Raw genomic sequence first — 86106 nt, forward strand, 5'->3', positions numbered from 1 at the left:
ATCCACCACGGTCACGGCGCCGGCCCAACAGCGGCCGGACCGATCACCGAGACCGTCCCGCCCCGCCCCTCCGCGACGGCGACCCCGCCTACACCAACCCCCGCCCACCTCCCACACGCACCGCAGAGGCCACCGCGTCCGCCAGTGGGCCCACCTCGTCCTGCGCGAGCGTCGAGACGGTGATCCGGATACCGGGCGGAGCCCCCAGCCGGAATCGGGCACCGGGGGCGACCGCCCACCCCGCGTGCAGCAGCCGGGCCACCGCCCCGGTCTCGTCGGGTACCGGGATCCACACGTTCATCCCGCTGCGGCCACGCGCCTCGACCCCCCGCTCGGCCAGCGCGGCGATCAGCGCGTCCCGGCGGGTCCGGTACGCCCCTGCGACCGCCGCGGTGTCCACCGCGCCGTCGGCCCACAGCCGCGCCACGGCCCGCTGGGTGATCCGGCTGACCCAGCCGGGCCCGAGGCGCTGCCGTCCGCGGACGCGGTCGAGGGTGACCTCGTCACCGGTGAGGACGGCGAGCCGCAGGTCGGGGCCGTAGGCCTTGGCGACCGAGCGGACGAAGGCCCAGTGCCTGGTGACTCCCGCGAGGGGGTGCAGGGGCAGGTCCACGATCCGGTGACCGTGGTCGTCCTCGATGAGCAGCGTGCCCGGATGCCGGCGCAGCACGGCCCTCAGGGCACGCGCGCGTGCGGCGCCCACTGCGGCGCCCGTCGGGTTCTGCGCGCGGTCGGTCACGATCAGAGCGCGGGCACCGCCCTCCAGGGCACGGTCCACGTCCTTTGGCAAGGGCCCGTCGTCGTCGACGCCGACCGGGACCGTGCGCAGCCCGAGCGCCGGGACGAGGTCGAGGAGCGAGCCCCAGCCGGGATCCTCCAGGGCCACCGTGTCGCCGGGCTTGAGGTGCGCGGCGAGCACCCGCTCGATGGCGTCCAGCGCACCGGAGGTGACGGCCACCGGCCCGGCCGGAACCCCGTCGGCGTCCAGCTCGGCGCGGGCCGTCCGCGCCAGTTCGGGCTCGACCGGCTCGTGTCCGTACAGGACCGGGTCCCGGTCGCCCTGCGCGGCGGCCCAGGCGAAGGCCGGCCCGAGCGGCGGCAGCAGCGCGGTGTCCGGGTTGCCCGCCGAGGCGTCCCGCACACCCGCCGGGACCTCCACCCGGATGAACTCGCGCCCGGTCGTGGCCGGCCTGGACCGCACTCTGCTGCCCCGCCGGCCGTCGGTCTCGATCACCCCACGCTCGCGCAGGGTGCGGTAGGCGGCCGCGACGGTGTTCGGGTTCACCCCCAGCCGCTCGGCCAACTCCCGCATCGGGGGCAGCGGTTGGCCGGGCGCCAGCTCACCGGCGCCCACCGCCTGCTCGACGCTCGCGGAAATGTCGGCTGCGCGCCGACCCGTGATCCGATACTCTCCTAGCACAAAGACAATTATGCACTAGTGCAATGGAGAACGCCATGCAGGGGACCACGCAGTCGCAGGGGACCGCACAGCCGACGACGCCCGCCGCCTACACCCCGACCGACCGCACGGTCCCCACCCGGTCCGCGCAGAAGGCGTCCTACGACAAGGACCTGGTGCACGCGATACTGGACGAGGGTTACGTCTGCCACCTGGGCTTCGTCCGCGACGGCGCGCCGGTCGTGCTGCCGACGCTCTACGGCCGGGTCGGCGAGACGCTCTACGTCCACGGTTCGACGGGCTCGCGCCCGCTGCGGATGACCGGGCAGGCCGACCCGGGGCTGCCGGTGTGCCTGACGGTGACGCATGTCGACGGACTGGTCCTGGCCCGCTCGGCCTTCCACCACTCGATCAACTACCGCTCCGTCGTGGTGCACGGCCTCGCCCACGACGTCACCGACCCGCAGGAGAAGCTCGCGGCGCTGGACGCCCTGGTCGACCACGTCGTCCCCGGCCGTGCCGCCGACTCCCGGCCCGCCAACCGGAAGGAGCTGGCCGCCACCGCGGTCATCCGCATCGACCTGGACGAGGTCTCGGCGAAGACCCGCACCGGCGGGGTGAACGAGGAGCCCGAGGACCTCACCCTCCCCCACTGGGCCGGCGTCGTCCCCCTCCACAAGGGCTACGGCACACCGGTCCCCGAGGCCGACCTCCTCCCCGGCACCGGCCTCCCCGCCTACCTCGGGATGCTGTGATGCTGATCCACCCCTGGGACGCGCCCCACGACGACGCCGAGTGGCAGCACTGGCTGGCCGGCCGCGACTTCGGGCAGCTCGCCGTCAACGGCCTGCCCGGTGACCCTCCGTGGGTGCAGCCCCTGCACTTCGCCTACGACGCCGGACGCGGCGAGGCCGTCACCCACCTGGCCCGGCCGAACCCCCTGTGGGCGGCGCTGGAGGCCCACCCGGAGGTCGTGCTGAGCGTGGTCGACGACTACGTGTACGTTCCCGGCCCCTGGCAGGCGCCGCCACGGACCCCGCCCGAGCACGGCACCCCGACGAGCTTCTACGCGGCCGTCCAACTGCGCTGCACGGCCCACCTGGTCGACGACCCGGAGGCCAAGGCCGACTTGCTGAACCGGCAGATGGCCCACTTCCAGCCGGAGGGCGGCTCCGCCCGGGTCGCGGCGGGCGAGGTGCCGTACGGCCGTCTGCTCTCCGGTATCCGGGGGATCCGGCTCGAAGTGACGGGCGTACGGGCCAAGTTCAAGTACGCGAGCCACCGGCCCGCCGAGACCCGGGAGCGCATCGCGGCGGGCCTCGCGGCACGCGGCGGTCCTGGGGACGCCGCGGCCCGCGAGCACCTCCTGCGACGCGGGACCGGGACCTGACCGCACGGCGGCGACGCGCTCTGCGCAGCCGCCGGGCCCGGCTCGGTCGGGGGTGGTTCGGTCGGGGGTGGTTCGGTCGGAGGGCTCCGTCGGTCGGAGGGCTCGGGTCGGGGGGCTAGGTCCGGGAAGCCGCTTCAGGCCGCCGTCCCGCGGGCGGACAGCTCCCTTTCGGGGCTGCCGGCGGCCACCGGCTCCCCCGAGCCCTTGGCGGGGGTGGACGACTGGGCGATGAACGCGCCCAGCAGGACGATCGCGCCCCCGACGATCTGCGGCGCCGAGAGGTGCTCGCCGAGCAGGACCCAGGCCAGGACGGTCGCGATGACCGCCTCCAGACAGGCCACGACACCCGCGACCTGCGGGGACAGCCGGCGCACCGAGACCACGCCGGTGACGTACGCGACGACCGTCGCGATCAGCACGATCCAGCCGAGCAGCAGCCAGGCCGGGACGTCGTTGCCGTCCATCGCGGCCGAGCGCGCGAGCACCGACCAGTCCATGCCCCAGGGGCGGGCGACGGCCGTGAGGACGACCGCGCCGACGAGGAGGCCGTAGGCGATCACGCCGAGCGGGTCGGGGGCGTCGTCGCCGGAGTCGCTGCCCTGGTCGGACAGGACGAAGTAGCCGACCTGGCAACAGGCGGCCGCCAGCGCGAGGGCCAGGCCGAGGGCGTCGAAGCCGAGCCCCGACCACACCTCGACGACACAGGCGAGCCCGCCCACCGCGAGGACCACTCCGAGCGCGGCGGCCCGTGTCACCGGCCGCCGCTGCACGAACCGCACCCAGCCGAGCACGAGCGCGGGCGCCAGGTACTCGACGAGCAGGGCGACCCCGACCGGGATGCGGGAGATGGAGGCGAAGTAGAACGCCTGGACGCCGGCCACGCCGAGCAGTCCGAACCCGGCGAGCAGCGCGAGGCGGCGGCGCACCAGCGCGCGGTGGCGCACCGCCAGGGGCAGCATCACCAGGGCCGCGCCGGTCACCCGCAGCCACACCACGTGCAGCGGGTCCAGTCCCGCCTCGATCAGCGGTTTCGCCGCCACTCCGGACCCGCCGAAGGCGATGGCCGATCCGATCGCCAGAGAGAGCCCGATGCCCTTTCCGCGACTGACCTGACTGCTCACAGACGTATGCACCGGCACATGATGACAGGCGACGACATGACCGTCATCCCTGTTGACACCTGTCTCAGCGGCTGGACGGGAGGGTCACCGGCCCGGTCAGGGCGCGTCGTCCTCCTCCGCGAACCCGGCGTACCCGTCGTACCCGCCGACGGCGACCTCGATCCGGGCGCACACGTCCAGGGGGTCGACGCCGGCCCGGGCCAGCACCTCGACGGCCCGGGCCCGCGGGTCGGCCAGGATCGCGGCGAGCAGATCGACTCCGCGGGCGATGTCGCCGCAGGAGGGCCGACCTGCGTCCGGGACCTGCGGTCCGGGGCGCCCGGCGGCCCGTAGGCGCGCGTGCCGCAGCGCGGCGGAGGCGAGGGGCGAGAAGCCCTCGACGGTCGTGACGACGGGCAGGGCGCCGGAGTCCTCCACGCCGCCCTGCCAGCGCAGGCCGTAGCCGATGCTGCGCTGGACGAGATAGCCGAAGAGGCGGGCGAGCTGCGGGCCGCCGTCGAAGGCGCGCGCACCTCAGGGTCGTTCTCCAGGAGGGAGTGCAGCAGGTGCGCGGTGTCGATCTGCCGGTCGCCGTCCCGCACGGCCCGCCGGCGCGCGCCCTCGACCGCCGCCACCAGCTCGGCACTGAGCCCGGCGTCGTCGTCCATGGCCCCGGACGCGTGGTCGCGAACCGGCTGCCGGGGGATACGGGGTTGCACATCTCCCACCCCATCAGTCCCGGCCGACGGGGTCATCCCCGGCGGGAACCATCTTCACATCCCACACAGAGCGGACGACCGCAGCCGGAATCTCCTCCTTACGGATGAGATCAGGCCGTTCTCGCCTCAAGGGCGCGCGCCACCTGGCCTCGCGCCCCGGGGCAACCGCGGGCGCCCGCCGTCACGCCCCACGGTCATGGAGAGCGGGTGCCGGCTGGTGGCTCTGGCCGGGGCCGACGGCAGGCGGTACGTGTACCGGGGTGTACGCCCCGGGGGACGCGCTGGCCGCCGATCTGTTCTGGGAGGTGTGGCACTGTCACGACGAGGGGCCGTTCCCCCGCGCGTGGGACCTGTTCGACGCGGCGGAGATCCGGCGGGCGAGCCGGTCCGGCAGTCGGCAGCATTCCTGACGGTCCGTCAGTCTTGTGTGTTCGCGCCGCTGCGGCTACGTTCGCGCGGCACGGCAGCCCGAGTCGCCGGACACGAAGAGGTGGTCGCATGGCCGAAGTCAGCGCGGAGGCACGCATCCAGGCACCGGCCGGGCAGGTCTGGGCGCAGCTCACGGACTGGTCCGCGTACGGGGAGTGGAACGCGACCCACACCGACTTCCCGCAGGGTGGCCCGAAGACGCTGGAGGTGGGCGCGACCTTCCGGGAGAACATGAAGCTGATGGGCTTCCCGGCCGAGGTCGAGTGGACCGTGGAGGAACTGGAACCGGCCCGGGTACTGGCCATCCGGGGCAGGGGTCCGATGGCGGTGACCCTCCTGACCCGCTACACGCTGACGCCCGACGGCGACGCCACCGGTGTACGGATCGACGGCGAGTTCACGGGCGCCGCCGTGTCGCTCATGGCGGGCAGGCTCAAGGACTCGGCTACGGCCGCACTCGACGAGTCACTGCGCAAGCTGGCCGGCCTGACCTCGACGACGGCCTGAGCGGGGCCGCCCGCTCCGCGTGCGACAGCACGGCGGAAGGCGCCCCGCCGGATCGGCGGGGCGCCTCCGCTGCGTGCCGGCCGACCGTGACTTCCTCGCGCCCGCCGTGCCGTACGGCGGTCAGTCCTCGTCGGCGAGGATCAGGTACAGCTTCTTGCGGGCGTCGTTGACGACCGTGAGCGCCTTCTCGCGCTGCTCCTTGCTGCCGGTCTTCCAGACCTGCCCGAAGGCCTCCATCAGACCGAAGCCGGCCTGCCGGACCTCCCCGAGGGCCTCCCAGTCGACCCCGCGGGAGGCTTCCTGCCAGGGAGCCTCGGGGCCCTCCTCGGCCGCCGTACGGCCCGCGTCCGTGAGCGAGAACAGCTTCTTGCCGCCCTCCGACGCACTGCTGATCAGGCCCTCGTCCTCCAGCAACTGGAGGGTGGGGTACACCGAGCCGGGGCTCGGCTTCCACGCGCCGCCGCTGCGCTCGGCGATCTCCTGGATCATCTCGTAGCCGTGCATCGGCCGGTCCTTCAGCAGGGCCAGGATCGAGGCCCGCACGTCACCGCGCCGCGCCCTCCCCCTGGGTCCGCCCCGTCCTCGACCGCCCCAGGGTCCCGGCCCGAAGCCGGGCCCGAAGCCGCCACCGGGACCACCGGGGCCGAATCCGGGTCCGCCCGGCCCACCCGGTCCGAAAGGCCCGAAAGCCGCCCGCGTCCCGCCGAAGCCACCCCGGCCGCGCCGGGAGAAGCCGTCCTGTCCATGTCCACGCTCGTATCCGTGGGTACGCATCGCCATCACTCCATTCATTCGGTCGTTGATCGATCGCGATGCTTCAACGATATATCGGTAACGTTGGGATGGCAAAGGCACCTGCTTGTGGCCCGTGCCCGGTTCGGCAGGCTGTCCCGGTGACGTCGACGTCCAGGTCCACCGCGACCGCGTCCGGCTGGTCCTCGCCGTCCGGACGCCCTTTTGCCGGACCGGCAACATCAATGGCGTGACCGGGCGCCGATGGGCGACGGTGGGCCCGTGACCGACAACAACACGCCAGGATCGCCCTCGCCCGAGTCCGACATCCCCTCCTTGCCTGCCGACGGATACCTCGGAGACCACGCGGTGCGTGCGGAGTGGGACAACCGGTACGCCGACCGACAACAGCTGTGGAGCGGCCGGCCCAACGGCGCGCTCGTGGCGGAGGTCGCCGGGCTCACACCCGGTCGGGTGCTCGACGTCGGCTGCGGCGAGGGCGCGGACGCCGTCTGGCTCGCGCGCGCCGGCTGGGACGTGACCGCGCTCGAGGTCTCGGGGGTGGCGTTGGAGCGGGCCGCCGGGCACGCGCGGGACGCCGGCCTGACCGTTCGCTGGGTACACGCCGCACTGACGGAGGCGCCGCTCCCGCCGGCCTCCTTCGACCTGGTGTCCGCGCAGTACCCGGCCCTGCTGCGCACCCCCGACGCCGCGGCCGAGCGAGCGCTGCTCGCCGCCGTCGCGCCCGGCGGCGTGCTGCTGCTCGTCCACCACGCGGGGATGGACACCGAGCAGGCGCACGACAGCGGCTTCGACCCGGCTGACTACGTCTGGCCCTCGATGGTCGCCGCTCTGCTCGACGACGACTGGGAGGTGGAGGTGGACGAGCAGCGGCCACGCGTGGCGCCCGACGGCGGGGCCGGCGCGCACCACACAGACGACCTGGTGCTGCGGGCGCGTCGGCTGCGCTGAGCGCCCCTCCGCTCGCAGCGACCCGGTGGCCTGGCGGGCCCCGGCTTCGAGGACAGCTGGTCAGGGGCGGCCGTCACAGGTCACCCCGGCGGATCACACCAGGGCGGGCTTCCGCGGGGCGAAGGGGTACATCTCGTCGCCCTCGGGCTGGACCACGCCGTAGGTGCCCTCGGGAACGGCGTTCCAGGCGCCGGGGAGGTCGCCGAGGGGCTCGGACACGATGAGGCGGGTTTCGGCGGAGACCTCCCGCAGGAACGCCATGTCGGGGTGGAGGGCGCGCAGGGTGTCCACCCGGGTGCTGTAGAACAGCGAGCGCGAGTCCTTCTGGCTGGAGTAGCGGAAAGCCCACAGCCGCTCTCCCTCGGTCACGGCGAGCGTCATCTGGAGCGGGAACTCCACCCCGTGCTCATGGCCGGTCCGCTCCACAAGGCCCGCCATCCGGGCTACGGCACCCGGCGGGTCCTCCTCCAGGCCGAAGGTGAGAGCCAGATAGAACATCATCTCGGAGTCCGTCGAGCCCTCCATGTCGAGGAACAGCTCCGGGTCGACGGCCAGCGCGAGATCCCGCCGTATCCGCTGGAAATCGGCGATCGCGCCGTTGTGCATCCACATCCAGCGGCCGTGCCGGAACGGATGGCAGTTGGTCTGCTGCACCGCCGAGCCGGTCGAGGCGCGGATGTGGGCGAAGAAGAGAGGGGACCTGACATGGCCGGCGATCTCCCGCAGATTGCGGTTGCTCCACGCCGGGCCGATGTCACGGACGATCGCCGGGGTCCGCAGGTCCGGCCCGTACCAGCCGACGCCGAAGCCGTCGCCGTTGGTGGTCTCGACACCCATCCGGGAGTGCAGGCTCTGGTCGATCAGTGAGTGCGTCGGCTTGTAGAGGATCGTCTCCAGCAGGACGGGCGTGCCCGAGTAGGCGAGCCATCGGCACATCGTGCGCCGCCTTCCTGGCCGTGTTGACGCACGCGGGCGGGCTGGGGACGTCCACCCGCGCGCGAAGGATCGCTGGCGCGGATCGTCAGCGCAGCGAGGCCGTTTCCGACCGCGACACGCACAGGCCCCAGATGACGAATCCGGCGAAGGCGATCGTCACGACGGACCAGACCGGGTAGTACGGCAGCGAAAGGAAGTTGGCGATGACGATGAGTGCCGCGATGGCCACCCCGGCGACGCGGGCCCACATCGCTCCCCGGAAGAGTCCCAGGCTGACGAGCACGGCCACCACGCCGAGTGCCAGATGGATCCAGCCCCAGCCGGTGAGGTCGAACTCGAAGACATAGCTGCGGGTCGTGACGAAGACGTCGTCCTCGGCGATGCCCATGATGCCGCGGAAGATGTCCAGGATCCCGGAGAGCATGAGGATCACGGCGGCGAAGACCGTGAGACCCTCTGCCCAGTGCTGCTTGGCGCTCCCGGTGTGCGAAGTGTGAGTCGTGCTCATACCGTCGCCTCGATTCGGTGTCGTGGGTGATCAGCGGCCGAAGGCGGACACGGAGGCCACGGGCCGGGCCGCCGCGATCGGCTCCTTCACGCGCTGCGCGCTGCGCCACGCGACGATCCGGATCGCCCGCCCTCCGCGAAGCCCGGTCATGGCGCTCACCGGCACTTCTCGTCAGGTCTTGGGCAACGCTCACTCCAGCATCCCAGCGACCCGGCGTGTGCGCGCGGCGGAGAGGCGGGGCGACGGCGCGACGGCGGGCGCCGACTCCGCGAGGCGGGTCAGGCCGTCCGGCGGAGGCGGCCGGCCCCCGTCGGCCCGCCGGCCGTCCCCGCCTCGCGGAGTCGGCGGCCTCGCCGGGTGAGCCCCCAGGGCTTGAGGATCGACACGACGGTCATGAAGAGGTAGGCGGACAGGGACACGACCGGTCCGAACAGGACGTCACCGGCGTCGGGGAGGGCCTCGCCCTCGGCCACGGCGGTGACCGCCGCGTTCACGCCGGGGCGCAGGGCGAGGACGGTGGCCGTGGCGGTGGCCAGGGTCAGCCAGAACTTGGTGTACACCCAGCGGTGCCGCGCGAGTCCCCACGCAGTGCCCAGCGACAGCACGAGGCCGCTGAGCAGCGTGAGGGCCGCGACGGGCAGCAGCAACCAGTCCGCGAAGAGCTTCATGGCCCGGACGGACGCCTCGACGGTCGCCGCGGATCCGGTGGTGGTCGCGGCGGTCCCGAGCGCGAGCAGCCCGAGGGTGAGCCCGAGCCAGCTCGCGGAGGCGGCGACATGGACGACGAGGGAGGCCCGGCGCACCGGGCGGGTCAGCTTCACGGCCACCACGCTGCCGGTCGGCGCCGCCCGGGGCGTCCCACGGCGGGAGTAACCCGGCGTACCGGCGCGGGCGTACGGCGACAGCGGCCCGGCCGCGAGGCCGGCGCCGACCAGGTTGCCGGCGAGTCCGCGGACCGCGTCGGCGGTCGCCGAGGCGGCCCGCACCGGAGCGATCCTGGACTGTCCTCCCTGTCCCTGCCCTGTCCCTGCCCCTGTCCCCTGTCCCCTGTCCCCTGGCCTCTCCCCTGTCCCCCTGCCCCTGCTCCCTGTCCCTGTCCCTGTCCCTGTCCCTCGGGGCCGATGGCTCCTATGACGGACCGTTCCATCTCGTCGCGCCCGCGCGGGTCCACGACCGTCGCCCAGCCGGTGTGCGCGAGCTGCAGCCGCCGCTGCCGGGCCGCCTGGCACCCGCGGCCGGGCCCCTCCCCGACTCACGCCCCGCAGAGGCTCACGCGCCCCGTCCCACCTTCTCCCGGTACCACGGAGCCGCGTCCGCGAGGCGGCTCAGCGGGCCGGGGCCCGGTGGTTGGGCCGTCAGTTCCCAGATCTCGTCGGCGCGGTACCAGTGGTCGCGGCCGACCAGGGTGAACTGCCGTTCCGACACCGGCCGGGGGTGGACCGCAGGCGCTCCAGACAGGTGGACCACGGCCAGTCGGCGGCCGGGCGGGGCGGCAGCACGCCGTGCCGCGCCAGCTCCGCCAGCAGGTCGCCGACGCGCACGGGGTCGGGGTGACCCACGTGGTACACGCCGGGCGGCACCCACCGGGGGCCGGTGGCGACGGCGGCGATCAGGCGGGCGAGGTCGCCGACGTCGACCATCGACAGCAGGGCCCGCCCGCCGTCCCACCCGGCCGGCACCCGCTCGACCAGTTCCCGCAGGCCGGGCACGGTCCAGCGGTCCCCGGCCCCGAGGACCAGCCCCGGCCGCAGAACGACCGCGCCGGCCTCCCGGGCGTACGCCTCACCGGCCAGCCGGGTCCGGCTCACGGCGGAGACCGGCTCGGCGGGTATCTCGTCCACGGTGATGCCCCGGTGGGGGCCGCGCCGTACACCGCGGCGTCGACAGGTGCACGACGCGGCGGACGCCGGCCCGCCGGGCCTCGGCCATGAGCGCGCGGGTGGCGTCGACGTTGACCGCCTGGCACAGCCGCTCGTCCCCGCCGATGTACGAGGCGAGGTGGACGACCGCCCGCGCGCCCTCGCACAGACCGCGCACCGCGTCCGGGTCGGTCAGATCGCCGCGCACCCACTCGACGGACCCGGCCTTCACGTCATCGCCGGGCCTGACCCTCACCATGTCGTCGGACCCGGCTTTCAGCACGCCACCGGACCTGTCCGTCTGCACGTCGCCGGAGACCGTGCGGACCAGGGCGCGCACGCCTGCTCCCCGGCCGCCGTCCGTCAGCGCGCCGAGCGCGCGGGACCCGATGAAGCCGGTCGCGCCCGTCAGTACGACCGGGCCCTCCTCGCTCCTTGCCGTGCTGCCGTTCAGGGAGATGTCCTTCCGCTCCTCGCGGCGCCCGCCGGTGTCGGCCGCCTTCACCGCGATCAACGTCCGGGCGGGCGCGGCCGGTTCCCGGCCGGTCCACGACTCGCCGATTGGCCTTGGCCCGCCGCCGCTCCGACCGCCTACCGTCACCGCATGCGGATTCGAATCGTCGATGCCTTCACCGACCGTCCCTTCGCCGGGAACCCGGCCGGGGTCCTGCTGCTCGACACCTTCCCGGGTGACGATCGGCTCCAGAACGTGGCCCTCGAGGTCAACCACGCCGAGACGGCGTTCACGCATCCGCTGCCGCCGGGCGGCGAGGCCGACTGGGCACTGCGCTGGTTCACTCCCGTCACCGAGGTGGCGATGTGCGGTCACGCCACGCTCGCCACCGCGCACGTCCTGCACAGCACGGGCGCCCACGCGGGGCCCGTGCGGTTCGCGACCCGCAGCGGGGTGCTCGTCGCGACGCCCGCCGAGGACGGTTCGATCACCCTGGACTTCCCGACCGCCCCGCTCACCCGCGTGGAGATCCCGGAGGGGGTCGCCGAGGCCCTGGGCGCCGAACCGCTCACGGTCTTCGACACCGGTCCGAACGTCGGCGACCTGCTGGTCGAACTCGCCGACGAGAAGACCGTCCGTGCCCTGCGCCCCGACCACAAGGCCCTGTGCGCCCACTCCGCACGCGGCATCATCGCGACCGCCCGCGCCGAGCGCCCCGGCCTGGGCCACGACTTCGTCTCCCGCTGCTTCTTCCCGAACGTCGGCATCGACGAGGACCCGGTCACCGGCAGCGCCCACACGGCGCTGGCCCCGTTCTGGTCGGAGCGCCTCGGCCGCGCCGAGCTGACCGGTCTCCAGGCCTCGCCGCGCTCCGGCCACGTCCGGACCGAACTGCGCGGCGAGCGGACCCTGTTGAAAGGCCGCGCGGTCACCGTCATCGAGGGTGACCTGCTGGCGTAGCCGACCTCGGGCAGGGGGACGTACGGCTTCTGCTCATGCCGTGGGCAGCCAGTCCACCTTGCCCGCCAGCAGCGCGTACCCGACGAACGCCCCGATGTCGAGGAGGGAGTGCGCGACGACCAGGGGTCCCACCCGGCCCCAGCGCCGGTACAGGTGGACGAACACCAGGCCCATCACCATGTTGCCGATGAACCCGCCGATGCCCTGGTAGAGGTGGTACGAGCCGCGCAGGGCGGAACTGGCCATCAGCGCGCCGACCGGGGTCCACCCCAGCTGGCCGAGGCGGCGCAGCAGGTAGCCGACGACGATGACCTCTTCCAGGATCGCGTTCTGGAGCGCGGAAAGGATCAGCACCGGGTACTTCCACCACACGTCGGGCAGTGCCTCGGGGACCACCGTGAGGTTGAATCCCAGGCCACGGGCCGCGAGGTAGAAGGCGATGCCCGAGCTGCCGATGACCGCGGCGATCGCGGCGCCGCGGCTGAGGTCGGGCCAGGGGCGGGTGCGGTCGAAGCCGAGGATGCGCAGGCCGTGGCCCTCCCGCAGCAGGAAGTGCGCGACGAGCGCGACCGGGACGAGCGAGCTGGCGATCCCGAACAGCTGCCAGGCGAGGTCGAGCCAGGGGCGGCCCGGCGCGGCCGAGGCGTTGAGGGTCGCCGCCTGGTCCTTGAGACCGCCCGGCTTCGTCACCGATCCGACGAAACTGATCAGGGCGGACACCCCGCTCGCCCCGAGCGAGACGCCCAGGACGAGCAGTGTCTCGTCCCGGAGGATCCGTCGGGAGAACTTCTCCTGCGGAAAAGAATCAGCCACCTACCGGGCCTCCACCTTCACACCTGCCGCACCGCTGTCGGACGTCACAGCTTGCCCGATCCGTGCCACGCGACCGGCGGCGACCCCCTCTCCGCCCGGAGAACCCGGGCGGGGGAACCGCGGTGGCTCTCACGCCGTGGGAACGGGCTCCGGCAGTCCGACCGGCCAGGTGTGCGCCGGCTCCCCCCGGTGGCTCAGTTCCGCGTACCGCCGGGTCGTCGCCGCCAGCGCCGCGTCCCGCGACAGTCCGGCCTCCAGCGCGCGATGGAAGGTCTCCACCTGCCAGCTCGCCCCGTTGGTCCGGCGACGGCACCGCTCCTCGATGACTCCCAGGTACAGATCGCGGTCGGCCGGCTCCACCCCCCACGCGTCCAGCCCTGCCTCGGCAAGCGGCAGCAGCTCGTCGCGTACGAGGCTCACCGCGTCGACCTCCGCGACGCCCCCCAGCCGGCCGCGGCGGGGCCAGTGCAGGCGGGCGTCGATGCCGTACCGGCAGGCGGCGTCGAAGTTGGCGGCGGCGGTCTCGAAGGGCATCCGGGTCCACACGGGCCGTGACTCCTCGGCCAGGGCGCGGACCACGCCGTAGTAGAAGGCCGCGTTGGCGACGACATCGGTGACGGTGGGGCCGGCGGGCAGGACACGGTTCTCCACCCGCAGGTGCGGGACGCCGTCGGCGATGCCGTAGACGGGACGGTTCCAGCGGTAGACGGTCCCGTTGTGCAGGACCAGTTCGGCGAGTTTGGGGGCGTCGCCCGCGGCGAGGGCCTCGTGGGGGTCCTCGTCGTCGCAGATGGGCAGCAGCGCGGGGAAGTAGCGCAGGTTCTCCTCGAACAGCTCGTACGCGGAGCTGATCCAGCGCTCGCCGAACCAGGTCCGCGGGCGCACGCCCTGTGCCTGGAGTTCCGGCGGCCGGGTGTCGGTGGCCTGCTGGAACAGCGGGGGCCGGGACTCCCGCCACAGTTCGCGGCCGAAGAGGAACGGCGAGTTGGCGCCGATGGCGATCTGGGCGGCGGCGACGGCCTGCGCGGCGTTCCACACGTCGGCGAAGCGGTCCGGCGTGACCTGGAGATGCAGTTGCACGGAGGTGCAGGCGGCTTCGGGGACGATCGACTTCGAGGTGCAGGAGAGGTGCTCGACGCCGTCGATGTCGAGGGTGAACTCCTCGCCGCGGGCGGCCACGATCTGATCGTTGAGGAGGGTGTAGCGGTCGACGTCGGAAAGGTTGGAGGAGACCAGGTCGTCACGGTCGAGAGTCGGCAGAATACCGATCATCACGATTCCCGCGTCGACCTCCCCCGCCTTTCGGTGGGCATATGCCAGGGACGTACGGAGTTCCTCCGCGAGCCGGTCGAAAACCCGCCCGCCCAACCGGTGTGGAGCTATGTTCACTTCCAGGTTGAACATGGCCAGTTCTGTTTGGAAATCTCGGCTGGCGATCCGCTCCAGCACTTCCCCGTTCAACATTTTCGGCAGACCGTCCGCGCCCGCGAGATTCAGCTCGATCTCCAGCCCCATGAGATTCTTGGGCCGGTCGAAGCTCTGCTGGGCCAGAAGCCGCTCCAGCACCGTCAGGCACTGCCGCAGCTTGTCGCGGTAGCGCTGACGATCGGACAGGTCGAACGCGCCTGCCACGACCTTCTCCCCCATCGGGCGTCCCTCCTCGCGTGGCGGTCCGAGGATCCGGCCGCCGGTGTCCCGGGGTCAGGGTGGATGATGCCCAGCCCCGTCGATCGATAACGTCACCTACCCGGCACGGCACCCGCTACTCTGACCGAAGTCGCCACGAGTGACCGGAGGCACATTCACCGGGCATGCGGCGAAGGGCAGATTCACGAACTCGGCATCTCGTGAAAAACGCCGACGGGAATAGGCCGACCGCCGCACCTGCATATCCTGTGGTCATCGAGCCGCACGCCGCTCTGAATCGGGATGATTCACACGTATCGGCGTCCGAATGGAAGCTTGCCGAGTGTCCAGGAAGCGGCTAGACGAAACACAGTCTGAACACGTGTCGTATAAACTCCGCGAACAAGGCGGAGAAGGTGGACACCGCCGCGGTCGAAGGAGCCTGTCGTCGTCTACGAGACGGACGGCAGGCCACAGGCGCACCCCTGTTCCCAGACCCCGGCCCCTGCCTCTCCGACCTCACCCTGAGAGCTGACAGCGCCGTCCGCCCCACCCACGCCCTCGTGCCACCGTGCCTGTCGAATGAGAGGCGACCCACCATGCCGCTGCATGTCCCCCCGGCTCCCGCGCCCGCCCTGCGCTCCGTCCTCACGGCACTCGGTTCCCCCACAGCGGTCCGCGAGGCGAGGACTTCCTCCCTGCGCACCGCCCAGGGACCCGTCTCCCCCGAACTCCCGCTGCCCGTCCACGTCCTCGACCGGATCACCCCGGAGGGGATGTCCGCGACCAGGCTGGCCGGCTGGCGCTTCCTGATCCGCGGCGGCGACCGGACTCTGGCCGCGGCCGAGACCCGGCTGACCCCGGACGGCTGGGCCTTCTCGCACTTCTTCGAGGGCCCGTACCTCGCCTCCACCGAGCTGGCACTGCGCCAGGCCGAGTCCACGACACAGCCGTACCAGGCGCGCCTGCTGTCCCTGCCCAGCCTGTACATGCTCACGCTGTGGCTGCACGGCGACTGCACCTCGGACGGCACCACCGGCCATCCGGCGGCGACCGACCTGCTGGTGCCGCTGGCCCCGGCACCGCCCGGCATCGCCGCGCACCACCCGCACCGGGTCGCCGAACTGCTGCCGGTCCTCACCCTCCGGGTGACCCGGCCGCCCCTCCTCGGCTCGCCCGCCTGACACATCCGCCCGTACCCCCGCCACCGCGGCCCCCGGTGGCGGGGTACGGTGCGATGCGGTGCCGGGCGGTCCGGACGCAACGGCCCATGCCGACTAGCCCCATTCGGTCAGCCGAAACCACCCGAACTGACGGTGTGGTGGGAATGAACCGCTCGCGCGGGTGATGCGTCATGAACCTGTGAGGAGCGGTGTCGCGAAATCCCTGCGGATCGACGTCCATGGGGCAACACTGGGTTCCGACCGACTTATCACAACGGGGGGCGGCCATGAACGACGTTTCACGCCGCGAGACAGACACAACACACCTTCCACACACCACGCCAGAGCGAGAGATCCCCTCCATGTGCCAGCACCAGCCACCGTGCCCGACAGCCGACTCCGCCGACCGGGAATCCGCCCGCCTCGCGGCGCACCACCCGGAACAGGGCTGGAGCCTGCTGTGCAACGGCGTCCTGCTCTTCGAGGACACCGGCGAGATCCTCCCCGACGGCCGGATCATCGCACCGCACCGCCCGCTGGCCGGCGGCCGGATCGTCACGGCTGCCTGAGCACCACGCACCGCCTGATCAGGGCACCTTGTGAGACCACCTGATCGGCACGCCTGAGCAGCACCGCCTCGGCACCACCCGGACGGCACCGACGACACGCCGTCCACCGAACCGAGGGGCCGGACCGCAGCCGCCGCTGCGCGCCGGCCCCGACGCACGTCCGAGGGCACTCACTCCCCGTGACCCCGCGGTTTCCCTCCTGCCCTCTCTTCCCACAGACCCTCGATTTCCGTAAGACTCCTGGAAGTTCCGGAGCACGGGTCGGGCGAATTCCGGAGCACGGATCGGGCGAACAGGGGTGGGCACAGTGGCGGCGGACGAGACGGCACCCGCGCCCCGGGGCAAGGTCACCATCACCGAGATCGCCCGCCGGGCCGGGGTCTCCGTACCGACCGTGTCACGGGTGGTGAACGGCCGCTCCGACGTATCCCCCGCGACCCGCGCCCGCGTCGAGGACCTGCTGCGTCTGCACGGATACCGCAAGCGCCCCGCCGCCCTCCCGTCCCGTGCCGCGCTGCTCGACCTGGTCTTCAACGACCTCGACTCGCCCTGGGCCGTGGAGATCATCCGCGGGGTCGAGGAGGCCGCGCACGCCGCCGGGGCCGGCACGGTGGTGTCCGCGATCCACGGCCGCTCGGGCGACGCGCGGGAGTGGATGCGCAATCTGCGGGCCCGCGCCTCCGACGGCGTCATCCTCGTCACCTCGGCCCTGGAACCGCCGCTGCACGAGCAGTTGCGCATCCTGGGCGTCCCCCTGGTGGTCGTCGACCCGATGGGCTCGCCCGCCTTCGACACGCCCACGATCGGCGCCGCCAACTGGTCGGGGGGCCTGGCCGCCACCGAGCACCTGCTCTCCCTCGGCCACCGCAGGATCGGCCTGATCGCCGGGCCGCCGCGGCTGCTGTGCTCGCGCGCCCGCTTCGACGGCTACCGGGCGGCCCTCGAGGCGGCCGGCGTCGCCATCGACGCATCCCTGGTCGTGCCCGGCGACTTCCACCCCGAGTCCGGCTTCACCGGCTGCAACACCCTGCTCGATCTGCCGGAGCCGCCGACCGCGTTGTTCGCGGCCAGCGACCAGATGGCGCTCGGCGCGATCGAGGCACTGCGCCGGCGCGGCCTGCGCGTCCCGGAGGACATGAGCGTGGTCGGCTTCGACGACCTGCCCGAAGTCCGCTGGTCCGCCCCGCCGTTGACGACGATCCGGCAGCCCCTCGCCGACATGGGCCAGCTCGCCGTCCGTACGGTCCTGCGCCTTGCCCGCGGCGAACGGCCTGACTCACCACGGGTGGAACTGGGCACGGAGCTGGTGGTGCGCGCCAGCACCGCACCACCGGCTCCCGTCCTCTGACTCGGCCCCGCCGGTCGGCTGTCGCCTCGACGCCCTGCTCCAGCGCCTCTGCTCCAACGTTCCGCTCCAGCGCCTCTGCTCCAACGTTCCGCTCCAGCGCCTCTGCTCCAACGTTCCGCTTCGACGCCTCTGCTCCCACGTTCCGCTTCAGCGCCTCTGCTCCCACGTTCCGCTTCAGCGCCTCTGCTTCAGCGCCTCTGCTTCAGCGCCTCGCGGATCGCGTAGTACGCCGGCTTCGGCGCGAGCTGCTCGTCCCACGGCAGGGCCGCCCCCTCGCCCGGGAAGAACGCGGGGATCCACGAGTACTTGTCCGTGTAGTCCCAGATGGTGATCCCGACACACCGCCGCACCGCGAGGCACGACTCGGTCATGTCCCGGTACCAGTCGGCCTGTCGGGCGAGCTTCTCCTCGGTGGCGGGCAGCTCCATCCGCACGTCGACCTCGGTGAGCGCGGTGTCCAGGCCGAGGCGGGAGAAGCGGCGGAGGTTGTCCTCCAGGCTCGTCGGATAGCCGTACTGGAGGGCGAGGTGGGCCTGGAGGCCGAAGCCGTGCAGCGGAACACCTTGCGCCTTCAGCTCCTTGGCGAGGACGTAGTAGGCGTCGCTCTTGGGGCCGACGGCCTCGACGTTGTAGTCGTTGAGGTAGAGCCTGGCCCTGGGGTCGGCCTGGTGGGCCCAGCGCAGGGCGTCGGCGATGTAGCCGGGGCCGAGCGTCTTGTAGAAGATCGTCTCCCGGTAGGTGCCGTCCTCGTTGAACGCCTCGTTGACGACGTCCCAGGCGTAGACCTTGCCGCGGTAGTGGCGGACCTCGGTCTGGATGTGGTTCTTCAGGACGGCCCGCAGCTCGGGGGCCGTCCACTCCCGGTCGGTGAGCCAGCCGGGCAGCTGGCTGTGCCAGACGAGGGTGTGGGCACGGACCTTCTGCCTATTGGCGCGGGCGAGGTCCACGATCTCGTCGCCGGCGGAGAAGTCGAAGACGCCCTGCTGGGGCTCGGTGGCGTACCACTTCATGCCGTTGCCGGGGGTGATCATGTCGAACTCGTCGCCGAGGATCTTCGTGTAGGGGGCGTCGGTCAGTTCGGGGTTGTCGGTGGCGCTGCCGAAGTAGCGGCCGTGGCGCTCGGCGAGGTCGGCGAGCGTCCGGGGCTTCTCGTGCGCCTGTGCGGTCGGTCCGGTGGCGACACCGGCGCTGACCAGGACGGCGGCGAGGACTCCGGCGAGTCCGAGGCGGGTACGGGAGGTGCGGGGCATGGTGCGACTCCTCACGATGGGTGGTGTCGTAGGGCCTGCCGTCACATGTCCGCCGGCCGGGCGGACGGCGGACATGTGACGACGGGGCCCAGGGCCGTGCGCCGCGGGCGCGCGCCTCATCCCTTCGTGGCGCCGGCGGTGAGGCCGCCGACGAGCTGGCGCTCGGCGACGGAGTAGAAGGCCAGGGCGGGGACCATGGCGAGGACGAGATACGCGAAGACGCGGGCGTACTCGGCCGAGTACTGGCCCTGGAACTGCTGCACGCCGATGGGGATCGTCCACCAGGTGGAGTCGGTGAACACCAGCAGCGGCAGGAAGAAGTTGTTCCAGCTGCCCACCACCGCCAGCACGGAGACCGTGCCGAGGGCGGGGCGGGCCATGGGCAGCAGGATCCGCCAGAAGAAGCCGAGGGGGCCGCAGCCGTCGAGGGTGGCCGCCTCCTCCAGCTCGGCCGGGATCTCCCGGAAGAAGCCGCGCAGGATGACGATGGTCATCGGCAGCCCGAAGGCGGCCTGCGGCAGGATCACCCCGAGCGGGTTGTCCAGCAGCCCGAGCTGGCGCAGCAGCAGGAACAGCGGGAGGGCCGCCACCGCGAAGGGGAACATCAGCCCCATCGTGAACAGGGTGAACAGCGCCTCCCGGCCGCGGAAGGCGAACCGGGCGAAGGAGAACGCGGCGAGCGCGGACACCGCGACCACGACCACCGTCGTACCGATCGCGATGAGGGTGCTGCTGCCGACGAGCTGCCAGAAGGCGCCGGTGCGAAGGATGTCGGTGTAGTTGGAGGTCAGCCACGAGTCGGGCAGGCCGATGGGGTTGCGGGACAGCTCGTCGGTCGACTTGAAGCCGGACAGGACGGCGTAGACGAGGGGGACGGCCATCGCCGCGCCGACGGCGACGAGGACGAGGTGCAGCGGAAGGGTACGGCCGGTCTTGCGGTCGCTCATGAGCCGCCTCCTCTCAGGGTCGTGGTGGCCCCCTCCAGATCGCGGCGGAGGACGAACCTCTGGTAGGCGAGGGCGAAGACGAGGCTGATGGCGAACATGGCCACACTGATCGCGCTGGCGTAGCCGACCTGGTAGCGCTTGAAGCCGTACTGGAACATGGTCACGGCCATCGTTTCGGAGTGGTGGTCGGGGCCGCCCGCGGTGGTGACCCAGACCAGGTCGAACAGCTGGACCGAGCCGATGACGGACAGGAACACGCTGATCCGCAGGGTCGGTGCGAGCAGCGGCAGGGTGACATGGCGGAAGCGCTGCCAGGGGCCGGCGCCGTCGATGAGCGCGGCCTCCGTCAACTCCGCCGGGATGGACTGGAGTCCGGCCAGGTAGAGCATCATGTGGAAGCCGAAGTACTTCCACGTCATGACGAGGAAGAGGGTGGCCATGACGGTGGACGGGTCGGCGAACCACTCCCCGCCCAGCCCGTCCAGACCGACCGCGCCGAGCACATGGTCGGCAAGACCCTGGTCGGGCGCGAAGATCATGGCGAAGAGCACGCCGGTGATCGCCTCGGAGAGGATGTACGGCGCGAAGAACAGCATCCGGTAGACGGCCCGGCCGCGGATGCGCTGGTTGAGCGCGACCGCCAGGGCGAGCGCGAACGGCAGCTGGACCACGAGCGAGAAGACGACCAGGACCAGGCAGCGCCACAGGTCACCGAGGAAGACGGGGTCGTCCAGGAGGCGGGTGAAGTTGTCGAGGCCCGTGTAGTCCTCGGGCATGCCGAAGCCGCCCCAGCGGAAGAACGAGGCGTAGAGCGCGAACAGCATCGGCAACAGCACCAGCACGCCGAACAGCATCAGGGCGGGCACCTGGAAGGCGACGGCGGTGAGCCAGTGGCGTGTGCGCCGTCGGCCCCGTCCCCGGGCCGCTTCCGCGGGCGGGGGCGGGGCACCGGCGTCCGGGCCGCTGCGCTTGTCCGGAAGGTAGGTCGAGGTCATCGCGGGCTACTGCTCTTCCTTCGCGACCTTGGTGATCGACTGGGCGACCTGTGCGGGTGACTTGGAGCCGGCGATGAGTGCGGCGACGCTGTCGTTGATCTCCTGGCCGAGGGCCGGCGCGTACGCCTGGTCGAGGTAGAGCTGGAAGCCGGTGGCGGCCTTCAACTGGGCCTGTACGGCCTTGAGGTTGGGGTCGGTGAGCGCGCTCTCGGCGGCGGGCACCACGGGCAGCACGCCGGTCTTCTCGACCAGTGCCCTGTCGGTGGTGGCGGAGGCGAAGAACTTCAGGAAGTCGACGGCTTCCTGCGGGGCATCGGCGCGCAGGGCGTGCCCGCCGCCTCCGCCGAACACCTCGGTGAGCCTGCCCGCCCGCCCTCGACCTCGGGGAACGGGAAGAACCCGAGGTCGGCACCGAGTCCCTTGCCGGCGTCCGCCTCCACCACCGGCGCCCACTGGCCCATGAGTTCCATCGCGGCCTTGCCGTTGCCCACGGTGGCGGCCTGCCCGGTGGGGCTGGAGTAGGCGGCGCCGAGGAAGCCCTTCTGGAACGGCTGAAGGTCCACCAGGTCCTGGAGGTGCTGCCCCGCTCGGACGAAGCCGTCCCCGGTGAAGTCCTTGTCCGCGTCGGCCTTCTGGAGGGCGTCGACCCCGGCGGTGCGCATCGCGAGGTAGGCCCAGTAGTACATGCCTGGCCACTTCTCCTTGCCGGCCAGGGCGATCGGGGTGATGCCCGCGGTCTTCAACTTCCCTACGGCGTCGAGGAAGCCGCTCCAGGTGGTGGGCGGCTGGCTGACGCGGCCTGCTCGAAGAGGGCCTTGTTGTACCAGAACCCGATCATGCCGATGTCGAAGGGAATGCCGTAGGCCTTGTCGCCCAGCAGGTACGGCTCCTTGGCGACCGGCAGCAGACCGTCCGCCCAGTCCTTGGTGCGGTCGGTGAGGTCCTCGACGAGTCCGGCGTCGACCTGCTGCTGGAGAACGCCGCCGCCCCAGGTGTGGAAGATGTCGGGCAGTTTCCCGGAGGCGGTCAGCGCGGTCATCTTCGACTTGTAGGCGTCGTTCTCCAGTTGGACGATCTTGACCTTCACCTTGGGGTTCTGGGCCTCGAACTGGCCAGGCCCGCCCAGACGTCCTTGGTCGGCTGGTGGTGGAGATGTTCCACCACTCGATGGTGGTCGTCCCCGACGATCCTCCGTCCGAGTCGCCGCCGCAGGCGCTCAGCGCCGTCATGCCAAGACCGGCCGCGGCGGAGGCCGCCAGGAAGCCTCGTCGGGAGAGTCCCGGGTCGCCCATGATGCGCTCCTTGGGGTACGGAACAGCCCCCACGGCCGTCCCTGTTATCGAAAGTTTCGGTGGCAATCCAGAAAGCTTCGCTGCTGCCGCACCCTAGAGACAGCCCTGGAGGGGTGGCAACCCCTTGAACACAGAGAAATCTCCGCACTTCCGTCAGACAGGCGACAGATCGAACCGCCCGAAACATTCGGCCTACCTGACGAACATTACGGAGCGGACTGTAGAGGTCCGTCCGGGAGCGGACAAGACCGCGCGTCGGCTCCCCTGACAGAGCGGAAACGCCCACTCCGCCGGCGATCAGGCCCCGGGCGCCGCCGTCGGCGGACCATCCGTCTCGACACCGGGGCAGGCGCCGACTGAACCGTCCACACCGTCCACCACCGTCACGACACCGGGCGGGCGCCGACTGAACCGTCCACCATCCGTCTCGACATCACCGGGCAGGCGCCGAGGCAGCCCACCGATGACACCGCGTAGCCACTCCCGCCCGGCTCCACCGAACCCGACCGTCGCCGAAACCTCTCGAACCATCGCTTTCTCGCCCATCACCACTCACCACCTAGGTCTTAACGGAAGCTTGACGCCGTCAGGCCCGAGATTCGTGGGCCCAAGCGTCACTCTCCGCTTACGCTGATGCCGCCGTCCGCGTGATGGCCGGAAACCACGGGTCGATCGACCACACGCAGAGCGCACATCAGGAGCCCGCACGATGGCCACCACCGAGCACCCGTCACCCGGTCGTCTGCGCGCGTGGATGCTGGAGGGCCTGTCCGACATGGGCAAGGGCGGCGGCCACCAGGGTCCGCACGCCGTACCGGAACCCGCCCACAAGGGCCGGCCCTGGTACCGGGTGATGTGCCTGACCGGCGTCGACTACTTCTCGACCCTCGGCTATCAGCCGGGCATCGCCGCCCTCGCGGCCGGCCTGCTCTCACCGGTCGCCACGATCGTGCTGGTGGTCGTCACCCTGGCCGGCGCCCTGCCGGTCTACCGCCGGGTCGCCGAGGAGAGCCCGCACGGCGAGGGCTCGATCTCCATGCTGGAGCGGCTGCTGTCCTTCTGGAAGGGCAAGCTGTTCGTCCTGACGCTGCTCGGCTTCGCCGCCACCGACTTCCTGATCACCATCACGCTGTCCGCGGCGGACGCCTCGACCCACCTCGTCGAGAACCCGCACCTGACGGACGCGCTGCACGACAAGCAGGTGCTGATCACCCTCATCCTGGTGGCGCTGCTCGGCGCGGTCTTCCTCAAGGGCTTCCTGGAGGCGATCGGCGTCGCCGTCGCCCTGGTCGGCGTCTACCTCGCGCTGAACGCGGTCGTCGTGGCGGTCGGCCTGTGGCACGTGGCCACCGAGGCCCATGTCGTCACCGACTGGTCGAACGCCCTGACCGCCGAGCACGGGAACGTCTTCGTGATGGTCGGCGTCGCCCTGATCGTCTTCCCGAAGCTCGCCCTCGGCCTCTCCGGCTTCGAGACCGGCGTCGCCGTCATGCCGCACGTCAAGGGCGACCCCGGAGACACCGAGGAGCGGCCGACCGGCCGTATCCGCGACACCAAGAAGCTGCTCACCGTCGCCGCCCTCATCATGAGCTGCTTCCTGATCGCCACCAGCTTCATCACCACCCTGCTCATCCCGGAGAAGGAGTTCGAGCCCGGCGGCGCCGCCAACGGCCGCGCGCTCGCCTTCCTCGCGCACGACTATCTGGGCAACATATTCGGCACCGTCTACGACGTCTCCACGATCGCCATCCTGTGGTTCGCCGGCGCCTCCGCGATGGCCGGCCTGCTCAACCTGATGCCCCGCTATCTGCCGCGGTACGGCATGGCCCCGCACTGGGCCCGCGCCGTGCGGCCCATGGTCATCGTCTTCACCCTGATCGCCTTCCTGGTCACCTGGATCTTCGACGCCGACGTCGACGCCCAGGGCGGCGCCTACGCGACCGGTGTGCTGGTGCTGATCAGTTCCGCCGCGATCGCCGTGACCATCGCCGCCCACAAGGCCGGACAGCGCAAGGCGACGATCGGCTTCGCCGTCATCTCGGCGGTGTTCCTCTACACGACGGTCGTCAACGTCATCGAACGCCCCGACGGCGTCAAGATCGGCGCCTGCTTCATCGCCGGCATCATCCTCGTCTCCCTCCTGTCCCGACTGGCCCGCGCCTTCGAGCTGCGCGTGACGAGCGTGACCCTCGACCCCCTGGCGGAACGCTTCGTCCGGGACATGGCCAGCCGGAAGATCCGGTTCATCGCCAACGAGCCCGACCAGCGCGACAGGGCCGAATACCGCGACAAGATCGAGCAGATCCGGCAGGACAACGACGTCCCCGAGCAGGAGGACTTCGTCTTCGTCGAGGTGACGGTCCTGGACCCCTCCGAGTTCGAGGCCGGTCTGACCGTACGCGGTGAAGTCCTGCACAGCCGCTACCGCGTCCTGACGCTGGAGTCCTCCTCCATCCCCAACGCCCTGGCCGCGCTGCTGCTGCACGTCCGTGACACCACCGGCCGCACCCCGCACATCTACTTCGAGTGGACCGAGGGCAACCCCTTCGCCAACTTCCTGCGCTTCTTCCTCTTCGGCCAGGGCGAGGTCGCTCCGGTCACCCGTGAGGTCCTGCGCGAAGCGGAACGGGACCGCACCCGCCGCCCCCGCGTCCACGCGGGCTGACACCCCGGCCGACGACCTCGGCAGAACGACGGGGCCCGTGCACGGGCCCGCTGCGGGAAGTCGCCGAGAAACCCGAGTCGCCATCGCCGTCGCCGACCCCGCCCGGACAGCTCCTGTCGCGGCGCCGCGCTGTCGCTCCGCCGGGCAGCCCCAGCCGGGCCCCGGGCTCTCCTGTGCGGCGCAGACCGGTCGGCGACCATGCCCGTGGAGTCGCCGCGGGTACCGCGGTGCGCCGGTCCACCGCGGGTACCGCGGTGCGCCGGTCCAGCCGGTCCGCCGGCCAGTGCCGCCGGTCCTGGCCCCCGCGCCCACCCGTCACCGCCCCGGACCTGGGGCTGGCGACAGCGGCCGTGGAGCCGCCACCGGAGCCACCGTGGGCCGGTTCACCCCGGCCGACCGGGTCCCACCTGACACCCGGACCCGGACCCTCCACCCGCCTGCCCCTATCGTGACCGGCATGCAGTCCTACACCATCGGCCAGGCCGCGCGCCTGCTCGGCGTGAGCCCCGACACCGCACGCCGCTGGGCGGACGCGGGCCGGGTGCCGACGCACCGCGACGACACCGGACGCCGCCTCATCGACGGCAAGGACCTCGCCGCGTTCTCCGTCGAACTCGCCGGGTCGGGCGGCGAGGAGGGGGGCGCCTCCTACACCTCGGCCCGCAACGCGTTCCCCGGCATCGTCACCGCGATCAAGCTGGGCGACGTCGCAGCCCAGGTCGACATCCAGGCGGGCCCGCACCGCCTCGTCTCCCTCCTGACCCGCGAGGCGGTCGAGGAACTCGGCCTGGAGGTCGGCATGGAGGCCACGGCCCGGGTGAAGTCGACCAACGTCCACATCGACCGCTCCTGAGAGGCACCTCGGCCAAGAGCGCTTCGGCCAAGACCACCTCGGCCAGGAGCGGCGCGGTCACCGGCACCACAGCCGACAGTGCCGCACATGCATACCTCCAGCCGCCATCCCAGCCGCTCATGCGAAGCCACAGGGGGACTATGCCTCGCAGATGCGGCAGTATCATCGCGGCAGGGTCCGTTCGAGGGACCGTGACGACCGAGGAGTGCACCGTGACGACCCGAACCGCCCGCCCGGCCCGCCTTCAGGTGACGGGCGCGGGAGTCGCCGCGCTGCTGGTGCTGAGCGCCTGCAACTCCTCCGACGGCACCTCCTCCGGGGCCGGCTCCTCCGCGTCGGGTCCGGCGAAGGTGTCCGGCACGGTGACCGTCTTCGCGGCGGCCTCCCTCCAGGAGAGCTTCACGGCCCTGGGGAAGAAGTTCGAGAAGGCGTACCCCGGCACGGAGGTCGAGTTCAGCTTCGGCGGCAGCGACACCCTCGCCGCGAGCATCGTCAGCGGCGCCCCTGCCGACGTGTTCGCCGCCGCCAGCACCAAGACCATGACGATCGTGACGGACGCGAAGGACAACGCCTCCCCTCCCCTCACCTTCGCCCGCAACCAGCTGGAGATCGCCACCCTGCCGGGCAACCCCGACAAGGTCACCTCTCTCAAGGACCTCACGCGGTCCGGCCTCAAGGTCGTCCTGTGCGACAGGACCGTCCCGTGCGGCGCCGCCGCCCAGAAGGCCCTCGACGCGAGCGGCCTGCGGCTCACCCCGGTCTCCTACGAGCAGGACGTCAAGAGCGCCCTGACCAAGGTGGAGCTGAAGGAGGCCGACGCCGCGGTGGTGTACAGGACCGATGTGCGCGCGGCGGGTGACAAGGTGGACGGCGTGGACTTCCCCGAGTCGGCCGACGCCGTCAACGACTACCCCATCGCCCCCCTCGAGAACGCCCGGAACGCCGAGGCGGCGAAGGCCTTCGTCGCCCTCGTGCGCTCCGCCGAGGGGCAGAGGGCCCTGACCGAGGCCGGGTTCCTGAAGCCGTGACGCCCCCCGCCCCCGACACCCGCAAGGGCGGCCGGCGGCCGGGCCCGATCCGCACCGGCGTCCCCTTCGCCCTCCTGTTGCCCGCCCTGCTGGGCCTGGCCTTTCTGCTGCTGCCCCTGGTCGCCCTGCTCGTCCGGGCGCCGTGGCACAGCCTGCCCGAGCAGCTGACCAGCCCCGAGGTCTGGCAGGCCCTGCGGCTGTCCCTGGTCTGCGCCACGTCGGCGACCGCGTTGAGCCTGGTGATCGGCGTGCCGCTGGCATGGCTGCTGGCCCGCACCGACTTCCCCGGCCGCGGTCTCGTCCGCGCCCTGGTGACGCTCCCGCTGGTCCTGCCCCCGGTCGTGGGCGGTGTGGCCCTTCTGCTCGCCCTCGGCCGCAACGGCGTGGTCGGGCAGTGGCTGGACGCCTGGTTCGGCATCACCCTCCCGTTCACCACGACCGGCGTCGTGCTCGCGGAGACGTTCGTGGCCATGCCGTTCCTCGTCATCAGCGTCGAGGGCACGCTGCGCGCCGCCGACCCGCGCTACGAGGAGGCCGCCACCACCCTGGGCGCCTCCCGCTTCACCGCGTTCCGCCGGGTCACGCTGCCCCTGATCGCGCCGGGCATCGCGGCGGGCGCCGTACTGGCCTGGGCACGCGCCCTGGGCGAGTTCGGGGCGACGATCACCTTCGCGGGCAACTTCCCGGGCCGCACGCAGACGATGCCGCTCGCCGTCTACCTCGCCCTCCAGAGCGACCCGGAGGCCGCCATCGCCCTCAGCCTGGTGCTGCTGGCCGTCTCCATCGCCGTGCTGGCGGGCCTGCGCGACCGCTGGATGACCGCGTCATGAGCACCCCCGACGGCATCCCGCCGGACAGCGCCGAGGGCCTCGACTCCCACGTCGTGGTCGACCGGGACGCCTTCCGCCTCGACATCACGCTGAGCGCCGCCCCCGGCGAGGTCGTGGCCCTGCTCGGCCCGAACGGCGCCGGCAAGACGACGGCCCTGCGCGCCCTCGCCGGCCTCGTCCCGCTCACCGGCGGCCACCTCCGTCTGGACGGCGACGCGTTGGAGCGTACGCCGCCGGAGTCCCGCCCGGTCGGCGTGGTCTTCCAGGACTACCTGCTGTTCCCGCACCTGAGCGCCCTCGACAATGTGGCGTTCGGTCCGCGCTGCCACGGCGCGAGCAAGGCCGAGGCACGTTCCCAGGCGGCCGGGTGGCTGGAGCGGATGGGCCTCGCCGAGCACGCGGGCGCCAGGCCCCGCAGTCTGTCCGGCGGCCAGGCCCAGCGGGTCGCCCTGGCCCGCGCCCTCGCCACACATCCCCGGCTGCTCCTGCTCGACGAACCCCTCGCCGCCCTGGACGCCCGCACCCGCCTGGAGGTACGCGCCCAACTCCGCCGCCACCTGGCCGAGTTCGAGGCGGTCGCCGTCCTCGTCACGCACGACCCGCTGGACGCCATGGTCCTCGCGGACCGCCTGGTCGTCGTCGAGCACGGCACGGTCGTACAGCAGGGCGCCCCCTCCGACATCGCCCGGCACCCGCGCACGGACTACATCGCCCAACTCGTCGGCCTGAACCTCTACCGCGGCCGGGCCGACGGCCACACCGTCCACCTCGACACGGGCCCCTCGCTCACCACCACGGAGATCCTCTCCGGGCCGGCCTTCGTCGCCTTCCCGCCCAGCGCGGTCACCCTCCACCGCGACCGCCCCACCGGCTCCAGCGCCCGCAACCTCTGGCGCTGCGAGGTCGCGGGCCTGGAGACCCACGGCGACCAGATCCGCGCCGACCTCACCGGCGAACTCCCCCTGGCCGCCGACCTCACCACGGTCGCCGCCGCCGAACTCGACCTGCATCCGGGCGCCCCGGTGTGGGCGACGGTCAAGGCGGCCCAGACACACGCCTACCCCGCCTGAACCACCCCCCGGCGCGCCGGAGGGTCCCCCGCCCTGACCGGACGGGGACCCTCGATGACGTACGGCTGCCGGATCAGTCCTCGTACGCGTCCAGCGGCGGGCAGGAGCAGACCAGGTTGCGGTCGCCGTAGGCCTGGTCGATCCGGCGCACCGGCGGCCAGTACTTGTCGGCGGCGGACACCCCGGCCGGGAAGACGGCCTCCTCGCGCGAGTACGCGTGCTCCCACTCCCCGCCCAGCGCGGCGGCGGTGTGCGGAGCGTTCCGCAGGGGGTTGTCCTCGGCGGGCCACTCGCCGGCCCCGACCTTCTCGATCTCCCCGCGGATCGCGATCATCGCCTCGCAGAACCGGTCCAGCTCGGCCAGGTCCTCGGACTCGGTCGGCTCGATCATGAGCGTCCCGGCCACCGGGAACGACATCGTCGGCGCGTGGAAGCCGTAGTCGATGAGCCGCTTGGCCACGTCGTCCACGCTGACACCGGTGGCCTTCGTCAGCGGACGCAGGTCGATGATGCACTCGTGCGCGACCAGCCCGCCGGGGCCGGTGTAGAGCACCGGGTAGTGCGGTTCGAGCCGCTTGGCGACATAGTTGGCGGACAGCACGGCCACCTGCGTGGCCCGCTTCAGCCCTTCACCGCCCATGAGCCGCACATAGGCCCACGAGATCGGCAGGATCCCCGCGGAGCCCCACGGCGCGGCCGAGATCGGTCCCACGCCCGTCGCGGGCCCGGCCTCCGGCTGGAGCGGGTGGTTCGGCAGATACGGCGCCAGGTGCGACCGTACGGCCACCGGGCCGACGCCCGGACCGCCGCCGCCGTGCGGGATGCAGAACGTCTTGTGCAGGTTCAGGTGCGAGACGTCGCCACCGAAGTGCCCGGGCTTGGCGAGCCCGACGAGCGCGTTGAGGTTGGCGCCGTCGACGTACACCTGACCGCCGGCCTCGTGCACCTGCGCGCAGATGTCGGCGACATGCTCCTCGAACACCCCGTGCGTCGACGGGTAGGTGATCATCAGCACCGCCAGCTCGTCCCGGTGCTTCTCGATCTTCGCCCGCAGGTCCTCGACGTCGATCTCGCCGTCGTCGGCGGTCTTCACGACGACGACCTTCATCCCGGCCATCACGGCGCTCGCGGCGTTGGTGCCGTGCGCGGACGACGGAATCAGACACACGGTCCGCTGCTCGTCCCCGTTGGCCCGGTGGTATCCGCGTACGGCGAGCAGTCCGGCGAACTCGCCCTGCGACCCGGCGTTGGGCTGGAGGGACACCTTGTCGTACCCGGTGACCTCGGCGAGCCGCTCCTCCAGCTCATGGATGAGCGTCAGGTAGCCCCGCGCCTGCTCGGCGGGCGAGAAGGGGTGCAGCTGCCCGAACTCGGGCCAGGTGACCGGCTCCATCTCGGTGGTCGCGTTGAGTTTCATCGTGCAGGAGCCCAGCGGGATCATGCCCCGGTCGAGCGCGTAGTCACGGTCGGCCAGCCTGCGCAGGTAGCGGAGCATGGCGGTCTCGGAGCGGTGCTGGTGGAAGACGGGGTGGGTGAGGATCTCGTCGCCGCGCAGCAGCCCGGCGGGCAGGGTGTCCTCCGTGACCGCGTCGAGGGCCTCGATCTCACCCTCGACCCCGAAGGCCCGCCAGACAGCGGTGACCTGGGCCCGCCCGGTGGTCTCGTCGCAGGCGATCGACACGTGGTCGGCATCGACGAGGCGCAGGTTGACGCCGTTTCCCCGAGCTGCGGCGACGGCCTCGGCGGCCTTCGCGGGCACCCGCACGGTCAGCGTGTCGAAGTAGGAGCCGTGCACGACCTCGACGCCACCGGCGGTGAGCCCGGCGGCCAGGGTGGAGGCGTAGCGGTGGGTGCGCCGCGCGATCGCCCGAAGCCCGTCGGGCCCGTGGTACACGGCGTACATGCCGGCCATGACGGCGAGCAGCACCTGCGCCGTACAGATGTTGCTGGTCGCCTTCTCCCGGCGGATGTGCTGCTCACGCGTCTGCAACGCCAGCCGGTACGCCCTGTTGCCGTCCACGTCGACGGACACGCCCACGAGCCGTCCGGGCAGGCTGCGCGCGAACTTCTCGTGGACCGCCATGTATCCGGCGTGCGGTCCGCCGAAGCCCATCGGCACCCCGAACCGCTGCGTTGTCCCGACGGCTATGTCCGCGCCCAGCTCACCGGGCGAGGTCAGCAGCGTCAGCGCCAGCAGATCGGCGGCGACGGTGACGAGCGCCCCCAGTTCGTGCGCCTGCTCGATGACCGGCTTGAGGTCGCGTACGGCTCCGGAGGCGCCCGGGTACTGGATCAGCACGCCGTTGATCTCCCGCGCGGCGATGTCGGCCGGGATTCCGTCGCTGAGGTCGGCGACGACGACCTCGACGCCGGTCGGCTCGGCGCGGGTCTCGATGACGGCGATGGTCTGCGGCAGCGCGTCCGCGTCGATCAGGAAGAGGCCCTTCTTGTTCTTCCCCATGCGTCGTGACAGGGCCATCGCCTCGGCCGCCGCCGTGCCCTCGTCGAGCAGCGAGGCACCGGAGGTCGGCAGCCCGGTCAGGTCGGCGACCATGGTCTGGAAGTTCAGCAGCGCCTCGAGCCGGCCCTGCGAGATCTCCGGCTGGTACGGCGTGTAGGCCGTGTACCAGGCCGGGTTCTCCATGACGTTGCGCAGGATGACCGGCGGGGTGAAGGTGCCGTAGTAGCCGAGCCCGATCATCGGGTCCAGGACCTGGTTGCGGTCGGCCAGCGACCGCAGTTCGGCCAGCACCTCGGCCTCGGTCCGCGCGCCGGGCAGGTCCAGCGTGTCGGCGTTCTTGATCACATCGGGGACGGCGGCGGCGGTGAGCTCGTCCAGGGAGCCGTAGCCGACCTGCGCGAGCATCTTGGCCCGCGCCTCCTGGTCGGGCCCGATGTGGCGCTGCTCGAAAGGAATTCCCTGTTCGAGGTCGGAGAGCGGAATGCGATGGGCGGTCATTGCGGAGGCCTCCTGGTCAGACACGACCTTCGAGGGGCACCACTGGCGGGTACCCGGACGGCCTCCCCCTCTGTCATCTCAACCTGAGAGCTTCACCGGCCGCCCGAGAGCGACCGGCTTTCCCCGTCGGTGAGAGCGGAGGCCGTCGACGCCGTCGACACCCGCCCTGCTTTCCAGAGTGACCTCGTCCGTGCGGTACGTGAGCCTGAGAGATTCCGGGGAGGAGTTGCTCCTTCGGCGCCTCCGAAGATCTCCGGAGGACTCTCCCGCGCGGGGTCAGCAGCCGCTGCCAGACTACCAGCGAGGTCAACGATGCCTCCTGTCGAGTGGCCGCCGCCCCCGTTGTGCTCTTTCGTAGTGCTTACGGATGAGTTTGCGACCAAGTGGAGGGGTCCCGTGCAGACCGACATCGATCCGCGCAACCTGATCGGCCGCAAGGCGTGCGACCGCAACGGCACCAAGATCGGCACCATCGACGAGGTCTACCTCGACGACGCGACCGGCGTGCCGGAGTGGGCTGCCATACGCACCGGCTGTTCAGCAGGGACGCCTTCGTCCCCCTGGAGCCCAGCGAACTGATCGAGGGCACCCTCCATGTCCCCTTCGACCGCGCCCTGATCAGGGACGCCCCGGACTTCGGCGTGGGCCGCCACCTCTCCCCCGATCAGGAACTCCAGCTCTACCACCACTACGGTCTCGATGTGGCCGAGCCTCCCCCGCTCCCGGACCGGGACTTCGGCAGGCTGGCGGGCACCGAGGAGACCTGAGCGGACCGGCCGCATGCCTCGATCAACGCCCCGAGGAGTCCCCGTGGGTCGTGGAGGGGCCGGGCCCCGCCGGTGACGACGCGGCGTGTGCCGCCGTCGACGGGATCGGTGCGCGCCCAGTCGACCGGGCCGATGCCTACCTCGATCTCCAGACCGGAGGCGGTGATGTGCCGCCATTCGATGACGGGCCCCCAGGCCCGGTTCCGGATCACCTCACCCAGGGCGAGTTCGCGCGCCAGGACCCCGTCATGGGCGTACCGGCCCGGCTCGGTCGTCAGCACGACGAGATCGACATCCGAGTCCGCTCGCGCGGCACCCCGCGCCCAGGAGCCGACGAGCAGCACCCCGCCGACGTCCTCGCGCCCGGCGGCCCATCCGGTGACCCGCTCGATCACCGCCCGCACCTCGTCACACCGCTCCGCCGAGACCTCTGCCGGCTCCGCCCGCACCTCCTCGTCCGCCACCCGGTCCCCCGCTTCTCCTCGTCCGCCACCGCCCGCACCAGCTCGCCCCCACCCGTCCCCCGCACCCCCCCGCACCTCCTCATCCGCCACCGGCTCCGCCCGCACCTCCTCGTCCCCCACCGCACACCAGCTCGCTCGCTCCCGTCACCGGCTGTTTCCCGGCCGCGCCACGGGCACGTCGCCGGTCTTGTCCACGGCCGACGGCTCGTCCGGTCTTCGCCGCACCAGCGGCAGCGGATCCGCCGGCTCCAGAGCGGGGTCGTCGATCCGGAACGTCCGCACCCGGCCCACCTCCGACTCGGGTGTCTCGAACCGCACGGTGACCCGTCCCAGCCCGCTGCCCTGCACCCACCCGTGGCCCAGCTCGGCGTGCCGCACGTCGAGCCCCGGCCGCCACCGGTGCTCCACGGGCGGCACCTCCGCCGTGACGGGCTCCTCCGCCACCTCGTCCTCGGGCCCTTCCGCCCGCACCTCCTCCGCCGCCTGCGCGAACAGGTCCTCCTGCGTGAAATCGGCGAGCCCGCTCACCCCGACCCCGAGCAGCCGCACCCCGCCCGTCGTGTCCACGGAGTCCAGCAGCCTTGCCGCAGCCTCCCGCACCACCACCGGATCGTCCGTGGGCCCCCGCAGAGTCTCGGACCGGGTGAGCGTGGAGAAGTCGTACCGCCTCACCTTCAGCACGATGGTCCGCCCCGACAGACCCGCCCCGCGCAGCCGCCGCACGCACCGGTCGGCCAGCCGCCGCACCTCCAGCTCCACCCGGAGGCGGTCGTGGATGTCCACGTCATAGGTGTCCTCCACCGACACCGACTTCGTCTCCCGCTCGGCCACCACGGGCCGGTCGTCACGGGCCAGCGCCATGGCGTGCAGCGCGTGCCCGTGCGCCTTGCCCAGCAGCCGGACCAGCTCGTCCTCCCCGGCCTCGGCCATCTCCTCCACCGTGCTGATCCCGGCCCGCCGCAGGTGGTCGCCGGTCGCCGGTCCGACCCCCGGCAGCGTCCGTACGGACATCGGCGCGAGCAGGGCCCGCTCGGTTCCCGGCTCGATCAGCACCAGGCCGTCAGGCTTGGCCTGCTCGGAGGCGATCTTGGCGAGCATCTTCGAGGCGGCCAGCCCCACCGACCCGGTGAGCCCCGTGGCCGCCCGTATGTCCGCGCGCAGCCGCGCCCCGGCCAGCCGCGCCGACTCGCTGTCCCAGGCCGCCTCCCCGGCCTCCAGGTCCACGAACGCCTCGTCCAGGCTGAGCGGCTCCACCAGCGGCGACAGGGCCCGCAGGAGCGACATGACCTGGTCGCTGATCTGGCGGTAGAACGCGCCCCGCGGATACAGGTAGGCGGCGTTCGGGGCGAGCCGGCGTGCCTGGGCCATGGGCATCGCCGAATGCACCCCGAAGATCCGTGCCTCGTACGAGGCGGTCGCCACCACCCCGCGCGCCCGAGGCCGCCCACCACCACCGCCTTCCCACGCAGACTCGGCTTGGACGCCTGCTCCGCCTGAGCGAAGAAGGCATCCATGTCGAGATGCAGGATGGTGGGCGCGTTTCTCACATTTCCGATGCTGCACCACGCCACTGACAATGACGTCGGGCGGCCGCCGCGAGGCGCCGGTGAGGGCGTCAGACCGCCCTGTTGCGCCGACGCGCCAGCTCATCGGCCGGATTGGGCCCGACGAGCGTCTCCCCGGTGTCGACGCGCTCCCCGTGCAACTGCGACAGCGCGCTCTCGACATCGCGCCACACCACGCCGACAGCGATCCCGAAAATGCCCTGCCCGCCCTGGAGCAGCGCGTGCACCTCGTCCGGCGAGCCGCACTCGTAGACCGTGGCGCCGTCGCTCATCAGCGTCATCCGCTCCAGGTCGCTGAAGCCCCGCTCACGCAGGTGCTGGACGGCCGTGCGGATGTTCTGGAGCGAGACCCCGGTGTCCAGGAACCGCTTGACGATCTTGAGGACCACCACGTCCCGGAAGCTGTACAGGCGCTGCGTCCCGGAACCGTGGGCCGGCCGCACGCTCGGCTCGACCAGCCCCGTGCGCGCCCAGTAGTCCAGTTGCCGATAGGTGATGCCGGCGGCCGCACAGGCCGTCGGCCCCCGGTAGCCGATCTCCTCGGACGCCATGGACGTCGCCCCTCCGCTGCTCGGCACGGCCGCCGGTCGCTGCGGAGCGTGATCGGCCGCGCCTCCGTGATGGGGGTACCCCCCGCTCGAGCGGAGTCGAGAGCTTGGGGGAGGGTACGGACCGCTCCCCCCGACACCGAGTCCGGGGGCACCCCCAACCGTACCGTCGCCGCTGCTTCTCACGCCGACCTCCGTCCTTGACCTGCCTTCTCGACGGTAGGCAGTCACCAGGGGTGCGTCAACGATCGCCACACTCGGCACGCCGAGTGATAATCACCCTAGGAGTGGTTTCCCGCGCTCCACCGCGGGGAAAGGCTAGCCGAATGCGCTCAGCGGAAGCCGCAGGACGCTCTCACGCGCCGCTGGCAATTGCCGGAAACGGAGCCGGCGGGCCCGTCTGACCAAACCCGCCTCCCGACGGCTACTGGTTGCTGCTGCCGAAGTCCTCGGGCGAGATCTGGTCGAGGAACTCGCGGAACTTCTCCACCTCGTCCTCCTGCTCGTCCGGGATCGCGATCCCCGCGTCGTCGAGCACCGTGTCGCTGCCGTAGATCGGCGTCCCCGTACGCAGGGCCAGCGCTATGGCGTCGGACGGCCGCGCGCTCACCTCGACCCCGCTGGCGAAGACCAACTCGGCGTAGAAGACGCCCTCCCGCAGGTCGGTGATGCGCACTTCGCTGAGCTCCTGGCCGACGGCCTCCAGCACGTCCTTGAACAGGTCGTGGGTCAGCGGCCGCGCCGGAGCCATGCCCTGCTGGGCGAAGGCGATCGCCGTCGCCTCCCCCGGCCCGATCCAGATGGGGAGGTAACGGTCGCCTCCCACCTCACGCAGCAGCACGATCGGTTGGTTGGAGGGCATCTCGACCCGGACACCTACGACATCGAGCTCGTTCACACAGCAACCCTAGGCCGTGCTCGGGACGTTTGGGTAGTCGGGCCGGGAACGGGTGAGCGATCCGGGCGACCGGAACCGTCCCCTCAGGGCAGGCGCACTCCCAGCGCGGTCCCCACCAGCGCCGCGTGCAACCTGGCCGTGAGCCCCGCCAGCTCCTTCGTGCGGGCCTCCGCATGCGCCCGCGTCTGCGGGTTGCGGTGCCGCCGGAGCGGCGCGACCACCTGGTCCACGAGCCCCGCCTCACGGTCGGCCGCGGCCTTCATCAGCCGCAGATGCCGGGGTTCGATCCCGAACCGCCCCAGCTCGGAGACGAGCGCGGCCACGGTGACCGCCTCGGCGTCGTAGACACCGTCCTCCAGTGGAACGACGAGCCCGTACGACTCCCACTCCTGGAGTTCCCGCTCGTCGATCCCGGCGGCCGCCAGCAGCTCGGACCGCCCGATCCGGGCGGCCGTGGGCGCGTCGGACGGCTCCGGTGCCGCCTGCCCGTCCCGCTGCCGGCCCACCGTCGGCAGCACCGCCGCCTCACCGCGCTCCATGGCGTCCAGATGCTCCCGGATCACCTTGAGCGGCAGATAGTGGTCCCGCTGCATCCTCAGCACATGGCCGAGGCGCTCGACATCCTCCGAGCTGAACTTGCGATACCCCGACGGGGTCCGGCGCGGCTCGACGAGCCCCTCCGACTCCAGGAAGCGGATCTTGGAGATGGTGACTTCGGGGAACTCGTCGCGCAGCACGTTCAGCACTGTGCCGATGCTCATCGCACCACCGTCGACTGCGGCGGCGCCGGGTCCGGCACCGCCCCTCGGTGTTCGCAGCATGGGCCTTCCCTGGGGGTTCCCCCGGACCGGGTCCGGGGGCGGGTCAGTAGCCTCGCTGGCTCGCGTAGAAGACCAGCCGGTACTTGCCGATCTGCACCTCGTCACCGTTCGACAGAGGGACCTCGTCGATCCGCTCACGGTTGACGTACGTGCCGTTCAGGCTGCCGACGTCGGCCACCGTGAACGAACCGTCCTGGCGACGCCGGAACTCCACATGGCGACGCGAGACCGTCACGTCGTCCAGGAAGATGTCGCTCTGCGGGTGCCGCCCGGCCGTCGTCAGGTCGCCGTCCAGCAGGAAGCGGCTGCCCGAGTTGGGGCCGCGCCGCACGACCAGCAGGGCCGACCCCAGCGGCAGCGCGTCGACCGCGGCCTGGGCCTCGGGTGAGAGCGCCGGCAACTGGGTCTGTCCGGTGGTCTCGGAGTCGTAGGCCTCGAGACCGGAGATGGAGATGGTGGAGGTCGTCTCGGACGGCCGCTCGGGCGTCAGGCCCGGCCTCAGCGGCGCGCCGCAGTTGGAACAGAAACGGCTGTTCTCCGCGTTGCGGTTACCGCACCTCGTACACACCAGGGCCGACATAGGGGAAAACCCTCCACCCGTACTTGAGGTTGACGGTTGTCCGAAACCTATGCCGCCGGACTGTGCAGGGTCAACCGACGCCCCGCCCTGGCCTCCGGAAATGTCACCGCCCGGACCAGCCACCTGGTCCCGGAACAGCGGCCGCTGGCCCTCCGCGTCGGGCTGTGCGCGGTGACGGGCGGTCGCGTTGTCACCGCTGCCCTCTCGCGCGCTCTTGCCGAACAACTTCGCAAACAACTTCACGGGCGATTCCCCTTGACCGAAACAGACCCGCCCGTGGGGCAGGACGAACCCTGACTGATTAGACCGGCCGACCCGGACATCTTCACAACGTCCGTAGCCACCAGACAGTTTCCACCACGCACCACCCGATCGGTGCGCCGACCCCCCGCAACCTCATGCCCCTGCCGGACAACCCCCATGCACCGCCGGTTCACTGCGAGGACGACCGAGCGTAGTCAGGCTGCTCCGCTGCTCGCAAGGCGTCCACGACGATCTTGGTCGATCGCTCCACGGACACGGTGGCCTGCTCCTTCTCAAGAGTCTGCACCACGCCTCCAGGGATGTTGAGAGCCGGTTCGAGGTCCTGCGGCTTGCCGATGACCTTGAAACGATAGGGCGCGTTGATCTTGTTCCCGTCGACCCGCACGCTCGTGCCTGATTCCGTCAGATAGGTGCCGGCGACGACCCGGACGCCGTTCACCTGGATCGCCTCCGCACCCGCCGCGCGCAGCTCCTGGATCGCGTCGAGCAGCATGTTCGCCTCGACCGTCCCCTTCGTGTCCTCGATCGTCATGGTGATGCCGGGCCCCTGAGCGGCGACCGTGCCCGCCAGGATGCCGAGTTGCTTCTCCTTCTCGACCGTCTGCTTTCGGGCCTCCTCGGCCTGGTCGGAGCTGTTCTCCAGCTCCTGCCGCTGCTGCTCGAGACCCTGCTTCTCGTCCTCAAGACGCTGACTGCGGTCATCCAGTTCATCGAGGATGCGCACAAGATCCTCCTGGCGCGCACCACGCAGGGCGTTGCCGCTGTCGCTGTTGGACGCGACCTGCACCGCCAGACCGAAACCGAGGCCGAACAGCAACAGCGCGACGATGAGTTGGGCCCGGCTCACCCGGAGCGGCCACAGGCCCTGCACCAGCCGCTGTCGGCCGGTCAGCGCGGGCTCACCGCTCTCCTCGCCCCGCTGCGCGCGCGAGGCGGCCGCGGGAACCTCCTGGGGCAGTTCTCTGCGCAGCCTGGTCGTGGGCGTCTCGTCCCGCGGAGTCCCGTCCGGCTGGTTCGCGTCCTGGTCGCTCATCGCCGTCACGCCCGGAAGACGTGCCGGCGAATCGCCGCGGCGTTGGAGAAGATCCGGATGCCGAGCACGACCACCACACCCGTGGACAGCTGGGCACCGACGCCCAACTTGTCGCCCAGGAACACGATCAGCGCGGCCACGACCACGTTGGACAGGAACGACACGACGAACACCTTGTCGTCGAAGATGCCGTCGAGCATGGCCCGCAGACCCCCGAACACGGCGTCCAGCGCCGCCACGACGGCGATCGGCAGATACGGCTCGACGACGGCCGGAACCTCGGGCCGGACCAAGAGGCCGGCCACGACTCCCACGACGAGGCCCAGTACGGCGATCACGATGTGCCCTTCTCAGTTCTCGGCTGTGCTGTACGTACGATCACACTCGGTGCCGCGGGCAACCGGAGGTCCTCCTCCACCGAGATGGCGGTCCGGATCCCGAAGTTCTCCTGGAGAGCGTTGAGGTACAACCCGTCGGAGCTGTCCTGGAACCGGGTGCTCAGCTTCTTCCCGTCCCCCACCGCGAGCACCGTGTACGGCGGTACCAGAGGCTTGTTGTCGACCAGTATCGCGTCGCCCGCGGCCCTGATCGCCGACAGCGCCGTCAGCCGCTGCCCGTTGACGGAGACGGCCTCGGCACCTGACGCCCACAGTCCGTTGACCACGCGCTGCATGTCCCGGTCGCGGACCCGCCCGGTGTCGGAGAAGCCGGAAGTCTCGCGCGGATCGCCGTCGCCGCCCGTGGAGGCCTCCTCGGCGTCGTCCACGACCAGCTTCACCCCGGGCCCGTGCACCTCGACGGCGCCCGCGAGCATCCCCACCAGCTCCGCCTTGTCACCCCCGCCGCTCTCGCGGAGCGCCTCCCGCTGCCGCGCGCTCACGTCCTCGCGCAGTTCGTCGACGGTGTCCTCGAGCTTGTCCGCCGCTTCGGTCTCGCCGTCGATCCGGTCGATCAGCTCCTCGCGCTCCTTGGCCACCACCGGGGCGGCGATCCGCGCTCGGCCGCCCCCACGGTGACCAGGAGCGCCGCGAGCAGCAGGCCGGCGGCCAGCCCCAGCTTGGACCGGAGTGTCCTGGGCAGTCCGCCGACGCCCTCGGCCTGCTTCCGGGCGGCGGCCTCGGCATAGCCGTCGTCGAGGCTGTGGTCCATGACGTTGGTGAGCAGCGACATGGACGCGTCCGGGCGCGACGCGCGCGCGGGTGTGCTCCGAACGGGGGGCTGCTGCGGCATGCCGCACATCGTCGCACGTCGCGCCCGCTACCTCCGAATGGCCCCACAGGCGTGCCGGACAGGCCTCCTTGAGGACACCTGTCCGGCACGCGCGCGTGGTAGGCGCTTCAGCGCCCCGCGCTGTCCACGACCGCCGCCCACTCGTCCAGCAGTGCCTGCGCGGAGGCGTCGTCGGGGCCCTCCGCCCACAGGTGCGTGACCGCCTCGGACGGGTCCGGCAGCACCATGACCCAGCGTCCGTCCTTCTCCACCACCCGGACGCCGTCCGTGGTGTCCACGAAACGGTCGCCGGCCGCCTCGACGACCCGCCGCATCACCAGACCCTTGACGGCCCACGGCGTGGCCAGATCCCGCTTCAGGACATGCGCCCGAGGAATCCGCGCGTCGATCTGGCTCAGCGTGAGCTGCGTCCGGGCCACGAGCCCGATCAACCGCACGAAGGCCGCCGTACCGTCGAAGACGCTGCTGAACTCGGGGACGATGAAGCCGCCCTTGCCGTCCCCGCCGAAGATGGTCGACTCGTCCCGGCCGACCCGGGTCAGGTCGTCGGGCGAGGTCGTCGTCCACTCCACCTGCGTGCCGTGATAGGCCGCCACCTGCTCGGCGATCCGTGTCGTGGTCACCGGCAGGGCCACCCGCCCGCTGCGCCGCTCGGCGGCCACCAGGTCGAGCAGGACCAGCAGCGCCCGGTCGTCCTCGATGATCCTGCCCTTCTCGTCGACGAGAGAGAGCCGTTCGCCCACCGGGTCGAACCGCACACCGAACGCGGCCCGCGACGAGGCCACGATCTCCCCGAGCCGCACGAGCCCGGAACGCCTCTGGTCACCGGTCTCGGTCGGCCGTGCCTCGTTCAGGCCGGGATTGACGGTCAGTGAGTCGACCCCGAGCTTTCCGAGCAGGCTGGGCAGGACGAGACCGGCACTGCCGTTCGAGGCGTCAACGACGACCTTCAGTCCGGACTCGGCGATCCCCGTCGTGTCCACGTTCCGCAGCAGCGACCCGGTGTACGAGTCGAAGACGCTGGCAGGGAAATGCAGGTCCCCGATCTCTCCCGGGAACGCCCGCCGGTACTCCTGCCGCGCGAACACTCGGTCCAGCTTCCGCTGACTGCCCTGCGACAGATCGGCACCCTGCCCGTCGAAGAACATGATGTCCACGGAATCCGGCACCCCTGGCGAAGTCCGGATCATGATCCCGCCGGCACTTCCCCGCGCGGTCTGCTGCCGCGCCACGGGCAACGGCACATTCTCCAGATCGCGTACGTCGATGGCGCTGGCCTGCAACGCGGAGATCACCGCCCGCTTCAGCGCCCGCGCACCACGTGAGTGGTCACGGGCCGTGGTGACGGTGGACCCCTTCTTGAGCGTGGTGGCGTAGGCCCCGGCGAGGCGCACGGCAAGCTCCGGGGTGATCTCGACGTTCAGGATGCCCGAGACGCCCCGCGCACCGAAGAGGTGCGCCTGGCCCCGCGACTCCCAGATCACCGAGGTGTTGACGAACGCGCCGGCCTCGATGGTCTTGAACGGGTAGACCCGCACATTGCCCTGAACGATCGATTCTTCACCGATCAGGCATTCGTCACCGATGACGGCGCCGTCCTCGATCCGGGCGGCTCTCATGATGTCGGTGTTCTTCCCGACGACACAGCCGCGCAGATTGCTGTGCTGTCCCACGTACACGTTGTCGTGCACGACGGCCTTGTGCAGAAAGGCCCCGCTCTTGACGACGACGTTAGACCCGATGACGCTGTGTTCGCGGATTTCCGCGCCGGCCTCCACCTTGGCGTAGTCCCCGATGTAGAGGGGTCCACGGAGAACGGCGTCCGGGTGCACCTCGGCGCCCTCGGCCACCCACACACCCGGCGAGATCTCGAAGCCGTCGAGTTCGACGTCGACCTTGCCTTCCAGCACGTCGGCCTGGGCCTTCACATAGCTCTCGTGGGTGCCGACGTCCTCCCAGTAGCCCTCGGCGATGTAGCCGAAGATCGGCTTGCCTTCCTTCATCAGCTGCGGGAAGACGTCGCCCGACCAGTCCACGGGGACATCGGCCTCGACGTAGTCGAAGACCTCGGGCTCCATGACGTAGATACCGGTGTTCACGGTGTCCGAGAAGACCTGGCCCCAGGTCGGCTTCTCCAGGAAGCGCTCGACCTTGCCCTCCTCGTCGACGATCGTGATGCCGAATTCCAGAGGATTGGGCACCCGCGTCAGACAGACGGTGACCAGTGCTCCCTTTTCCTTGTGGAAGCGGATCAGGTCGGTGAGGTCGAAGTCGGTGAGTGCGTCGCCGGAAATGACGAGGAAGGCGTCGTCCTTCAGCGCTTCCTCTGCGTTCTTGACGCTTCCCGCGGTACCGAGTGGCTTCTCCTCGTTGGCATAGCTGAGCTCCATGCCGAGCTCCTCGCCGTCACCGAAGTAGTTCTTGACCAGTGAGGCCAGGAACTGGACGGTGACGACGGTCTCATTGAGCCCATGCCTTTTGAGCAGCCTCAGAACGTGCTCCATGATCGGCCGGTTGGCGACCGGCAGGAGCGGCTTGGGCATGCTTGAGGTCATGGGACGAAGGCGTGTGCCTTCGCCTCCGGCCATCACGACGGCCTTCATGTCGGAAGCGTCCTCCTTGAAGAGACGACGGTCTAGCCGACTTCACCCGTCAAGATTGTCCCGCACTTCTCTGTAACGGGCCATCGAGCCACGGTTGACCGCCAATAGGCTCGGCGAGATCAGTCGGCCATGGCGTCCGCACGGACAAGGCGGCGGACCTGTACCACGTAGAGGACTCCTGCCCACCAATAGAGCGTTGTACCCCATCCCGCGAACGCCCATCCGAAAATCGCAGCGAGTGACGCGAGCCATCCACTTCCGTCACTGAGCAGCAGGAGCGGGAACGCGCACATCAGGTTGAAGGTGGCCGCCTTCCCGAGGAAGTTCACCTGGGGCGGCGGATAGCCGTGCCGCCTGAGGATGCCCACCATCACCAGCAGCAGCAGTTCTCGTGCAAGCAGTAGACCGGTCAGCCAGAGCGGGAGAATCTCCCGCCAGGTGAGGCCGAGCAGAGTCGAGAGAATGTAGAGCCGGTCCGCGGCCGGGTCGAGGAGCCGGCCCAGGCTGCTGATCTGGTTCCAGCGCCGGGCGAGCTTGCCGTCCAGGTAGTCGGTGATCCCGCTCAGGGCCAGCACGAGCAGAGCCCAGCCGTCGCTCTGCGGGCCGCCGAACTCAGGCCTGAGAATCAGCCACAGGAACAGGGGTACGCCGAGGAGACGCGCCATGCTGAGGATGTTGGGGATGGTGAGGACCCGGTCGGTCTGCACACGGGTCTCTTGGACCTCCACCCGGGGGCCTCCAGTAGAAAACGAGCCAACGATGCCCCCTGACCTTACCTCAACGCAAAAAAGCTCCGGCTCTCGGGCTGTGTGCCCAAGAGCCGGAGCTCAAAAAGGAGTTCGGCGGCGTCCTACTCTCCCACAGGGTCCCCCCTGCAGTACCATCGGCGCTGTAAGGCTTAGCTTCCGGGTTCGGAACGGACGCTTCCTTTGTACTCACCCGAGAGACTCTCTCAGGCTTTCCTCCGGGCGCTTCCCTTCGGTCTTGCGTTCCCAACTCTACCAGCGATTTTCCGTCTCCCTGACCACCGTCCCGCAGGCATGCGGAATGATGATCCAGAGTTAGGATCTGATCAGTTGGGTGCTGCTCGGTTAGGCACGCTTACTTGCGTCGCTCACCCTTAAGCAGGAGTACGACTGTACACGGGGCCGCAGAGCGCTTGCAAATCGATTAGGGTAGTGGTCTAGACCACGGATCGTGATCACTCGTGCGGAACCGGTACTTCATCTGACATACCCTGCCTGCACAGTGCGCCGTCCGGGACTGGTAGCGACGGCCCATCTACATCTCCACCCCTGGGAGGCTTCCCATGACCACCGTGACGTCCCCGTTGGCAGGACGCACCATCGGACTGGCAGCAGTGCCCGATCCGGTCTTCTCCGGCGCCATGGTCGGCCCCGGCACGGCCATCGACCCGGTCCGCGAGCCGTCCGAGGCCGTGGCACCCGTGGACGGAGTCATCGTCTCCCTGCATCCGCATGCCTTCGTCGTCGTCGACGCGGAGGGGCACGGCGTGCTCACTCACCTCGGCATCGACACCGTCCAGCTGAACGGCGAGGGCTTCGAGCTCCTCGTGAACAAGGGTGACACCGTGACGCGCGGACAGGGCATCGTCCGGTGGAACCCGGTCGCGGTCGAGGAGGCCGGCAAGTCCCCGGTGTGCCCCGTCGTGGCCCTGGAGGCCACGGCCGACGCCCTCGGCGAACTCCGTGAAGACGGCGACGTGAAGACGGGCGACGTCCTCTTCTCCTGGCGTTGAGCCGACGCCGTCACCTGGACGACGGCATGCAGGGACAACCACCATCGCGGCGGCGGGACCCCGCCGCACTATCGGAGACGGGTGAGATGGAGACAACGCTGCGAGGCGTCGGTGTGAGCCACGGTGTGGCGATCGGCGAGGTTCGGCACATGGGAACGGCGGTCCTCGAACCGCCCGCCAAGCAGATCGCGCCTGAGGAGGCGGAGCGGGAACAGGGGCGCGCCCGTCAGGCCGTGGATGCTGTGGCAGCCGATCTGATGGCGCGCGGCAACCTGGCCGGGGGCGAGGCCCAGGCGGTGCTCGAGGCCCAGGCCATGATGGCCCAGGACCCGGAACTGATGGCGGACGTGGACAGGCGTATCGCCGTCGGCAGTACGGCCGAGCGTGCTGTGTACGACGCGTTCGCCGCATACCGCGAGCTTCTGGCGAATGCCGGGGAGTACCTCGCCGGTCGCGTGGCCGACCTCGACGACGTGCGGAATCGTATCGTCGCCCGTCTGCTGGGCGTTCCGATGCCGGGTGTCCCGGACAGCGACGAGCCGTATGTGCTGGTCGCGCGGGATCTCGCGCCGGCCGACACCGCGCTGCTGGACCCGACGCTGGTGCTCGGTTTCGTGACCGAGGAAGGCGGGCCGACCAGCCACAGCGCGATTCTGGCGCGTGCGCTGGGCGTGCCGGCGGTCGTGGCGCTGCCGGGTGCCGGTGAGCTTGCCGAGGGGACGGTCATCGCCGTCGACGGAAGCACGGGCGAGGTCTTCGTGGACCCGACCGAGGACAAGAAGGCGCAGCTGGAGGCGTCGGCCGCGGAGCGGAAGGCGGCGCTGTCCGCCTCCACCGGGCCGGGTGCCACCGCCGACGGTCACAAGGTGCCGCTGCTGGCGAACGTCGGCGGGCCGGCCGATGTGCCGGCCGCTGTCGAAGCCGGCGCGGAGGGGGTCGGCCTCTTCCGTACCGAGTTCCTCTTCCTCGACGACAGCACGAAGGCTCCGTCGGAGGAGAAGCAGGTCACGGCGTACCGGCAGGTGCTGGAGGCATTCCCCGAGGGGCGTGTCGTGGTGCGGGTGCTGGATGCCGGTGCGGACAAGCCGCTGGACTTCCTGACCCCGTCGGACGAGCCGAATCCGGCGCTGGGCGTGCGCGGTCTGCGGACCCTTCTCGACCACCCCGACGTGCTGAGCACCCAGCTGTCCGCACTGGCCAAGGCTGCCGAAGGCCTCCCGGTGCACCTCGAGGTGATGGCCCCGATGGTCGCCGACCGTGCCGACGCGAAGGCGTTCGCGGACGCGTGCCGTGCGGCCGGACTGCGGGCGAAGTTCGGCGCGATGGTGGAGATCCCGTCGGCCGCTCTGCGGGCGCGCTCGATTCTGCAGGAGGTGGAGTTCCTGTCCCTGGGGACGAACGACCTCGCGCAGTACACCTTTGCCGCGGACCGTCAGGTGGGCGCGGTGTCACGGCTCCAGGATCCGTGGCAGCCCGCGCTGCTCGACCTGGTCGCGCTGTCCGCCGAAGCGGCGAAGGCCGAGGGCAAGAGCTGTGGTGTCTGCGGTGAGGCCGCGGCCGACCCGCTGCTCGCGTGTGTGCTGACGGGCCTGGGTGTCACCTCCCTGTCGATGGGGTCGGCGTCGATTCCGTATGTGCGGGCGACGCTGGCGAAGTACACGCTCGCGCAGTGCGAGCGGGCCGCGGCGGCCGCTCGTGCGACCGACAGCGCCGAGGACGCGCGCGCGGCGGCGCAGGCGGTGTTCTCCGGCGAGTAGTCGGGCCGTGCCGGTGTTCGGCCGGTCAGGAGGGGCGCTCCGCCTTCGCGGTGGAGCGCCCCTCCGGCGTGTCAGTGGTGGTGGCCCGGGGCCGGCCCCTGCTGTCCGTCCTGGGTGAGGTCGGGCGGTACGCCGTAGTCGACGCCGGACTCGGGTGCGATGAGGTCGCCCGATTCGACGTCGGTGCAGTAGGCGTCGAAGACCTCGCCGGCGGTCAGCGGTTCCAGTCCTCCGCGGCGCAGCCGCCAACCGTAGATCCGGTCGGGGGCGTCGGCGGAGCTGGTGCGCATGACCAGGCCGCCGGGGCCCCGGGTGGCGACGCCGAGCGCGAGGACGGTCGTGAACTCGAGGGCCTCGGCCTCGTCGAGCGGGGTGGTGCCGTCCGCTGCCTCGTCCGCGTGGAGAACGGCGACCAGGGTCTCGGGTGTGCCGGTGACGCTGCAGACGAGGTGGCGGTTGCCTGGCGGTGCGGTGTCGAGGATGCGGGCGACGAGGTCGGAGGCCTGAGCGAAGGCCGCCCGGCCGATGTCCTCGCCACAGGTCGCGCAGGCGCCGAGGCGGGCGAGGAGGGTGGCCGCGTACTCCCAGGTCGCTTGCCGGACGGCTTCGTCGACCAGGGCGGGCACCAGGTCGGCCAGTGGCTGGCCCTCGTACGGGAGGGTGGGGCCGGTGGTGGCGAGTTCGGCCGTGAAGCGGGTGCGGTGGGCGGGGTTGTCGGGGTCGAGGCCCTTGGCCGCGCAGAAGTCGGCGTACTCCTGCGGGTCGAAGAGGGCGACGGTGGTGTGCGTGCCCTGGAGCGCGCGCGTTTTGAGGAGGTCTTCCACCTGTCGGAGGTAGGTGGTGTGGTCGTCGAAGGTGAAGGTGCGGTAGCGGCGCATGGCGCGGAAGTCGTGTTCGTCGGTGAGCAGGCCGATGGTGCCGGCGATCTCACGGCGCAGGACGCGTCGCATGCTCCGATGGTCGGTGCGTGCCGCCATGGTTCCCCCTGTGTGTGCACGGTCGATCGATGCTCACTCACAGTAACCAGCGGCACTGACAATGCGCCCTGAGCTGGACCTTTGTGCTCGTCAGGATCGTTTGCGGGCGAGGTTCTCGTAGAAGTGCAGCAGCTCGAGGTTGTCGATGGAGCCCGGGTTGACCGCCTTTTCCAGGGGGGTGCCCTGGAGGAGGCGCTTGACCGGGACCTCGATGCGCTTTCCGGTGAGGGTGTGCGGGACTCCGGGGACCTCGATGACCTCGTCGGGGACGTGGCGCGGGGAAAGTTCCTCGCGAATGGTCTGCTTGATGCGGTCGAGAAGCGCCTGGTCGAGGACGGCTCCCGGGGTCAGGTGGACGAAGAGCGGCATCCAGTAACCGCCGTCGGGCTGTTCGATGCCGATGACCAGGGATTCCCTGATCTCGGGCAGGCGCTCGACGGCTTCGTAGATGTCGGCGGACCCCATGCGGACGCCCTGCCGGTTGAGCGTGGAGTCGGATCGGCCGTGGATGACGACGGAGCCGCGTGAGGTGAGGGTGATCCAGTCGCCGTGCCGCCATGCGCCGGGGTAGGTGTCGAAGTAGCTGTCGTGGTACCGGCTGCCGTCGGGGTCGTTCCAGAAGTACACCGGCATCGACGGCATGGGGTTGGTGACGACGAGTTCGCCGACCTCGTCGATGACGGGCCGGCCGCTCGGGTCCCAGGCCTGGAGGTCGGTGCCTAGGCAGGGTGCCTGGAGTTCTCCGGTGTACACGGGGAGGGTCGGGACGGCTCCCGCGAAGCAGGAGCAGACGTCCGTGCCGCCACTGACGGAAGCGATCCACAGATCCTCGCGGACCTCGTCGTGCAGCCAGCGGAAGCCGTCGGGCGGCAGGGGCGAGCCTGTGGTGGCGACGCAGCGGACCGTGGAGAGGTCGAAGTCGCGGGCCGGGTGCACGTCGGCCTTGCGGCAGGCCATGACGTAGGCGGCCGAGGTGCCGTAGAGCGTGGCTCCGGTGCGCTCGGCGATGCGCCACTGCGCGGCGGTGTCGGGGTAGCCGGGGCTGCCGTCGTAGAGGACGACCGTCGTGCCGGTGAGGAGGCCGGAGACGAGGAAGTTCCACATCATCCAGCCGGTCGAGGTGTACCAGAAGAAGCGATCCTCGGGGCCCAGGTCGCAGTGCAGGCCGAGTTGCTTGAGGTGTTCGAGGAGGATGCCGCCCTGGGACTGGACGATGGCCTTGGGCAGGCCTGTCGTGCCGGAGGAGTAGAGCACCCACAGGGGGTGGTCGAAGGGGACCTGTTCGAAGGCGGGTTCCTGGTCCGCGGCGGTCAGGGCCGACCAGTCCAAGGCTCCCTCGGGTGTCTCGGTGCCCAGGAGGGGGATGTGGACGACTGCGCGCAGGCTGGGCAGTTCGCCGCGGAGTTCGGCGACGACGTCGCGGCGGTCGTGCTCCTTGCCGCCGTAGCGGTAGCCGTCGACGGTGAAGAGGACGACCGGCTCGACCTGCTGGAAGCGGTCGAGGACGCTGCGGGCGCCGAAGTCGGGGGCACAGGAGGTCCAGACGCCGCCGACGGCTGCCGTGGCGAGGAGGGCGACGACGGCCTGGGGGATGTTCGGCACGTAGGCGCTGACCCGGTCACCGGGGCGGACGCCGAGGCGGCGCAGTTCGGCGGCGAGGGAGCCGACCTGGCGACGCAGTTCGGCCCAGGTCACCGGCTGGGGTTCGTGGGACTCGTCGACGTACAGGAGGGCCGGTTCGTCCGCGCGGGTGGTGGCGGCGCGCAGGGCGTGCTCGGCGTAGTTCAGGGTGGCGCCGGGGAACCACTGGGCGCCGGGCATGGCACGGTCGGCCAGCACGCGCGTGCAGGGGGTCGAGAACCGTACGTCGAACCACTCCGTGACGGCTGTCCAGAACGTTTCCAGTTCGGCGACGGACCAGCGGTGCAGGGCCGGATAGCCACCTTCGGAGGGGGCTCCGTGGCGTTCGGCGGCCCAGGTCTGGAACCTGGTGACCTGGGCCTCGGCGAGGCGCTGCGGATCGGGCCGCCAGAGCGGCTCGGGGTTCACGGTCGACATGGGGCGGCTCCCGGACTGTGCGCGTCGTGTGCGTCGCGCGCGCACGCGCTGGGGTGTGCGCGTGACGCGGCTGACACGGACGATGCCATGTGATCGACTTACACACCAGGGTGTGCCCCACACAGTCCGTGTCGTGAAGATGTGGGTCGAGCACAGGTGAACGGCAGTTGAACGACACGCGCGCGCGGTTCGCTCAGTGACAGGGTGAGCAGCATGAACGGTCGTGACCTGGTGCGTTCGATGAGGGTGATCGGTTCTGCGGGGGCCGCACAGAGGTTGCTCACCGTGGGAGCAGCATGGCGTCGGCGGCGTGCCGACGCCATGGCACTGCCGGCGCGGGGTGCCGAGCGCGCGCGGGTGCCGGGGCTGGTGCAGGACGTGGAGCCGGGGCCCGGTGGCGGGACGATCCGTTTCAGCCGGTCGGAACTGATGATCCGGGTGGCGGTGAACGGGGCCGTCTTCTGGGGCTGGGACGGGGTCGGCCCCGAGCCGTCGTACGCGCTGGGCGGACGCTGTCCTGAGGCCGATCCCCGGGCGGTGCTGGAGCCGGACAAGGACGGCGGCTGGCGGGTGGTGGCGGAGCGGGTGACGGTCGTGGTCTCGCGGCACGGGGCGATCGAGGTGCGGACGCCGGGTGGTGTCGCCCTGCGGCGCGATCTGCCGCCGCGGTGGTGGGAGTCGGCGGGCTGCGGTCCGGGGCGGTGGATGCAGCGGTCGGAGGTGGCTGCGGACGCGCGCTTCTTCGGGCTGGGCGGACGGGCGTCCGGGCCCCGTCTGCGTGCGGGGACGTACCGGCTGTGGAACACCGATCCGGGGCGGGCGTTCGGCCGGTGCGACGATCCGCTGTACCTGACGATGCCGGCGCACCTCGTGGTGGCCGACGCGGCCACGCATCTGGCGTTCCACGACACGTCGTGGGACGGCTCTGTGAAGCTGAGGGAGGGCGAGGAGGGGGCCGGTTCCGGGCACGACGGGCCGGGACGTCCGAGCTGCGGATGGACGGCGGCCCGTTGCGCTGCTGGGTGATGGTGGGGACCCCCGCGCGCGTGCTGCTCACCTGGGCCTCCCTCACCGGTGCCCCGGCGCTGCCGCCCGCCTGGGCGCTCGGGCACCACCACGCGGGGGGTTTCGGCGGCGAGCAGGAGGTGCGTCGTGTGGTGGCCGGTCACCAGGAGCGCGGCCTGCCGCTCGACGCGGTCCATCTGGGCGCCGACCACTTGGACGACCGTCAGGTGTTCACCGTCGACCAGGAGCGTTTCGCGAAGCTGCCGGTGCTGGCCGAGGAGCTGCGGCGCGACGGTGTCCGCCTGGTGTCGATCGTCGACCCAGCGGTACGCGCCTCGCCGGGTGGCGCGGTCCACGACAGCGGGGTCGCCGAGGACGCGTTCGTCCGGGAGGCCTCGGGGCGGCTCGTGGAGGGCGTGGTGCGGGCGGCAGGTCGGTGTATCCGGACTTCACGCACGCGCGCGTGCGGCGATGGTGGGGCGGGCTCTACGCCGAGGGGATCGCGCAGGGCTTCTCGGGCTTTTGGCACCACATGAACGAGCCGACGTCGTTCACCGCCTTCGGGGAGGCGACGCTCCCCCGGTCTGCGCGGCACGCTCTGGAGGGTCGCGGTGGCGATCATCGTGAGGCGCACAACGTGTACGGGCTGTGCATGGCCCAGGCGGGCTACGAGGGGCTGCGGGAGCTGCTTCCCGGGGAGCGCCCGTTCGTGCTCTCGCGCTCCGGCTGGGCGGGGCTGCAGCGCTACGGGGGCACCTGGTTCGGTGACGTCGCCCGGGGTGGCCGGGGTTGCGGGCGTCCCTGTCGCTGGTGTTGGGGCTCGGGCTGTGCGGGGTGCCGTACTCGGGGCCGGACGTGGGAGGTTCCGACGGCGGCTCCTCTCCGGAGTTGTATCTGCGGTGGCTCCAGCTCGGCGCGTACCTGCCGCTGTTCCGTACGCATGCGGGTCCCCGGGCGGGGCGCAGGGAGCCGTGGGTGTTCGGGCCCGAGGTGCTGGAGCACGCGCGCGTGGCGCTGGTCGAGCGTCGGCGGCTGCTGCCGTACTTCCTGACGCTGGCGCATCTGGCCCGGCGGACGGGGGCTCCGTACGTGCGGCCGCTGTGGTGGGGTGCCCCGGAGGACCGGGCGTTGCGCGACTGTGAGGACGCGTTCCTGCTCGGTGACTGTCTCCTGGTGGCTCCGGTGCTGGACGCGGGCGTGGACAGGCGGGCGGTGCGGTTGCCGCGAGGGCTCTGGTACGACACGGCGACGGGGAAGCCGTACGAGGGGCCGGGGCAGGTGCTCGTCGACGCGCCTCTGGGGCGGATACCGGTGCTCGCGCGCGCGGGCGCGGTGGTGCCGGTGCGCGGGGAGGACGGCGGTCTGGAGCTGGAGGTGTGGGCGCCTGCCCGGGGACGGACGGGGGGCGGGCTGGTGGTGCGGGACGCGGGCGACGGCTGGGAGGAGCCCGAGATCGAGCGGTACGTCGCACGCTGGGACGGCGTCCGGGGGGTCGTCGTGGAGCGGGAGGGTGAGGACGGCGTGCGGGAGCCGTCCTACCCCGTGCGCGTACGCGGGCTCGGTGGGTCGGCTCAGATGTAGCGGCCCTCGAAGAACGCCCGGACGGCGATCGTGTGCAGCGGGAAGGCCAGTTCCTCCGGCCTGTGCAGGAGGTGCCAGCCTTCCGTCTCGTCGGTGGTGGCCGAGGTCGGCAGGCGGTCCGCGGGGCGCTCCGGCAGGAGTCCGAACAGCAGGAGGTGGCCGTCGGGCGAGCTCATCGCGTCGGCGAGGCGTACGTCGCGGCTCGCGGCCTCGATGCCCGTCTCTTCGTGGAGTTCCCGCACGACGGCCTGCTTCCACTCCTCACGGTGGTCGATGTAGCCGCCGGGCAGGGCGACGCCTCCGCGCGCGGGGGCGATGGTTCGGGTGATGACGACGAGGGCGGTGCCCTTCGCGTCGTACACGGGCTGGAGGGCGATCGCGACCGGCAGAGGGTTGCGGTAGGCGACGGTGGCGCAGGCCGGGCAGGTGCGGGGCCAGCCGGTGGCGCTCTCTCCATAAGGCGCTCCGCAGCCCGAACAGTGGGAGTCGGGCACGAAGTTGTAAGTGGAGTGCTGAGTTTCGGACACGCGCGGACTGTATCCGATCAGAGGCGGACGTCGTGCGCGGGTGGCTCAGGGGGCTGTGGTGAGGGATCTGGCGGAGACGGGGAAGTCGAAGTAGGTGTCGGGGTGGGGTTCGGGTTTGAAGGTGTAGTGCCACCACTCCTCGGCGAGGTTGACGAAGCCCTGCTCCTCCAGTGCGCTCTTCAGGAGGAGCCGGTTGGCCCTCTGTTCGCCCTGGATACGCGGGTCGAGGGTGTGGCTAAGGGTGTCGAAGCAGTCGAACCCGGTGCCCATGTCGACGGAGTTGTCCGGGAAGCGCTGCTGTTGTGGCGCGAAGCAGGGCACGAGGGGTTCCCCGGGGACGTACGGCCTGGTCCGTCGGACCGGCAGCCTGACGAGTGTGACGTCCAGGGTCGAGCCGCGGCTGTGGCCGGATTTCTCGGCGATGTAACCGTCCTCGAACAGGCGGGTCTTGTCGACGTTCGGATAGAACTCCCCCTTCGTCGCCTGGTCGCCGAGGTCCTCGGCCCATCGGACGAAGTGGTTCACCGCGCGCTGGGGGCGGTAGCAGTCGTACACCTTGAGCGTGTAGCCCTGGCGCAGGAGTTTCGTCTGGGCCCTGTGCAGAGCCTCGGCGGCGGGCCGGGTGAGGATGCACAGCGGCCGGCGGTAGCCGTCGACGGGTTCGCCGACGAAGTTGTGCGGGGTGAAGTAGCGGATCTCCTGGAGGATCGTCCGGTCCACGGTCCGCAGGGCTACGAAGTCCGCCGGGGCCTTGGGCTCGGTGTCCGCGCGGGCCGTGGCGGACGCGGTGGTCACGGCCAGGAGGGCGGCGAGGGCGGTGACGACGCCGCGTACCGCGCTGGAGAATCGTGTCATGTCCCCTGCATCTATCAGGTCCAGGTTCCGTTCGGGAAGACGATCGCATGCGGTCCGCCCGCACAAGCCGCACTCCCTGCCCATTTCCCGGTGAGCGTGCCACACTCCTGACGTTCCGTCAGATAACGTGCCGGGGAGGGACTGTGCCACGTACACGCACACCTGTGGTCGCGGGGTGGTTCAGCGGCGAGGGGGACGACTTCAGGCTGCTCGGGACGCGCTGTACACGGTGCGCCTCGGTCTTCTTCCCCCGTGAGGACAGCCGCTGCCGCAATCCGGGCTGCGCGGGAGACGACCTGGAGGAGATCCCCCTGTCGCGGCGCGGACACGTCTGGTCGTACACGGACAGCCGCTACCGGCCTCCATCACCCTATGTGACCGATGCGGAACTTCCGTGGGAGCCGTACGCGTTGATCGCTGTGGAGCTGGAGTCCGAGCGGATGGTGGTGCTGGGACAGGCGGTTCCCGGGGTCACCGTCGCCGATCTGGCGGTGGGCATGGAGGTGGAGGTCGTTCCCGGCGTGCTCGGTGAAGACGCGGAGACCACCTGGACGACCTGGTTTTGGCGGCCGACGGGGGTGAGGGCATGACGACGGAGGTGGCGGTGCTCGGCGTGGGCATGCACCCCTGGGGCAAGTGGGGGCGCGGCTTCGTCGAGTACGGCGTGGTGGCGGCGCGCGCGGCACTGGCCGACGCCGGCCTGGACTGGCGGGACATCGGCTCGATCGTGGGCGCGGACACAGTGCGTGGCGGTTACCCCGGATATGTCGCCGGGGCGACCTTCGCCAAGGCCCTGGGCTGGCAGGGCGCCCGGGTGACGAGCGTGTACGCGGCGTGCGCCTCCGGCGCCCAGGCGATCGACGCGGCGCGCGGGCAGATCCTCGCCGGTCTGTCGGACGTCGTGCTCGTCGTGGGGGCGGATGCCGCGCCCAAGGGGTTCTTCCGGCCCGCGGGCGGCGACCGGCCGGACGACCCTGACTGGTTGCGGTTCCGGGTGCTCGGCGCGACGAATCCGACGTACTTCGGGCTGTACGCGCGTCGGCGCATGGCGGTGCACGGGGACACGGCCGAGGACTTCGCCCAGGTCAAGGTGAAGAACTCCGCCATGGGCGCGCTGAACCGTTACGCGCGCTACCGCAAGCGGGTCACCGCCGACGAGGTCGCCGCCTCCGCCGTGGTCTCCGATCCGCTGCGGCTGCTCGACATCTGCGCGACCTCGGACGGCGGGGCGGCCCTGGTGCTCTCCAGCCTGGAGTTCGCGCGGCGGCACGGGGCGGCGGACCCGGTGCGGATCCGCGCGGTGTCCACGGTCACGCCACGTTATCCCCATACCGTGCTGGACCTGCCGGACATCGCCACCGACTCCGCGGCGGCGATGGAGCCGGCCGGGCAGGCGTTCCGGGCGTCGATCGCCACGGCCGCCTACGAGGAGGCCGGGATCGGGCCCGAGGACATCTCCCTGGCCGAGGTTTACGACCTGTCCACCGCTCTGGAGTTGCAGTGGTACGAGGATCTCGCCCTGTGTGCGCAGGGTGACGGCGCCAAGCTGCTGCGGGAGGGCGTCACGGCGCTGGGCGGTCGTGTACCGGTGAACGTGAGCGGCGGGCTGGCCTCGTTCGGGGAAGCGGTTCCCGCCCAGGCACTCGCCCAGGTCTGCGAGGTGACCTGGCAGTTGAGAGGTCGGGCGGGCGAACGTCAGGTGGCCGACGCGCGCGTGGGCATCACCGCGAACCAGGGGCTGTTCGGGCACGGCTCGGCGGTGGTCGCGGTGAGGTGAGGTGAGGTGACGGTCGTTGCCCGCCGGAGGGCCGTGGGCGAGCCAGGAGGACAAGCCGTCGCCGTACCCCGGTCCCTCCGTGCGCTTCGTACGGTGTGTGACCAGCTCGGAAGCCTGCGTGAACGTCTTATGAACTGGGCCTGGGCAGACGTCGGTAGCGCCATCATGCTGCCGTGCGCTCATGGACGGATACTCTCCGCTTCGCCTTCCAGCCGGTGGTCAATCTGGCCACCGGAGCGGTGGCGGGGCTGGAGATACTCGCCCGCCCGGAGAGCGGCGACATTCTTGCGCAGGCCCGGCGGGACCCCGAACTCGACAGCCGGGTGGCCGTCTTGGCGATCCGGTCCGCGGTGCTCAGGGAGACGCTGCTGCCGCTGCATGTCAACGTGTTCGCCGGCACTCTGGCCGATCTCGGCGGGCTCACCCCGTTGTACGACGCGGTGCGCGAGGCGGGCCGGCTGCCGTGGGAGGTGACGCTCGACGTCGTGCCGCCGTACACCCACGTGCCGCAGCCCGCGCTGCTGGAGGCGCTGGCCGGACTGCGGGAGCAGGGCTTCCGGATCAGCGCGGACGGCGTCGGCGACGGGGACCTTCCGCTGCGGCTGCTGACGGACATCGCGCCCGACCTGGTGAAACTCGATGCGTCCCTGCTGACCCGACCGGCGGCGGTACGGGCGATGCGGACGCTGTGCGACGAACTGGGGGCGTTGTTGGGGGTCGAGGGGGTGGAGACCGAGTTGCAGTGCGCGACGGCGCTGTCGGCCGGTGCGCAGCTCGCCCAGGGGGAGCTGTTCGCGCCTCCGGCCCGACTGCCCGCGGCGGACGTCTACCTGCCTCCGCGCTCCCCCGACGGCGTCTCGGCGCCCCGTTCGGGCCCGTCGGTGCGGGAGTTCGTGCGGCCGGCGGCGCTCCTGCCCGCGACCGCCTCCGCCGGTCAGGTCCGGGCGCTGCTGACCGGCTCGCCCGACGTGTCCGGGGTGCTGCTCGTGGACCGCGCGGGGGTGCCTGTCCGCTCACTGCACCGCTCGCGCTTCCTGCTGTCGATGTCGGCCCGCTACGGACACGCCCTGTACACCGACCGGCCCGCGGCCAAGCTCGGTGATCCGCCCCGGGCGGTCGGCATCGACGCCACGGCGTGGGAGGTGCTGGACGTGGTCGCGGACGGCGACCGGGACCGCACCTCCGACGATGTCGCCGTCGTCGACCGCCACGGGCGGTGCGTGGGCGTCGTCCGGCTGGCCGACCTCGTGCGGGCGCTCGCCGAGTCCCGGGTCGAGGAGGCGGCGGGGCTCAATCCGCTGACGCGGCTGCCCGGTTCGGACGCGATCACCGGTGAGGTGGACCGGCGCATCGCGGACGGCCGGTCCTTCGCCCTGAGCTGGCTGGACGTCGACCACTTCAAACAGGTCAACGACGGCGTCGGGTTCGCCGCCGGCGACGAGTTGATCCGCGCGGTGGGGCGGGCGCTTCAGTTCGCGGCATCCGGCAACACGCGCGTGGGACACATCGGCGGGGACGACTTCCTGGTCCTGACCGATCCGGAGGGCTTGGCTCCGCTGGCTGCCTCGGTGCTGGACGCGCCCTGGTCGGCGGGTGGCCTTCCGGTCACGCTGTCGCTGGCCACGGTCCTGTGCGTGCCGGGCGGCGTCACGGATCACCGTCAGGCTGCGGCCTGTCTGGCCCCGCTCAAGAAGGCCGCGAAGGCGCTGCGCGGGGCCAGTTGGGTGCTGGGGCAGGCGGGACTGCCGGGGCACGAGGTCCGGCGAGGGGTGTCGTCGGTCGCGGCAGCGGGTTCGGTGGGGGCCGAGCCAGGCGCGGGCTGAGGGGCCTTCAGGGCGAAGGGGAGGTCCGCCGGGCGGCCTGCGGGGGGCCTCAGTGGGCCTCCTGCCTGTCCGGAGGAACGCGCCGGAGCGACGGGGCCACGGCGGACGTCCGTCCGGGCCAGGGTCGTCGTCAGGGCTCCGAGGGCCGCCGTGTAGGGCCTCCCTCACTTCTCACATGACGGTGGCAAGCTCCCGTGACGTCACGCGTGCGGAGTCCGGCGGGATACCGGCCGTTGCGCGGACCTTCCGTACCCGCGCTCCCCAACCATTGCCGTCGCCCTCCTTGACGCTCCCTGGACGCCGGTGAACACTTCCCGTTGTCGGCCGACATCGCCGTACATTCTCGGCGTATCCAGGCGTAGCGCAACAAGGGCTCCATGCCCTCACGGCCTCCTGTCCCCAGGGCGATCCGGCTTCGACGGCACGCTCGTCACGGACGCCGGGCGGGGCGCGGGACCTCCCTGCCCTGGCTGGAGCAGCCACGGGAACCGCACCCTGCACGGAGCGCCGGGGTCATCCCCCGGGCCGGGCCCAGGAGCCGCCATGAGCAACGCGGACATACTCGTCGGCGAGACCACCGGTACCGCCGTTCTCATCCTGTTCGGCGCCGGCGTCTGCGCCGCCGTCACGCTCGGACACTCCAAGGCGCGGGCCTCGGGGTGAGCCGTGATCGCCTTCGGCTGGGGGTTCGGTGTGCCGACGGGGGCGTACACCGCTGCGCCGCTGTCCGGCGGGCATCTCGATCCGGCCGTCACCCTCGGGATCGCGGTCGACACGGGCGCATGGGGCAGGGTCTGGGTCCATCTCCTCGGCCAGATGCTCGGCGCCGTGATCGGTGCCGTGATCGGTGCCGTCCTCGCGTACCTGGTCCACCTGGCCCAGTTCCAGGCGAACGTACGGCAGACCGGCACCACCGAGGAGCCGACACCGACCCTCGGCGTCTTCTCGACCATCCCCGAGATCCGGAATCCGGTCGCCAACCTGATCACCGAGATCATCCCGACGATCGCGCTCGTCCTGCCGATCCTCGCCTTCGGTCTGACGAAGGGGCTCGGCGAGTCCGGCACCCTCGTGCTGATCGTGTCCCTGCTCGTCGTGGGGATCGGCCTCTCGCTCGGCGGGCCGACCGGCTACGCCGTCAACCCGGCACGGGATCCCGGTCCACGCATCGTGCACACGTTCCTGCCCGTCCCGAACACGGGCACTTCCGACCGGGGCCACGCCTGGATCCCCGTCGTCGGTCCGCTGATCGGCGGAGTGCTCTCGGGCCTTCTCCACAACGTCGCCTTCTGAACCCAGCCCAAGGGGTAGCCATGACGGACAACGCCGAGAAGTACGTCGCCGCGATCGACCAGGGCACCACCTCCAGCCGCTGCATGATCTTCGACCGCGACGGCGCCGTCGTCGCCGTCGACCAGCGCGAGCACCGGCAGATCTTCCCCAGGCCCGGCTGGGTGGAACACGACGCCACCGAGATCTGGTCCAAGGTGCAGGCGGTGGTCGCCGGGGCGATCGCCCGGGCCGGCCTGCGCGCGGACCGGATCAGCGCGCTCGGCATCACCAACCAGCGTGAGACGACCGTGTTGTGGGACCGGGCCACGGGCAAGCCCGTGCACAACGCGATCGTGTGGCAGGACACCCGGACCGCCGCGCTCTGCAGAGAACTGGGCGGCACCGACGGGCAGGACCGCTTCCGCGAGCAGACCGGGCTTCCCCTGGCGAGCTACTTCTCGGGCCCCAAGGCGGCCTGGCTGCTCGACAACGTGCCCGGCCTCAGGAACCGCGCCGAGCGCGGCGAGATCGCCTTCGGAACGATCGACTCCTGGCTCATCTGGAACCTCACCGGCGGCGTCGACGGCGGCCGACATGTGACGGACGTGACGAACGCCGGGCGCACCATGCTGATGAACCTGGAGACGCTCCAGTGGGACGCCTCCATCCTCGCCGCGATGAACGTGCCCGAGGCGGTCCTGCCGGAGATCAGGTCCTCCGCCGAGATCTACGGCACGGCGGTGGGCCGACTCTCCGGTGTGCCGGTCGCCTCGGCGCTGGGCGACCAGCAGGCGGCGGTGTTCGGGCAGGCCTGCTACGACGTGGGGACGGCGAAGAACACGTACGGGACGGGCAGCTTCCTGCTGCTCAACACCGGCACCCGGCCGGTGCCGTCGAAGAACGGGCTGCTGACGACGATGGGGTACAAGATCGGCGGGGAGGCGGCGGTCTACTGTCTGGAGGGTTCGATCGCCATAACGGGCGCGCTCGTTCAGTGGTTCCGCGACCAGCTCGGCATCATCCGCACGGCGGACGAGATCGAGACGCTGGCGGCGAGCGTCGACGACAACGGCGGCGCGTACATCGTGCCCGCGTTCTCCGGCCTGTTCGCTCCCTACTGGCGCTCCGACGCGCGCGGAGTCGTCACCGGGCTCACCCGGTACGTCACGAAGGCACATCTCGCGCGTGCCGTACTGGAGGCGACGAGCTGGCAGACGCGTGAGGTCGTCGACGCGATGTACCAGGACTCCGGGGTGCGGATCACCACGTTGAAGGTGGACGGGGGCATGACGAAGAACAACCTGCTCATGCAGCACCAGGCGGACGTCCTCGGGGTGCCCGTGATCCGGCCCCGGGTCTCCGAGACGACCTGCCTGGGCGCGGCATACGCGGCCGGGCTGGCCACGGGTGTCTGGAACGACCTCGACGAACTGAAGACCCACTGGCAAAAGGACGCCGAGTGGACGCCGACGATGGAGGCGTCGGTCCGGGACCGCGAGTACCGCAACTGGCGCAAGGCCGTGGAGAAGAGCTTCGGGTGGCTGGAGGACGGCCAGGGATAGCCCGGGCCCGCCACGCGCGCGTGCGTCTCCTTGAGCCGCGGCCCGTACCCCGGTCGGCGGGGGTACGGGCCGTGCGCGCGGCTCAGGTGGTGACGGTCTGCCGGCGGCCGGCGTCGTGGTCCATGGCGTGCTGGACGACACCGACCAGTACGTCCTTCACCGAACTCCGGTCGCGGGCGTCGCACAGCAGCACCGGTACGGCCTCGTCGAGGTCGAGGGCGCGACGTACGTCCTCGACGGGGTAACGGGCCGCTTCCTCGAAGCAGTTGACGCCGATGAGGAAGGGGATGGAACGCCGTTCGAAGTAGTCGACTGCGGCGAAGCAGTCCTCCAGGCGGCGGGTGTCGGCGAGCACGATCGCACCGAGGGCACCTTCGGACAACTCGTCCCACATGAACCAGAACCGCTCTTGTCCGGGCGTACCGAACAGGTACAGCACCAGGTCCTCGCGCAGGGTGATGCGGCCGAAGTCCATCGCGACGGTGGTCGTGTGCTTGCGCTCGACGCCCGTGGTGTCGTCGACCGGCCGGCCCGCCTCGGTGAGGAACTCCTCGGTGCGCAGCGGCCTGATCTCGCTGACGGCACCGACGAGGGTCGTCTTGCCCACGCCGAATCCGCCTGCCACCAGGATCTTGAGCGTGACGGGCTCGACCGGGGGCTTGCCGCGCTCAGAACGCCCGAAGATCATCGGTTGCTTCTCCTGCTCGATGGGGTCGTGGGCGGTGGACCGTAGCCGCCGCCGGGGTCTCGATGACGTGGACGTCGCCGGGGCCGACGTCCACGCAGCCGCTGTCGCTGCCGCCGCGTTCGACGACGGTGCCGTCGGCGCGTGCCGCCATGCCGTACGGCGGGACACGGCGGCGCCGGGAGAGGGTGGAGACGGTCATGGGCTCCAGGAACCGGATCCCGCCGACGATGTGCGTGAAGATGCCGCCCCGGTCCACCCAGAACTGCCTGCCTGTCACGTCCTCACCCCGCTTCCGCGCTGCTCACAACGCTCGGAGGCCGTCGATCACGTCGCGCAGAACACTCTCGTCCGGCAGCTCGGCCGGGGGTACGGGCCTGTTCACATGGACGAATTCGGCGTTCACGAGATCTCCGACAAGGACCCGCACCACGCCGATGGGCAGGTCGAGTCCGGCGGCCAGTTCGGCGACCGACTGGGGGGCGTCCCGGCACAGGTCCACGATGTCGACGTGCTCCGGGGACAGCGCGAGGTCCGCGTCCGGGTCGTCGGCGTGGGGTTCGGCCACGACGACCGCGATCAGGTCGAGACGGTGCTGGACCGCACTGGTGGTGCGGCCCCGCGTCATGGCGTACGGACGGACGACCGGTCCGGCCTCGTCGTCGAACCAGTGGCTTCTTCCCTGACCGTCTGTCCTCATACCATCCCACTACCCGCCCGAGGGCAGATCGGTGCGCGGGGCAGTACCCAGATGTGCGCCGACCCGCTTCACCAGGAGCGTCATCTCGTAGGCCACCAGTCCGACGTCCGAGTCGGCGTCCGCGAGGACGGCGAGGCAGCTGCCGTCACCGGCGGCGGTGACGAACAGGAAGGCCTCGTCCAGCTCGACGACGGTCTGGCGGACGCTGCCGGCCTCGAAGTGGCGGCCGACGCCCTTGGCCAGGCTGTGGAAGCCGGAGGCGACGGCGGCCAGGTGCTCGCTGTCCTCCCGGGTCAGGTCCTGGGACGCTCCGGTCGCCAGGCCGTCGCCGGAGAGCACGACGGCCTTGCGGATGCCGGCGACGCGGTCGACGAGGTCGTCGAGAAGCCAGTTCAGTTGGCCGTTGTCGGTCGTGGTGTGGCCGGTCGTCTTCGGTGCGGTCATCGACCGTCCCCCTTGTTCTTTGGTGATGGTGCCGTGCCGCTGTGGGCATCGTCGTCCGCGGTGTTCTCCGCACGGCCGCGCTGCCAGCCCCGCTGGAGGGAGGCCATGCGGCTGCGGACCTCGTCGGCGTCCCGGTCAGCGGGTTCCGAGCGGTCCTCGGCGGGTCGCTCGGGGCCCTGGCGCAGCTGTGGGGCCAGGTTCGCCTGCCGTACGCGGCGGGGCAGGGCGCCCGTACCCGAGCCGGTGTCATGGGGCGCGCTGCCGGACGTGCCGGTGGGGCCCTCAGGGCCGCCCGGGGCCGGCTCCGCGCCGCGGTGGGGCGCGTCGCGCGTGAGGTCGGCCGTCTCCTCGCCCCGGCCGGACGGCCGGCTGCGGGTCGGCAGGGCCGGTGGCTGCGACGGCTGTTCGGCGGCATCGCCGTCGCCGGAGCGCTCGGCGGAACCGGTGCTCCGGGGAATCTGGGGCGTCGCGCCGCGGCGGCGGGAAGGCAGCGGGGCCGGGCCGTCCTGCTCCGGGCGGCGACCGGTCGGCCACGACGGGACCTCCTCGCCCGCCTCCGCGCGACGGGACCGCTGGTCGGTGACCGGGCGACCGTGCGAGCTGACCAGCTTCGGCGTCCGTCGGCTGGGCAGGGGCACGGGATCGGCGGGGTCGCCCGTCGCGGGAAGGTCCGGTTCGTTGCGGAGGTCGGACAGCCGGCGGCGCGGCTCGACGGGGTCGGCAGCCGGCCCGTCCTGCGTGCGGGTGAGGGACCGGCCCGGACGGAACAGGCCGCCCCGCTCACCACTGTCGTCGTCCAGCGGGACCGCGAAGCCGGCGAAGGCGTCCAGGTCGACCGGGGCCTCCAGCTCGACCGCCCGTCCAGCAGCGCGGGCGGGCCGGGGAGCGGCACCGGTGTCTGGGCGAGCGCGGACCTGCGGCTCCTGGCGGGCTCGGTCTCCTTCGGAGGCCGGGGGCGGTCGAGCCGGAAGCCGATGCCGTTCGTGTCGGGGACATCGTCGGTGAGGAGCGCGTCGGGGATGAAGATGACCGCGGTCGTGCCGCCGTACGGGGAGGGCTGAAGGGAGACGCGGACGTTCTGCCGCTGGGCCAGCCTGCTGACCACGAACAGGCCCAGCCGGTCGGTGTCGGACAGTTCGAACTCGGGCGTCTCGGCGAGCCGGAGGTTGGCGTCCAGGAGCGCCTCGGGCGCCATGCCGAGGCCACGGTCGTGGATCTCGAGGGTGAAGCCGTTGGCGACCCGGTCACCGAGGACCTGGACGGCGGTGTGCGGCGGGGAGAACACCGTGGCGTTCTCCAGGAGTTCGGCCACGAGGTGCGTGAGGTCCGCGACAGCCGGACCGGTGACGGCGACGCGCGGGAGGCGCCGGACCTCGATGCGCTCGTAGTCCTCCACCTCGGCGACGGCGGCGCGCACGATGTCCATCAGCTGGATGGGCTTGCGCCACTGCCGGGAGGGGGCTGCGCCCGAGAGGATCACCAGGCCCTCGGCGTGCCGCCGCATGCGGGTGGTGAGGTGGTCGAGGCGGAAGAGGTCGGCGAGTTCCTCGGTGTCCTCGGTGCGGCGCTCCATGGTGTCGAGCAGGGTGAGCTGCTTGTGCAGCAGGACCTGGCTGCGGCGGGCGAGGTTGACGAAGACCTCGGAGACGCCCGAGCGCAGCTCGGCCTGTCGGACGGCGGCCTCGACCGCGGCGCGCTGGAGGGTGTTGAGGGCCTGGCCGACCTCGCCGATCTCGTTCTTGTCGTACTCCAGCCGCGGAGCCTCGGTCTCGACGTCGATCTGTTCGCCCGCGGAGAGTCGGCGCATGACGCTGGGCAGCCGGACGCCGGACGCCTCGTGGGCCTCCAGGCGCAGTTGGCGCAGGTCGCGGATGAGCCCACGGCCGATGCGCACGGACAGCACGAGGGAGACGAGCAGGGCGATGAGGCCGAAGACGCCGGCCACGACCGCCTTGACGATCACCTCGATCGCCACGGGGCGGACGCGGTCCTGGTAGCGGTCGTTGGCCTGTTCGTCCAGGTTGCCGAGTTCGTCGAGGACGTTCGCGGCCGCGATGTCCCAGGTCTTGGCGGTGACCCCGCGGGGCATCTTGCCGGGCTGTGTGGAGACGACCGCCTGTTCCGCCGTGCGCAGGGGGGCGGTGGTGCCGTTCTTCCAGAAGCGCTCGTAGCGTTCGCGCTCCGCGACGGGCAGTTGGGCGAGGCTGATGTCGTAGACGACGTCGCGCTGGGCCTCTAGATCGGAGATGGCACGGATCTCGTCGCGGGTGACCCGGCCCACGACCAGGGCGGAGCCGAGCAGGGCGTCCTCCTGGGAGAGCAGCTCGCGGGCGCGGGCGACGCTGACGAGGGCCCGGTACTGCTTGTCCATCTCCACGCTGTCGACGACGTCCAGTGTGGCGAGCAGGGTGTAGCAGGGGTCGATCAGGCGGTTGTAGAGATCCAGCGCCTGGGCGCGGGTCACGGTCCCCTCCTCGACGCCTCGGCGCAGGGAGTCGAGGCCGTCGAAGGCGTCGAGGACCGCTGTCAGGCTCTCGCTGTCGTCCTGGTCCAGCACCTCGTGTACGTCGGGGTCCTTGGCGTTGGTGCGGATCTCCGCGAGCGCCTCGTCCGTGGCGGTCCGGGTGCGGCGCAGAGCGGACAGCGCGTCGGAGGCGCGGGGGTCGGCGAGGTAGACGAGGGTCTGGCGGCGTTCCTGCTGGGCGATTCGGACGGTGTCCTCGACGGGGTAGCCGACCTTCTCCACGAGATTCGACACCGTGAACAGGCGGCTTGCCTCGCGGCCCGTGAGCACCGTGGCGAAGCCCCAGAGGGCGGTCAGGGACACCAGTGGCACGAGCAGCAGCGCCACGATCTTCCGGCGGATCGACTTCCCGCGAAAGCGCATGGACTCCCCCAGCTCGAACCCCCACCGGCAGGGGGTACGCATGTGCGTCAACAAACGGCGCGAGCCTACTACCGACGCGCGGTCAACTCGAAGAGGCGTCCGGAATCTGAACGTCCGCATAACCGTCGGTGCAGGGGGAGTTGTCCGCCCATTGCGGGAGATTGCCTCCCGGAACCAGGGCATCCGAGTGTTGCCGGATCCGATCGGCGTCGTGGAGGAGTTGGCCAGAATTTTTCGCAGTTCGGGAATCTTCAGGGCGGGTCGGTCGTCCTACTCATTGGGAATTGGGGGCGGAATCGGCCACACGTGCCGCATGCCGCACCTGGGCGGCGTAAAAGAGCGCAAGCCGGGCAGCCGTTGAGGGGCCGGTTCTTGGAGCCGGGGGCAAGCAGTCTGCCGGCGGTGGGGAGTGACACGTTGATGGGCACGGCGGAGCGGCGCAAGGCGCCCGAGGACGGCACGGCTGCGCGCAGTACGGCATTGCGCGAACCCGAAGCACCGGATCGCGGCATTCCGGCGCAGGGGCGCAGCCTGACGAGGCGGAGTGGTCTGCCGGCGGCCGGGGCGGCTGTCGGCGACACGGCCGAGGGCACGGCCCGGGGCACCGGTCGAACCGGGGCGGCCGAGCACGTCGGCGCGTCTCGCACCAACCAGGAACAGGCCGTGTACCGGCCGTTGTGGGTGGAGGAGCCGGCCCGTCGGCGTCGGCTTCCGGACCCGGTCCGCAGGTCGGCGGTGCGGGCGGTGCTCTTCATCGCCGTGACACTGCTTCAGGCCATGGTCGCCTTCCTGTGCACGCTGGCCGGATCCTGGCTGGCGCTACCCATGGTCATCAGCAGCGTGATCAGCACTGTGGTGGCCACCTGGGGGGCACTGGACGTCTGGGTGACCCGCCAGGTGTGGAACCAGCGCAACGGCGTCGTGTCGACGCCGAGCAGCACCGCGCGAGCATTGCGCCGCGAGCGTCGCCGGGCACGTCGGCAGGAGCGGACCGCCGAGCGCGCGCAGGAGCGGATACGTCGGCGGAGCGGCGCCGGCCAGCTGTCCCACTCCTGAAACCTGGGACAGGTCTCCCGAGACACGCCGCTCAGCGCGCCGGCCACACCGGTCTCGCTCCCGAGGTGTCCGCGCGGGCAGTCGGTCATGCCGCCCCTGGCCTCGTCCGTCCCTCCTCTGCCGCCAGTGCGCGCCGTGCCCGCATGAAGGGGCGTGGACGGTCGACGGAGAGCACGGCGGTCGTGCGGCCGTCGCGTTCGTACAGGGCGGGGAAGCCACCGTCGGCGCGGGAGCGCTGCCGGTGGTCAAGGGGGTCGAAGGGCTGCGCGTCGCGGACGGGTCGGTCATGCCCGACCTGGTCGCGGTCAATCCGTGCATCACGACGATGGTGATCGGCGAGAAGTGCGCGGATCTCCTGCGGGAGGACGCGCGGACGGTCCAGGGGCGGGGGAACTGCGTGACCGGCCAGGGTCGGGGCGGCAGTTCCCCCTGCCGTGCGGCTACGGGGCGCTCGGCGCCGCGCGCCTGTACATCCGGGTCGCCGTGATCTCGCTGTGCCCCGCTTCGCCGGAGGAGGCCTGTGGCAGCCCCGGGCGCAGGTGTTCCTCCACGCTGATGTACTTCAGGCCGGCCCGGAGGTCGGCGTCGTTGCGCAGGCGGATGACCAGCGGGAACTCGGCCAGTGCCGTCGTGTCGAAGAGGCCCGTGGTGTAGAGGAGCTGCACGCCGAGGGCGTCCGAGACCGCGCGCTGGAGTTCCAGAAGGTAGGTCGCGTTGGCCCGGCCGATGGGGTTGTCGAGGAACAGCGTGCCGGCGTAACGGTGCTTGTCGCGGCCCCGGTCGTTGCTCCTGAGGGCCGCCATCGTGCAGTACAGGGCGATGGCCGCGGTGAGGAGCTGGCCGCCGGAGAAGACGTCGCCCATCTGCCCGACGGGCACCCGCTCGGCGCGCAGCACGGCGTCCGGCTTGAGGATCTCGACGGCGACGCCCTTGGGCTGAAGGGCCGCGCCGACGCCCCGCAGCAGCAGGGACATGCCGTCGCGCCGCAGGTCGGAGTTCTTCTTGACGGCGGCGCGGGTGGCCTCGTCGACGACCTCGCCGAGCCGCTCGGTGAGCGTGGCCTGGTCGGGCTCCTCGAAGCGGATGCGCAGGAACTCCTGCCCGGACCACTCGCCGAGTCCCTCGGGCAGCCGGGACAGCCGCTGGGCGGAGCGCAGGGTGGCGAGAGCCGACTCCACGAGACCGCGCAGCCGGTCCACGATCGAGTCGCGGTTGCGCTCCAGCTGCTCCAACTCGTCCGTCAGGACGCGGAGCCGGGGCGCGAAGGCGTCCGCCCACTTCTGGGCGTGCTCGGGCAGCGCGGCGGCCGGCAGTTCGCGGATCTGCTGCCGTGCGGGGGTGCGCACCTGCTCGTACCGGGTGGAGTTGGCGTGCCGGACGAGGGTGTCGCTCGCCTCGCGGACGGCGGCCTCGGCGGCGGACAGGTCGGCGGCGCAGCCGCGCAGCGACCGTCGGGCCTCGGCCGCGGACTGGCGGGCCTCCTCCAGGGTGCCGGGGTAGGGCTCCGACGCCTCCTGTTCCTCCTCGGGGATGTGCTCGCGCAGCAGGTCGCGGAGCATGGCGGCGATCTCGTCGAAGCCGCCGGCCGCGTCCTCGGCGGCGCGGTGGGCGTCCCGCAGCTCGGCGTGTGCCTCCCTGGCCCGGGCCAACGCCTCGGTGCGGGAGGCGAGTTCGGTGGTGGCGGTGCGCAGCAGGGCCTGCGCGTGGTCGGCGTCGCGCGGCTGGAGCTCCTCGGGCAGTTCGGTGTGGGCGTCGCCGTCCTCCGGCGCGTGCCGTTCCGCCTCGCCGCGCAGCCGGCCGAGCTGCTCGCTCGCGGTGGACACGCGCGTCTCCAGGAGCTGGACCAGCTCCTCCGCGCGGGCGGAGGCGGCCTGCCGGGACGGTCCGTCGGAGCCGTCCGGTGACTGGAGCAACTGCTCCGCGCGCGTGCGGACCTTGTTGCTCAGCCGGTCCAGTTCCGCCAGGGCCGCGCTCTCGTCGCCTTCCGCCCGGGCCTGTTCGGCCCGCAGGTCGGCGCCGACGCCGACCTTCTCGTACAGCTGGGAGGCGGCCCGGTAGGCCTCCCGCAGGGCGGGCAGGGACGCCTTCGGCGCGCCCGGCTCGTCCTCCGGTACGTCATCGGGGGCGCCGGCGATCTCGGAGCGCTCGGCGCGCAGCGCACGCGCGGTGCGGCGGGAGTCGTCGGCGGCGCGCTGGGCGGCACGGCGGTCCTCGTCGGCGGCGCGGGCGCGCTCCAGGCAGGCCTGGGCGCGCGCCTCGGACTCGGCGGCCTCGTCGGCGAGTTCACGCAGCTTGACCTGCCAGCCGGCGCGCTCGCGCAGCCGGAAGGCGAGCCCGGCGAGGGCGTCGGCGGCGCGCCGGGCCTTCTGGGCGGTCTCCTGCCGCTCGTCGCGCACCTGCGCGGCCTCGGCGGCCGCCTCGTCGGCCTCCGCGCGCACGGTCCGTGCCTCGGCCAGCTCGGCCTCGGACTCCTCGGCGAACGCGCGCGCCTCCTCGGCGGCCCGCGCCAGTTCGGTGAGCCGCCCGGCCGCAGCCGGTGCGCCAGGAGGAGAGCCGCGCCGCCAGTTCCCGGTCCTTGCCGAGGCGGGCCGCGAGCCGGCGGATCTCCTCGTCCCGCTCCGTGGCCCGCGCGCGCAGCGTCTGCCGTTCCTCGTCGGCGGCGTGTTCGTCGTGCATGGCCGGGTTCGGCGGTACGAGGAAGACGTCACCGCTGTCGGTGCCGGGGGCCGGGGTGGGGGCGAGGAGGGCGGCGGCGGTGCCGACGGCCACGGCGGACCGGGGCAGCAGGGCGGCCTCGCCGAGCGCTTCACGCGCGCGTGCGTGCGAGTCGGGGTCGGTGATGATCACACCGTCGACCAGTTCCGGCCGGGCGGCGAGGACCCGCGCGTGGTCGACGGGGTCGACGGCCTGGGCGAGGTAGCGCCAGCCGGGCAGGGCGGGGATGCCGTGCTCGCCGAGGTACTCCACGGTGGCGAGCACGTCCGGGCCCGGCGGCAGCAGTCCGCCGTCGCCGAGCGCACCGAGGATGCGGGCGTCGTCGGCGGCGGCGGTCCGCAGCTCGAACAGCTGCCGCTCGGCGGAGGAGACCGTGTCGTCGAGCAGTTCGCGCAGCTCGTCGGCGTAGCGGTCGAGGTCCTCGGGCGTGAGTCCGGTGCCCTCGGCCTCGTCCTCCTGGCGCGGCTGCGGGATGATCCGCGGGGTCGAGGCACCGGTCACGCTCAGCAGTTCGGCCAGCCGCTCCTCGCCCGCTAGGGCCTCGGCGAGCCGGCGCTCGGCCTCGTACGACCGCGCCGCGCCCGTCGCCGCGTCGGCCGCGCGGGCCGCGGTCAGTTCGGCGCGGGACTCGGCGGAAGCGGCCTCGCGCGCGTGCTCGGCGGCCTTGCGCGAGACCTCCCGGGCGGTGTCCCAGGCTGCGACAGCGCTCTTCTCGGCGTCGCTGGCGGCGAGGGCCGCGCGCGCGGGGTCGGCGTCGGGCGCGCTGTCGTCCAGCCAGCCGGCGCGCACCGCTTCGGCGGTCTCCTGCTCGACCTCGGCGAGGCGCTGGCGCAGGTGTCCTGCCTCGCTGCGGGCGCGCTGTGCCTCGGTGGCGGCGGACGTGGCGTCGCGGTGCGCGGCCTCGCCGACCTCCTGGAGGGCCGCGGAGCGTTCCTCCTCCTCGTTGGCGAGGGTCTCGGCGTTTCCGGCGGCACCGTGCAGGGCGCGGACGAGGTCGACGGCGGCCTTGGCGCGGGCCGCGAGCGCCGGGGCGGCGTCCCGCTCGGCCTCCTGGATGGCGGCGGACACCCGGGCCACCCGGTCGGCGGCGGCGCGCTGGCGCAGGGAGACCTCGGCGGCCTGCCAGGCGGCGTGCAGGGTGCGTGCCTCGGCGAGTTCGCGTTTCTGCGCGGCGGCCGACTTCTCGGCGGCGGCGAGCGCCAGCGAGGCGTGCCGGAAGGCGAGTTCGGCGGCGATCAGCGCGCTGCGCTCGCGGGCGCTCTCGGAGTGGGTGACGGCGTAGGCGGCGGCCGTGACCCGTTGGGCCAGGTCGGCGGCGCGGGTGCGCTCCCGCAGGCCGCGCGCGGACAGTCTGCGGGCGAGGGTGCGGTTGCGGCGCTCGGCCCCGGTGTGGATGTCCCGCGCGCGTGCCCGGGCGTCGGCGGCCTGGACGATCCGCCCGAGCAGGTCCACCGAGCCGGCGGTGAAGTCCCGTTCGGCGATCAACTCGGCGCGTCGGCCCAGTTTGTTGCCGAAGCCGCTGACGAGGTCGGCGAGACCGTCGGTGTCCCGCGTGTCCGTCACCGCGCGCAGCAGCAGGTCGGTGAAGTCGGAGTCCTTCTTGACCGCGAAGAGGCCGGCCGCCTCGCCCTCGTCGGCGTTCATCTCGCGCTGGTACCGGAAGAGTTCGGGGTCCAGGCCCAGCTCGCCGAGGTGCTCGATCCACCGGTCGTGGATCTCCTCCCAGTGCACCTCCAGGTGCGGATACGCCTTGCCCGCGTCGGTGAGCGCGTCCCGGAAGCCCTTCATCGTGCGCCGCCGGCCCTGCGCGCCCGACTGGCCCTCGGCGGACGGCCGTACGGCGGTGGACTCGGCGACGGGGAGGTTGTCCAGGGTGAGCCCGGGGCCGGGCCGGAAGGAGTACCAGGCCTCGGCGAACTTCCGCGGGTCGTTGGACACCTGACGGCCGCGCCACTCGCTGACCTTGCCGACGACCACGCACTCGCCGGTCAGCACGTGCTGCCACTCCAACGCCACATGGCCGCAGTCGTCGGCGAGCAGGAACTTGCGCAGGACGCCGGAGCTGGCGCCGCCGAGGGTGTTGCGGTGGCCCGGCAGCATCACCGAGAAGATCAGCTTGAGCAGGACGGACTTGCCGCCGCCGTTCTCCAGGAACAGCACGCCCGCGGGTGCGGGCCGGCGCGGCGGGCCGACGGGCTCGTCCTCGAAGAACTCCGCCTGCGTGGGGGCGGGATCGGGCACGACCTCACCCACGCCCCGCAGGTCAAGCACGGTGTCGGCGTAGCGCGCACCGGCAGGCCCGATCGAGTAGAGGCGGACCCGGGACAGCTCGTACATGGCGGACTCTCGTAAGTCTTCGGAAGATGCGGTTGATCGGTGTATCGGTGGGTCGGTGTATCGGTGGGTCGGTGTATCGGTGTATCGGCTTCGGGATCCGGGAGCTTCTGGGTCTCCGCGGAGTTTCCGGAGGCCCTGGGAGGCTCCCGGAGGCTCCGGACGCCCCTGGGGGCTTCAGGAGTGGAACGGCAGTCCGGCGTCGGCGACCAGTTCCAGGGCGTCGGACTCCTCGGGGGGCAACAGCGTCGGCCTGCCGTCGGTGACCGGGACGACGCCCAGTTCCAGCAGCTCGGCCAGGGCCGCGCTGCCCGCCATGTCCCGGACCTGGAGCTGGTAGCGGGCGGTGGTCCGGTACGTACCGCCGCTGTCGTCGCCGGTGCGCTGGAGGAAGCCGGAGTCGGTGAGGAACGCGACGGCCTTGCCGACGATGCCGGTCGTCGAACCGGCGAGCCGGCGGGCGTCCTTGGTGGCACCGGCGGCGCTGCGTCTGGCCCAGATCCGCCAGGCCGCCTCCAGGCCCGGCGCGTCGGTCGCGGGGTCGGTGTTCTCGCCCTGCTGCTCCGCCCGCTCCTCCAGACGGCGGCAGGCCTGGCGCACGAAGGCGTCGACGCCGTTGACGCTGACCCGGCCGATGTAGCCGTCGTCGGCCAGGTCCTCGGGCCGGGGGAAGGCCATGGCGGCGACGGCGAGGTGCGCGAGGCCGTGCAGGAACCGGTCTCCGGAGTCGGCGGACGTACGACGGGCGTACTCGCCCATGCGGACGGCGAACACCGAGTCCTCCGCGGCGGTGACGGCCATCCCCGCGCGCGGGGACACCTCCAGCACGATCAGGCCCAGGCCGGTGGCCACGGCGTCCGCGAGCCGCGCGAAAGGCGGGTCCTCGCGGTAGCGCCGCAGCAGGTCCGCGTACTCCTGGTCGCGCGCGGGCTGAAGTCTGGGCTGGAGGCCGAAGGAGACGAGCCGCGCCGCGTCGGCGGCGTCGGCGGGGGTGACGACGGCGGAGGCCGGCGCGGCGGCCTCGGGTTCACTCCGGTCGACGTGCTCGGTCACGGTGTCGGCTCCTTGCTGCGGTGGTGCTCGTGCTTGCGATTCCGGGTCCGGCTCATGCTGCTTCCGTCCGGTCCGCGGCCATCCCCGCCGCGTCCAGCATCGCCATGCCCACTATCAGGTCGGCCCCGCCGAACTCCGGATCGTCCAGTTCGGTCCCGTCGTCCACGGCGAACAACAGCTTCTCCTCGCCCTGCCGGTAGGCGGTGCCGACCGCCGGGCTGGCCGCGTGCACCGCCAGCAGCGCCACCAGGTAGGGAAGTTCGGGATCTCGCCCGCGTGCCTCCGCGAGGAGCCCCGAGAGCCGCCGCGGCGCGTCCGCGGGCAGGTCCAGCAGTTCCCTCGCGGCGGCCAGCTGCTCCTCGCTGAAGCGGCTGTCGTCGGGCGTCGCGATGAGGTCCGGCTCCGGCATCTCCGCGCCGAGGTTCTCCCGCTCCACCGGCGGCGTCAGCAGCAGGTCGACCAGGTCGCCCACCCGCACGGACGCCGGTGTCCGCAGTCCCGTCCCGCGCGCGAAGAACGCGTCGGTGACCCGGACCGCCTGTTCCAGCGGCAACGGCAGCAGGGGCGCGACGAGATGGCCGTAGAGGTCCGTCCCCGAGGAGGTCATGGGGGTGGCGAAGGCCTGCCGGTCCTGCTCGGCGCGGAACAGCGGTCCGGCCTCCAGCAGCCGGGCCTGCAACTGCGTGTGGCGGCGGATGCAGTCCTTGACGATGTCGACGAGTTCGGCGGCCCGTCGTTTGTTCTCCGCGTCCTCGATCTCGTCGCGGGCCCTGCGGATGTTGGTGAGGATCGCGTTCTCGTGGCGGTAGCGGTCGGCGACGTGGTCGAGGGCCTCGGCGATCATGTCGGGCACGGCGTTGAGCCAGTCCACCGCGCGGACGTTGCGCCGGGTCGCCTCCAGAGCCCTGCGCAGCGTTTCCGAGTACTGCACGGTCCGGTAGCGGGCCTGTTCGGCGGCAAGTTGGGCGTCGGCCAGGCGACCGCGGCGGACGAGCACCTCGAGTTTGACCTCGGCGGCGATCTGCGCGCTGGTGACGTCGGTGTCGAGGGCGCCCACGAGGACGTTGACCGCCTCGTCCGTCGTACGGAGGTAGACCGTGCCGCCGTATCCGGGGACCTCCTCGATCAGCTTGAAGTCGTAGTCGCGGCGGACGTACGTGCCGTCCGGGGTGAAGGTGCCGTACACCGCGCGAAAGCCGCGGTCGACGCTGCCGACGTTGATCAGGTTCTCCAGGACCCACCTTGCGACGCGCTCGTGCTCCTCGGCCTGCCGCCCGGGGGCCTGCGCGGCGATGCGCGGGATCAGGCGGGCGACTATCTGGTCGTGGTCGGCGCCGGTGTCGAAGTCCATGTTCAGGGTGACCAGGTCGATCGCCGCGAGGGCGATCTCCGCCATGCCGTAGACCGAGTACTCGCCGGCGAGGTTGGCCTTGCGTGCGTCGAGGTCGTGGATCGGTGCGGTGCAGGCGAGCGCGCGCAGCCGCCGCGCCAGTCCCTCGTCGGCGGCCGGGCCCGGCGCGGGGCGCGGCCCCGCGCTGAGCTGGGGCGGAACACGGTCCGTCGATGCAGGCGAAGTCACGCTGCACAGACTAGGTCCTCGGTCTGACATCGACCCAAACGACGCAGAAGCGACCCACGTCACAGCGGCGCGAGACCCCCGGCAGGCCGCCCGGGAGGTTCAGCCGGAATCCGGCGGGGCGCCTCGGCCGTGCCCGCGAGAGCCGCGGCGGGAAGTCTCAGCCGCCGGAGGGATCGTCGCCCACCCGCCGCCGGTACACCTCGACGATCCGTTCCCTTGAGTCGGCCAGATACACCGCGAGCAGTTCCTCCGCCTCCACCCTGTCGCCGGCCTCGAGCGCCCGGAGGATCTGCCGGTTGCGGGCGAGGTAGGGCTCGTGCAGCCGGCGCGGGTCGTCGACGACGTGGAAGGCGAGGCGCAGTTCGGCGAAGACGCTGCGCATCAGCTCGTCGGTGCGCTCGCTGCCAGCGAGGGCGACCAGTTCCCGGTGGAAGTGGATGTTGGCGGTACCCAACGCTTTCCAGTCACCTTCGCGCGCTGCCCGCTGCCCCTCCTCCACGGCCTCGGTGAGGTTGCCCAGCGCGTACGGCGGCTGCCCCAGGCCGCGCACGACGGCGCACTCGACGAGGGTGCGCGTGCGGTAGATGTCCTCGACGTCCTCGACGGTCAGGACCCTGACGAACACCCCCCTGTTCAGTTCGTGGACCAGCAGGCGCTCGTGGGTGAGCAGCCGGAACGCCTCGCGCAGCGTGTTGCGGGACACGCCGAGAGCACCGCCGATGCTGTCCTCCGACAGCCGGGTCCCCGGCGGGAAATAGCCCTCCGCGATACGGCTTCTGAGGATGTCCGCGACACGTTCCGCCGTGCTGGTGCGGCCCAGGAGGGCGCGGTCGTCGGACAGCCCCGCCAGCTGCTCTGCCATGCCGGAATTCAACCGCAGACACGAGAACGAAACAACAGGGGTATTGAGGGATCGTTCAACGATCCTCTACCTTGCTGAGTACCTTGCTCGGCTCAGCACCATCCCGCACGGCACGGCTCAGTCCCCAGCACCCTCCGTCATCCCACTGCGAGGTGCCCATGAGCACGACCCCTCCACCACAGGCCCCCTCCACCGACACCCATCCCCCGGCAACCGAACAGGCGTCCTCCGACGGCGCGTTGGGCTGGTTGCGCACCCTGGGACCGCGCGGGCGCCGCGCCTTCGCCGGGGCCTTCGGCGGCTACGCCCTGGACTCCTACGACTACTTCACGCTGCCGCTCAGCATGGTCGCGCTGGCCGCCTACTTCGGCCTGGACAGCGGCCAGACCGGCCTGTTCACCACCGTCACGCTGGTCGCCTCCGCGGTCGGCGGCGCCCTCGCGGGTGTCCTGGCCGACCGGATCGGCCGGGTCAAGGCCCTGATGATCACGGTCATCACCTACGCCGTCTTCACCGTGGCCTGCGGCTTCGCGACCACCTACGAGACGCTGCTGCTCTTCCGCGCCCTCCAGGGTCTCGGCTTCGGCGGCGAGTGGGCCGTCGGGGCGATCCTGGTCGCCGAGTACGCGAGCGCGAAGCACCGGGGCCGCACCCTGGGTGCGATCCAGAGTTCCTGGGCCGTCGGCTGGGGCCTGGCGGCGATCATGTACACGCTCGTCTTCTCGTTCTTCGGCGACGACGTGGCCTGGCGCGTGATGTTCTGGACGGGCGCCCTGCCCGCCCTGCTCGTGGTGTGGATGCGGCGCCGCGTGCAGGACGCGCCGACGGCGGTCGCCGCGCGCGAGCGCAACGCCGGCAAGGGCTCCTTCGCGGCGATCTTCCGGGGCCGCCTGCTGCGCACGACGATCTTCGCGGGCCTGCTCTCCACAGGCGTCCAGGGCGGCTACTACACGCTGGCGACCTGGGTGCCGACGTACCTCAAGAGCGAGCGCGGTCTGTCGGTGGTCAACACGGGCGGCTATCTGACGTTCCTGATCTCCGGCGCCTTCCTCGGCTATCTGACCGGCGGGCACCTCACCGACCGGCTGGGCCGGCGCCGCAACATCTGGCTGTTCGCCCTGCTGTCGGCGGTCTGCATCCTGGCGTACGCCAACATCCCCAGCGGCGCGGACACCCTGCTGCTGATCCTCGGATTCCCGCTCGGCTTCTGCATGTCGGCCATCTTCAGCGGCTTCGGGTCCTACCTGAGCGAGCTGTACCCGACGGCCGTGCGCGGGACGGGGCAGGGCTTCACGTACAACACCGGGCGTGCCGTCGGCGCCGTCTTCCCCACCACGGTCGGCTTCCTCGCCGACAGCTGGGGCGTGGGCGGGGCCCTGGTCTTCGGCGCGATCGGGTACGGCATCGCGGCCCTGGCGCTGCTGGGGCTGCCGGAGACGCGTGGAAGGGAACTGGAGTGAAGCGCCCGATCATCGTGCAGGACCGCCCTGTGACCCTCGTCGACGAGCACGCGCGCGCGTGGAGCCCGAGCACCGCCCGGTCCCGCTTCCGGGAGGGCCTGACCGGCCCCACGGCGGGTGTCGCCGCGGGCCACACCCAGGTCAACCTGATCTCGGTGCCGGCGGACTGGGCGTACGACATGCTCCTGTTCTGCCAGCGCAACCCCAAGCCCTGCCCCGTCCTCGACGTCACCGACGCCGGCTCCTGGACGACCGTGCTGGCCGAGGGCGCGGACCTGCGCACCGACCTGCCGCGCTACCGGGTGTGGCGGGACGGCGAGCTGGTGGACGAGCCGACGGACGTGCGCGGGTACTGGCGGGACGACCTGGTGTCGTTCCTCATCGGGTGCAGCTTCACGTTCGAGTGGGCGCTGTCCGGGGCCGGTGTACCGATCCGCCATGTCGAACAGGGGCGTAACGTACCGATGTACGTGACGGGCCGCCCGTGCCGTCCGGCGGGACGGCTGCACGGCCCGCTGGTGGTGTCCATGCGGCCGGTGCCGCCGGAGCACCTGGCGGCGGCGATCCGGGAGAGCAGTCTGCTCCCGGCGGTGCACGGCAGCCCCGTACACTGCGGCGATCCGTCGGGACTGGGCATCGACGACCTCCGACGCCCCGACTTCGGGGAGCCGGTGGACGCCGAACCGGACGACATCCCGGTGTTCTGGGCCTGCGGTGTGACCCCGCAGGCCGCGGTGATGGCCTCCCGCCCGCCGTTCGCCCTCACCCACGCACCGGGACAGATGTTCCTGACCGACGCCCGTGACGAGCAGTACCGCGTGGCCTGACCAGGAGAGAGCATGATCGATCTCAACGCCGACCTCGGCGAGGGCTTCGGCCGCTGGCGGCTGACCGACGACGAGCAACTGCTGTCCGTCGTCACCAGCGCCAACGTGGCCTGCGGCTTCCACGCCGGGGACGCGGTCACCATGCGGCGGGTGTGCGACCTGGCGGCCGCACGGGGCGTGACGATCGGCGCGCAGGTCTCCTACCGCGACCTCGCCGGGTTCGGGCGGCGCGCGATGGACGTGCCGTCCGCCGAACTGGCCGCCGAGGTGGCCTACCAGATCGGCGCCCTGGAGGTCTTCGCGCGCGCGGCGGGCGCCCGGGTGGCCTACGTCAAGCCGCACGGCGCGCTCTACAACCGGGTCGTGCACGACCCCGAGCAGGCCGCGGCGGTCATCGACGGCGTGCTCCTCGCCGACGCGACACTGCCCGTGCTCGGGCTTCCCGGCTCGCGCCTGCTGGAACGGGCCGGGAAGGCGGGGCTGCCGGCCGTCACGGAGGCGTTCGCGGACCGCGCCTACACCGAGGAGGGCACCCTCGTGCCCCGCGGCCAGGACGGGGCCGTGATCAGCGACCCCGACGCCGTCGTCGAGCGCTCGCTCGGCATGGCCCGGCTGGGCGAGGTCACGTCGCGCACGGGGGTGCGCATCGAGGTACGCGCACGTTCCCTCTGCCTGCACGGCGACACGCCCGGCGCGGTGGAGCTGGCCCGCCGGGTCCGGCGGCGGCTGGAGGAATCCGGGGTGCGCGTGGAGGCGTTCGCATGAGGGCGCTGCCCGTGGGCGAGGACGCCCTGCTCGTCGAGGTGGCCTCCGGCGAGGACGTCCAGGCCCTCCACGCCGAACTGCTGCGCCGCCGCGCGGAGGGCTCACTGACCGTCCGCGAGATCGTTCCGGCGGCGCGTACGGTCCTCCTCGACGGCCTCGCCGACCCGGCCCGCTGGACCGCCGAACTGACGAGCGCCACGGTGCCGCCCGCTCCCCCGCGAACGGGCGAGGTGATCGAGCTGCCGGTGCGCTACGACGGCCCCGACCTCGCCGACGTCGCCGCCCACTGGGGCGTGTCCGCCCAGGAGGTGGCCCGCATCCACACGGCCACCGAGTTCCGCGTCGCGTTCTGCGGCTTCGCGCCCGGCTTCGGCTACCTCACCGGCCTGCCGCCGCGCTACGACGTCCCACGCCGGGCGACCCCGCGCACCGCCGTTCCGGCCGGGTCGGTGGCATTGGCGGGCCCCTACACGGGGGTCTACCCGCGCGCCTCACCGGGCGGCTGGCAGCTGATCGGCTCCACACGCGCCGTGCTGTGGGACCCCGCGCGCGTGCCGGCCGCGCTGCTGACACCGGGCACGCGCGTGCGCTTCGTCCCGGTGGACCGGGCAGGTGCGGCGTGACGGGCCCCATGCCGACGCCGCTGCCGCTGCCGCTGGCCCACGCCTACGGCAGGAGCGCCTGCGCGTCCGACGCACGGCACCCGTCAGCGTGCGCCGCCCTGCAGAGCACGCGGCGCACACCCGGCCACGCCGCCCGGGGAACCCGCGTCCGGGGGAGCACCGTATGACCGACCGGGAGAGCACCGTATGACCGACCGCGCGCTCGTCGTCGTACGCGCCGGGGCGCTCACCACCGTGCAGGACCGGGGCCGTCCCGGTCACGCCCACCTCGGGGTGCCGCGCTCCGGTGCCCTGGACGCGCCCGCGGCGGCCCTCGGCAACCGCCTGGTCGGTAACCCGCCCGAGGCCGCCGTCCTGGAGACGACGCTCACCGGCTGTGCCGTACGTGTGCGTTCCGCGGTCACCGTGGCCGTCGCCGGCGCTCCTTGCCGGGTCACCGTGGACGGCCGGCCGGCCGCCTGGGGAGCACCCGTGCTGGTGGCCGCGGGGGCAGTCCTGGACGTCGGTCCGGCCGTCTCCGGGGTACGGAGCTATGTGGCCGTGGCCGGCGGCATCGCCGTCGACCCCGTCCTCGGCAGCCGCTCGACGGACCTCCTGTCGGGACTCGGTCCGGCACCGCTGGCTGACCGCATGGTCCTGCATCTCGGGCGTGCGCGCTTCGCGCCCGCGCGCGTGGACGTCGCCCCGCAGCCCGCGCCTCCAGCGGAACTGGTCCTCCGGATCACGCCGGGTCCGCGTGACGACTGGTTCACACCGGACGCGGTCCGGCTGTTCACCTCGGGGGTGTACCGCGTGTCCGCGGCGAGCAACCGCATCGGGCTGCGCACCGAAGGACCCGCCCTGCAACGGGCGGTGACGGGCGAACTCGCCAGCGAGGGGATGGTCCTGGGCGCCGTGCAGGTCCCGCCCGACGGCAGACCGGTGGTCTTCCTGGCGGACCATCCGACCACCGGGGGGTACCCGGTGATCGGGGTGGTCCGCCCCTCCGACCTCCCGTCCGCCGCGCAGGCGCACCGGGCGTCCCGGTCCGCTTCGTGGCCGTACGCCGTCGCTGACGCACTGTCGCGCGGCGTCGCTAGGCCACGTCCGGCTGCCGCTGCGACACCGACAGGGCGGCCAGAGCCGCCGACACCGCGGCGGAGGTACGCAGGTCGAGGCGGGCGCTCGTGCCCCGCGCGCGATGACGCATCTCGTCGACGGCCAGGGCCAGCAGCTGCGGCACCAGGTCGGTGCACCTGCGGGCCACCCAGCCGGTGCCGGCCGTCGCCAGCCACCACAGGCCGGCCGACCTCGTGGGCACCGGGGACTGCGGCTCGGGTGAAGGAGCCGGCCCGGTCGCGAGCCCCGCCCCGGCCAGCAGCGCGTGGAAGCGCACGGCCAGTTGTCGGTGGCCCCGCTCGCCGGGGTGGAGCCGGTCCGCGCTCCACATCGCGCGGTCCGTCAGCCACGCGCCCTCCGACGCGTGCAGGTGGACGGCGCCGTAGCGGTCGGAGAGCGCGTGGACGACAGCGTTGACGGCGCGCTGCCGCCGGGCGAGCGGGCGGGCGAGGGCGCCGGGCAGCCCGAGCATCGCGCCGGGGTCGGGCAGACACGCGGTGAGGAGCACCGCGCCCTGCTCGGCGACCGCGCCGTACACCGTGTCGAGGCGGGCGGCGACGGCGTGGATGTCGAAGGTGCAGCGCAGGGTGTCGTTGACGCCCACGAGGACGGAGACGATGTCGGGGCGCAGCGCCAGCGCGTCGGGAAGCTGCCGCTCCGCCACGTCCCGCGTCTGCGCCCCGCTGACCGCGAGGTTGGTGAACTCCACGGCCGCATCCGGCCCCACGGTGAGTCCGCCGGCGAGCAGCGCGGCCCAGCCGCGCCACACCGCACCGACCGGGTCGCCGACGCCCTCGGTGAGCGAATCCCCGAGGCCCACGAAACGGACGGGTCTCATCCCAGCCCTCCGGCGACGACGGGACGGGACGGTACCGTCCCGTCGTGCACGTCGGGACGGACCGCTGGCGCCGCCCCACCCACGTCGGAACGGACCGGCAGCGCCGCCCCACCCACATCAGAACCAACCGGCAGCGCCGCCCCACCCGCACGTCGGAACCGAACCGGCAGCGCCGCCCCACCCGCGTCGGAACGAACCCGTTCCGTCCCCTCGCCCGCGTCAGAACGAACCCGTTCCGTCCCATCGTCCGCGTCTGAGCGGGCCAACACCGTCCCACCCCCCACGCCGGAAAGAGCCGCCGCCGTCCAGTCGTCGCCCACCCCAGAGGGAAACGCCCCCGTCCTGTCGTCGCCCACCCCCGGGCCACTCAACACCCCCGCGTCATGCGCCGCCAGGAACGCCTTCACCGCCGTCCCCCACCCGAAGCATTCCGCACGCCCGCGTGCGCCTCGCGCCGCTCGACCGGCGGCCGCTCCAGCAGCGCCTCCACCGCGTCCGCGAACGCGTCCCCGTGGTCCGCCGCGGTCGTCCCCGCGGCACCGATCACCTCGGGCAGTGCCGAGGAGGCGCTGGCGACCACGGGTGTGCCGCAGGCCATGGCCTCCAGCGCGGCGAGCCCGAACGTCTCCGCGGGCCCCGGTGCCAGACACACGTCGGCGGAGGCCTGGAGTGCGCCCAGCAGGCCGCGGTCGGAGACATGCCCCAGGAAGACGACCGGCAGCCCGCGGTCCCGTGCCCGCTGTTCGAGCCGGCCCCGCAGCGGCCCGTCCCCGGCCACGACCAGCACCGCGCGCGTGCCGCGGCGCACCAGGGACTCCAGCGCGTCCAGCGCCGTACCGGGGCGTTTCTCCACGGACAGGCGGGTGCACGTCACGAGCAGCATCTGGTCGTCGCGGGCGTACCGGGCCCGCAGTCCCGTGTCGGCCAGCGTGGGGTGGCGTTCGGTCAGGTCGACGCCGAGCGGCGCCCGCACCACGTTCCGGGCGCCGATCCGCACGAACTCCCGCTCGGCGTACTCGGTCGTGCAGACCACGCGCGCGTAGGTGTGCGCCGTACGGATGTTGAGCGAGTCGGCGGCCCGCCGGGCTGCCCCCTCGGACAGACCCCACGTGCGCAGCACCCCGTCGGCGTCTCGTGGGAGACCATCACGGCGGGCACCCGGGCGCGCCGCGCCCACTTGCCGGTCCAGCGCAGCGTCGTACGGTCGGAGACTTCCAGGCGGTCCGGTGCCAGGTGCGCGAGCAGGCCGGCGACGCGCCGCTTGTCGGTGAGGACGCGGTAGCCGCCGGTGCCGGGCAGCAGGGGTCCGGGCAGGGTGATCACCCTGCCCTGTTCGGTGTCGCGGTCGCTCGCCCGGTCGCCGGGCACGACCAGGACCGGTTCGTGTCCGGCGGCGCGATAGCCCTTGCCCAGCTCGCGCAGCGCCGTGCGCAGTCCGCCCGATGCGGGTGCGACGAAGTTGGCGAGACGGACGATGCGCAGCGGCCCGGCGCTCATGCGGCCACCACCAGGCGGCGCGCGGCGAGCACATCGCCGTAGTGGCCGATCAGCTGGTCACCGACGGCGGCCCAGGTGCGGCCCTCGACCATGGCCCGTCCGGCGTCCCCGTAGGCCGTCCGGCGGGCGGGGTCGGCGGCCAGGGCGGCGACCGCGTCACGCACGGCGCCGGCGTCGCGCGGCGGGACGAGCAGCCCGCTGCGCCCGTGGGCGACCAGGTCCAGCGGTCCGCCGGCGGCGGGCGCGACGACCGGGACACCGCTCGCCATGGCCTCCTGCACCGTCTGGCAGAACGTCTCGAAGGGGCCGGTGTGCGTGAAGACGTCCAGCGAGGCGAAGATGCGGGCGAGTTCGTCACCGGTGCGGCGGCCGAGGAAGACGGCGCCCGGAAGCGCCTCGTCCAGTCCCGGCCGGCTGGGCCCGTCGCCCACCACCACGACCCGCACGCCGTCCAGACCGCAGACGCCGGCGAGGAGTTCGACCTGCTTCTCCGGGGCGAGCCGCCCGACGTAGCCGACGATCACCTCGCCGTTCGGCGCGAGTTCACGGCGCAGCGCGTCATCGCGGAGGTCGGGGCGGAACCGGACGGTGTCCACGCCTCGTGGCCACAGCTTGACCCGGGGCACGGCGTGCGTGCCGAGGTCGTGCAGGGCGGCGCTGGAGGGGGCGAGGGTGAGGTCGGCGGCGGCGTGCACGGAGCGGATGCGGCGCCAGGCGCCGCCTCGCCCGCGTGTACGTAGGTGCGGGCGTAGCCGGCCAGGTCGGTCTGGTAGACGGCGACGGCGGGGATGCCGAGCCGGGCGGCGGCTGCCATGCCGCGCACGCCGAGGATGAAGGGGCTGGCCAGGTGGACCATGTCGGCCCGGTGTTCGACGAGGGCCGCGGCGACGCGCCGGCTGGGGAGGGCGACGCGGACCTGGGGATAGCCCGGGAGCGGGAGGGAGGGGACACGGATGACGGGACAGGGCGCCTCGGCGTCCGGCCCGGGACCGGCCGCGGTGGCCGGTGCGACGACTAGCGGAAGGTGACCGCGATCTACGAGGTGCCGGGCGGTCTGGAGCGCGCAGTGGGCCACGCCGTTCACGTCGGGGGGAAAGGATTCGGTCACGATGACGACACGCATACGGGTGTTGTCGCCTCGCTGGACGTGGACGCGTCAACGTGGATCTTTCCGGACGACAAACGTCCCATGAGCGTTGCGCTGCACGCCCGAGCGGGTCAGACGGCGGCCATGCCCGTCCGACCCGCGGGTCACCCGCCGTTCACCCGGCGGGTACGCCTCTGCCGTCGATCACATCGCTGAGGCGGCGTCCGGTCCGATCCGGCCGCGTACGGCCGTCTGGACCTCGTCCTCCTCGGCCGGGTCGGCGGCGAGGCGGCGGAGCCGCTCCACGACCCGGGCGTCGCCGGTCTCGGCGTGCCGGGCGGCGATCTCGCGGGTGGTCTCCTCGCAGTCCCACAAGCACTCGACGGCGAAGCCGGCGGCGAAGGAGGGGTCGGTGACGGCGAGCGCGCGGGCGCAGCGCCCGCGCAGATGGGACGAGGCGGTCTCGCGGTAGATGTGGCGCAGCACCGGGGCGGCGCAGGCGATGCCCAGCCGTCCGGCGCCGTCGACCAGGGTCCACAGGGTCGGCGCGTCGCAGCCCTCACCGCGCACGGCCTCGCGCAGGGCGTCGAGGACCAGGTCGCGGTCACGGCCGGTGCCCCGGCAGGCGAGCACCCGCCCGGCGGCGGCCCCGAGGGCGTCGGGCCGGTGGACCCAGCCGCGGGCCCGGTCGACCGCGGCGATGCTGCGCATGCGTTCGAAGGCGTCGACGGCGGCCTCCACGACGACGCTGCCGCCCGTCGCCACGGCCTGTTCGATCAGGTCGGGGGCCTGGGGGTCGTCGTGATCGGCGAGATAGCGAAGGGCGGTGCACCGGGCTCCATCGGTGCCGTCCTGTGCGGCCTGGACGATCTCCGCGCGGTCCTCGGGCCCGGCCACGGCGGTGAGGCAGCGGGCGGCGGGGACATGGAGCGCGGCACCCCGTTCGATGCCTTGCTGGGCCCATTCGAAGACGGCCCGCACGCTCCAGCCGGGGCGGGGCCCGGTGGGACTCATCTGCCGCTGCCAGCGGTCGAAGCAGCCGGCTTCCTGGGCGGCACGCACGCGTGCGGAGACGTACTCGCGGGGATCCTCGGCCCACAGCCGCCAGGGCCGTGGCTCGAAAGCGTCCCGTACGACGGCGGCGAGTTCGGCCTCGCCCTCGGCGTCGGTGCCGAACCGCGCGAGCACGGGTGCGGCGAGGGCCCGCAGGCCGGCGTCGTCGTCGCGCAGGGCGAGTTCGTCGAGGGCCCAGGCCCAGTTGGAGCCCGACGCGGCGTATCTGCGGAGCAGGTCGAGGGCGTCCCGCCTGCCGTAGGAGGCGAGGTGGCCGAGGACGGCCAGGGACAGGCCCGTGCGGCTCTCCTCGGTGTCGAAGGCGTCCTCGACGTCGAAGAGGTGCGCCTCGATCTCGTCGAGTCCGCCGTTGAGGTCGACGTAGAGACGGGCGTAGTAGAGGGAGCGGTTCTCCACCTGCCAGTCGTGGCGCGGATCGCGCAGCACACAGTGGTCGAGTGCCGCGAGCGCCTCGGAGCGGGGGGCGGTGAGCGCGTGCAGTGTGCCGTCGCCGCGGCCCCGCTGGAGCAGGCCGAGCAGCGTGCCGCTGGGCGCTATGAACGGATCGAACATGGGAAACAGCCTCACATCAAGCGTCGACGCAACCGGGGACGTGCATTACCTGGCCGCGTGACAACACGTCGGGGCGCCCGCCGTTTCCTGCTTGCTGTAAGCCATCTTCCTCTGCCTCTCGTCGGTGGCCCATGCGGACCGCATCACGGCCCGCGCGGTGCGGCAGCACCTGCCCGGCCATCGCGTCCGTGAATCACGTCGTCATGATGACTCGGCAGCTCAGCCTGCCGCGACCGAAATTTCCGGCGGCCCCGTACCGCCTCCCCCGTGGTCGTCGTTTTACCTGGTCAGGAACTGTGTTCCGCCCGCTGGGGAACTCCGGCTCATAGCATGCCGAACAGCTCCAGAAGCTCTGTCTTGCCGAACATGCGGGCCGTGTCGGCGGCCGAGGGGGTGCCCGCGGCCGGGTCGGCGCCGGCCTCCAGGAGCGCCTTGATGACGTCCGTCTCCCCCTTGAAGACCGCCCCGGCGAGCGGGGTCTGGCCCCGGTCGTTGATCCGGTCCGCCTCGGCTCCCCGGGCCAGCAGCGCCCGGACCGCCTCGGCGTGGCCGTGGTAGGCGGCGAGCATCACGAGCGAGTCGCCGCGGTCGTTGGTGAGGTTGGCCGGCACGCCCGCGTCGAGGTAGGCCACGAGCGCCTCGGTCTGTCCCCGGCGGGCAAGATCGAAGATCTTGGTCGCCAGTTCCACGACCTCGGGGTCGGGGACTTCGGTCATCGCCGGACCGCCTCTCGTTGCAACCGTTCAGGTGAATCGCCAGGGTACTGGCTCCCCGGACACATGTCGGGACCCGCCGGAGGCAACGATCACGGCGGGACGCGTTCACCGCAACTCTCCCGCCTCGCACGGCCCGACAGGATCGCCACCGTTCGGGGGAAATCCCACGAATTTCACCCAGTTGCACCTTTTATCGTATGGATACATCCTGTGAGCCTGGAAGTACTCATGGTGACTGTCCCCCGCGAACCAGGAGAACAGAAATGATCCTGTCCATCTCAGGCGTGGTCCTGCTCGGCATCATCGTCTTCCTCTTCTTCCGAAAGGACGGGCTCAAGGCGTCGCACGGCGTCGTCTGCGCCCTGTTCGGCTTCTACCTGGCGAGTACGGCCATCGCCCCGAGCATCAAGGCCGGGGGCGAGAGCCTGGCCAGCCTCCTCGGCGGCATCAAGTTCTGACGCCGCCTCTCCCCGCCGTCCGTCCCTTCCGTACGCACCTCCAGGAGACAGCAGTGGCCCGGCGCCCCCTTCCCCGCATCCTGAGCACAGGCAGCGCGCAGATCGCCCGGAGCCGGGAGCTGGCCCGGACGGCGGCCGACAGCGCCACCGACATCCTCCACCCACTGATCACGGTCACCCGCGGTCTGCGCCGGCTGGCCTCGGCCGGGCGGCGCAAGTGGGCCGAGACCCCCAAGGACAGGCGTGGGCCGCTGCTGTTCCTGGTGGCCTCGGTGGTCCTTGTCGTGGCGCTCGTACCGTACGGTCCGCTGCTCGCCGTCGTCACCGTGATGGCGGCAGCCGCCTGGCAGGGCCGGGACCGCACCCCACCGGCTCCCGACGGCCCCGACGAGTCGCAGATCCAGCGGCTCCAGGCGCTGTACGACGCCCTGGTGCCGTACTTCTCCACGGCGGAGGACCCTTCTCCCCTCTACGCCCACGGCGGCGAGTGGGAGAAGGCCTTCCCGTCGTACGAGTTCGACGGCCCGGGCCGATCACCAGCTGGAGATCCGCTACCCCGCGTACTTCCCGGACGGCGAGCCCGAGGCACGCGCGCGTGTCGAGCACCTGCTCGCGGCCAAGTCCGGCCGGGGCCGCGAGTACCACTTCGCCTGGGACGAGGAGGCAACGCGCTCACCGTGTCGGTGCTCGCCCCGCTCCCCACCGATCTCGCCGCCCAGCGCTTCGTGACCGCGCCCGGCGAGACCGTCCTCGGCTTCACCGACCCCTCCCAGGTCCAGCGCACGCTCCCCCTCACCCACGGCGAGGAGCAGCGCGACGTCCCACCCGTCGTGTGGCGCACCGGCATCCGCTCCACCGAGCCACACCTCCTGGCGGTCGGTCAGCCAGGCAGCGGCACCTCGACCCTGCTGCGCTCGATCGCCCTCCAGGCGCTGCGCCACGGCGACGTCCTGGTCCTCGACGGCGGCGGCACCGGCGAGTACGCCTGCCTGACCGGCCGGGACGGTGTGCTGGGCGTCGAGGTCGGGCTCGCCGGAGCGCTGGCCAGCCTGGAGTGGGCGGCGCACGAGACCGAGCGCCGCCTGATCGCCGCCAACCGCGCCCGGCAGGAGGGCCACCCCCCGCCGGACGACACCAGGCGCCCCCTGTGGATCCTGCTCGACCGTCCCACGGCGTTCACCCACCTCGCCGACGCAGACGGCCGCAAGGATCCGCAGGCGCTCCTCCAGGTTCCCCTCCGTCACGGCCGCGCCGCCCAGGTGACGGTGGTGGTGGCCGAACAGTTCGACAGCCTCGACACACTGAGCGACGCCGTACGACAGCACACGCGCGCGCGGGTCGTCCTCGGGCCCGCCCCGGCCAGGCTGCTGGAGGCGGTCCTGGGCGTCCGCCCGCACACCACTGCCGCCGAGCACGTTCCACCCGGGCGCGGGTACGCCCGGCTGGGCACCGGCCCGGCACACCGACTCCAGGTGCCGGCCACTCCGGACCCGTACGACGACGCCACCAGCGACGCGCACCGGCAGGCGGTGCTGGACCTGCTGCCGCCCCGGACGACCCCGGCGGACGGCGAGAACCTGCCGGTGCCGGCCGAGGCCGTGGCGGCGGAGAGTTCCTAACAGGACCTGCCGCACGAACCCGCCGCAAAGCCCCGACTGACCAGCCACGGGCGGGTGATCACCCACCCGCCCACCCCC

At 72.0% G+C, this 86106-nt stretch carries 62 protein-coding genes, 1 rRNA gene, 18 pseudogenes and 1 riboswitch; of the genes and pseudogenes, 32 read left to right on the forward strand and 49 right to left on the reverse strand.

All coding sequences use genetic code 11. From position 1 onward, the window contains the following. Window positions 1-88 precede the first annotated feature (88 nt). Entirely contained in the window at window positions 89-1420 is a 1332-nt protein-coding gene (locus tag BM536_RS18775) for an aminotransferase class I/II-fold pyridoxal phosphate-dependent enzyme (RefSeq protein WP_094103240.1), read from the reverse strand. Between the two features lie 35 nt (window positions 1421-1455). Between BM536_RS18775 and BM536_RS18780 the strand changes: the two genes are divergently transcribed. After that, the gene (locus BM536_RS18780; protein ID WP_073499084.1) at window positions 1456-2154 is read left to right on the forward strand and encodes a pyridoxamine 5'-phosphate oxidase family protein; all 699 of its coding nucleotides are present in this window, start codon (window positions 1456-1458) and stop codon (window positions 2152-2154) included. Next, complete coding sequence (locus BM536_RS18785; RefSeq protein ID WP_094103241.1) at window positions 2154-2789, forward strand: FMN-binding negative transcriptional regulator; 636 nt, start codon at window positions 2154-2156, stop codon at window positions 2787-2789. The genes BM536_RS18780 and BM536_RS18785 overlap by 1 nt, the downstream gene beginning before the upstream one ends. A gap of 134 nt (window positions 2790-2923) precedes the next feature. Here the strand turns inward: BM536_RS18785 and BM536_RS18790 are convergent, their stop codons facing one another. Together BM536_RS18790 and BM536_RS41265 are read right to left on the reverse strand one after the other, a co-directional pair. Next, window positions 2924-3928, reverse strand: coding sequence for an EamA family transporter (locus tag BM536_RS18790; RefSeq protein WP_094103242.1), 1005 nt, complete (start codon window positions 3926-3928; stop codon window positions 2924-2926). A gap of 78 nt (window positions 3929-4006) precedes the next feature. Next, window positions 4007-4557, reverse strand: a pseudogene (locus tag BM536_RS41265) (peptidase). A gap of 247 nt (window positions 4558-4804) precedes the next feature. Between BM536_RS41265 and BM536_RS18800 the strand changes: the two are divergent. Both BM536_RS18800 and BM536_RS18805 read left to right on the forward strand, forming a co-directional pair. After that, window positions 4805-5018, forward strand: a pseudogene (locus BM536_RS18800) (hypothetical protein). An 88-nt stretch (window positions 5019-5106) separates the two neighbouring features. Further along, entirely contained in the window at window positions 5107-5544 is a 438-nt protein-coding gene (locus BM536_RS18805) for a type II toxin-antitoxin system Rv0910 family toxin (RefSeq protein WP_073499082.1), read from the forward strand. 120 nt (window positions 5545-5664) lie between these two features. Here BM536_RS18805 and BM536_RS18810 read toward each other — a convergent pair whose 3' ends face one another. After that, entirely contained in the window at window positions 5665-6318 is a 654-nt protein-coding gene (locus BM536_RS18810; RefSeq protein ID WP_073499088.1) for a PadR family transcriptional regulator, read from the reverse strand. Between the two features lie 240 nt (window positions 6319-6558). Between BM536_RS18810 and BM536_RS18815 the strand changes: the two genes are divergently transcribed. Continuing rightward, a complete protein-coding gene (locus BM536_RS18815; protein WP_094103490.1) occupies window positions 6559-7248 on the forward strand; it encodes a class I SAM-dependent methyltransferase in 690 nt (229 codons plus the stop codon). Window positions 7249-7341: 93 nt separating this feature from the next. On the opposite strand, the gene BM536_RS18820 is transcribed toward BM536_RS18815, so the two are convergent. From BM536_RS18820 to BM536_RS42960, 8 genes and pseudogenes are all read right to left on the reverse strand, one after another. Beyond that, a complete protein-coding gene (locus BM536_RS18820) occupies window positions 7342-8184 on the reverse strand; it encodes a class II glutamine amidotransferase (RefSeq protein WP_073499080.1) in 843 nt (280 codons plus the stop codon). Window positions 8185-8269: 85 nt separating this feature from the next. Continuing rightward, complete coding sequence (locus tag BM536_RS18825; RefSeq protein WP_073499078.1) at window positions 8270-8692, reverse strand: DUF7144 family membrane protein; 423 nt, start codon at window positions 8690-8692, stop codon at window positions 8270-8272. Between the two features lie 30 nt (window positions 8693-8722). Next, entirely contained in the window at window positions 8723-8851 is a 129-nt protein-coding gene (locus BM536_RS43995; protein ID WP_281258585.1) for a hypothetical protein, read from the reverse strand. Window positions 8852-8970: 119 nt separating this feature from the next. Continuing rightward, complete coding sequence (locus BM536_RS18830; protein ID WP_094103491.1) at window positions 8971-9513, reverse strand: DUF2269 domain-containing protein; 543 nt, start codon at window positions 9511-9513, stop codon at window positions 8971-8973. A 93-nt stretch (window positions 9514-9606) separates the two neighbouring features. Beyond that, window positions 9607-9699, reverse strand: a pseudogene (locus tag BM536_RS45215) (TIGR04222 domain-containing membrane protein); the annotation flags it as partial. Between the two features lie 104 nt (window positions 9700-9803). Next, window positions 9804-9911 (reverse strand): annotated as a pseudogene (locus BM536_RS44890) (TIGR04222 domain-containing membrane protein); the annotation flags it as partial. A 136-nt stretch (window positions 9912-10047) separates the two neighbouring features. Further along, window positions 10048-10533 (reverse strand): NAD-dependent epimerase/dehydratase family protein, encoded by a 486-nt coding sequence (locus BM536_RS42955; RefSeq protein WP_245873641.1) that lies wholly within the window; start codon window positions 10531-10533, stop codon window positions 10048-10050. Then, window positions 10475-11056 (reverse strand): NAD-dependent epimerase/dehydratase family protein, encoded by a 582-nt coding sequence (locus tag BM536_RS42960; RefSeq protein WP_245873643.1) that lies wholly within the window; start codon window positions 11054-11056, stop codon window positions 10475-10477. The genes BM536_RS42955 and BM536_RS42960 overlap by 59 nt, the downstream gene beginning before the upstream one ends. A 99-nt stretch (window positions 11057-11155) precedes the next feature. Here BM536_RS42960 and BM536_RS18840 point away from each other — a divergent pair, with 99 nt between their 5' ends. Then, on the forward strand, window positions 11156-11965 hold the full coding sequence (locus BM536_RS18840; protein ID WP_094103243.1) for a PhzF family phenazine biosynthesis protein: 810 nt from the start codon (window positions 11156-11158) through the stop codon (window positions 11963-11965). A gap of 33 nt (window positions 11966-11998) precedes the next feature. On the opposite strand, the gene BM536_RS18845 is transcribed toward BM536_RS18840, so the two are convergent. Together BM536_RS18845 and BM536_RS18850 are read right to left on the reverse strand one after the other, a co-directional pair. Next, window positions 11999-12778, reverse strand: coding sequence for a CPBP family intramembrane glutamic endopeptidase (locus tag BM536_RS18845; RefSeq protein WP_094103244.1), 780 nt, complete (start codon window positions 12776-12778; stop codon window positions 11999-12001). A gap of 129 nt (window positions 12779-12907) precedes the next feature. Beyond that, window positions 12908-14425 carry a glutamate-cysteine ligase family protein gene (locus BM536_RS18850; RefSeq protein ID WP_073494382.1) on the reverse strand — a complete coding sequence of 506 codons (1518 nt, stop codon included), beginning with the start codon at window positions 14423-14425 and terminating at the stop codon, window positions 12908-12910. A gap of 578 nt (window positions 14426-15003) precedes the next feature. Here BM536_RS18850 and BM536_RS18855 point away from each other — a divergent pair. The 3 genes from BM536_RS18855 (at window position 15004) to BM536_RS18865 (ending at window position 17484) form a co-directional block, all read left to right on the forward strand. Continuing rightward, window positions 15004-15588 carry a hypothetical protein gene (locus BM536_RS18855; RefSeq protein WP_073494384.1) on the forward strand — a complete coding sequence of 195 codons (585 nt, stop codon included), beginning with the start codon at window positions 15004-15006 and terminating at the stop codon, window positions 15586-15588. Between the two features lie 341 nt (window positions 15589-15929). Further along, window positions 15930-16136 (forward strand): DUF5999 family protein, encoded by a 207-nt coding sequence (locus BM536_RS18860; protein ID WP_073494386.1) that lies wholly within the window; start codon window positions 15930-15932, stop codon window positions 16134-16136. Between the two features lie 307 nt (window positions 16137-16443). Beyond that, window positions 16444-17484: a LacI family DNA-binding transcriptional regulator gene (locus BM536_RS18865; RefSeq protein ID WP_170109933.1), complete on the forward strand. Its 1041-nt coding sequence runs from the start codon at window positions 16444-16446 to the stop codon at window positions 17482-17484. Between the two features lie 188 nt (window positions 17485-17672). Here the strand turns inward: BM536_RS18865 and BM536_RS18870 are convergent, their stop codons facing one another. The 4 genes and pseudogenes from BM536_RS18870 to BM536_RS18885 form a co-directional block, all read right to left on the reverse strand. Beyond that, a complete protein-coding gene (locus BM536_RS18870; RefSeq protein ID WP_073494388.1) occupies window positions 17673-18734 on the reverse strand; it encodes an endo-1,4-beta-xylanase in 1062 nt (353 codons plus the stop codon). Window positions 18735-18850: 116 nt separating this feature from the next. Beyond that, window positions 18851-19681 carry a carbohydrate ABC transporter permease gene (locus tag BM536_RS18875; protein ID WP_073494390.1) on the reverse strand — a complete coding sequence of 277 codons (831 nt, stop codon included), beginning with the start codon at window positions 19679-19681 and terminating at the stop codon, window positions 18851-18853. Then, on the reverse strand, window positions 19678-20676 hold the full coding sequence (locus BM536_RS18880; RefSeq protein ID WP_073494392.1) for a carbohydrate ABC transporter permease: 999 nt from the start codon (window positions 20674-20676) through the stop codon (window positions 19678-19680). The genes BM536_RS18875 and BM536_RS18880 overlap by 4 nt, the downstream gene beginning before the upstream one ends. Before the next feature lie 6 nt (window positions 20677-20682). Continuing rightward, window positions 20683-21968, reverse strand: a pseudogene (locus tag BM536_RS18885) (extracellular solute-binding protein). Window positions 21969-22677: 709 nt separating this feature from the next. On the opposite strand from BM536_RS18885, the gene BM536_RS18890 reads away from it, so the two are divergent. From BM536_RS18890 to BM536_RS18910, 5 genes are all read left to right on the forward strand, one after another. Then, window positions 22678-24633, forward strand: a complete 1956-nt coding sequence (locus BM536_RS18890; protein WP_073494393.1) for an APC family permease — start codon at window positions 22678-22680, stop codon at window positions 24631-24633. Window positions 24634-25090: 457 nt separating this feature from the next. Next, on the forward strand, window positions 25091-25486 hold the full coding sequence (locus BM536_RS18895; protein ID WP_073494411.1) for a TOBE domain-containing protein: 396 nt from the start codon (window positions 25091-25093) through the stop codon (window positions 25484-25486). A gap of 212 nt (window positions 25487-25698) precedes the next feature. Then, window positions 25699-26514, forward strand: coding sequence for a molybdate ABC transporter substrate-binding protein (modA, locus tag BM536_RS18900; RefSeq protein ID WP_073494413.1), 816 nt, complete (start codon window positions 25699-25701; stop codon window positions 26512-26514). Then, window positions 26511-27344 carry an ABC transporter permease gene (locus BM536_RS18905; protein WP_094103246.1) on the forward strand — a complete coding sequence of 278 codons (834 nt, stop codon included), beginning with the start codon at window positions 26511-26513 and terminating at the stop codon, window positions 27342-27344. Before modA ends, BM536_RS18905 begins: the two co-directional genes overlap by 4 nt. Further along, window positions 27341-28414, forward strand: a complete 1074-nt coding sequence (locus BM536_RS18910; protein WP_073494395.1) for an ABC transporter ATP-binding protein — start codon at window positions 27341-27343, stop codon at window positions 28412-28414. The genes BM536_RS18905 and BM536_RS18910 overlap by 4 nt, the downstream gene beginning before the upstream one ends. A 73-nt stretch (window positions 28415-28487) precedes the next feature. On the opposite strand, the gene gcvP is transcribed toward BM536_RS18910, so the two are convergent. Beyond that, window positions 28488-31373, reverse strand: coding sequence for an aminomethyl-transferring glycine dehydrogenase (gene gcvP / locus BM536_RS18915; RefSeq protein WP_073494397.1), 2886 nt, complete (start codon window positions 31371-31373; stop codon window positions 28488-28490). Window positions 31374-31556: 183 nt separating this feature from the next. After that, window positions 31557-31652: riboswitch (glycine riboswitch) on the reverse strand. Between the two features lie 117 nt (window positions 31653-31769). Here gcvP and BM536_RS18920 point away from each other — a divergent pair. After that, window positions 31770-32140: pseudogene (locus tag BM536_RS18920) on the forward strand (PRC-barrel domain-containing protein). On the opposite strand, the gene BM536_RS18925 reads toward BM536_RS18920, so the two are convergent. From BM536_RS18925 to rrf, 12 genes and pseudogenes are all read right to left on the reverse strand, one after another. After that, window positions 32062-32604: a nucleotidyltransferase domain-containing protein gene (locus tag BM536_RS18925; protein ID WP_245873647.1), complete on the reverse strand. Its 543-nt coding sequence runs from the start codon at window positions 32602-32604 to the stop codon at window positions 32062-32064. The pseudogene BM536_RS18920 and the gene BM536_RS18925 overlap by 79 nt on opposite strands. A gap of 144 nt (window positions 32605-32748) precedes the next feature. Further along, a pseudogene (locus tag BM536_RS18930) lies at window positions 32749-34151 on the reverse strand (DNA polymerase IV). 68 nt (window positions 34152-34219) lie between these two features. After that, window positions 34220-34903: a MerR family transcriptional regulator gene (locus BM536_RS18935; RefSeq protein WP_073494401.1), complete on the reverse strand. Its 684-nt coding sequence runs from the start codon at window positions 34901-34903 to the stop codon at window positions 34220-34222. A 238-nt stretch (window positions 34904-35141) separates the two neighbouring features. Continuing rightward, window positions 35142-35615 carry a bifunctional nuclease family protein gene (locus BM536_RS18940; RefSeq protein ID WP_073494403.1) on the reverse strand — a complete coding sequence of 158 codons (474 nt, stop codon included), beginning with the start codon at window positions 35613-35615 and terminating at the stop codon, window positions 35142-35144. A gap of 83 nt (window positions 35616-35698) precedes the next feature. Further along, window positions 35699-36436, reverse strand: a complete 738-nt coding sequence (gene ftsR / locus BM536_RS18945; protein ID WP_073494404.1) for a transcriptional regulator FtsR — start codon at window positions 36434-36436, stop codon at window positions 35699-35701. 43 nt (window positions 36437-36479) lie between these two features. Continuing rightward, a complete protein-coding gene (locus BM536_RS18950; RefSeq protein WP_073494406.1) occupies window positions 36480-37367 on the reverse strand; it encodes a zinc-ribbon and FHA domain-containing protein in 888 nt (295 codons plus the stop codon). Between the two features lie 82 nt (window positions 37368-37449). Next, window positions 37450-38313, reverse strand: coding sequence for a DUF881 domain-containing protein (locus tag BM536_RS18955; RefSeq protein WP_073494416.1), 864 nt, complete (start codon window positions 38311-38313; stop codon window positions 37450-37452). A gap of 5 nt (window positions 38314-38318) precedes the next feature. Continuing rightward, a complete protein-coding gene (locus tag BM536_RS18960) occupies window positions 38319-38651 on the reverse strand; it encodes a small basic family protein (protein ID WP_003988855.1) in 333 nt (110 codons plus the stop codon). Then, window positions 38648-39483: pseudogene (locus tag BM536_RS18965) on the reverse strand (DUF881 domain-containing protein). Before BM536_RS18965 ends, BM536_RS18960 begins: the two are co-directional and overlap by 4 nt. Before the next feature lie 167 nt (window positions 39484-39650). Further along, window positions 39651-42146, reverse strand: a complete 2496-nt coding sequence (locus BM536_RS18970; protein WP_073494407.1) for a mannose-1-phosphate guanyltransferase — start codon at window positions 42144-42146, stop codon at window positions 39651-39653. 119 nt (window positions 42147-42265) lie between these two features. Continuing rightward, a complete protein-coding gene (clsA, locus tag BM536_RS18975) occupies window positions 42266-42874 on the reverse strand; it encodes a cardiolipin synthase ClsA (RefSeq protein ID WP_073494409.1) in 609 nt (202 codons plus the stop codon). Window positions 42875-42983: 109 nt separating this feature from the next. Next, window positions 42984-43089: ribosomal RNA gene (rrf, locus tag BM536_RS18980) — 5S ribosomal RNA — on the reverse strand. Between the two features lie 366 nt (window positions 43090-43455). On the opposite strand from rrf, the gene BM536_RS18985 reads away from it, so the two are divergent. Both BM536_RS18985 and ptsP read left to right on the forward strand, forming a co-directional pair. Next, window positions 43456-43905: a PTS sugar transporter subunit IIA gene (locus BM536_RS18985; RefSeq protein WP_073492926.1), complete on the forward strand. Its 450-nt coding sequence runs from the start codon at window positions 43456-43458 to the stop codon at window positions 43903-43905. Window positions 43906-43991: 86 nt separating this feature from the next. After that, window positions 43992-45662, forward strand: a complete 1671-nt coding sequence (gene ptsP, locus BM536_RS18990) for a phosphoenolpyruvate--protein phosphotransferase (RefSeq protein ID WP_073492925.1) — start codon at window positions 43992-43994, stop codon at window positions 45660-45662. A gap of 71 nt (window positions 45663-45733) precedes the next feature. Here ptsP and BM536_RS18995 read toward each other — a convergent pair whose 3' ends face one another. After that, window positions 45734-46612 carry a hypothetical protein gene (locus tag BM536_RS18995; RefSeq protein ID WP_245873649.1) on the reverse strand — a complete coding sequence of 293 codons (879 nt, stop codon included), beginning with the start codon at window positions 46610-46612 and terminating at the stop codon, window positions 45734-45736. Between the two features lie 117 nt (window positions 46613-46729). Next, window positions 46730-48697 (reverse strand): acetoacetate--CoA ligase, encoded by a 1968-nt coding sequence (locus BM536_RS19000; RefSeq protein WP_073492923.1) that lies wholly within the window; start codon window positions 48695-48697, stop codon window positions 46730-46732. A gap of 213 nt (window positions 48698-48910) precedes the next feature. On the opposite strand from BM536_RS19000, the pseudogene BM536_RS19005 reads away from it, so the two are divergent. Continuing rightward, window positions 48911-51283: pseudogene (locus BM536_RS19005) on the forward strand (glycoside hydrolase family 31 protein). On the opposite strand, the gene BM536_RS19010 reads toward BM536_RS19005, so the two are convergent. Both BM536_RS19010 and BM536_RS19015 read right to left on the reverse strand, forming a co-directional pair. Next, window positions 51274-51810, reverse strand: a complete 537-nt coding sequence (locus BM536_RS19010; RefSeq protein ID WP_073492921.1) for an NUDIX domain-containing protein — start codon at window positions 51808-51810, stop codon at window positions 51274-51276. The pseudogene BM536_RS19005 and the gene BM536_RS19010 sit on opposite strands and share 10 nt — an antisense overlap. A 45-nt stretch (window positions 51811-51855) precedes the next feature. Continuing rightward, window positions 51856-52665 (reverse strand): M15 family metallopeptidase, encoded by an 810-nt coding sequence (locus BM536_RS19015; RefSeq protein WP_079274984.1) that lies wholly within the window; start codon window positions 52663-52665, stop codon window positions 51856-51858. A 164-nt stretch (window positions 52666-52829) separates the two neighbouring features. Between BM536_RS19015 and BM536_RS19020 the strand changes: the two genes are divergently transcribed. The 5 genes and pseudogenes from BM536_RS19020 (at window position 52830) to glpK (ending at window position 59099) form a co-directional block, all read left to right on the forward strand. Continuing rightward, a complete protein-coding gene (locus BM536_RS19020; RefSeq protein ID WP_073492919.1) occupies window positions 52830-53255 on the forward strand; it encodes a Zn-ribbon domain-containing OB-fold protein in 426 nt (141 codons plus the stop codon). Further along, entirely contained in the window at window positions 53252-54442 is a 1191-nt protein-coding gene (locus BM536_RS19025; RefSeq protein WP_073492932.1) for a lipid-transfer protein, read from the forward strand. Before BM536_RS19020 ends, BM536_RS19025 begins: the two co-directional genes overlap by 4 nt. A 173-nt stretch (window positions 54443-54615) precedes the next feature. Beyond that, window positions 54616-56265, forward strand: coding sequence for a GGDEF domain-containing protein (locus BM536_RS19030; RefSeq protein ID WP_094103248.1), 1650 nt, complete (start codon window positions 54616-54618; stop codon window positions 56263-56265). Window positions 56266-56808: 543 nt separating this feature from the next. Beyond that, window positions 56809-57558: pseudogene (locus BM536_RS19035) on the forward strand (MIP/aquaporin family protein). 20 nt (window positions 57559-57578) lie between these two features. After that, on the forward strand, window positions 57579-59099 hold the full coding sequence (gene glpK, locus BM536_RS19040; RefSeq protein WP_073492917.1) for a glycerol kinase GlpK: 1521 nt from the start codon (window positions 57579-57581) through the stop codon (window positions 59097-59099). Between the two features lie 82 nt (window positions 59100-59181). On the opposite strand, the gene BM536_RS19045 is transcribed toward glpK, so the two are convergent. The 5 genes and pseudogenes from BM536_RS19045 to BM536_RS19065 form a co-directional block, all read right to left on the reverse strand. Then, the gene (locus tag BM536_RS19045) at window positions 59182-59787 is read right to left on the reverse strand and encodes a GTP-binding protein (protein WP_073492916.1); all 606 of its coding nucleotides are present in this window, start codon (window positions 59785-59787) and stop codon (window positions 59182-59184) included. After that, window positions 59768-60085, reverse strand: a pseudogene (locus BM536_RS19050) (hydantoinase B/oxoprolinase family protein); the annotation flags it as partial. The pseudogene BM536_RS19050 and the gene BM536_RS19045, both read right to left, overlap by 20 nt. 3 nt (window positions 60086-60088) lie before the next feature. Next, the gene (locus BM536_RS19055) at window positions 60089-60484 is read right to left on the reverse strand and encodes a DUF742 domain-containing protein (protein WP_073492912.1); all 396 of its coding nucleotides are present in this window, start codon (window positions 60482-60484) and stop codon (window positions 60089-60091) included. A gap of 9 nt (window positions 60485-60493) precedes the next feature. Then, window positions 60494-60928, reverse strand: a complete 435-nt coding sequence (locus BM536_RS19060) for a roadblock/LC7 domain-containing protein (protein ID WP_073492910.1) — start codon at window positions 60926-60928, stop codon at window positions 60494-60496. Next, a pseudogene (locus BM536_RS19065) lies at window positions 60925-63815 on the reverse strand (sensor histidine kinase). The gene BM536_RS19060 and the pseudogene BM536_RS19065 overlap by 4 nt, the downstream one beginning before the upstream one ends. 420 nt (window positions 63816-64235) lie before the next feature. Between BM536_RS19065 and BM536_RS19070 the strand changes: the two are divergent. Next, complete coding sequence (locus BM536_RS19070) at window positions 64236-64871, forward strand: hypothetical protein (protein ID WP_073492930.1); 636 nt, start codon at window positions 64236-64238, stop codon at window positions 64869-64871. Window positions 64872-65115: 244 nt separating this feature from the next. Then, window positions 65116-65241, forward strand: a pseudogene (locus BM536_RS42970) (GMC oxidoreductase); the annotation flags it as partial. Between the two features lie 70 nt (window positions 65242-65311). Here the strand turns inward: BM536_RS42970 and BM536_RS19080 are convergent. The 4 genes and pseudogenes from BM536_RS19080 to BM536_RS19095 form a co-directional block, all read right to left on the reverse strand. Next, window positions 65312-69923 (reverse strand): annotated as a pseudogene (locus BM536_RS19080) (coiled-coil domain-containing protein). Window positions 69924-70097: 174 nt separating this feature from the next. After that, entirely contained in the window at window positions 70098-70973 is an 876-nt protein-coding gene (locus tag BM536_RS19085; RefSeq protein WP_094103249.1) for a hypothetical protein, read from the reverse strand. A 52-nt stretch (window positions 70974-71025) separates the two neighbouring features. Continuing rightward, window positions 71026-72552 (reverse strand): hypothetical protein, encoded by a 1527-nt coding sequence (locus BM536_RS19090; RefSeq protein ID WP_073492905.1) that lies wholly within the window; start codon window positions 72550-72552, stop codon window positions 71026-71028. A gap of 157 nt (window positions 72553-72709) precedes the next feature. After that, window positions 72710-73414, reverse strand: a complete 705-nt coding sequence (locus tag BM536_RS19095) for a GntR family transcriptional regulator (RefSeq protein WP_073492903.1) — start codon at window positions 73412-73414, stop codon at window positions 72710-72712. Between the two features lie 158 nt (window positions 73415-73572). Here BM536_RS19095 and BM536_RS19100 point away from each other — a divergent pair, with 158 nt between their 5' ends. The 5 genes and pseudogenes from BM536_RS19100 (at window position 73573) to BM536_RS19120 (ending at window position 78144) form a co-directional block, all read left to right on the forward strand. Continuing rightward, window positions 73573-74874: an MFS transporter gene (locus BM536_RS19100; protein WP_073492901.1), complete on the forward strand. Its 1302-nt coding sequence runs from the start codon at window positions 73573-73575 to the stop codon at window positions 74872-74874. After that, the gene (locus BM536_RS19105; protein WP_211362910.1) at window positions 74871-75701 is read left to right on the forward strand and encodes a putative hydro-lyase; all 831 of its coding nucleotides are present in this window, start codon (window positions 74871-74873) and stop codon (window positions 75699-75701) included. Before BM536_RS19100 ends, BM536_RS19105 begins: the two co-directional genes overlap by 4 nt. Before the next feature lie 12 nt (window positions 75702-75713). Beyond that, window positions 75714-76466, forward strand: a complete 753-nt coding sequence (locus BM536_RS19110) for a LamB/YcsF family protein (RefSeq protein ID WP_094103250.1) — start codon at window positions 75714-75716, stop codon at window positions 76464-76466. Continuing rightward, window positions 76463-77089, forward strand: a complete 627-nt coding sequence (gene pxpB / locus BM536_RS19115) for a 5-oxoprolinase subunit PxpB (RefSeq protein ID WP_094103251.1) — start codon at window positions 76463-76465, stop codon at window positions 77087-77089. Before BM536_RS19110 ends, pxpB begins: the two co-directional genes overlap by 4 nt. Window positions 77090-77275: 186 nt before the next feature. After that, window positions 77276-78144 (forward strand): annotated as a pseudogene (locus BM536_RS19120) (5-oxoprolinase subunit C family protein). 20 nt (window positions 78145-78164) lie between these two features. Here BM536_RS19120 and BM536_RS19125 read toward each other — a convergent pair. From BM536_RS19125 to BM536_RS19145, 5 genes and pseudogenes are all read right to left on the reverse strand, one after another. Continuing rightward, the gene (locus BM536_RS19125) at window positions 78165-79025 is read right to left on the reverse strand and encodes an SGNH/GDSL hydrolase family protein (protein WP_094103252.1); all 861 of its coding nucleotides are present in this window, start codon (window positions 79023-79025) and stop codon (window positions 78165-78167) included. Window positions 79026-79393: 368 nt separating this feature from the next. Further along, window positions 79394-80522 (reverse strand): annotated as a pseudogene (locus BM536_RS44405) (glycosyltransferase); the annotation flags it as partial. Further along, window positions 80519-81645: pseudogene (locus tag BM536_RS19135) on the reverse strand (glycosyltransferase family 4 protein). The pseudogenes BM536_RS44405 and BM536_RS19135, both read right to left, overlap by 4 nt. Window positions 81646-81813: 168 nt before the next feature. Beyond that, window positions 81814-83235, reverse strand: a complete 1422-nt coding sequence (locus BM536_RS19140; RefSeq protein ID WP_094103492.1) for a hypothetical protein — start codon at window positions 83233-83235, stop codon at window positions 81814-81816. 323 nt (window positions 83236-83558) lie between these two features. Continuing rightward, complete coding sequence (locus BM536_RS19145) at window positions 83559-83951, reverse strand: ankyrin repeat domain-containing protein (protein WP_073492898.1); 393 nt, start codon at window positions 83949-83951, stop codon at window positions 83559-83561. Window positions 83952-84214: 263 nt separating this feature from the next. Between BM536_RS19145 and BM536_RS19150 the strand changes: the two genes are divergently transcribed. Then, entirely contained in the window at window positions 84215-84409 is a 195-nt protein-coding gene (locus tag BM536_RS19150) for a hypothetical protein (RefSeq protein ID WP_073492896.1), read from the forward strand. Window positions 84410-84462: 53 nt separating this feature from the next. Further along, window positions 84463-86028 (forward strand): annotated as a pseudogene (locus BM536_RS19155) (ATP-binding protein). Window positions 86029-86106: the final 78 nt, after the last annotated feature.

Source organism: Streptomyces phaeoluteigriseus, from assembly GCF_001896135.2.
Lineage (GTDB): Bacteria > Actinomycetota > Actinomycetes > Streptomycetales > Streptomycetaceae > Streptomyces > Streptomyces phaeoluteigriseus.

Bases quoted from the DNA above. Each gene is read 5' to 3' on its own strand.
- BM536_RS18955 (WP_073494416.1), bottom strand. From the start codon at position 38,313: ATGAGCGACCAGGACGCGAACCAGCCGGACGGGACTCCGCGGGACGAG.
- BM536_RS19045 (WP_073492916.1), bottom strand. From the start codon at position 59,787: ATGATCTTCGGGCGTTCTGAGCGCGGCAAGCCCCCGGTCGAGCCCGTC.
- BM536_RS19110 (WP_094103250.1), top strand. From the start codon at position 75,714: ATGATCGATCTCAACGCCGACCTCGGCGAGGGCTTCGGCCGCTGGCGG.
- BM536_RS18780 (WP_073499084.1), top strand. From the start codon at position 1,456: ATGCAGGGGACCACGCAGTCGCAGGGGACCGCACAGCCGACGACGCCC.
- BM536_RS19100 (WP_073492901.1), top strand. From the start codon at position 73,573: ATGAGCACGACCCCTCCACCACAGGCCCCCTCCACCGACACCCATCCC.
- BM536_RS18995 (WP_245873649.1), bottom strand. From the start codon at position 46,612: ATGCGACGCGTCCTGCGCCGTGAGATCGCCGGCACCATCGGCCTGCTC.
- BM536_RS19060 (WP_073492910.1), bottom strand. From the start codon at position 60,928: ATGACCGCACCGAAGACGACCGGCCACACCACGACCGACAACGGCCAA.
- ptsP (WP_073492925.1), top strand. From the start codon at position 43,992: ATGGAGACAACGCTGCGAGGCGTCGGTGTGAGCCACGGTGTGGCGATC.
- BM536_RS19095 (WP_073492903.1), bottom strand. From the start codon at position 73,414: ATGGCAGAGCAGCTGGCGGGGCTGTCCGACGACCGCGCCCTCCTGGGC.
- BM536_RS18910 (WP_073494395.1), top strand. From the start codon at position 27,341: ATGAGCACCCCCGACGGCATCCCGCCGGACAGCGCCGAGGGCCTCGAC.
- BM536_RS18855 (WP_073494384.1), top strand. From the start codon at position 15,004: ATGCCGCTGCATGTCCCCCCGGCTCCCGCGCCCGCCCTGCGCTCCGTC.
- glpK (WP_073492917.1), top strand. From the start codon at position 57,579: ATGACGGACAACGCCGAGAAGTACGTCGCCGCGATCGACCAGGGCACC.
- BM536_RS19150 (WP_073492896.1), top strand. From the start codon at position 84,215: ATGATCCTGTCCATCTCAGGCGTGGTCCTGCTCGGCATCATCGTCTTC.
- BM536_RS19055 (WP_073492912.1), bottom strand. From the start codon at position 60,484: ATGAGGACAGACGGTCAGGGAAGAAGCCACTGGTTCGACGACGAGGCC.
- BM536_RS18785 (WP_094103241.1), top strand. From the start codon at position 2,154: ATGCTGATCCACCCCTGGGACGCGCCCCACGACGACGCCGAGTGGCAG.
- BM536_RS18820 (WP_073499080.1), bottom strand. From the start codon at position 8,184: ATGTGCCGATGGCTCGCCTACTCGGGCACGCCCGTCCTGCTGGAGACG.
- BM536_RS19140 (WP_094103492.1), bottom strand. From the start codon at position 83,235: ATGTTCGATCCGTTCATAGCGCCCAGCGGCACGCTGCTCGGCCTGCTC.
- BM536_RS19000 (WP_073492923.1), bottom strand. From the start codon at position 48,697: ATGTCGACCGTGAACCCCGAGCCGCTCTGGCGGCCCGATCCGCAGCGC.
- BM536_RS18880 (WP_073494392.1), bottom strand. From the start codon at position 20,676: ATGACCTCGACCTACCTTCCGGACAAGCGCAGCGGCCCGGACGCCGGT.
- BM536_RS19070 (WP_073492930.1), top strand. From the start codon at position 64,236: ATGGGCACGGCGGAGCGGCGCAAGGCGCCCGAGGACGGCACGGCTGCG.
- BM536_RS19145 (WP_073492898.1), bottom strand. From the start codon at position 83,951: ATGACCGAAGTCCCCGACCCCGAGGTCGTGGAACTGGCGACCAAGATC.
- BM536_RS19025 (WP_073492932.1), top strand. From the start codon at position 53,252: ATGACGACGGAGGTGGCGGTGCTCGGCGTGGGCATGCACCCCTGGGGC.
- BM536_RS18810 (WP_073499088.1), bottom strand. From the start codon at position 6,318: ATGCGTACCCACGGATACGAGCGTGGACATGGACAGGACGGCTTCTCC.
- BM536_RS19125 (WP_094103252.1), bottom strand. From the start codon at position 79,025: ATGAGACCCGTCCGTTTCGTGGGCCTCGGGGATTCGCTCACCGAGGGC.
- BM536_RS18890 (WP_073494393.1), top strand. From the start codon at position 22,678: ATGGCCACCACCGAGCACCCGTCACCCGGTCGTCTGCGCGCGTGGATG.
- gcvP (WP_073494397.1), bottom strand. From the start codon at position 31,373: ATGACCGCCCATCGCATTCCGCTCTCCGACCTCGAACAGGGAATTCCT.
- pxpB (WP_094103251.1), top strand. From the start codon at position 76,463: ATGAGGGCGCTGCCCGTGGGCGAGGACGCCCTGCTCGTCGAGGTGGCC.
- BM536_RS18840 (WP_094103243.1), top strand. From the start codon at position 11,156: ATGCGGATTCGAATCGTCGATGCCTTCACCGACCGTCCCTTCGCCGGG.
- BM536_RS18850 (WP_073494382.1), bottom strand. From the start codon at position 14,425: ATGGGGGAGAAGGTCGTGGCAGGCGCGTTCGACCTGTCCGATCGTCAG.
- BM536_RS18860 (WP_073494386.1), top strand. From the start codon at position 15,930: ATGTGCCAGCACCAGCCACCGTGCCCGACAGCCGACTCCGCCGACCGG.
- BM536_RS18805 (WP_073499082.1), top strand. From the start codon at position 5,107: ATGGCCGAAGTCAGCGCGGAGGCACGCATCCAGGCACCGGCCGGGCAG.
- BM536_RS18875 (WP_073494390.1), bottom strand. From the start codon at position 19,681: ATGAGCGACCGCAAGACCGGCCGTACCCTTCCGCTGCACCTCGTCCTC.
- ftsR (WP_073494404.1), bottom strand. From the start codon at position 36,436: ATGCTGCGAACACCGAGGGGCGGTGCCGGACCCGGCGCCGCCGCAGTC.
- BM536_RS18825 (WP_073499078.1), bottom strand. From the start codon at position 8,692: ATGAGCACGACTCACACTTCGCACACCGGGAGCGCCAAGCAGCACTGG.
- BM536_RS18895 (WP_073494411.1), top strand. From the start codon at position 25,091: ATGCAGTCCTACACCATCGGCCAGGCCGCGCGCCTGCTCGGCGTGAGC.
- BM536_RS18985 (WP_073492926.1), top strand. From the start codon at position 43,456: ATGACCACCGTGACGTCCCCGTTGGCAGGACGCACCATCGGACTGGCA.
- BM536_RS18870 (WP_073494388.1), bottom strand. From the start codon at position 18,734: ATGCCCCGCACCTCCCGTACCCGCCTCGGACTCGCCGGAGTCCTCGCC.
- BM536_RS18970 (WP_073494407.1), bottom strand. From the start codon at position 42,146: ATGAAGGCCGTCGTGATGGCCGGAGGCGAAGGCACACGCCTTCGTCCC.
- BM536_RS19015 (WP_079274984.1), bottom strand. From the start codon at position 52,665: ATGACACGATTCTCCAGCGCGGTACGCGGCGTCGTCACCGCCCTCGCC.